97 protein-coding genes and 2 tRNA genes (2 of these 99 running past the window's edge) are annotated in these 115343 nt (G+C 40.3%); 44 read left to right on the forward strand and 55 right to left on the reverse strand.

Going from position 1 to position 115343, the window contains the following annotated elements:
- The 12 genes from lepB to EZJ28_RS07750 all read right to left on the reverse strand — a co-directional run.
- Positions 1 to 1325, reverse strand: partial view of a signal peptidase I gene (lepB, locus tag EZJ28_RS07695; RefSeq protein WP_131396526.1) — the 5' portion only. Its footprint begins 241 nt before the window's first position; only the first 1325 of its 1566 coding nucleotides appear in the window; its start codon is at positions 1323 to 1325; its stop codon lies off the left edge, out of view.
- A 49-nt stretch (positions 1326 to 1374) separates the two neighbouring features.
- Positions 1375 to 2094: a 4-hydroxy-tetrahydrodipicolinate reductase gene (gene dapB, locus EZJ28_RS07700; RefSeq protein ID WP_131396528.1), complete on the reverse strand. Its 720-nt coding sequence runs from the start codon at positions 2092 to 2094 to the stop codon at positions 1375 to 1377.
- Position 2095: 1 nt separating this feature from the next.
- Complete coding sequence (locus tag EZJ28_RS07705) at positions 2096 to 2668, reverse strand: DUF5683 domain-containing protein (RefSeq protein WP_131396530.1); 573 nt, start codon at positions 2666 to 2668, stop codon at positions 2096 to 2098.
- The gene (locus EZJ28_RS07710) at positions 2658 to 3560 is read right to left on the reverse strand and encodes a ParB/RepB/Spo0J family partition protein (RefSeq protein WP_131396532.1); all 903 of its coding nucleotides are present in this window, start codon (positions 3558 to 3560) and stop codon (positions 2658 to 2660) included. The genes EZJ28_RS07705 and EZJ28_RS07710 overlap by 11 nt, the downstream gene beginning before the upstream one ends.
- A gap of 5 nt (positions 3561 to 3565) precedes the next feature.
- On the reverse strand, positions 3566 to 4327 hold the full coding sequence (locus EZJ28_RS07715; RefSeq protein ID WP_131396534.1) for a ParA family protein: 762 nt from the start codon (positions 4325 to 4327) through the stop codon (positions 3566 to 3568).
- A gap of 174 nt (positions 4328 to 4501) precedes the next feature.
- Complete coding sequence (locus tag EZJ28_RS07720; RefSeq protein WP_131396536.1) at positions 4502 to 5383, reverse strand: SDR family oxidoreductase; 882 nt, start codon at positions 5381 to 5383, stop codon at positions 4502 to 4504.
- Positions 5384 to 5592: 209 nt separating this feature from the next.
- Positions 5593 to 7725 carry a methylmalonyl-CoA mutase gene (scpA, locus tag EZJ28_RS07725; protein WP_131396538.1) on the reverse strand — a complete coding sequence of 711 codons (2133 nt, stop codon included), beginning with the start codon at positions 7723 to 7725 and terminating at the stop codon, positions 5593 to 5595.
- Positions 7726 to 7736: 11 nt separating this feature from the next.
- The gene (locus EZJ28_RS07730; protein ID WP_131396540.1) at positions 7737 to 9134 is read right to left on the reverse strand and encodes a methylmalonyl-CoA mutase subunit beta; all 1398 of its coding nucleotides are present in this window, start codon (positions 9132 to 9134) and stop codon (positions 7737 to 7739) included.
- Between the two features lie 38 nt (positions 9135 to 9172).
- Positions 9173 to 9487 carry a septum formation initiator family protein gene (locus EZJ28_RS07735; RefSeq protein ID WP_131396541.1) on the reverse strand — a complete coding sequence of 105 codons (315 nt, stop codon included), beginning with the start codon at positions 9485 to 9487 and terminating at the stop codon, positions 9173 to 9175.
- Positions 9488 to 9506: 19 nt separating this feature from the next.
- On the reverse strand, positions 9507 to 10115 hold the full coding sequence (udk, locus tag EZJ28_RS07740) for a uridine kinase (RefSeq protein ID WP_131396543.1): 609 nt from the start codon (positions 10113 to 10115) through the stop codon (positions 9507 to 9509).
- Between the two features lie 134 nt (positions 10116 to 10249).
- A complete protein-coding gene (locus EZJ28_RS07745; protein WP_131396544.1) occupies positions 10250 to 10717 on the reverse strand; it encodes a cytochrome c in 468 nt (155 codons plus the stop codon).
- Between the two features lie 6 nt (positions 10718 to 10723).
- Entirely contained in the window at positions 10724 to 11914 is a 1191-nt protein-coding gene (locus EZJ28_RS07750; RefSeq protein ID WP_131396546.1) for a PQQ-dependent sugar dehydrogenase, read from the reverse strand.
- A 122-nt stretch (positions 11915 to 12036) separates the two neighbouring features.
- Here EZJ28_RS07750 and EZJ28_RS07755 point away from each other — a divergent pair.
- The 4 genes from EZJ28_RS07755 to EZJ28_RS07770 all read left to right on the forward strand — a co-directional run bounded on the left by EZJ28_RS07755 (position 12037) and on the right by EZJ28_RS07770 (position 14520).
- Positions 12037 to 12111, forward strand: a tRNA-Pro gene (locus EZJ28_RS07755).
- 351 nt (positions 12112 to 12462) lie between these two features.
- The gene (locus EZJ28_RS07760; RefSeq protein WP_131396548.1) at positions 12463 to 13692 is read left to right on the forward strand and encodes an NAD(P)/FAD-dependent oxidoreductase; all 1230 of its coding nucleotides are present in this window, start codon (positions 12463 to 12465) and stop codon (positions 13690 to 13692) included.
- A gap of 27 nt (positions 13693 to 13719) precedes the next feature.
- Complete coding sequence (locus EZJ28_RS07765; protein ID WP_131396550.1) at positions 13720 to 14028, forward strand: TusE/DsrC/DsvC family sulfur relay protein; 309 nt, start codon at positions 13720 to 13722, stop codon at positions 14026 to 14028.
- Between the two features lie 15 nt (positions 14029 to 14043).
- Positions 14044 to 14520, forward strand: a complete 477-nt coding sequence (locus EZJ28_RS07770) for a DsrE/DsrF/DrsH-like family protein (RefSeq protein WP_131396551.1) — start codon at positions 14044 to 14046, stop codon at positions 14518 to 14520.
- A 308-nt stretch (positions 14521 to 14828) separates the two neighbouring features.
- On the opposite strand, the gene EZJ28_RS07775 is transcribed toward EZJ28_RS07770, so the two are convergent.
- Positions 14829 to 15854 carry a LacI family DNA-binding transcriptional regulator gene (locus tag EZJ28_RS07775; RefSeq protein ID WP_131396553.1) on the reverse strand — a complete coding sequence of 342 codons (1026 nt, stop codon included), beginning with the start codon at positions 15852 to 15854 and terminating at the stop codon, positions 14829 to 14831.
- Between the two features lie 230 nt (positions 15855 to 16084).
- Here EZJ28_RS07775 and EZJ28_RS07780 point away from each other — a divergent pair, with 230 nt between their 5' ends.
- From EZJ28_RS07780 to EZJ28_RS07855, 16 genes are all read left to right on the forward strand, one after another.
- On the forward strand, positions 16085 to 19183 hold the full coding sequence (locus tag EZJ28_RS07780; RefSeq protein WP_207388438.1) for a TonB-dependent receptor: 3099 nt from the start codon (positions 16085 to 16087) through the stop codon (positions 19181 to 19183).
- A gap of 20 nt (positions 19184 to 19203) precedes the next feature.
- The gene (locus EZJ28_RS07785; RefSeq protein ID WP_207388439.1) at positions 19204 to 20556 is read left to right on the forward strand and encodes a RagB/SusD family nutrient uptake outer membrane protein; all 1353 of its coding nucleotides are present in this window, start codon (positions 19204 to 19206) and stop codon (positions 20554 to 20556) included.
- Positions 20557 to 20605: 49 nt separating this feature from the next.
- Positions 20606 to 22045, forward strand: a complete 1440-nt coding sequence (locus EZJ28_RS07790; protein WP_131396556.1) for a DNRLRE domain-containing protein — start codon at positions 20606 to 20608, stop codon at positions 22043 to 22045.
- 32 nt (positions 22046 to 22077) lie between these two features.
- The gene (locus tag EZJ28_RS07795) at positions 22078 to 22824 is read left to right on the forward strand and encodes a glycoside hydrolase family 16 protein (RefSeq protein ID WP_131396558.1); all 747 of its coding nucleotides are present in this window, start codon (positions 22078 to 22080) and stop codon (positions 22822 to 22824) included.
- A 127-nt stretch (positions 22825 to 22951) separates the two neighbouring features.
- Positions 22952 to 23737 carry a glucosamine-6-phosphate deaminase gene (locus EZJ28_RS07800; protein ID WP_131396560.1) on the forward strand — a complete coding sequence of 262 codons (786 nt, stop codon included), beginning with the start codon at positions 22952 to 22954 and terminating at the stop codon, positions 23735 to 23737.
- Between the two features lie 2 nt (positions 23738 to 23739).
- On the forward strand, positions 23740 to 25296 hold the full coding sequence (locus tag EZJ28_RS07805) for a family 20 glycosylhydrolase (RefSeq protein ID WP_207388440.1): 1557 nt from the start codon (positions 23740 to 23742) through the stop codon (positions 25294 to 25296).
- A 65-nt stretch (positions 25297 to 25361) separates the two neighbouring features.
- Positions 25362 to 26834, forward strand: a complete 1473-nt coding sequence (locus EZJ28_RS07810) for a sodium:solute symporter family protein (protein WP_131396562.1) — start codon at positions 25362 to 25364, stop codon at positions 26832 to 26834.
- Between the two features lie 20 nt (positions 26835 to 26854).
- A complete protein-coding gene (locus tag EZJ28_RS07815) occupies positions 26855 to 27994 on the forward strand; it encodes an N-acetylglucosamine-6-phosphate deacetylase (RefSeq protein WP_131396563.1) in 1140 nt (379 codons plus the stop codon).
- A gap of 52 nt (positions 27995 to 28046) precedes the next feature.
- Positions 28047 to 29663 carry a beta-N-acetylhexosaminidase gene (locus tag EZJ28_RS07820; RefSeq protein ID WP_131396565.1) on the forward strand — a complete coding sequence of 539 codons (1617 nt, stop codon included), beginning with the start codon at positions 28047 to 28049 and terminating at the stop codon, positions 29661 to 29663.
- A gap of 75 nt (positions 29664 to 29738) precedes the next feature.
- A complete protein-coding gene (locus EZJ28_RS07825) occupies positions 29739 to 30368 on the forward strand; it encodes a copper homeostasis protein CutC (RefSeq protein WP_131396567.1) in 630 nt (209 codons plus the stop codon).
- Positions 30369 to 30802: 434 nt separating this feature from the next.
- Positions 30803 to 31843 (forward strand): sugar kinase, encoded by a 1041-nt coding sequence (locus tag EZJ28_RS07830; protein WP_131396569.1) that lies wholly within the window; start codon positions 30803 to 30805, stop codon positions 31841 to 31843.
- 17 nt (positions 31844 to 31860) lie between these two features.
- Positions 31861 to 32529 carry a bifunctional 4-hydroxy-2-oxoglutarate aldolase/2-dehydro-3-deoxy-phosphogluconate aldolase gene (locus tag EZJ28_RS07835; protein ID WP_131396571.1) on the forward strand — a complete coding sequence of 223 codons (669 nt, stop codon included), beginning with the start codon at positions 31861 to 31863 and terminating at the stop codon, positions 32527 to 32529.
- Between the two features lie 18 nt (positions 32530 to 32547).
- Complete coding sequence (locus tag EZJ28_RS07840) at positions 32548 to 33396, forward strand: SDR family oxidoreductase (protein WP_131396573.1); 849 nt, start codon at positions 32548 to 32550, stop codon at positions 33394 to 33396.
- Between the two features lie 23 nt (positions 33397 to 33419).
- Positions 33420 to 34601, forward strand: a complete 1182-nt coding sequence (uxuA, locus tag EZJ28_RS07845) for a mannonate dehydratase (RefSeq protein ID WP_131396575.1) — start codon at positions 33420 to 33422, stop codon at positions 34599 to 34601.
- 41 nt (positions 34602 to 34642) lie between these two features.
- On the forward strand, positions 34643 to 35617 hold the full coding sequence (locus tag EZJ28_RS07850) for a Gfo/Idh/MocA family protein (RefSeq protein ID WP_131396577.1): 975 nt from the start codon (positions 34643 to 34645) through the stop codon (positions 35615 to 35617).
- A 351-nt stretch (positions 35618 to 35968) separates the two neighbouring features.
- Complete coding sequence (locus EZJ28_RS07855; RefSeq protein WP_131396579.1) at positions 35969 to 37996, forward strand: LTA synthase family protein; 2028 nt, start codon at positions 35969 to 35971, stop codon at positions 37994 to 37996.
- Between the two features lie 12 nt (positions 37997 to 38008).
- Here the strand turns inward: EZJ28_RS07855 and EZJ28_RS07860 are convergent, their stop codons facing one another.
- Together EZJ28_RS07860 and EZJ28_RS07865 are read right to left on the reverse strand one after the other, a co-directional pair.
- Positions 38009 to 39166, reverse strand: a complete 1158-nt coding sequence (locus tag EZJ28_RS07860; protein WP_131396581.1) for a hypothetical protein — start codon at positions 39164 to 39166, stop codon at positions 38009 to 38011.
- Between the two features lies 1 nt (position 39167).
- Positions 39168 to 40424, reverse strand: a complete 1257-nt coding sequence (locus EZJ28_RS07865; protein ID WP_131396583.1) for a YaiO family outer membrane beta-barrel protein — start codon at positions 40422 to 40424, stop codon at positions 39168 to 39170.
- A 329-nt stretch (positions 40425 to 40753) separates the two neighbouring features.
- Here EZJ28_RS07865 and EZJ28_RS07870 point away from each other — a divergent pair, with 329 nt between their 5' ends.
- The 3 genes from EZJ28_RS07870 to EZJ28_RS07880 are packed head-to-tail and all read left to right on the forward strand — an operon-like array spanning position 40754 to position 43597.
- Positions 40754 to 41107: a response regulator gene (locus EZJ28_RS07870; protein ID WP_131396585.1), complete on the forward strand. Its 354-nt coding sequence runs from the start codon at positions 40754 to 40756 to the stop codon at positions 41105 to 41107.
- Positions 41107 to 42156 carry a hypothetical protein gene (locus tag EZJ28_RS07875; RefSeq protein WP_131396587.1) on the forward strand — a complete coding sequence of 350 codons (1050 nt, stop codon included), beginning with the start codon at positions 41107 to 41109 and terminating at the stop codon, positions 42154 to 42156. The genes EZJ28_RS07870 and EZJ28_RS07875 overlap by 1 nt, the downstream gene beginning before the upstream one ends.
- Positions 42146 to 43597: a glycosyltransferase gene (locus EZJ28_RS07880; RefSeq protein ID WP_131396589.1), complete on the forward strand. Its 1452-nt coding sequence runs from the start codon at positions 42146 to 42148 to the stop codon at positions 43595 to 43597. Before EZJ28_RS07875 ends, EZJ28_RS07880 begins: the two co-directional genes overlap by 11 nt.
- A gap of 108 nt (positions 43598 to 43705) precedes the next feature.
- Here the strand turns inward: EZJ28_RS07880 and EZJ28_RS07885 are convergent, their stop codons facing one another.
- The 14 genes from EZJ28_RS07885 to EZJ28_RS07945 form a co-directional block, all read right to left on the reverse strand.
- Positions 43706 to 44029 carry a hypothetical protein gene (locus tag EZJ28_RS07885; protein ID WP_131396590.1) on the reverse strand — a complete coding sequence of 108 codons (324 nt, stop codon included), beginning with the start codon at positions 44027 to 44029 and terminating at the stop codon, positions 43706 to 43708.
- Between the two features lie 5 nt (positions 44030 to 44034).
- The gene (locus EZJ28_RS07890; protein WP_131396592.1) at positions 44035 to 45462 is read right to left on the reverse strand and encodes an NADH-quinone oxidoreductase subunit N; all 1428 of its coding nucleotides are present in this window, start codon (positions 45460 to 45462) and stop codon (positions 44035 to 44037) included.
- A gap of 18 nt (positions 45463 to 45480) precedes the next feature.
- Entirely contained in the window at positions 45481 to 46968 is a 1488-nt protein-coding gene (locus tag EZJ28_RS07895) for a NuoM family protein (protein WP_131396594.1), read from the reverse strand.
- Between the two features lie 8 nt (positions 46969 to 46976).
- Complete coding sequence (gene nuoL, locus EZJ28_RS07900) at positions 46977 to 48896, reverse strand: NADH-quinone oxidoreductase subunit L (protein ID WP_131396596.1); 1920 nt, start codon at positions 48894 to 48896, stop codon at positions 46977 to 46979.
- A 15-nt stretch (positions 48897 to 48911) separates the two neighbouring features.
- Positions 48912 to 49229 carry an NADH-quinone oxidoreductase subunit NuoK gene (nuoK, locus tag EZJ28_RS07905; RefSeq protein WP_131396598.1) on the reverse strand — a complete coding sequence of 106 codons (318 nt, stop codon included), beginning with the start codon at positions 49227 to 49229 and terminating at the stop codon, positions 48912 to 48914.
- Between the two features lie 25 nt (positions 49230 to 49254).
- Positions 49255 to 49872, reverse strand: coding sequence for an NADH-quinone oxidoreductase subunit J (locus EZJ28_RS07910; protein WP_131396601.1), 618 nt, complete (start codon positions 49870 to 49872; stop codon positions 49255 to 49257).
- A gap of 4 nt (positions 49873 to 49876) precedes the next feature.
- A complete protein-coding gene (locus EZJ28_RS07915) occupies positions 49877 to 50353 on the reverse strand; it encodes a 4Fe-4S binding protein (protein ID WP_131396602.1) in 477 nt (158 codons plus the stop codon).
- Between the two features lie 4 nt (positions 50354 to 50357).
- Positions 50358 to 51410: an NADH-quinone oxidoreductase subunit NuoH gene (gene nuoH, locus EZJ28_RS07920; protein WP_131396604.1), complete on the reverse strand. Its 1053-nt coding sequence runs from the start codon at positions 51408 to 51410 to the stop codon at positions 50358 to 50360.
- Between the two features lie 10 nt (positions 51411 to 51420).
- The gene (locus tag EZJ28_RS07925; protein WP_207388441.1) at positions 51421 to 52542 is read right to left on the reverse strand and encodes an NADH-quinone oxidoreductase subunit D; all 1122 of its coding nucleotides are present in this window, start codon (positions 52540 to 52542) and stop codon (positions 51421 to 51423) included.
- 6 nt (positions 52543 to 52548) lie between these two features.
- Positions 52549 to 53025, reverse strand: a complete 477-nt coding sequence (locus tag EZJ28_RS16105) for an NADH-quinone oxidoreductase subunit C (RefSeq protein WP_207388442.1) — start codon at positions 53023 to 53025, stop codon at positions 52549 to 52551.
- 12 nt (positions 53026 to 53037) lie between these two features.
- Positions 53038 to 53601, reverse strand: a complete 564-nt coding sequence (locus EZJ28_RS07930) for an NADH-quinone oxidoreductase subunit B (protein WP_131396606.1) — start codon at positions 53599 to 53601, stop codon at positions 53038 to 53040.
- The gene (locus EZJ28_RS07935; RefSeq protein ID WP_131396608.1) at positions 53592 to 53942 is read right to left on the reverse strand and encodes an NADH-quinone oxidoreductase subunit A; all 351 of its coding nucleotides are present in this window, start codon (positions 53940 to 53942) and stop codon (positions 53592 to 53594) included. The genes EZJ28_RS07930 and EZJ28_RS07935 overlap by 10 nt, the downstream gene beginning before the upstream one ends.
- 74 nt (positions 53943 to 54016) lie before the next feature.
- The gene (locus EZJ28_RS07940) at positions 54017 to 55030 is read right to left on the reverse strand and encodes a 2-oxoacid:ferredoxin oxidoreductase subunit beta (RefSeq protein WP_131396610.1); all 1014 of its coding nucleotides are present in this window, start codon (positions 55028 to 55030) and stop codon (positions 54017 to 54019) included.
- A gap of 2 nt (positions 55031 to 55032) precedes the next feature.
- Positions 55033 to 56886 (reverse strand): 2-oxoacid:acceptor oxidoreductase subunit alpha, encoded by a 1854-nt coding sequence (locus EZJ28_RS07945; protein ID WP_131396612.1) that lies wholly within the window; start codon positions 56884 to 56886, stop codon positions 55033 to 55035.
- Positions 56887 to 57103: 217 nt separating this feature from the next.
- Between EZJ28_RS07945 and EZJ28_RS07950 the strand changes: the two genes are divergently transcribed.
- The 3 genes from EZJ28_RS07950 (at position 57104) to EZJ28_RS07960 (ending at position 61502) form a co-directional block, all read left to right on the forward strand.
- Complete coding sequence (locus EZJ28_RS07950; RefSeq protein WP_131396614.1) at positions 57104 to 57454, forward strand: 4Fe-4S dicluster domain-containing protein; 351 nt, start codon at positions 57104 to 57106, stop codon at positions 57452 to 57454.
- 28 nt (positions 57455 to 57482) lie between these two features.
- Positions 57483 to 61013, forward strand: a complete 3531-nt coding sequence (gene nifJ / locus EZJ28_RS07955; protein ID WP_131396616.1) for a pyruvate:ferredoxin (flavodoxin) oxidoreductase — start codon at positions 57483 to 57485, stop codon at positions 61011 to 61013.
- Between the two features lie 111 nt (positions 61014 to 61124).
- Entirely contained in the window at positions 61125 to 61502 is a 378-nt protein-coding gene (locus EZJ28_RS07960) for a HEPN domain-containing protein (protein WP_131396618.1), read from the forward strand.
- 108 nt (positions 61503 to 61610) lie between these two features.
- Here the strand turns inward: EZJ28_RS07960 and nadB are convergent, their stop codons facing one another.
- From nadB to EZJ28_RS08015, 11 genes are all read right to left on the reverse strand, one after another.
- Entirely contained in the window at positions 61611 to 63155 is a 1545-nt protein-coding gene (nadB, locus tag EZJ28_RS07965; RefSeq protein WP_131396619.1) for an L-aspartate oxidase, read from the reverse strand.
- A 1-nt stretch (position 63156) separates the two neighbouring features.
- A complete protein-coding gene (gene nadA, locus EZJ28_RS07970) occupies positions 63157 to 64107 on the reverse strand; it encodes a quinolinate synthase NadA (protein WP_131396621.1) in 951 nt (316 codons plus the stop codon).
- A 150-nt stretch (positions 64108 to 64257) separates the two neighbouring features.
- Positions 64258 to 64968 (reverse strand): aspartate/glutamate racemase family protein, encoded by a 711-nt coding sequence (locus EZJ28_RS07975; protein WP_131396623.1) that lies wholly within the window; start codon positions 64966 to 64968, stop codon positions 64258 to 64260.
- Between the two features lie 102 nt (positions 64969 to 65070).
- Complete coding sequence (locus EZJ28_RS07980) at positions 65071 to 65289, reverse strand: hypothetical protein (RefSeq protein WP_207388443.1); 219 nt, start codon at positions 65287 to 65289, stop codon at positions 65071 to 65073.
- Entirely contained in the window at positions 65286 to 65603 is a 318-nt protein-coding gene (locus EZJ28_RS07985; protein WP_131396625.1) for a rhodanese-like domain-containing protein, read from the reverse strand. The genes EZJ28_RS07980 and EZJ28_RS07985 overlap by 4 nt, the downstream gene beginning before the upstream one ends.
- 3 nt (positions 65604 to 65606) lie before the next feature.
- Entirely contained in the window at positions 65607 to 65885 is a 279-nt protein-coding gene (locus EZJ28_RS07990; RefSeq protein WP_131396627.1) for a rhodanese-like domain-containing protein, read from the reverse strand.
- A gap of 103 nt (positions 65886 to 65988) precedes the next feature.
- Positions 65989 to 66177 (reverse strand): DUF2892 domain-containing protein, encoded by a 189-nt coding sequence (locus EZJ28_RS07995; RefSeq protein ID WP_131396629.1) that lies wholly within the window; start codon positions 66175 to 66177, stop codon positions 65989 to 65991.
- 15 nt (positions 66178 to 66192) lie between these two features.
- Positions 66193 to 66495, reverse strand: coding sequence for a hypothetical protein (locus tag EZJ28_RS08000; protein WP_347562584.1), 303 nt, complete (start codon positions 66493 to 66495; stop codon positions 66193 to 66195).
- Between the two features lie 54 nt (positions 66496 to 66549).
- Positions 66550 to 69756 carry an efflux RND transporter permease subunit gene (locus tag EZJ28_RS08005; protein WP_131396631.1) on the reverse strand — a complete coding sequence of 1069 codons (3207 nt, stop codon included), beginning with the start codon at positions 69754 to 69756 and terminating at the stop codon, positions 66550 to 66552.
- 37 nt (positions 69757 to 69793) lie between these two features.
- Positions 69794 to 70867 (reverse strand): efflux RND transporter periplasmic adaptor subunit, encoded by a 1074-nt coding sequence (locus EZJ28_RS08010; protein ID WP_131396633.1) that lies wholly within the window; start codon positions 70865 to 70867, stop codon positions 69794 to 69796.
- A gap of 3 nt (positions 70868 to 70870) precedes the next feature.
- On the reverse strand, positions 70871 to 72184 hold the full coding sequence (locus EZJ28_RS08015; protein ID WP_131396635.1) for a TolC family protein: 1314 nt from the start codon (positions 72182 to 72184) through the stop codon (positions 70871 to 70873).
- A gap of 244 nt (positions 72185 to 72428) precedes the next feature.
- Here EZJ28_RS08015 and EZJ28_RS08020 point away from each other — a divergent pair, with 244 nt between their 5' ends.
- The 4 genes from EZJ28_RS08020 (at position 72429) to EZJ28_RS08035 (ending at position 78279) form a co-directional block, all read left to right on the forward strand.
- Positions 72429 to 73289 carry an aldo/keto reductase gene (locus EZJ28_RS08020; RefSeq protein ID WP_131396637.1) on the forward strand — a complete coding sequence of 287 codons (861 nt, stop codon included), beginning with the start codon at positions 72429 to 72431 and terminating at the stop codon, positions 73287 to 73289.
- 55 nt (positions 73290 to 73344) lie between these two features.
- A tRNA-Pro gene (locus EZJ28_RS08025) sits at positions 73345 to 73418 on the forward strand.
- Positions 73419 to 73838: 420 nt separating this feature from the next.
- Complete coding sequence (locus EZJ28_RS08030) at positions 73839 to 76415, forward strand: alpha/beta hydrolase (protein WP_131396639.1); 2577 nt, start codon at positions 73839 to 73841, stop codon at positions 76413 to 76415.
- A 106-nt stretch (positions 76416 to 76521) separates the two neighbouring features.
- The gene (locus tag EZJ28_RS08035; RefSeq protein WP_131396640.1) at positions 76522 to 78279 is read left to right on the forward strand and encodes an alpha-L-fucosidase; all 1758 of its coding nucleotides are present in this window, start codon (positions 76522 to 76524) and stop codon (positions 78277 to 78279) included.
- Between the two features lie 194 nt (positions 78280 to 78473).
- Here the strand turns inward: EZJ28_RS08035 and EZJ28_RS08040 are convergent, their stop codons facing one another.
- The gene (locus tag EZJ28_RS08040; protein WP_131396643.1) at positions 78474 to 78848 is read right to left on the reverse strand and encodes a PleD family two-component system response regulator; all 375 of its coding nucleotides are present in this window, start codon (positions 78846 to 78848) and stop codon (positions 78474 to 78476) included.
- A 330-nt stretch (positions 78849 to 79178) separates the two neighbouring features.
- Between EZJ28_RS08040 and EZJ28_RS08045 the strand changes: the two genes are divergently transcribed.
- Positions 79179 to 85118, forward strand: a complete 5940-nt coding sequence (locus EZJ28_RS08045; RefSeq protein ID WP_131396645.1) for a HAMP domain-containing protein — start codon at positions 79179 to 79181, stop codon at positions 85116 to 85118.
- Positions 85119 to 85187: 69 nt separating this feature from the next.
- On the opposite strand, the gene EZJ28_RS08050 is transcribed toward EZJ28_RS08045, so the two are convergent.
- A complete protein-coding gene (locus EZJ28_RS08050) occupies positions 85188 to 86414 on the reverse strand; it encodes a patatin-like phospholipase family protein (RefSeq protein WP_131396647.1) in 1227 nt (408 codons plus the stop codon).
- Between the two features lie 86 nt (positions 86415 to 86500).
- The gene (locus EZJ28_RS08055) at positions 86501 to 88633 is read right to left on the reverse strand and encodes a tetratricopeptide repeat protein (protein ID WP_165499047.1); all 2133 of its coding nucleotides are present in this window, start codon (positions 88631 to 88633) and stop codon (positions 86501 to 86503) included.
- A gap of 739 nt (positions 88634 to 89372) precedes the next feature.
- Between EZJ28_RS08055 and EZJ28_RS16225 the strand changes: the two genes are divergently transcribed.
- The 8 genes from EZJ28_RS16225 to EZJ28_RS08095 all read left to right on the forward strand — a co-directional run bounded on the left by EZJ28_RS16225 (position 89373) and on the right by EZJ28_RS08095 (position 99774).
- On the forward strand, positions 89373 to 90041 hold the full coding sequence (locus EZJ28_RS16225) for a TIGR02594 family protein (RefSeq protein ID WP_131396651.1): 669 nt from the start codon (positions 89373 to 89375) through the stop codon (positions 90039 to 90041).
- A gap of 21 nt (positions 90042 to 90062) precedes the next feature.
- The gene (locus EZJ28_RS08065; protein ID WP_131396653.1) at positions 90063 to 91586 is read left to right on the forward strand and encodes a hypothetical protein; all 1524 of its coding nucleotides are present in this window, start codon (positions 90063 to 90065) and stop codon (positions 91584 to 91586) included.
- Positions 91587 to 91601: 15 nt separating this feature from the next.
- On the forward strand, positions 91602 to 93353 hold the full coding sequence (locus EZJ28_RS08070; protein ID WP_131396655.1) for a hypothetical protein: 1752 nt from the start codon (positions 91602 to 91604) through the stop codon (positions 93351 to 93353).
- A gap of 15 nt (positions 93354 to 93368) precedes the next feature.
- On the forward strand, positions 93369 to 94823 hold the full coding sequence (locus EZJ28_RS08075) for a hypothetical protein (RefSeq protein ID WP_131396657.1): 1455 nt from the start codon (positions 93369 to 93371) through the stop codon (positions 94821 to 94823).
- 9 nt (positions 94824 to 94832) lie between these two features.
- The gene (locus EZJ28_RS08080; RefSeq protein WP_131396659.1) at positions 94833 to 96155 is read left to right on the forward strand and encodes a hemopexin repeat-containing protein; all 1323 of its coding nucleotides are present in this window, start codon (positions 94833 to 94835) and stop codon (positions 96153 to 96155) included.
- A gap of 53 nt (positions 96156 to 96208) precedes the next feature.
- Positions 96209 to 97438 (forward strand): hypothetical protein, encoded by a 1230-nt coding sequence (locus EZJ28_RS08085; protein ID WP_131396661.1) that lies wholly within the window; start codon positions 96209 to 96211, stop codon positions 97436 to 97438.
- A 177-nt stretch (positions 97439 to 97615) separates the two neighbouring features.
- On the forward strand, positions 97616 to 98314 hold the full coding sequence (locus EZJ28_RS08090) for an NUDIX domain-containing protein (RefSeq protein WP_131396663.1): 699 nt from the start codon (positions 97616 to 97618) through the stop codon (positions 98312 to 98314).
- 125 nt (positions 98315 to 98439) lie between these two features.
- Entirely contained in the window at positions 98440 to 99774 is a 1335-nt protein-coding gene (locus EZJ28_RS08095) for a sulfatase (RefSeq protein ID WP_131396665.1), read from the forward strand.
- A 232-nt stretch (positions 99775 to 100006) separates the two neighbouring features.
- Here EZJ28_RS08095 and EZJ28_RS08100 read toward each other — a convergent pair whose 3' ends face one another.
- Both EZJ28_RS08100 and EZJ28_RS08105 read right to left on the reverse strand, forming a co-directional pair.
- Entirely contained in the window at positions 100007 to 101146 is a 1140-nt protein-coding gene (locus EZJ28_RS08100; RefSeq protein ID WP_131396667.1) for a formylglycine-generating enzyme family protein, read from the reverse strand.
- Positions 101147 to 101340: 194 nt separating this feature from the next.
- Positions 101341 to 101784, reverse strand: a complete 444-nt coding sequence (locus EZJ28_RS08105) for an Hsp20/alpha crystallin family protein (protein ID WP_131396669.1) — start codon at positions 101782 to 101784, stop codon at positions 101341 to 101343.
- Between the two features lie 173 nt (positions 101785 to 101957).
- Here EZJ28_RS08105 and EZJ28_RS08110 point away from each other — a divergent pair, with 173 nt between their 5' ends.
- Positions 101958 to 102344 (forward strand): DUF302 domain-containing protein, encoded by a 387-nt coding sequence (locus tag EZJ28_RS08110; protein ID WP_131396671.1) that lies wholly within the window; start codon positions 101958 to 101960, stop codon positions 102342 to 102344.
- Between the two features lie 48 nt (positions 102345 to 102392).
- On the opposite strand, the gene EZJ28_RS08115 is transcribed toward EZJ28_RS08110, so the two are convergent.
- The 5 genes from EZJ28_RS08115 to EZJ28_RS08135 all read right to left on the reverse strand — a co-directional run bounded on the left by EZJ28_RS08115 (position 102393) and on the right by EZJ28_RS08135 (position 107834).
- Entirely contained in the window at positions 102393 to 102980 is a 588-nt protein-coding gene (locus EZJ28_RS08115; protein ID WP_131396672.1) for a hypothetical protein, read from the reverse strand.
- A gap of 162 nt (positions 102981 to 103142) precedes the next feature.
- Positions 103143 to 104510: an MBL fold metallo-hydrolase RNA specificity domain-containing protein gene (locus tag EZJ28_RS08120; protein ID WP_131396674.1), complete on the reverse strand. Its 1368-nt coding sequence runs from the start codon at positions 104508 to 104510 to the stop codon at positions 103143 to 103145.
- Positions 104500 to 105345, reverse strand: coding sequence for a restriction endonuclease (locus EZJ28_RS08125; protein WP_131396675.1), 846 nt, complete (start codon positions 105343 to 105345; stop codon positions 104500 to 104502). The genes EZJ28_RS08120 and EZJ28_RS08125 overlap by 11 nt, the downstream gene beginning before the upstream one ends.
- A gap of 166 nt (positions 105346 to 105511) precedes the next feature.
- On the reverse strand, positions 105512 to 105952 hold the full coding sequence (locus EZJ28_RS08130) for a hypothetical protein (protein ID WP_131396677.1): 441 nt from the start codon (positions 105950 to 105952) through the stop codon (positions 105512 to 105514).
- Between the two features lie 244 nt (positions 105953 to 106196).
- Positions 106197 to 107834 (reverse strand): type IV pilus biogenesis/stability protein PilW, encoded by a 1638-nt coding sequence (locus tag EZJ28_RS08135; RefSeq protein WP_131396679.1) that lies wholly within the window; start codon positions 107832 to 107834, stop codon positions 106197 to 106199.
- A 213-nt stretch (positions 107835 to 108047) separates the two neighbouring features.
- Here EZJ28_RS08135 and EZJ28_RS08140 point away from each other — a divergent pair, with 213 nt between their 5' ends.
- On the forward strand, positions 108048 to 108887 hold the full coding sequence (locus EZJ28_RS08140) for a PAS domain-containing protein (protein ID WP_131396681.1): 840 nt from the start codon (positions 108048 to 108050) through the stop codon (positions 108885 to 108887).
- Here EZJ28_RS08140 and EZJ28_RS08145 read toward each other — a convergent pair.
- From EZJ28_RS08145 to EZJ28_RS08155, 3 genes are all read right to left on the reverse strand, one after another.
- Positions 108884 to 109171, reverse strand: coding sequence for a hypothetical protein (locus EZJ28_RS08145; protein WP_242670090.1), 288 nt, complete (start codon positions 109169 to 109171; stop codon positions 108884 to 108886). The two genes, EZJ28_RS08140 and EZJ28_RS08145, sit on opposite strands and share 4 nt — an antisense overlap.
- A gap of 171 nt (positions 109172 to 109342) precedes the next feature.
- A complete protein-coding gene (locus tag EZJ28_RS08150; protein WP_131396684.1) occupies positions 109343 to 109921 on the reverse strand; it encodes a PepSY domain-containing protein in 579 nt (192 codons plus the stop codon).
- A gap of 89 nt (positions 109922 to 110010) precedes the next feature.
- Positions 110011 to 110550, reverse strand: a complete 540-nt coding sequence (locus EZJ28_RS08155; protein WP_131396685.1) for a DUF1697 domain-containing protein — start codon at positions 110548 to 110550, stop codon at positions 110011 to 110013.
- Between the two features lie 209 nt (positions 110551 to 110759).
- Here EZJ28_RS08155 and EZJ28_RS08160 point away from each other — a divergent pair, with 209 nt between their 5' ends.
- Positions 110760 to 111308 carry an OsmC family protein gene (locus EZJ28_RS08160; RefSeq protein WP_242670091.1) on the forward strand — a complete coding sequence of 183 codons (549 nt, stop codon included), beginning with the start codon at positions 110760 to 110762 and terminating at the stop codon, positions 111306 to 111308.
- 144 nt (positions 111309 to 111452) lie between these two features.
- The gene (locus EZJ28_RS08165; protein ID WP_131396689.1) at positions 111453 to 112781 is read left to right on the forward strand and encodes an adenylate/guanylate cyclase domain-containing protein; all 1329 of its coding nucleotides are present in this window, start codon (positions 111453 to 111455) and stop codon (positions 112779 to 112781) included.
- 36 nt (positions 112782 to 112817) lie between these two features.
- Here EZJ28_RS08165 and EZJ28_RS08170 read toward each other — a convergent pair whose 3' ends face one another.
- Entirely contained in the window at positions 112818 to 113168 is a 351-nt protein-coding gene (locus EZJ28_RS08170; protein ID WP_131396744.1) for a DUF2200 domain-containing protein, read from the reverse strand.
- A 261-nt stretch (positions 113169 to 113429) separates the two neighbouring features.
- Positions 113430 to 114224 carry a cation transporter gene (locus tag EZJ28_RS08175; RefSeq protein ID WP_131396691.1) on the reverse strand — a complete coding sequence of 265 codons (795 nt, stop codon included), beginning with the start codon at positions 114222 to 114224 and terminating at the stop codon, positions 113430 to 113432.
- Between the two features lie 235 nt (positions 114225 to 114459).
- Here EZJ28_RS08175 and EZJ28_RS08180 point away from each other — a divergent pair, with 235 nt between their 5' ends.
- Positions 114460 to 115343, forward strand: partial view of an AAA family ATPase gene (locus EZJ28_RS08180; protein ID WP_131396692.1) — the beginning only. It continues 3607 nt past the right edge of the window; only the first 884 of its 4491 coding nucleotides appear in the window; the start codon lies at positions 114460 to 114462; its stop codon lies off the right edge, out of view.

The raw sequence follows: 115343 nt of genomic DNA on the forward strand, positions 1-115343 counted from the left end.
CTGTTATCACCCATCATCCAGTAGTAATTCTGTTTGAACGTGTAGGAATCTATCGGCTGCCCGTTGAGAAGTACCTGAGTACCATTTACGCTAAGCTTATTGCTAATTCCCATTTCCTCGCCTTCGTAGGTCTCGATGATCTCTCTGTAGAAAGGCATGCTTTCAGGGGTGAGCTTAACCGTTTTGCCGGCTTCTGGGATATATATTGGTCCAAAGTTATCATTGTTCCAGTTTCGTTTTCCGTCATTAGGGAAAAGCGATGGGTTTTTAACTCCGGCCGAATCTACATATCGTCTTATAGAGGCTACGTTAGGATGGTTCTTGAAACGTTCAAAATTCTCTTCAGACAGTGCCCGGATAACAAAGAAATTGTTATTTGGATTATATGAATAGCCATCGGTTATATCATATAATTTATAAAGGCTTTGCGGATTAAATGGCTGGCCCTTGGTTTGCCCAACATAGGAGAACTGAGGCTTGGCTCTATCAGGTAATTCAAGCTGCTCTCCATTAATGTGAACATAGCCGTCTACCACCGATAATGAATCGCCGGGAACTCCCACAGCTCGCTTTACGTAATTCGACTTTTTATCTACTGGTTTCTTATAGTGTTTGCCGGACCGGTCAAAGAACTTTCTAACCGTATCTACCGGCCAGTTAAAGACCACAATATCATTTCGTTCAACATTTTCAAAACCGGGGAACCTGAAATATGGAATTTGTGGTTTGTTCAAATAAGACTTGATCCCAAGAACCGGAATAGTATCATGTACCATAGGGAAAGCCACAGCTGTTTGTGGTACTCTCGCACCATAATGGAACTTGCTTACGAAAAGGAAATCACCAACCAGCAGGGTCTTTTCCAAAGAAGAAGTGGGAATGGTAAAAGGCTGCATGATATAAGTATGCACTATAGTGGCAGCGATCACTGCAAAGAGTATGGAACTTATCCATTCTCCTGCTTCGGTTCTGGGTTTCAGGTCACGATCTTCTATATACACATCATTCGTGGCATAGTTCACATAATAGATATAAAATCCAAGCGTTAGAATCACCAGAAATGTCTCCGTTGTAGAATTCCTTCCGAAGCTTCTAATGGTTTCTACCCAGACAACAGGGAATATGATAAGGTTTACAATAGGAATGAACATGAGGACAACCCACCACCAGGGCCGATTGATGATCTTCATTAAAATTATTGCATTATAAACAGGTACAGCTGCTTCCCAGGCTTTTCTGCCTGCTCTCTGATAAAGTTTCCAGGTTCCAAGAAAATGAACTACCTGCACAAACAGGAAGAATAGAAACCACTCGGTAAATGTCATATTTTAAATCTTTACAGTATAAGGCCGGTTTAGCCTTTAAATGTTACAATTAATTTCGAAAAAGATCGGCGAGCACATCTTTCATGGTAAAGATGCCCGACTTATCCTTTAAAAATTCGGCTGCCACAACTGCTCCCAGAGCGAAGCCCTGTCTTGATTTGGCTGTGTGGACTATTTCTATTTTATCTATTGAAGTGTCATAAGTAACCGTATGGGTTCCCGGAACATCTTCAACTCTTTTTGCGTAGATAGGGATCTCATCCTTTTCGGCATCGTCCAGTTGCCAGCCATCCACTCTCGGATTTTTTTCGATGATCTGCTCTGCCAGTGTAATTGCAGTTCCGCTTGGAGCATCTAATTTCTGAACGTGGTGTATCTCTTCGATCTCTACCGAGTAGTCCTCAAGATTTTTCATCATATCTGCCAGTTTCTGGTTGAGTTCAAAGAATACATTTACGCCCAGGCTAAAGTTGGAAGCATAAATGAATGCTGATTTATTTTCCTCACAGATCTTCTTGGCTTTTTCATAATCTTCCAGCCATCCTGTGGTTCCGCTTACAACAGGTATTCCATGTTTAAAACATGTAGTGATGTTCTTAAAAGCTGCCTTAGGCACACTAAAGTCTATCGCTACATCAATTTTAGAACTGTCAAGATCATAATTCTCAATATCTTCATCAACCTTTAGAACAATCTTATGCCCTCTTTTTTCGGCAATTTCTTCGATGGTCTTTCCCATCTTTCCGTAACCTAATAGTGCGATTTTCATCTTAAAAATTGAAATTTAGTGTAAGTCCGTAATTGGTCTTTCCAGATAAGGCGTCAAAATCAAGATTTGGCCTTAGGCTTAGGTCTTCGTCTACGTTGAATTGTCTTAAATGTGCTTCAACATTGGCGTCTACTATATTCAGAATGTAAACTCCAACCGTTACCAGGATGGAGATTTCTTTATTTTTTTGATAGAATTCCTGTGCACGCCTTAATCCGTCGTCAGAGATACGTCCCTGGAACTCATCAGTTCTACCGGCCAGACGGTCTTTATAGGCATCACGGTACCTGTCATACTGTTTGTCATTTTCAAGGTAAAAATAGATCCCCGTGGCCAGACCACCGTATGCAATAGGAATTTTCCAGTAACTGCCATTATATGCCTGGCCAAGGCCAGGAAGAATAGCTGAATAAAATGCTGCTTTAGAAGGAGCGAGGGCGTTGTAGGGTTCATAATCCTTTTCCTGTTCTTCAGTTATCTTTTCGGTCTGGACCGAAAGCGTATCCTGCTGTGCATTACTTACCGAAACCGCAAGCAGAAAAAAAAACAGGCAAAAGAGCTGATTATTCTTCACCCCGGATTAATTTTTTGATTCTTTCGAAATCTTCTTCTGAAGAGAACGGAATAGTTAGTTTTCCACTACCTTTTTTGGTGACTTTCACATCCACTTTTGTGCCCAGATATTCTGAAAACTCCTTGATACCTTTTTTATAGGTCTTTGGAACTGAAACTTTTTTCTTTGCCGGAGCCGCTTTACCTTCATTGTTCAGGTCACGTACCAGTTGCTCTGTCTCCCTTACCGAAAGTGACTTCTGAAGGATCTTTTCGTAGATCTCCAGCTGCTTCTGAGTGTCATCAATATTGATCAAAGCTCTGCCGTGACCCATGCTCAAAAATCCGTCACGCATTCCGGTCTGGATGATAGGATCCAGTTTTAAAAGCCTCAGGTAATTGGCAATCGTAGACCGGTTCTTACCAATTCTTTCACTCAGTTGTTCCTGGGTAAGATTGATCTCGTCTATCAAACGCTGATAGGAAAGTGCGATCTCGATAGGATCCAGATCCTGGCGCTGGATATTTTCCACCAGGGCCATTTCCAGGGATTCCTGGTCGTTAGCGATCCTGATGTATGCCGGAATGGTTTCAAGACCCACCAGTTTGGATGCTCTGAAACGTCTTTCTCCCGAAACAAGCTGATACTTATTAAAATCAAGCTTTCGTACTGTGATAGGCTGAATAACGCCCAGCTCGCGAATGGATGAAGCAAGTTCCTTTAATGATTCTTCATTAAAGCTTGTTCTCGGCTGAAACGGATTGACTTCAATGGAAGACATTTCCAGTTCCACAATATGGCCAACCAGTTTGTCGGCATTCTTATCTTCTGCAGATTTTATATCATTATCCGGATCTTTCAGCAATGCTGAAAGCCCTCTCCCCAATGCTTGTTTTCTGGTAGCCTTCGCCATTTCTACTAATTTTTCTTAATAATTTCATTCGCCAGACTTAAATAATTGCTGGCTCCTTTACTTGAAGCATCATAATTGATAATGCTCTCCCCGTAACTTGGTGCTTCACTTAAACGTACATTTCGCTGAATGATTGTCTCAAAGACCATCTCATCAAAATGTTTCTTAACCTCTTCAACCACCTGGTTTGAAAGCCTTAACCTGGAATCGTACATAGTCAATAAAAGGCCTTCTATATCCAGTTTATTGTTGTGGATCTTCTGAACACTTTTAATAGTGTTCAATAGTTTTCCAAGACCTTCAAGCGCGAAATATTCACACTGAATCGGGATGATAACAGAATCTGAAGCCGTTAAAGCGTTCAGGGTTAAAAGTCCCAGGGAAGGAGCACAATCTATCAGGATGAAATCATATTTGTCGCGTAAGGGCTCAATAGCCACCTTAAGCATCGATTCTCTTTTTTCCTGATCTACCAGTTCTATTTCTATAGCTACAAGATCTATATGTGCAGGAATGATATCCAGATTAGGTGAGCTGGTTTTCTGAATAGCGTCCTCAGCCTTTATGGAATGTTCCAGAAGCTGGTAGGTTCCATTTTCGACTTCCTCAACATCTATTCCCAGACCCGAGGTTGCATTGGCCTGAGGATCGGCGTCAATCAATAATATCTTTTTTTCCAGAACCCCTAACGAAGCTGCAAGGTTCACAGATGTGGTTGTTTTTCCCACGCCTCCCTTCTGGTTGGCAATAGCAATGATTTTACCCATTAAATGTTTACGATTTTTGAAAGGTAAAAATACAATTTATTATAGGTTTAGAAAATGAAATTGTTAACAGCTTCTAAAGAAAAAACCCGGTCTAAACCTAATAAAACCGGGCTTTTCTCTGATTTTTGAATTTTATTTAGGATTTTTTGTTGAAAACTGGGGTGTAGGGAAAGCCTATTTATTCTTATTTGCTTTGATCATTTGTTCCAGCATATCCCACATCTCTTCCGGCACGGCTTCAAGTAAATTGAACTGTCCGGCACCTTTTAGCCATTCTCCTCCATCAATTGTAATTACCTCACCATTTACATAGGCTGAAAAATCTGAAACCAGATAAGCGGCCAAATTTGCCAGTTCCTGGTGGTCTCCTACACGTTTAAGAGGAACCTTTTTAGCAAGGTCAAATTTCTCTTTCAGGTCTCCTGGTAAAAGCCGGTCCCATGCTCCTTTGGTGGGGAAGGGGCCCGGAGCGATCGCATTCGATCTTATTCCATATTTAGCCCATTCTACAGCAAGGGATCTTGTCATAGCCAATACCCCTGCTTTTGCCGTGGCACTAGGAACCACATATGCCGAACCTGTCCATGCATATGTGGTCACGATATTAAGTATCGTCTTATTTTCTTCTTTTTTGTCTATCCAGTGCTTGCCAAGGGCCAGCGTACAGTTCTTACTTCCTTTGAGTACAATATCGATAATGGTGTCAAAAGCGTTGGCGCTAAGTCTCTCGGTGGGAGAGATAAAGTTTCCGGCAGCGTTGTTTAGCAGGATATCTACAGACCCGAATTCACTCACAACAGCATCACGCATTGCTTCCACCTGGTCATAATGCCGTACGTCGCACTGAACGGCAAAACATTTTCCTCCGGTCTCTTTTTCCAGTTCTTTAGCGGTATTCTCAAGTTTTTCCAGATTTCTGGAAGTGATTGCTACATTAGCGCCCAATTCCAAAAAATATCGGGTCATTGATTTTCCAAGTCCGCTACCTCCTCCGGTAACTATAATATTCTTTCCTTCAAGAGCATCGTCCCGAAGCATTTTTTTCTTTAAGTCCATATTTTTAGTATTGAGTATTGAATATTCAGTGTTTAGTCATTCCAAGCTAAAAGCTCTATGCGGTAGGCTTTAAGCTGTTTGGTTTTCGTTTTTAATCTTCCGTTTCTAATCTATTATCTCTTTTCTCTTCTCTATCTTCTAAAGAGTTCAACATTTAAAATAAACCATTTAGATCCACTGTCTATTGGGACTACCCACTGCTAAATTCTTTATTCGTCAATTAATATTTCAAGCAATTGTATCGCGGCATCACTGATCTTGGTCCCCGGACCGAAGACAGCCACAGCCCCTGCGTCAAAAAGGAATTGATAATCCTGTGAAGGGATCACCCCTCCCACGATCACCATGATATCCTCTCGTCCCAGTTTTTTCAGTTCCTCGATAACCTGAGGAACAAGGGTTTTATGTCCTGCTGCCAGTGAAGAAACTCCCAGAATGTGTACATCATTTTCAACCGCCTGTTGGGCAGCTTCTGCCGGAGTTTGGAAAAGAGGGCCTATATCCACATCAAAACCAAGATCGGCATACCCGGTTGCGACCACTTTAGCGCCACGGTCGTGACCATCCTGCCCCATTTTGGCGACCATGATCCTTGGCCTACGACCTTCCATTTCCGCGAACTTATCAGCCAGTTCCCTGGCCTTAGTAAATGAGCTGTTATCTTTCATTTCTTTTGAATATACCCCGCTAAAGGATTGAATTTTGGCCTTATACCTCCCGTAAATGTCTTCCAAAGCATTGCTTATCTCGCCAAGGCTTGCCCTTTCTCTGGCAGCCTCCACAGCTAGTGCCAGTAAATTAGCATTTTCTTCTTTAGCTGCTTTTCTTAAGTTTTCGAGTGTCTGCTGAACCTTTTCTTCGTTCCTTTCAGCTCTGATCTTTTCGAGTCTCGCAATCTGTTGTTTTCTTACCGTCTGGTTGTCCACCTCCAGGGTAACCAGTTCATCCTCTTTTTCAAGCCTGTATTTATTCACTCCAACGATCACATCAGTCTCACTATCTATTCTTGCCTGTTTCCTGGCGGCGGCCTCTTCAATCCTCAGCTTCGGGATGCCTGCCTCGATGGCTTTCGTCATTCCGCCAAGTTCTTCAACTTCTTCTATGAGTTTCCATGCCTTTTGGGCGATCTGTTCCGTTAATTTTTCCACATAGAAACTTCCTGCCCAGGGATCCACAGTTTTTGTGATATTGGTTTCCTGCTGAAGGTATAATTGTGTATTCCTGGCTATCCTTGCTGAAAAGTCGGTAGGTAAGGCAATAGCCTCATCCAGGGCATTGGTGTGCAGGCTCTGGGTTCCTCCAAAAGCAGCCGCAGCAGCTTCTATACAGGTTCTCGCAACATTATTGAAAGGATCCTGCTCGGTTAAACTCCAGCCGCTGGTTTGCGAATGCGTTCTTAAGGACAGGGATTTTGGATTCTTTGGATTGAACTGTTTTACCAGTTTGGCCCAAAGCATCCTTCCTGCTCGCATTTTCGCGATCTCCATAAAATGGTTCATCCCGATCGCCCAGAAAAATGAAAGCCTGGGAGCAAAACTGTCAATATCCATCCCAGCGTCCAGGCCTTTCCTGATATATTCAAGGCCATCTGCCAGGGTATAGGCCAGTTCAATGTCACAGGTAGCCCCGGCTTCCTGCATATGATAACCAGAGATACTAATACTATTGAACTTCGGCATATTTTGAGAGGTATACTCAAAGATGTCTGAAATGATCTTCATCGATGGAGTGGGAGGGTAGATGTAGGTATTTCTCACCATGAATTCCTTAAGAATATCATTCTGTATGGTTCCCGAAAGCTGTTCGGGTTTTACACCCTGTTCTTCAGCAGCAACTATGTAAAATGCCATGATCGGAAGTACGGCCCCGTTCATGGTCATGGATACCGACATTTTATCCAGCGGGATCTGATCAAAAAGGATCTTCATATCTTCCACCGAATCTATCGCAACTCCGGCTTTTCCCACGTCTCCAACCACGCGCTCATGATCACTATCATAGCCTCTATGGGTTGGCAGATCAAAAGCAACCGAAAGTCCTTTCTGCCCGGCGGCGAGGTTTCTTCTGTAAAAAGCGTTGCTTTCTTCGGCGGTTGAAAATCCTGCATACTGCCTGATGGTCCAGGGCCTGCTAACATACATTGTACTGTAGGGGCCACGAAGATATGGCGGAATTCCGGCAGCGAAATTCAAATGTTCTGTTTCCGAAATATCTTCTTTGGAATAAGAGTTTTTGATCTCTATTTCTTCAGGTGTGGTAAAAGTCTCCTTTTTCGATTCCGGTTCCCTGGTTGCGAGATCCTTATCGTCAAGGCTAATATTTTGAAGATCTTTGCGTTGCATAAATCTTTATTTTATTGGGTTGGCTGACTTTCTTTTTCGGCTTCAAGTCGTTCTTTTTCAAGTTCTTCACTCAGCCTTCTTTCAAGTATAGGTTCAATTAAAGTTTTTCTCGGGTTCCTTTTCAGAAATGGGAAAAGCTCAATCTCATTCTGCATTCTGTCTTGCGGATTCTCATATTTATTAGTTCCTATAAGCACAAGTTTTCCATTATCGAATCTTTCCTGTTCTGCAGCAGCACTTTCTTTTATTTTCCTCTGAATGACTCCTGCTTTAAGCTCCTTCAGGAATCCACCGCCTTTTTCAATTTCCTTAAATATATCAAGGGCCTGTTCAGCCAGCTGTCTGGTAATGGATTCTATATAATATGTTCCTTCAGCCACATTGCCCACTTTATCAAGGTAACTCTCATTTCTCATGATGAGCAACTGGTTCCTGGCGATCCTGTCTCCAAACTCATTATCCTTATGGTAGATCGCATCATATGGCATGTTGCAAATAGCATCGGCACCTCCAAGGATTGCACTCATGCTTTCGGTAGTGGTGCGTAACATATTAACATTGAAGTCATACAATGTCTTGGTTCTTTTAGTTGGCTGAGCCATTACCTTGCATTCTGCGGTGAGGCCAAACTCTTTCGAAATGGTATTATATAACCAGCGAAGAGCTCTTATCTTGGAGATTTCAAAGAAATAATCCGAGCCAACCGAAACCTGAAACTGAAATTTTAAATTTTCCTTTTTTTCTTCAGGTAGTTCAGAAAAATGATTCAGGTATTCCGTGAGATGAGCCATTGAATAAGCGAGTTGCTGCGGGATATTCGCCCCAGCATTCTGGTATAGCGACAGATTGATACTGATCACCGATTCAAAATTCATGGAATCCTGAACGATCTTTTCCAGATGTGAATGATCGGATTTCAGGTTATCGAACCAGTTTCCAGTTCTTGCCAGTTTTCCGATAATATCTGTCTGTAAATATACTTTATAGCTTTTGCCGGAAAGGAAATCGTCAATCTTTTTCGCATATTCGGCATCCAGGAAGTGTAGTTCCAGATAGATATCCAGATTATCCTGCAGATCATTCAAAAGTTCTTCGAAAACGATTTCTTTATAAGGTAAAATAAACCATATCGCTTCGGTGCCTCGCTGAAGTTTTTCCTGAGCTTTCTTATTGGCTTCTTTTGCTGAAGTCACATAAACTTTTTCACAGATATGCCAGTGAGCGGGATTGGAGACTTTAAGAGTCTCTTGCGCATCTTCGGCGGAATAAAATGGTTTGATATCAATGCCGTGAAGACTTTTGGTGACCAGCTTTTCATTATAGTCGGCACCCTTGAGATCGGCCTGGATCTTTTGTTTCCATTGTTTTGCAGAAACTTCCTGAAATTCCTGAAATAACAATTGTTTCATTATCTGGTTGATTTTGATTGGAAGTTATTGCGAAAAGATCAATCTACAGTGTCGTATTCTATGATGTAAATATCTTCATTAGGCCGCTTCATATAATATTTCTGTCTCGCGAACTTCTCAAGTTCTACAGAGTCCTGAAGCTTTTCTATGATAGCTTTGTCTTTCGCAATTTCTGTTTGATAATATTTTTTGTTGTCCTGCAATTCATTTATTTCCTGATCCAGTTCATGATGAATGAACCATGAATTGGTGTCAAGAAAGATCATCCATCCGGCGAACACCAGACTTATCAGCACATATTTGTTGCTGATGAATCTGAACCATGGCTTTTTACGCAGGTCTTTAAATTTCATAGGCTTTAAAGATACAAAATTAGGTTAAGCGATCTTTGATTATGGTCTGAACGATATCAACAGCTACGGTATTGATACGGTTGGTAGGGATAATAATATCGGCAAACTCTTTGGTAGGTTCAATAAACTGCTGATGCATGGGTTTGAGAGTAGTTTGATACCTCCAGAGCACTTCTTCCAGATCACGACCTCTTTCAGCGATATCCCTTTTCAGTCTTCTTATCAGCCTTTCGTCACTATCTGCATGAACATATATCTTGATATCAAAAAGCTCCCGTATCTCGGGATGTGTAAGAATAAGGATACCTTCAACAATGATCACCTTGCGAGGTTGGATCTCTATGGTTTCTCCGGTGCGGTTGTGTTCTTTAAAGGAGTAAATAGGCTGCCGAATATTTTCACCATTCTTAAGTTGCTTCAGGTGCTTGGCCATAAGCTCAAAATCTATGGATTTTGGATGATCAAAGTTGATCTTTATTCGCTCTTCAAAGGAAAGATGGGAAGTATCCTGGTAATAGGAATCCTGTGAAATCACATCAACCTCTTCATGTTTTAATTCTTCAATGATCTGATTTACTACCGTGGTCTTTCCACTTCCCGTCCCACCGGCGATACCGATAATTAGCATAAAACTGAAATTTGGGCAAAGGTAATTATTAGTTTTTTAAAATCGGTTTTCTATCAAACCGGATAGGGGGATTAGCATTAAAAAAACCGGTCTGAAATTCAGCCGGCTTTTTTAAATATTATAGACAAAAAATGTTACTCTTCTTTCTGAACTTTTGCAACTTCTTCTGCAGTTACCATATCGTCTATATTGTTAGACCAGGAATTCATAACATAATTCAGTGCATCGGCCACTTCCTGATCACTAAGTCCCATGGGTGCCATTATATTATCATATGTTTCTCCATTAACCTCTATTGGGCCCTGCATTCCATATTTCACTCCTCTGATACTTTCTTCTCTTTTCTCTGTAAGCCAGTTAGAGCCATCCAAAGGAGGGTAGGTGCCAGGAATTCCTTTTCCTGTAGGTAAATGACAGGTTACGCACAGGTCATCATAAACTTCTTTTCCTCGTTTAATGCTTGCTGTAAGGGGTGATGACTGGCTGGATTTTTTAGAGGATGGGATTACATAGGATTCCTCTTCCTTATCTTTTTCCTTTTTGTCTGATTTACATGCTACAATCGTGGCAGCCACACCAAGCGCAATAAGTAGTTTCTTCATAATTGATTAGTTGTTATTTGTAAGTTTAGCAATTCCTTTTCCTTCCACTGCCACATAGATATTTCCATCGGGACCCTGGATTACATCTCTAAGTCGGCCTATATCTTCAATAAGTTTAGTTCGTTTACTAATCTTTTTACCATCAAGCTCCAGGTGTTCCAGATATTTGAACTTTAAAGAACCAACCAGAAGATCCCCTTTCAACTCCGGATACTTATCGGAAGTCACGTAAGCAAATCCGCTTGGAGCGATAGAAGGCAACCAGTAAAAAATAGGGTCTTCCATTCCCGGCCTGGTTCTTTCATCTGTTATGGGAGTTCCGCTGTAATTCTCACCATAAGTGAGTACGGGCCAGCCATAATTGGCGCCTTTTTTTATCACATTTATTTCGTCTCCGCCTTTTGGACCGTGTTCGTGTACCCATATCTCTCCTGTGTCAGGATTCAGGATCATTCCCTGCGGATTGCGATGACCGTAAGAGTAAATGGCTTCCACAGCGTTCTCTTCTCCCACAAAGGGATTATCAGAAGGGATGCTTCCATCGTCATTCAGCCGGTAAATTTTTCCATTATCACGAGTGATGTCCTGTGGATTCTCATCCCTTGCGCCACGGTCCCCTGAACTGAAATAAAGATAACCTTCTTTATCAAATGAGATGCGCGATCCAAAGTGCTGACCCTTTGTGGTGTTAGGGGATGCTTTGTAAAGTACTTCCTTACTGATAAGCTTATTACCCTCAAGTTTAGCACGCATTAAAGCAGTATTTCCGCCTTCTCCCTCACCGTCTTTAGAGGAATAAGTAAAATACAGCCAGCCATTACTTTCGTAATTCGGGTGCAGGGCAACATCTAATAAGCCTCCCTGGCCACGGTTATAAACATCCGGACCTCCCTGTATCTGTATCTTTTGTCCATCTTTAAAATGAATGATCTCCCCGCTTTTTTCGGTAATTATGATGCTTCCATCAGGCAGGAACTCAAATCCCCATGGAATGTCAAGGTCTTCCACCACCATTTCATAGGAATAAGCCTCAGAACTTTCTGCCGGGATAGGGTCTGGTACTTCTATTTGTTCAGACTGTTCTTCTGAGTTCTGTTCGGTATTTTCTTCAGCCCGGGCAGTATCGGAAGTTTTTCCGTTCTCACCGCAGGAATAGAAGCTAAAAGCGAGTGTGAGCAGGAATAATATTTTTTTCATAGCATTATAATTTTGACTTGAATAAATTATAAGAAAACTAAGATATAAAAAATTAGATCTTTTCATTGTGGGAGGTGAATAATTATTATATTTGCCGCCCAATTGTGGTTGAAAGACCATTTCGGGGTGTAGCGTAGCCCGGTTATCGCGCCTGCTTTGGGAGCAGGAGGCCGCAGGTTCGAATCCTGCCACCCCGACGAAAATATCTTCGAAAGCCCTGTTAAAACAGGGCTTTTTTTATTTGCTGCATCTTGTTTGTTACAACAGGATTTTTTACCTCTTTTCAAAAAGTACCTTCAGTACAGAAAAAACTTTTCCCATTCACCAAATCTTCTGAATTATTTCGCCTAAAGCTGACCTAAATCATTTTTTTATTCAAAATTATTCATTATAAAAAATTCATCAAAATGCAGGTGAAAATAACAATATCTTAATTTAAGGCTTGATAATGTAAATTTAATTGAGTAAAACTCACTTTAGTGTAACAATTGTTACGTTTTCCTAAATCGATCGATCTTACCTTTATACCAGATTTAAAAATGACTATCATGAAAAATTTAGTAATCCTAGGAGCAGGTACGGCAGGTACAATGATGGCGAATCACCTTCGGCCAAAGTTAAATAAGGCCGACTGGAACATTACGATTGTCGATCAATTCAAAACCCATTACTATCAACCGGGATTCTTGTTTCTTCCTTTTGATATGTACACCGAAGATCAGGTTAAGAAAGTCGGAAAGAAATTCATTCCGAAAGGAGTTGAATATGTTCAGCAAAGAATAGAGCAGATCTTTCCCGAAGAGAAACAGGTAAAACTGGAAAATGAAACCCTGGCTTATGATTTACTCATCATTGCAACAGGTTCAAAGATAGCGCCCGATGAAGTGGAAGGGATGAAAGGGGACGGCTGGCATAAAAATGTCTTTGATTTCTATACTTATGAAGGTGCACTCGCACTTAGAAACAAACTAAGAGAGTGGAAAGGAGGTCATATGGTAGTGCATTTGACAGAAATGCCTATTAAATGCCCTGTGGCGCCTCTGGAGTTCGCTTTTCTTGCCGATTCTTACTTCATCAAAAAAGGAATGCGGGACAAGGTGAAGTTGACCTATGTAACGCCTCTTTCAGGAGCATTTACAAAGGAGAAAAGTTCTGCTGCCTTAGGTTACCTAATGAAAGAAAAGAATATCAATCTTGAAATAGATTTTGCCATAGAGCAGGTTGATAATGAGAATAAAAAGATCATCGATTACGGTGGAAGGGAAGTCCCCTATGACCTGTTGGTCACTATTCCTACCAATATGGGAGATGAGGTGATAGAAAGATCTGGACTGGGAGACGATCTGAATTTTGTTCCAACAGACCCTAATACATTACAATCAAAGGAATATGAAGATATTTTCGTGATAGGAGATGCAACCAATGTGCCTGCCTCCAAGGCCGGATCGGTGGCGCATTTTGAAGCGGAAACCCTTACAGATAACATTTTACTCTATATAGAAGGCAAACCGCTTAAACCGGAATTTGACGGTCATGCAAATTGCTTTATCGAGACAGGGAAGAACAAAGCCTTGCTGATCGATTTTAACTATAATCAGGAACCGGTAGAAGGAACATTTCCGATCCCTGGTCTGGGACCTTTAAAGTTATTGAAGGAAAGTGTCTTTAACCACTGGGGAAAACTGGCTTTCAGATGGATCTACTGGAATATGTTATTAAAAGGAATTCCTATTCCTCTTGTAAGCCGAAATATGAGTACAAAAGGCAAAAAACTTTAAACCTATAATATTTAAAATCATAATACCATGGAAACTTTAATTGCAGGAGAAAACGTAAAAGTAAACGAAGAAGGCTACTTACTTGATTTTTCTGAATGGAACCGTGAGGTTGGAGAAGAGATCGCCAGCGCCGAAGGAATAAATATGACTCCTCGTCACTGGGAGGTTATTGAATGGCTTCAGGAACAGGTGAAGGCAGATAAGGCCCTTTCCATAAGAGGGATCAAAAAGAGTGGAGTTCTTGATATTAAGGAATTTTACGCTCTTTTTCCCGGTGGACCTTTGAAGATATCTACAAAGATAGCCGGAGTACCTAAACCAAAAAGTTGTATTTAATTAAAACCTATTAAAATGAGCAAGTCAAAAGTTAAAAAGATGCTCTTCATCCTATCCAAAGCTACCATCGAAAATGTATATGCAGGTTTTGTAATGGCCAATGGAGCCAGGATGGAAGGTATCGAAGCAGAAATATTCTTTACATTCTTTGGCCTTGAAGCCATCCAGAAGAAAAAACTGAACGGTTTACATGTGGCCACCGTAGGAAACCCAGCAATGCATATTCCTACGATGGTAGGTGGTTTACCTGGAATGGAAGCTTTGGCCACCAAGATGATGAAGAAGGAAATGGAAAAACTGGATATGCCACCGGTAGATGAATTTCTAGAAATTCTTTCGGCCTCCGGAGTAAAACTCTGGGCCTGTAAGCTAGCGGTAGATATGTTCCACCTTAAAGAAGAGGATTTTATCGAGGATCTTGACGGGATCCTTACTATCGGAGATTTTTACAACCAGGCCGATATGGAGGGAACCCAGATAATTTTTATTTAGATTTTGATGTTGGTTACTTGGTAAATGCGAGTCAGAGGGTTATGCCCTCTGGCTTTTTTGTTGGAAAAATTGAAAATAAATCGGTGACCTGTAACTCATGTTACAAAACTACCCGCGGAAAGAACTTATCTTTACTAAGATGAATAATTGATGTGATTTCTGTTTTCATGATAGAGGTTAATAGCCGGTTAGGACCAGATTCTAACCGGCTATTTTTTGTTAAAAATGTGGAAGTAGGAATATTATCCTGCATGAAGCAAAAAGAGTATAAGGTAATATGGATTCCTAATCCTTTTTAAAGACTTACATTAATCTTTCATTGAAGATTCACGAACTATCAATTCTGTTTCAAGAGAAATGGTTTCAGATTTTAGGGTCCTTTTCTCATCTTCTATCAGTCGAATTAGTAATTTGGAGGCTTCAACCCCCATTTGAAAGGCTCTGTCATTTATAGTAGTTAGATGGGGTTCTATAACTCTTGATATGGGATAGTTACTGAATCCTACAACGGCCGTATCTTCGGGGATTCTCATACCTGCTTTGCGAAATACCTGAATTACACTTACCGCAGTATAATCATTAGCACAGAAGATTCCGTCTGGGATGGAAGAGAATTTTAAAAAACTTTCTGCGCATTGTACTCCTTCCTCATAACTTAAACTTTTACAAGGGATAATTAATTTTTCATCAAAAGAAAGGTTGTGTTTTCTAATGGCACTTTTATAGCCTTCAAGTCGCTCTTTGAATATAGGAGTGGACTGGTTACCTGCGATATGAGCGATTCGTTTGCAACCTCTTTTTATTAAATGTTCAGTCGCTTTAAAGGCCGATTCAAAATCATTGATAACTATTTTATTGGTGTCATAATTAGAAGGAACTCTATCGTAGAACACTAACGGGACTCCTAATTTCTTGAACTTTTTAAAATGGTCATAATCGTATGTTTCAATTGCCAGGCAGATGATCACCCCTTCTACCATTTTATTTTGTAATAACTTGACTATTTCTTTTTCACGTGTAGTTGAGTCTTTAGATTGAAATATGGTTACATTATATCCTGTTTTATAGGCAAATTCCTCTATGCCGCTTATTACGAGGGAGTGAAAATGTATATCGATTCTCGGAACTATTACTCCGATGGACTGACTTTTTTTCTTTCTAAAGCTTGAGGCTATGGAATTAGGTATAAAACCCAGTTCTTCCGCTTTTTTCTGTACTTTTTTCTTCGTTGCGTCACTTATTGCGGGATGATTGGCAAGGGCTCGCGAAATGGTGGAGGGGGATAAATTAAGATCTTCAGCTAAATCTTTAAGAGTAGTTCTTGATTGTTTCATGACCATCAAACGTTTGCATTATATTTCTGCATATCTCCAGATTTAGTCTATTATCCTGATAATATAGGTATATTTTGTAACAAATTTAAAATTTAGCAAATGAATACATTAAAAAAATTAAAAAAAAGTTAATTATTTTTACGCAAACGTTTGCATTAGATTAAATGGAATTCTATATTTGGATCCAATTGTTGCGTTGAACATTATTATAAATTAACGAATTTTTAACTATGAACCAGAAGTCTAATAAATACCCGAAACGGTTTGAAAGAAGTTTTAGGTGGGTGCCTAAGGTAGTTTTGCCTGTTTTATTAATGTGTTTCATTTCTGCTACGGCATTTGCTCAGGAAGCAACAATATCGGGAAAGATCACAAGTGCCGATACAGGAGAGCCTCTTTTGGGTGTGAATGTAATACTTAAAGGAACTTCATATGGGGTTTCTTCTGATATTGACGGAAATTATACAATTAACAGAGTTACTCCAGGGGATGTTTTAACCTTTTCTTTTCTGGGATTTGAAACCAGAGAGGTCATCGTAGGGAACGAAACTGAAATTAATGTTTCTTTGAATCCTGCTGCCAATGAGCTTGATGAATTAGTCATTGTTGGTTACGGTAGGAAAAAGAAACGAAATTTAACAGGTTCTATTGCTTCGGTTGGAAGTGAAGAGATTGCAGAGAGTAATCAGCAGGATCCGGTCTCCATATTGCAGGGGAGGGCAGCAGGAGTGCAGGTGACCTCTAACTCTGGAGCTCCGGGTGGGGCTATAACTATTAGAGTACGAGGGAATTCTTCTTTGAACTCTGGTAATGATCCATTATATGTTGTGGATGGAGTGCCAATTGAATCCAATAGTTTGTCTTCTTTAAACGGAACCGAAAATTTTGGCTTGAATCCTTTATCAGATATCAATCCGGGAGATATAGAATCTATCGAGGTTTTAAAAGATGCAGCCTCAACTGCAATCTATGGTTCCCGGGCAGCGAATGGAGTTGTAATGATAACTACAAAACGCGGTAAGGAAGGCGCAGCCAGAATCGATGTGAATGCTTTTACCGGAGTTAGTGAAATTAGCAGGAAATTAAGTGTGTTGAATGCGAGTCAATATAGAGAGGTTATCATAGATTCTTATAAGAATATGGATAACCCGGTTGAGCCAACATATGCTGTCTTAGATTCATTAAGTCCCAGGAATAATGGAGATGTTGACTGGCAGGATGAGGTGCTGCGTGTAGCTCCGCAATATAAGGTTGATTTCTCTGTGCGAGGTGGCTCTGATAAGGTGAAGTATGCATGGAGTTCCTCTTTTCTTAATCAGGATGGAATTATTTTAAATTCCAATTATAAGCGGGTTACGTCGCGATTGAACGTTGATTTCAATGCTACCGATAAGCTTAAATTTGGACAAAGCCTGTCCTATACAAATGGGGTTAACAATCGTATTAATGCCGGAGGATCTGGAAACTTAAGTGTGGTGAGGGAATTGTTAATCCGTCCGCCGTCTTATTCTATGTATCTTCCTGATGGGTCTTTGAATGGATATCAATGGGGAAAAAGAAATCCTGTAGGTTTAGCTGAACTGGCTACACATCTCAATAAAACTAACCGAATAATCGGTAATGAATATGTTGAGTATCAATTTACAGAAGGCCTTAAGCTTAGAAGTAATCTTAACCTGGATTATATTTCCATGAAAGAAGATGAGTTTCTTCCTTCTACACTGGATTATCGTCCGGGATATAATAGCGGTGCAGTACGTGCTATTAATAATTTAACATGGGGTAATGAGACTTATTTTACCTATGATAATCAATTTAATGAAATCCATAATTTATCTGCGCTTGCCGGACTAAGTTTTCAGAAATGGAACTATGAACGAACAGGTTTGGATGGAATGTTCTTTTCCAGTGATAATATAAGAACCTTAAATGGAGCAGGAACTATTTCCAACCAGGAGGTTAATATAATTACTGAACATTCCATGCTCTCTTATTTCGGAAGGGTGTCTTATGATTATAAAGGTAAGTACCTGGCCGAAGTTAACCTAAGAGCTGATGGTTCATCACGATTTGGAAAGGATAATAGATTTGGTTATTTTCCTTCTGCTTCTGTGGGCTGGAGATTCTCAGAAGACTTTCTACAGGATAGCAGGTTGGTCAATGATGCGAAATTACGTTTTAGTGTAGGGCAAACAGGTAACGAATCTATAGGAAATTATACTTCGCAAGGTGAATTTGCAGTGGGTGCTAATTATTTAGACAATTCGGGGGCTATTCCAAGTGTAATGCCTAATTCCGGATTAACCTGGGAGACAACCACACAGTATGATGCCGGATTGGATGTAGCCTTATGGAGAAACCGGGTGACTTTTAGTGCTGATGTCTATCTAAAGCAAACAGATGATTTGCTTTATAATGTTCCTATTCCAAGAACTACCGGTTTTTCATATATAACTCAGAACATTGGTAGTATAGAAAACAAGGGTGTGGAATTCACTCTAAACACCCGTAATCTTGTGGGGGAATTTCAATGGGATACTAACTTTAATATTAGCTCCAACCGTAATGTTGTAACAGATCTACCGGACGATCTTCTTACGAATGGGTATATACAGAATGGTAAATACCATATATTAAAAGAAGGCTTGCCAATAGGGACCTTTTATGGCTGGAAATTTAATGGGGTATATGCCCGGGATGAGGATAATGTAAATGGAGTTACTTATGGAGCTTTAGGTAAACAATTTAAAGGAGGAGATCCTATATGGGATGATGTTAATGGTGATAATATCATTAATGGTGATGACAGGCAGATTATAGGGGATGCCACTCCTGATTTCTATGGGGGAATTACAAACAATTTCTCTTATAAAAATTTCAGTCTGGGCGTATTTTTCCAGTTTTCATATGGTAACGATATTTATAGTGAAATCAACCATCAGAGAAACTCTGTGGTTAGATACAACAACCTGTCTACAGATGCTTTGAATAGATGGAGGGAACAGGGAGATGTGACCAATTTCCCAAAACCAGTTCGCGATGATCCTTTAGAAAGCGATAGCAGGGTTCAGAGTCGATGGGTAGAAGACGGGTCTTATATAAAGTTGAAAAATTTGAATCTTAGATACCAATTCCCAAGTGAACTTATAGGTCATTTAGGCCTGGCGAGACTTGATGCTTATGTTACCGGATCAAATTTAATAACCTGGACGAAATATACCGGTTTTGATCCTGATGTAAACTCTTACAGCGGGTTGCGTGCCGGGGTGGATGAAGGTTCTTACCCTCAAAGCAGGACCTTTATTTTTGGGTTAAATTTTGGATTTTAATGTTGAAAAAAATGAAAGTAATGAAAAAAATATTATTTACAATTGTCCTATTCAGTGTGCTTTCCTGTTCAGAGGATATCCTGGATAAAGAACCCGTAAGTAGTTTTTCTGCTCAGGGATTTTATAAGACAACCAGTGATGCGCAGGCAGGCGTATATGGCATATATGATGCGGTTCAATCTACCTTTCGTGTGAATTTCGCATATTGGGGGGAAGGACGCGCCGATGCTGTTAATACAAATCACTCGGGAGATCCTCTGGTGCTACAGCAAAATACACTAAGTAGAACCATTAACTCGGCAAGATGGAATTCCATTTATGAAACCATTAGTCGGGCAAATTATGCTATTAAATATATACCCCAGGTAACCGATGGTGATTTTGGTTTGCAGCTAGTAGGGCAGGCCAGAGCACTTCGCGCCCTTTCTTATTTCTATGCTGTGCGTATATGGGGTGATGTGCCATTGATTACTGAGCCTTATGAGAGTGGTGAACAGGATCTGTTCATAAAACGAACTGATAAAGAAGCAGTGCTGGACCAGATAGTGGCAGACCTTCAGTTCGCAGTAGAGAATTGCCGTGAAAGCTATGGTGGAGCGAAAGATAGGATTTTGATAACCCAGGGAGGTGCAAATGCCCTCTTAACTAAGGTTTATATGTGGAGAAAAGATTACCAGAATGCTAATGAAACGGCAGACAAGGTTCTTAATAACAGTCTTTATTCTTTGATGTCTATAAACGACTGGTCCAGGATATTCACTACAGGTTATACCAACGAAAGTATTTTTGAAATAGGTTATGATGAAACTCAAACCAATGCATTACGTGTCTTGTATGCGCTGGGTTCAGATAGTGATTACTTTCCAAGTGATAAATTCCGGAATTCATTTGAAGATGATGACCTTAGGAAAAATCTTATCTATGATATTTCAGCAGAGCAGCCTCGTAAAATCTGGAAGTTTTTCGGAGAAGGGTTTGACGATGAGAGTCCTGAACCTTCCTCCAATAATATCGTTTTAATACGCTTGGCAGATATAATGCTACTTAAAGCAGAAGCTCTAAATAAATTAGGAGAAACTCAAAAGGCACTTGAGTTACTAAATGTTATCCGGAAAAGAGCTGGTTTGTCTGAATTGGATGAGGCGGAAGCAATCGCCATGTATGGAGATGTTGAATCTGCTATTTTACATGAAAGGTTGATTGAACTTTCTTTTGAAGGACATCGATGGTTTGATCTTGTAAGAACAGGAAGGGCTATAGATGTTATGCAACCTATAAACGGTTTGAGTGATGAGGGTAATTTGGTATGGCCTATTCATGAAGACGCATTAAACAGAAACCCAAACCTTGAACAAAATTCTTTTTATCAATAATTATCCCTTAAGAGGTTTTAGAGATAGTTCAAATTAAAAACTACAGAGGATGAAAAATAGTAACATCATAAAATTTTCATTAATAGGAATCTGCCTGGGTATATTCTTTAGTTGTGAAATACAGGAAAATTTTGAATATCAAAAATCCGGTATCACCGGGGAACTGGGTGTAACGGCCTGGGATTATATTCAGTCGCACGACTCATTAGTGATGCTGGAACAAGCAGTAAGAATTGCTGATCTTGAGGATATCTATGCAGGAACTTCAGCAAAGACATTTATTGCTCCCACAAACACTGCATTTAAGGAGTATCTCAACTCTAACTCCTATACTAGTTTAGAGGAAGTGCCGGTTCCAATCTTGCGTAATGCTCTTAAGTACCATATCGTAAAGGACGTAGTGTTATTTACAGATCCGGATCTTATGGAAAGTAATAACCCCATTCCTTATGTTACTGAGAATGGACAAACTATGTTCTTATCCCATAATAGTAATTTTCAGGGGGTTGTTAACGAAGGAACTAGTAAACAATGGACAATTGTAACCTCCAACCTGCAACCTACAAATGGTGCAATGCATGTGGTTTCATCTATCGTTTATTTTTCTGCACCCATGGGAGATTTATCCCCGCCGGACCCCTCTGTTAAAACAGATACTATTTTCCCTATTCATGATACTTATATAAATGGAGGTAGCAAATCGGGAGATAACTTTGGAGGGGATGCCCTTTTAAAAGTTAAAAACGTTACTGGAGATGGCGATTATGACAGGAAATCCTTCCTCATGTTCGATCTAAAAGACTTTGATGAAGAAGGGGTGATAACAGATTTGAAACTGGAGCTCGCCGTAAAATATACCCGAGCTAAAGGCGTAAGTCTGGACCTTTATTCAGTAAATGACACCTTGTGGGAAGAATCAAGTTTAACTTTTGATAATGCCACTTTACCCGGGGATACTGAAGATCCGATTGCTAGTCTAACTACTTCTAAGATCAATACATTTGAGTTTAACATTACCGATTATTTCAATGATCTTGAATCAAAACAACGTATTAGCTTAATGCTGGATGGAGAAGCTGGAACTGACGAGACTGATGAATTTGCCTCAAAAGAGAATACCGACTTTAATATGCCTATGCTTATTGCTACGATTGCTTCAGGAGATAATTTACTGGAGATTGAAACCAATACCGGATTTACTGTTGGAAAAGGAGAAGCTTATGCCTTCAGCAATGCTATCCTTGAAATTTCTGGAGCTGCACCTGAAGATATAATATTTGAAGTGGAAGAAACACCTCAACATGGGTGGCTTATAAGAGGAGCTGATATCTTGCAAGTGGGTGATAGGTTTACGCAAAAAGATATTGAAGTAATGAATCTATTGTACATAAACGATAATTCGGGCTCTGAAGATAAGCTTGTTCTATCAGCGAGAGATCGTGCAGGCTCAAGATTAGACCCTTTTGAGATGGTAATTACCATTGAATAAAATAGAGCTTGGAAATGTATTGCAGGATAATAATGAAAAAACGAGTAATACTTGGACTTTTAACTGGTGTCTTGATCATGATGGTTTCATGCAGTCAATCCCAGGAAGTTGAAGAGATAACTGTAAAACCGACTACTCGAATAATTAATTTTTCGGGTTACGAATGGGTAGTTAGAACCTCAGGAAATGGTAAGCAGGGCCCCGGACCTAATTATTTCTCAGATTCTGAAGAAAACGTGTGGGTTGATGACGATGGGCGATTACATCTAAAGATTGTTCAAAAAGGTGGTGTGTGGTATTGCTCGGGTGTGACCTTAAGACGCTCTTACGGCTATAATAAGTATGTCTTTTATGTAGCCAACAGAGTGGATCAACTTGATCCAAATGTGGTAGGAGGTCTGTTCACCTACAAGAATGATGAAGAAGAAATTGACATAGAATTTTCCAGATGGTCAGATCCTGAAAAACTTGATTCGCAATTTGCAGTGCAACCATCGCATATTTCTGGAAATAAAGTAAGATATGACCTTGGTTTGGACGGTAATTTATCAACCCATTTCTTTAACTGGCAACCCGATAAAATCGAATTTGCCAGTTACCAGGGTTTTACTTTAGAACCGGAACCGAAAGACGTCATCAATACCTGGACCTACACTGGAAATGATATTCCTCCAGATAGTGATGAGAGGCTAAAAATAAACTTATGGCTGTTCAGGGGTGAAAAACCCACAAATAATCAGGAAGCCGAAATGATTATAGATCATATCGAAATTTATTAGGTATCCTGATTTTTGTAAAAGTTATTCATAGTAATTAATAAAGAGATTCTTTGGAGAAGGGCTGTTGGTGGGGAAAAAGAAGTCCGACACCAACACCCTTAACTCCGTGATTTAATTTAAGAGCCACATGTTAGATTTTAATAAGGACGTAAATGTCTTTCCTACATATAAGTTAACAGGTATAGCTGCGGGTAAGGCGATAGAAAAATGTATTTTAAAATTACAGAAAGATAAGGACACCATTAGAATAATCTTTGCGGCGGCTCCTTCTCAGGATGGAATGTTGGAATATTTATCCAGTTCATCAGAGATTACCTGGAAGAAGATTGTCGCTTTTAATATGGATGAGTATCTGGGTCTACCGGATGACGCTCCGCAATTATTTTCAAAATATCTGGAAAAACATCTTTTTTCTAAAGTAGAATTAAAAAAGATTCATACTATTGATCCAAATAATCCGGTCCAGGAAGAAGTGGAAAGGTTTTCCAGATTAATTAAAGAGGCACCCATTGATATTGTTTGTCTTGGAATAGGAGAGAATGGTCATATTGCATTTAATGATCCACCAGTCGCGGACTTTAAGGATCCTGAAATTTTAAAAGTTGTGGAACTGGATCAGGAATGTCGTATGCAACAAGTAAACGATGGATGCTTCAGATCTTTGGATGAGGTTCCCAAACGTGCTCTAACCCTTACTATCCCAGCGCTTATGAATGGTAATAATCTGTTTTGTGTAGTTCCTGGTATAAATAAAAGCAGGGCGGTTTACAAGACTTTCAATGAGCCGGTTTCAACAGCATGTCCTGCCTCCATATTAACTACACATAGCAATTGTTCATATTATTTTGATACAGATTCCTATAAAGAAATAGAAGATGCACAGATTGATATTGAAAATAAAACATTTAAATGATTATGAGATTTAAGTCTATTGTTTACGTTCTCCTGCTTAACTGTTTAATGGTTTTATGTTCCAGCAATTCATGGGCGCAAAACTCTGACAATCCTGATGATTTTGATGTAAAAGGTTTTCATCTGGACCTGCGTATTCAGGTAATGACTCCTACGGCACTGAATGATTTTGCCGAAGAGCTTTCCCAATTAGGCATGAATACTATTATTATGGAATATGAGGCGACCTATCCTTTTAAGAACCACGCCACTATTGCTAATGAGCTGTCATATACCCGGGAAGAAATAAAAAACTTTGTTGAGCATTGTGAATCTCTGGGAATTCAGGTCATACCCCTTCAACAAAGTTTAGGTCATGTGGAATATATTCTAAGAAATCCAAGATACAGTCATCTTAAAGAAGATCGTAAGGATATTTCTCAATTATGTCCTTTGGAAATAACTGAAGCTAAGGGGTTGTTTTTGGAAATGTTTTCAGATATGGCTCAGATGCATAACTCTGATTATATTCATATAGGAGGGGATGAAACTCGTCTATTGGGAGTATGTGAAGAATGCAGTAAAAAAGTAGCTGAAGTTGGCACCTCTAAGTTATTTGTTGACTATATGAAAACAATTGCTCAACTCGTGATCGATTTGGGTAAAAAACCGGTGATGTGGGCAGATATGATACTGAAGCATCCGGAAGCAGCTGAAGAAATGCCAAAAGAAACAATTTTTGTTGATTGGAACTATGGATGGAAAATAAATCATTTTGGAGATATACCTGCGTTGCAAAATCTGGGTTTTTCTTTTTGGGGATCCCCGGCATTACGTAGCCATCCTGACAATTGGTATCTTACAGACTGGCCAATTCATTTTAAAAATCAAAAGGAGTTCATTCCTTATGCCCGTAAATCTGATTATGAAGGAATGGTTATGACTTCATGGTCTACCAGTGGAGTTTATGGATTTACCTGGGATGTGGGATACGATGTAATAGATATGGTTCAACTTCGTAATACTTATCCTCTCTCCGGATTTAGGATTCTACTGGCTAGCTATGCTCACTCCTTAAAGACAAAAGAGCCTTTAGAGCCCAAAACATTTGTTACTGAATATGCAAAAAGTCGCTTTGGCCTTACCTCAGCAGAAATCGAAAAATTATTGAATTTTCTATTTTATAAACCGGAACAAATTGTGAATGGAAAACCGGTATGGAGTTCAAGTATTTCTGAAATGAAAGAGGAATATGGTAAAATAAGGGATGAGTTAAAAGAAGTTGATCCTGAGAAGCATAATGAGGAATTTGAACATTTTAAATTAATGGCAGACCTAAGAATGCACTATTTGGATTTTAAGGAGGTGGAAGCCAGGTATAATTCAAAAGAATTTTCGGTCGATCAGTCTTCAGAACTTTTGAAAGATCTAGACCATATTTTGGCAGATGCAGAAAAGTTAAATGACAGGTTCTGTAAGCTTAATAAGGGTTTCTTATATGATGCAGAGATTGAAGAGCAAAATGAATTGAGAATTCAACCTGTTAAGGTACTTTATAACAGGCTTGCAAAAGTGAGATAGTTCTATTTTTGATAAGCCGTAACCACCTCAACTCCCATACGAATAAATAAACCCCCACTAGATTTATGGAATTACTGGACTGGATAGTTTTATCAATATATTTTTTAATGCTGTTGGGCATTGGAGGTTGGGCTTATTTTCGAGTAAAAAATTCTGCCGATTTTTACACTGCAGGAGGTAAATTGCCCTGGTGGTTATCAGGAATATCTCATCATGTTTCAGGCTATAGCGGAGCCGTCTTCGTAGCGTATGCAGGTATTGCTTATACTCATGGATTTACACTTTACGTTTGGTGGGCTTTTACCGTAGGTATTGCTACCATGATCGCGGCTTTTTATATAGCTCCAAGATGGTCTCGTCTTAGAGTATATGCAGGTATCCAATCGCCCACAGAATATTTATTGGTGAGGTATAATTTAACTACTCAGCAACTTATTGCCTGGTCAGGAGCAATTATAAAAGTTTTTGATACGGGAGGTAAGTTAGCGGCTATTGCAGTTCTATTGAATGTTTTTAGCGGTGTATCAATTACTTTCGGGATATTACTGGTTGGTACAGTCTCACTAATTTATATTACTATTGGTGGTCTCTGGGCAGATGTATGGAATGATTTTGGGCAGTTTTTGGTGCAATTACTTGCGGGTCTTACCATGTTTGTAATGATCATCTTAAAGCTAGGAGATGGGGTGGAAGGGATTTTTAGTATGTGGGATAGATTACCCCCGGAACATTCTAATTTTTTCAATGAGCCATATACTGTGCTTTTTGCATTAGTCCTCCTTATTATTAATTTCTTTAGTTATAGTGGTGGTACATGGAATCTTGCAACCCGGTTTATTTCGTCCTCATCAGGAAAGACTGCAAGAAAAGCGGCCATTTTATCTTCCATGCTTTATTTTATCTGGCCATTACTCTTATTATACCCTATGTTCGCAGCTCCTATATTTTTTGAGAAGCTTTCCGATCCCACTCTATCGTATGGTGTTATGGTAAAAGAGTTTTTACCTAGTGGTCTTGTTGGCCTGGTCCTGGCTTCATTATTCGCAAATACACTTTCTATGACTGCTTCAGATTCCAATACGGTTTCTGCAGTGATAAGCCGTGACATTTTACCAGTGATATTTCCGGGGATAAGGAAGTTTTCCTATAAGAAAAGTCTACGCCTGGCACGAATAACCACACTATGTTTTACTATTTTAACCATTATAACCGCTATAAACTCAAGTCAGTTTGGAGGAGTTTTCGGTCTTATTATTTCCTGGTTTGCAGCTCTGTTAGGACCAATTGCCATACCTATGATTTTAGGTTTGCTTCCCAGCTTCGCCAAAAGTGATGGTACAGCTGCTATAGCCTCCATATTGGGTGGATTAATTACCTTCATTTTGCTCAAGTTATTTCCGGTCAATACTCTTGCCCTGGAAATTGGTGGTCCTACATTGGTTTCGTTGACATTGTTTATCGTTTTCGGTCTGTTCAATAAGAAGAAGGTTCCTTCGGAAATTAAAAAATTACATCTGAATTTAGACAGGAATCATTAAAATTTAAATGAATAGGAGATATGCTAAATGGAGTTCACTATAAAACTAATAATCCTGTCAAAATTACTTTTGAAAAGGACCTGATAGCTTCAATTAAGTTGGATAAGACACTGCAAACGGATAATATGATATGTCCCGGACTTGTAGATCTCCAAATTAATGGTTTCAAGGGTGTTGATTTCAATGAAGAAGGATTAAGTGTTGATAGCGTGGTTTTGGTTACCAGAGAATTATGGAAAGCTGGGGTCACGAGTTACTTTCCTACTTTAATCACAAATAGTGATGAAAATATTTGTGCTACTCTGGAAACAATAGAACAGGCATGTGAAAAACATTCTTTGATAGATAAGACGATCAGCGGTATCCATTTGGAAGGTCCGTTTCTTTCGTCGGAAGATGGTCCCAGAGGGGCTCATCCTTTAAAACATATAAAAGCTCCAGATTGGGATCTTCTTAATAAATGGCAAACTATAGCCAGGGGACGAATTAAAATGATAACGATATCTCCGGAGTGGCCAGAATCAGTGAACTTTATAAAGTGCTGCCGGTCTTCCGGGATCCTGGTTGCTATAGGTCATACCAATGCTAATGAAGAGCAAATTAGAAATGCAGTACAGGCCGGAGCCAGATTATCTACTCATTTAGGGAATGCTACCCACCTGATGCTTCCCCGGCATTCTAATTATATTTGGGAGCAATTGGCTTCAGAGCAATTATGGTCCAGTATTATCGCTGATGGATTTCATCTGCCCCCGGCTCTTTTAAAAGTATTTCTTAAAATTAAAGAAGGCCAAAGCATTCTGGTAAGTGATTCCACAAAATTTGCGGGATTACCACCAGGATCATATTCCAGTCATATTGGGGGAGCAATAGAGTTGAATTCAGAAGGTAGACTTTTTATGAAAGATAAGCCTAAGATGCTGGCAGGTTCAGCTCGATCCCTTCTTAACTGTATTGATCATTTAGTAAACTCAGAAATTACTTCCTTAGAAACAGCCTTGGATATGGCCTCTTTTAAACCTCTGGAATTACTCGGGAAGCATTACTTATACGGAATGGAAGAAGGCAAGAAAGCTGATCTGATTATATTTAAACGAGTTTCAGGGAAAATCAGGCTTCTAAAAACCATTAAAGCCGGTGAAGTGGTATATAAGGCTTAATATATACTGCGTCAAATTTGAATATCGTAAAAGAAATAAAACAATTTAGCTTATGAAATTCTCACATTTTATAATCCTCATTATTGCCGTAAATTTCAATTCGGCATTTGCGCAGGAAAATGTTCAAATCATTCCCCAACCATCTCAAATTGAATATGGCCAAGGTTCATTTTCCTTGGAAAAGGGAGTAAATATTATTGCTCCTCAGGCTCTTGAGAATGAAGCAGAATTTCTTGCTGATATTCTTGGTAAAGGTTTAGGGATCAAACCGGAAATCTTGCCTGAGGGAAAGGGTATTGAAATGGAAATTGAACCTGATCTTCATAAACATTTAGGTAAGGAAGGTTATGTACTTGAAGTCGGTCTATCAGGAATTTCAATAAATGCAGCTACATCTTCAGGGGTTTTCTACGGGATTCAATCTTTACGTCAACTTTTACCTTCAGCTTTTGAGTTTACTCAACAAAAAGAAAAAATTGAGATTCCCATTCTCACAGTCACAGATGTTCCCAGGTTTCCCTGGAGAGCTTTTATGCTGGATGAATCCCGACATTTTAAAGGATCCCGGGAAGTAAAAAAACTTCTGGATCAAATGGCTCTCTTAAAGATGAATACCTTTCATTGGCATTTAACAGATGATCAGGGCTGGCGAATAGAAATTAAAAAATATCCCCGGTTAACTGAAATTGGATCTAAACGAAAAGATACTCAGGCATCAAGAAAAAGTGAGAAGAGAACTGGGGAACCGCATGAAGGTTTTTATACTCAGGAACAGATAAAGGAAATTATAGATTATGCAAAACTGAGGCACATCACGATAGTTCCCGAAATTGAAATGCCTGGACATGCTATGGCTGCAGTGGCAGCGTATCCGTGGTTAGGTTCTTTAGGAACCACCACAGAGGTACCCGTGGTTTTTGGAAAAATGGACGACTCCTTTAATATTGCCGATCCGAATGTGGTACAATTCCTTAAAGATGTCTTGGATGAAGTATTTGCTCTGTTTCCCGGTAACGTGGTACATATAGGAGGTGATGAGGTTAATTTTAAAGCCTGGGAAGAATCCGAATCTGCACAAAGATTTATGAAGCAGAATGACCTGGAGTCTGAGGTGGATTTACAAATCTTTTTTACGAATCAGATGTCTAACTATATTGATAAGGCAGGAAAACGTATGATGGGATGGAATGAGATTTTAGGAGATGACATTCATGAAGAAAGGCAACAGGATCCAGAACTTATAAAACAGAAATTAGCCAAATCTGCAATTGTTCACTTCTGGAAAGGAGATTTAAATCTTATCAATAGAGCGGTACAGGAAGGTTATGATGTTGTGAATTCCAACCATTGGGATACTTATCTTGACTATACTTACGAAAGGACGCCTCTTTCAAAATCATATGCATTTGACCCTGTGCCAGATGGGCTTGAAAGTAAATATCATTCACGAATTCTTGGAACAGGCACCCAGATGTGGAGTGAATGGATACCTTCTGTTGCCGAGATGGAAAGACAGATATTTCCAAGGCTGGCAGCATATGCCGAAGTTGGTTGGACGCCGGTAAAAAAGAAAAACTTTGAAAGGTTTCAGGCTTCTCTTGAGAAACTTCAGCAAAGGTGGACTTTACAGGGGATAAATTTCTATAAAGAGACTGATGATACTAAGTAATCCGTAAAGGCTTATATAGCTTAGTTAAATGGAACCTTTTAGATAATTAAAGACGCTGAACTAATAAAATAGAAAATGGAAGGAATTGTTATAGAAGCTTGCGTTGAAAACTTGGAACATGCACTAAATTCCGAGGCAAAGGGAGCTAATAGAATAGAGCTTTGCTCTAATTTGGCAGTAGAAGGGCTTACCCCTTCAGAAAATTTAATACGAGCCGCTAAGGAAGCTCTGGATATCCCTATCAGAGTAATGATTAGGCCGAGGGCAGGAGATTTTTGTTATAGTCAGGATGAATTAGCGCAAATGAGGGAGAGTATAAGATTATGTAAAAAGATTGGAGTAGAAGGGGTGGTTTTCGGCATTCTTAATATGGACAACACATTGAATGTTGAAGTAATAAAATCATTGGCGAAAGAGTCCTATCCTTTAAAGGTTGTTATACATAAAGCGATTGATAGTACGCCAGATCCTGTAGCATCCCTTAAGCAATTATTGGAAATTGAAGAGATCACTACCGTACTTACTTCTGGAGGAAAGGATGATGCTTTTGAAGGAGCAGATATATTGAAGGAAATGATACAGTTGGCAGGAGATGAAATTGAAATTTTGGCTCAGGGACATATTACGAGAAATAATTTTGATGAATTACATGAACTTATTGGAGCACAAGCTTATCACGGAAAATATATTGTAACGGAGATATAAGTATAGAGGTTTGAGTTTAATGTTATTAAGCAGGAATGTTTAGTATAAGAGTCGGCAGATGGGCTTGAAAGTAAATACCATTCTTTAATTCTAGGAACAGGCAGCCAGATGTGGAGTGAATGGATCCCATTTGTAGCCGAGATGGAAAGATAGATATTTCCAAGGCTGGCAGCATATGCTGAAGTGGGCTATACCCCTGTAAAAAATAAGAACTTTGAAAGGTTTCAAACTTCTCTTGAGAAATTTCAGGAAAGTTGGGCTTTGCAGGGAATTAACTTTTATGAGTCAAAAGCTTAATGTTTTTAAACACTCGAGAATTATACAGGCTTGCCCATATTCTAAATTGAAGGTTGTTATCGTAATAAACAAGAAAGAGGAATATCTTTTTAAAAAAACTTGGATCAATTTTTAATTCTTACTAAAAACATAAATAAATGAAGAAAGTAGTGACATTTGGAGAGATCATGATGCGTCTTGCTCCAGCAGAACATCTCAGGTTTTCTCAGGCCAGTAATTTTGATGTGGTATATGGTGGAGGTGAGTCAAATGTAGCTGTGTCCCTTGCAAATTATGGAGTATCTATAGATTTTGTAACCCGTCTTCCAAAAAATGACATTGGAGAATGTGCATTGATGGAGTTACGAAAAAGAAATGTGGGCGTTGATAATATCATCTACGGTGGAGACCGCCTGGGGATTTATTTTCTAGAAACGGGTGCTGTTAGCCGAGGAAGTAAAGTAGTTTATGACCGGGCACATTCTGCTATGGCTCAGATTGAAAAGGGAATGGTAGATTGGAAAAAGGTATTTGAAGATGCCGATTGGTTTCACTGGACAGGAATCACTCCTGCTATTTCACAAGGAGCAGCAGATGCATGTCTGGAAGCTGTCAAGGTAGCCCGTGAAATGGGGGTAACCATTTCTACAGATCTTAATTACAGAGCAAAATTGTGGAAATATGGAGTAGAACCTGAGACTATCATGACCGAACTAACTTCTTATTGTGATATTATTTTGGGCAATGAAGAAGATGCAGAGAAACACTTTGGGATCAAACCAGAGGGACTGGACATAACTACTCAGGGTAAGCATGTCAAAGCGGAAGCCTTTTTATCTGTATGTGAGCAAATGATGAAGAAATTTCCAAATGCCAAAAAAGTGATTACCACATTGAGGGGCTCTATTTCAGCATCTCATAATACCTGGGCGGGAGTTCTTTACGACGGTGAAACAATGTTCAAGTCTCCTGTATATGACATCACCCATATAGTTGATAGAGTTGGAGGAGGAGATTCTTTTATGGCAGGTTTAATTTATGGACTGTTAAACTTTTCTGGTGATGACCAGGCTGCCTTGAATTTTGCAGTTGCTGCGTCAGCCTTAAAGCATACAATTAAGGGAGATGCGAACTTGGTAAGTGTGGATGAAGTGAAAAAACTAATGAGTGGAGATGCCTCTGGCCGTGTTGTACGATAATTATTAAATTAAAAAAAATGGCTCGATATTCAAGATTAGAAGTTGCTTCAGTGATGGAAAAGGATGGGCTTGTCCCTTTATTCTTTCATCCTGATTTAGCATTGGGAAAGAAGATTTTAAAAGCCTGTTATGACGGTGGTGGCCGTATACTGGAATTTACAAGTAGGGGAGATTTTGCTTTCGAAATCTTTCGGGAATTAAATAAATATGCTCTTGAGGAATTGCCGGGAATGATATTAGGGGTGGGATCTGTAACCGATGCGGCAGCAGCCTCATTATATATGCAAATGGGGGCAAATTTTATTGTGACCCCTGTTTTTCGGGAAGATATAGCAATTGTCTGTAACAGAAGAAAGGTGCTCTGGTCTCCCGGGTGTGGATCTCTTACTGAAATCTCACGTGCTGAGGAATTGGGCTGCGAAATAGTGAAGTTATTCCCAGGTGGTACCTATGGCGCTCAGTTCGTAAAAGCTATTAAAGGTCCTTGCCCATGGACCAAGATTATGCCTACTGGCGGAGTTTCGCCTAGTGAAGCAAATTTAAGAGAATGGTTCGAGGCGGGAGTGACCTGTGTAGGAATGGGGTCAAAGTTAATTTCCAAAGATATACTAGAGAATGAAGATTTTGGCCGCTTAGAAACAACAGTGAGAAAAACTTTGACTTTGATCAAAAGTTTGAAACAATAAGTATTTAAAAAAACATATATGGGACCAAAGTATACAGAATTAAAGGATAAAGTCGTTGTGATAACCGGGGGCGGAGGAGTATTAGGCCGTACTTTTGCCGAAGCTTTGGCAGAACAGGGAGCAAAATTGGCTATTCTGGATATTAATCTTGATGCTGCCATGGCTGTGGCTTCCAAAATTGAAGAAAGTGGAGGAGAAGCAAGAGGTTTTGAGGTAAATGTACTCGACAAAAAAAGTTTACAACAGGCACATCTTAAAATAAAGAAACAACTGGGACCCTGCGATATTCTTCTCAATGGTGCAGGAGGAAACCATCCTAAAGGAACGACTTCCAAAACTCACCTTTTTGAGGAGGATATTAGGGATGATGAAGAACTAAAGACTTTTTTTGATTTGGATTACGATAGTGTTCAATTCGTTTTCAACTTAAATTTTCTCGGCACTTTACTTCCTACTCAAATTTTCGCCAAAGATATGATTGGAAGAAAAGGATGTTCGGTGATCAATATTTCTTCAATGAATGCTTATACGCCTCTTACCAAAATTCCTGCCTACAGTGGTGCAAAAGCGGCTGTAAGTAACTTCACTCAGTGGCTGGCTGTTCATTTTTCTAAGGTAAACATTCGGGTAAACGCACTGGCACCTGGCTTTTTTCTTACAGAACAAAACCGCAGTTTGCTCACCGATGAAAACGGCGAACTTACAGAGAGAGGAAGTACTATTATTGAGCATACACCGATGGGTAGATTTGGAGAACCCGAAGATCTTCAGGGGACTTTACTATGGCTTTGCAGTAACGGATCTAAATTCGTTACAGGAATTATTGTTCCTGTAGATGGCGGTTTCAGCAGCTTTAGCGGAGTATAACACAACGATTTAAAACGATATTTATGGCATTAGAACAAACCTGGAGATGGTATGGACCCAAAGACACGGTTAGTCTTCAGGATATAAAACAAGCGGGTGCTACAGGGGTTGTTACCGCCTTACATCATATTCCCAATGGTGAAGTTTGGACTATCGAAGAAATTGATAAGCGAAAACAGGAGATAGAAGCTTCCGGTTTAACCTGGTCAGTTGTTGAAAGTATTCCTGTGCATGAAGATATTAAAAAGAGAACGGGTGAATTTCAGAACTATATAAATAATTATAAACAAAGTATCAAAAATTTGGGCAGCTGCGGAATTGATACTGTGTGTTATAATTTTATGCCGGTGCTTGACTGGACCCGTACAGATCTTGCCTATGAGATGCCTGATGGCTCCCGGGCATTGCGATTTGATGCCGCCCAGTTTGCCGCCTTCGAATTATTTCTTTTGAAAAGGCCCGGCGCCGAAGAAATATATTCTGAGAAACAAAAACAAGCAGCGATAGCAGCCTTGGATAAATTATCTCAACAGGAAAAAGATCTGTTGGTGAATAATATTATTGCGGGTTTACCGGGAGCTGAAGAAGGATATACTCTGGATCGGTTCCAGGTTGTTCTTGATGAATATAGGAATATAGGTGAGCAAGAGCTTAGAGAAAATCTTTATGCATTTCTAAGGGAAATAATTCCAACAGCTGAAGAATCAGGAGTGCTTATGGCCATCCACCCAGATGATCCTCCATTCCCTATATTAGGTCTCCCCAGGGTTGTAAGTACAGAAAATGATGCAAAACAGTTATTAGAAGCTGTAAATAGCCCGAACAACGGTCTTTGTTTTTGTACTGGTTCCTTTGGAGTATTAGAAGAGAATGATTTACCAGGAATGATCGAAAGACTCGGTAGTCGTATCAATTTTATTCATCTTAGGAGTACACGTAGGGATGCTGAAGGCAATTTTTATGAAGCAGATCATTTAGATGGTGATGTAGATATGTATGCCGTAATAAAGGGGCTAATCAATGAACAACAAAATAGGATTTCCACCGGAAGAAAAGATCATAGGCTGCCTATGCGACCTGATCATGGGCATCAGATGCTGGATGACCTTAAAAAATATACCAACCCGGGCTACTCAGCCATTGGAAGGTTACGAGGTCTCGCCGAGTTGCGAGGGCTGCAATTAGGAATTGAACGGAGTATATAGATAACTTATATATACATAAACCATTTCAGAATGGAGTAGCTATGGAAAAAGTAAGCTGGGGTATCATAGGGTGTGGTGCTGTCGCCGAACAGAAAAGCGGTCCCGCATTTCAGAAATCTGTCAATTCAAGCTTGCTGGCGGTCATGCGTAGGAATTCAGACAAAGCAAAAGACTTTGCCCGAAGACATGGGGTAGCCTTGTGGTATGATAATGCGGATGATTTATTAAATAATTCTGAGATTAGTGCAGTATATATAGCAACACCTCCGGTTAGCCATCTTGAGTTAACCTTGAAAGCCATAAAAGCCGGTAAGAATATTTATCTTGAAAAACCCATGGCCCTTAATAAGGAGGAAGCGAATATTATCTTGGAGGCATTAAAAAATAGTCCTGTGAAGCTCACTCTAGCCCATTACAGGCGAAAACTACCTGTTTTTAGAAAGGTATTTGAACTTCTGAATAAGCAAGTTATTGGAGATGTTAGGTTTGTTGATATTCGGATTTTACAATCCCAAAAATCTCAAAATGGTAATAGTTTGGAGGAAAACTGGAGGGTGAATCCTAAAGTGTCAGGAGGAGGCTACTTCCACGATTTAGCACCCCATCACCTGGATTTAATGCTTCATTTTTTTGGTGATTTTGATCAAGCTCAGGGATTTTCGGACAATCAGTCACACAATTACAAGGCAAAGGATATTGTTAATGGAATAGCTACTTTCACAAACGGGGTTCATTTAAGAGGAATTTGGAATTTTAATGTTTCAGAAATGCATGAAAAGGATCAATGCATCATATATGGCAGTAAAGGTTCCATAGAATTTTCATTTTTTGGTAACAAGGTTATTGTTAAAGGGGTAAATTCTAATGCAACTTTTTCTTTTGAACAAATTCCCCATGTTCAGCAACCTATGGTAGAAGCAACGGTTAAGTATTTTTTAGGAGAGGAAAGAATCAATCCTTGTTCTGCGGAAGAGGGATTAAAAACCTTAGAAATCGTAGATATTTTTAGTCGTTAAAGGGTACGAACCCATGAAATTTTTCACTTGCAACGGTTCAATTTCTTTCCGGAAGGGTTTACTCCAGTCACTATTAATTTTGACATACCTTGTGAATTTCTGTAAGGTATAGCTATAGATATCCTTATTTTTTAGAGCAGCTGTTCATTAGGATAAATATTTTCGAGAATGTTTTATTTAAAGGTTTAATAAGAGGAAAATTATAATTGATTCGCATAAGTGGCTTTTCGAAAAAGATTTTAATATCCTGGCAAGAAAAGGGTCTGTATTTATTTTTTTGTTGGCTTTTGTGATTTAATTTTTAGAGAATTACCCGATCAGTTTTATATTTGCTGCCCCATCTCCCTAAGTATGAGATTCAAAAAATCACAATTGCTAAAGAAGCTCGAAAAGTCCAGTATTACTTTTGCTCTTCTATCTATTATATTTCTTGTTTTTCTTCTACTTACCAGTCTGATAGAAGTATCACTGGCCGAGCTAAATCATAATTTAAACAGTAGTTTCATCAGTTTGCTTGGATGGAGTATTCTTGAGGATATAAGATTCTTCCTTACCTGGATGCTGCCGGCTTATCTTATATATCTTCTATTGTCACTTCTGTCTCCTAAATTTGCCAGAGGCCTTTATATAGTTGTTTTTATATTATTCTATCTCATTCAGTTTTCGCTTCTTTTTTATTTCAATACGACCCTGGTAATGCTTGGGAGTGATCTTTTTGGCTATTCCATTCAGGAAATTACACAAACACTTGGAGCTTCAGATAGCTTGGGCTGGGAGAAGATACTTATATTTTCTATTGTCCTTGTGTTTCTGAGCTTTTTATTAGTGAGATTTTCCCCGAAGCCGAAGATGAAATGGCAGCTGTCTGTTTTACTGCCGGTTTTATCCCTTTTATTTCTGCTTTTTGGATCCAGTGAAAGCCTGAATGCTTCAGAACTGTCATCAGATTTTGAAAGGAATCTGGTAAAGAATAAATCTGAGCATTTCTATAATTCGGCATATTCCTACTTTAATCCTGATATTTATGAGGTTGATATTTATGCCGAAAGCTACCTGGGAGACCTCTCGGCCGAATATGCTAGTATAGAGTCTTTTGAGTATGTTGATGAAGGGAGCTATCCTTTTCTTCGTAAGGAACTTAACCGAGATGTTCTTTCTCCATTTTTGGAGACAAAAGATGAAGCTCCGAATATTGTGATAATTGTGGTTGAAGGTCTGGGAAGAGCTTTTACCAATGAGGGAGCATATTTGGGTAATTTTACGCCTTTTCTCGACTCTCTCTCCACTAAGAGTTTGTACTGGCCTAATTTTCTAAGCAACGGCGGTCGTACATTTGCCGTATTGCCCTCATTATTAGGTTCGCTCCCATTTGCAAAAAATGGGTTTATGGAAATGGGAGATAATATGCCAGATCAGTTATCGCTGCTTAATCTTCTTGGGCAGAATGGATATGAAACCTCCTTTTATCATGGCGGTAAATCCGGGTTTGATAATATGGGGGTATATCTAAAAAAGAACAATGCAGATCGTATAATTGATGAGGATGACTTTCCGAAAGCCTATAAAAAGATCCCCTCTAAGCTAAATGGCTTTAGTTGGGGGTATGGGGACAAGGAACTTTACAGGAACTATCTTGAAAAAAAGCAGTCGGCGTCCGGAAATTCTCCACAACTGGACGTTTTACTAACTATTAGTACCCATGATCCTTTTTTTACCGATGACCCTGAAAGATATGACCGACTTTTCGAAGAAAGGTTGACTAAACTTGGATTCGATGAAGCAAAAAAGCAGGAGTACAGAAACTATAAAAAACAATATGCTACCATCCTTTACGCCGATGAGGCCCTTAAGAATTTTATGAATTCCTGGAAGGAACTGGATGATTATGATAATACCATTTTTCTGATCACCGGGGATCACCGGATTCCTGAGATTCCCATGGCATCCAAGATCGACAGGTATCATGTTCCGCTCATACTTTACTCGCCGCTGTTAAAACGCACGGCAGAATTCAGGTCCGTTTCTTCTCATTTTGATGTAGCTCCCAGTCTGATTTCATTTCTGAAGACGAATTATAATTTACAAATCCCGACGGTAAATTCCTTCTTAGGTCAAGGACTTGATACCACAAGGAGCTTTCATAATTTCCATAAGATTCCTTTGATGCAGACAAAGACCGACTTAAGAGATTTCGTGATGGGTGAATACCATCTTAATGGCGAGGACCTCTACCGCCTCACACCAGACATGGCTGAAGAATCTGTTACAGATGAAGCAAAGAAAGAAGAACTGCTATATGCTTTTGATCAGTTCAAAAGAAAGAATGCCGAAATAATCAATGGTAAAAGAATGATCCCGGATTCCATTACCCAGAAGTAACTGTGTAAGTAATTACATCTTTTCATTATAATATTCATCAAGAATAGTGGTAAGCAGCGGTCTGTAGTAGTTCCAGAAAAAACTGCGCCGCTCTATTACACTGCGCTTATCATAAAAAAAGCCTTTAAAGAAGCCTATCCCTTTAAAATACGAACTGTTGAAGCTAACAGGGTTATCGGCAAAATCTCCCGAAAAATAGAAAAAATCATAATCGGGTCCAGAATGATTCAGAACCGCGGGAAAACTCGAAGGTATACCAAATTCCTTTAATTGAGCCAGTCCCTTATCATTGGCGCTGATCTGAAATCTTGAAACAGCTCTATTGATATTTTCATCCGGGACTATCACATCAAACCAGAAAGGATATTTAATTCTTTCAGGTAAAGAGAATTCATCCTGAAATTCTTCTGAAGTGATAATATAAGGCATAGAAATGTTTAAGTGCGTATCCTGTTCCAGTATCACTACCTGGTCATTATCGTTCACAAAGGCAATTCCCGATTTTTTAAAAGGCCAGGAACCGCCATGTGCGTTCTTGTAATTCCTGATAAGCCAGGCAGGAATTTCCTTATTCTCCCTGATATTAAGATTATCAAAATAACGTGCGGTCCAGCCCGTCCATTTCATTTTGAACATTTCCTCGAATTCCTTCCTGTTCCGGTATGCGGTAGGGGAGCCTATGGTATTGAATTCGGCTATTATTAGCTTATTCTTTTCCTTCATCTTTTGAAGAAGGTAGATGTCTTTATCACCAAGCCCGCCATATAAAATTCCCGAGCGCTCGTTCACGTCCCCTTTTTTAAACCATTCATTATTGTAAATTCCGTAGGTATCTGTAAAGTATACCAGGTCTGCATCCTCACTCAACTGGTCAAGTTTAGGATAAGGAAATCGTTCCAGCCCTTTTAACTGGAAGTTTTCATTGTCTTCCGGAAAAAAACCAAAGTAATCCCGGCTTACTTCATAGGCTTTATCTGAAGTCTTCGTATACTTTTCATTATTTAGCACCCAGTTAAGGGAAATATGCTCCTGACCATTTTTTGTGAGTACGGTCTTGTCTATTATAGCTATTACCAGCCGGGTATTTGGCGTTATCATCCACGCCAGCCACATTAAAAGCGGAATGCTTATAACAATGATTATGAACCCCCAAAAGAGCTTCTTTCTCATCCTAGAACTTTTTGAAATATCCGACGTTTACAGAGAACTGGTTGCCTCGGGTTTCCCGTGCATATTCCTGATCTTCGAGACCGGCATTGATAAAGAAGACATTGGTACTTTTAATAGATACCCGGTATCCAAGTGTAAGATTCTTAGATTTCAGTCTGTAATTATCACTATTATTATAAAGGATATTGTTGGCATCGTTATCTGGAGAAATACCGGTGCCAATTCCAAGACTTAAATAATCATCCTCACCGGCGATATAATATCTCAGGTTCAGGGCATAGGATTGGGATATGCTTTCATTATCGGGAGTAAGATAGGTTCGGGCATTTATCCAGAAATTACTGATGTATTTCCCCACTGAAGCCGTATAGATCCATGTTTCTTCATCAAAACTCAGCATCCTGAAGCCCAGTTCCCCTTCAAAGGCGGCTGGCAAATTCGCGAAGAGGGAGGCTCCCGCGCGATATTCGGGGAAAATGCTTCCACTGCTGGCAATTCCACCGCTTAGGTAGGCATAAAAAGTATCTGAAATGCTTGGGTAAGCATCTATTACAAACTGGGTTCCATTCGAATTGAAACGGTTCGCATAATTGAACCGCCCTATAATGGAACCTATTTTGGTTCTTCTGGTATAATCAACACTGGCCAGGTGCCAGGGATCATCAAAGCGCTCGTCAAAATAAACATATTGATAATCGGCACCGATCTCATTTTTTGAAGAAACATTTTTAATGGATTCACCCAAGGAACGGGCTTCGGTTAATTTTGGATTTACTTTAAGCAGCCGATTCAGCGTAGTACTGGCCTCAGAATATCTTTCCAGATCTTTCAGAACTTTCGCTCTGAGCAGCAAAAGGTCTTCCGAATCTGGATGCTTTTCCAGACCCTTATCTACTATACCCAGGGCTTTTTCAGAATTATCGTTCCAGTATTCCAGACTTCCATAGGCAAAAGAGCCATCTTCATGACCGGGATTTTGTGTCAGAACCCTTTCAAATTCCACTCTGGCGCTATCAGCTTTATCGGTCCAGGTGTAAAGTCTTCCAAGGAAGATCCTGACATCGGCATAATCCGGGCTTTTTTCCAATGCTTTCTTTGTGAGCCTAAAAGCCTTGGGATAATTATCTTCCTCAAAAGCTGCATTCCTGGCCTCAAGGAATAATTCGTCAGTAGTTAATTCTTCCTGTGCCTGTAGCTGATTTAATGAAAGAACGAGAATGAGAAAAAAAGATAAGGGGCTGCTAATTTTAAGTCTCATGTTTAGGGCTTGTTACATTTCGATCCTGTAAAATTGTTTATTTTCAATCGATCTGAAAGTGTTTGCAATATAATAGCTTTAAAGAAATTAGGTATTAAAATGAAATAAATTTTACCTGCTTGAAAAATTATAATATATCTACCCTGAACTGTATTCTTAGGTACATATTAGATTGCACCGTTATGTTGGAAATGTAAAAACCTCTGCATGTATTCAGAAAGATTTTTCCTACTGAAAATTATAAAAATAGGAGATAAATTACTCTGGAGGTCGTTAAACGGGTTGGTTCTCAGGTATATTTATTATATTTCAGCCGTAAATTTTTTTGGATGAGGAAGGTCTTGGTGATCCAGGAGGATATCATAATACTGAAGATTCTGGAAAGACTTGTACGTCTGAACAATTTTGAATGTAAAGCGATAAGGTCGCTCGAAGATCTTAGTATAGAGGATCAGCAGACCAACTTCGACTTTATTATTACAGATATTTTATTTGAAGGGATCGCACCCCTGGAATTCGTTGCCCAGGTTCAGGAGGTGTTATTGCATAAAAACCTGCTTATTGTAACAAATATGGGACAGGACAAGGTGAAAAAAGAAATTTTTGCCCTTAGAGGTATTACAGGATTTTATGCTGCTCCCATAGATCTGGATGAAATAGAAGCTATAATACAGGCCTACTAATGAATGAAAAATCCCTACTTTTATTCATAAGCATCGTTTTTGCCGTTCTGGTAATATACTGGATATCCATAGCAGTTAGCCTTATCTATCGCAGGAGGCGAAAGGCCAGGTTAATGAAGATCGAAATTATTTTTGCCGATATCGTAAGCCGTTATCTTTATAACGATCCTGTTAATCCATTAACTTTAGAGGAAATTAAGACCACCTTGCGAAATGTAGGCATCAGGCCCCGTAACAAAAATAATATACAGTTTGTTATTAGACTTATGATACGTACCCAACGTACCATCCTGGGGAGCAATTTTAGCAAACTTCAGAAGCTTTACGCCGAAATTCCACCCTACGGCGTTTCAATTAAAAAGATCTCAAGCTGGAGCTGGTATAAAAAAGCCAGGGGGATAAGAGAGATCTACGAGATGAACCAATCTCAGTATTTCGATGAGATCTTTAAATATCGAGATGATAAGAATATTTATGTTAGAAGGGAAGCACAGATCGCGCTTGTAGTTTTTCTTGGCTGGGAAAGTTTGAGATTCCTGCCCTATCTTAAAAGGAATATTACGCTTTGGCAACAGATAAAGATCGTGGAGAAACTGTATGATCTTTATCCTAAACCGGAATTGAAATGGCTTCATAGGGCATACGAAACGGAAAAGCTTTTTGGTAAAAAGCTACTCATGCGTATTATCCGGAAATATGAACTGCATGAGGAAATTGGTTTTATAATAGATCATTTGAACCATGAGGATTATGAGGTAAGGGAAACGGCTATCTATTGTCTGCAAACCTTTGCAGTGTCTTCTTCTACCATGGCTTATATCAAGGAGCTTTATAATGATATTCCCAATGCGACCCAACAGGGGCAGCTTTTAAACTACATTTATGAAAATTCAGATATCGATCTGGAATTTTACTTAAAACAGCTCTATAGCAATAATGAAGACCTTAAACTTAGTATAGCTGAGATACTTTGGAATAATGGATACAAAGAGAAGGTACAGGAATTCTATTATCAGCAATACCCAAAAGCTTCCTTAAATGTGGGATAGTGCAGAAGGTTTCTTTGGCAGCTACTATATCTACTGGATTAGCGTATTTCTATTCTTAGGTTATGGCGCGAGCCTTGTACTTCTTTATCTCACCGGGATTCTTCTTGCCAGAAGATCCATTAAACGAACCAAGCAGAGATCTGTTTTTTTGAGGGCTGAAGATATTGTAAGCGCGACCGATATTCCTTCGGTAACCATTATTGCTCCGGCATATAATGAAGGACTTACCATTATTGAAAATGTAAAATCCCTGCTTTCTATTCAGTATCCATATTATGAGCTTATCCTTGTTAATGATGGAAGCAATGATGACTCCCTGAAAAAACTTATCAATGAATTCAATCTTGAGCGACAGGATGCTACTTTCATTACCCAGCCCATACCAACGGCTTCGGTAAAATATATTTATCGAAGTCGGGAAACCAAATACACGCATCTTACAGTCATCGATAAAAATAATGGAGGTAAGGCCGATGCGATTAATGCCGGGGTGAACTTCTCGAATACCGAACTGGTGATCTTTACCGATGTTGATTGTATCATTGAACAGGATGCAATTCTTAAAATGGTAAGGCCTTATCTTGAAGAGGACGATAAGGAGATCATTGGTTGTGGTGGTGGTATCGGGATCGCTAATGACTCTATAATCAAGAATGGTATCTTAAGTGAGTTACGCTTACCCTCCCGTCTTATACCCATGAATCAGGTTGTGGAATATATCAGGACTTTCCTGCTGGGAAGGATGGCATGGAGTGAAATAAATGGCCTTATGCTTATTTCAGGTGCTTTCGGGATGTATCCCAGAAAAAGGGTCATAGAGGTTGGAGGATTTAATCCGAAGACGGTAGGGGAAGACCTGGAATTATGTGTGCGAATGAGGATGTATATGGAAGAGAAGAAAATACCATATAAAGTGGTTTATCTTCCCGAGACTTTGTGCTGGACCGAAGCTCCTTCAGATTATAACATCCTTATCAGGCAAAGAGATCGTTGGGCCCGGGGATTATGGGAGACCATGAGCCTGCATAGAAAGCTTTTCCTAAACAGGAAATACCGTAAGATGGGATTGCTTTTTTATCCCTACTGGTTGTTTTTTGAATTTTCTGCGCCTGTTGTGGAATTCTTAGGGATCATCTGTATGATCGCTTTCGGGATTTTCGGCTGGATAAACTGGCCGTTCGCCATTATGTTATTTTTTGCCGCTTATTTAGTAGGCTGTGTATTCTCTACCATTGCCATCTTTATGTACATAAAAAATTTCGATCATTATACAAAACCTAAACAGGTAGTAGAGCTCTTACTGGCGGCCTACCTTGAACCTTTTCTATATCACCCCGTCCTGTTATTTGGTCAGATGAAAGGTTATTATAAAAAGCTTTTTGATATTACATCCGGTTGGGGAAATATGACCAGAAAGGGCTTTAAGGTCTTAAAGAAATAATACCTCTACCTGTACATTCACCGCATTAAGCTTTCAAAAAAAAGCCCTGTCACGCTAGCCTGACAGGGCTTGAACACTTCAAAATATAATTGGGGCTAAGAGAAATAATTATTTTTTTTGCCAGTACTGCGGAGCGGTTTTTTCGCTTTCCTGGTTCCAGAATTCAGGGGTGACCTTATGCCCGTCAAAAGTTCTTAACTTTCGTTCATAGACCGCTATCACGGGGTTGAAGGTTATATCGGTGACTCCAACTGTATAAAGCTGAGGTTCGTCCTCATTTTTTCTTTTTTCTTCCTGAACTATCACTTCAAAACTGTTATGCTCCAGCAGTTTCTTTAGGAACTCTTTTCTGTCTTCGTCAATTTTCTTTTCAATAAAACTCACACGAATATCATCAATGCTACCAAAGCTATGTTTGCCTTCCAGTGCCATAATTTTTATTTTAAGATCCCACTTAATTCATAAATATAGTCGTACAGAGGACTGTATAATCCCAAAACCAGGATCCCGATCACAGTTAATACGATACCTATTCTCATATATACTTTGTTTTTAAAGAAAGGAATGGGATCATCTCCTCTCCTTAAGAACATTGCTCTTATTACTAGTAGATAGTAGTACAGGGAAATAGTTACGTTCACCACCGCCAGGAAGACCAATAGGTAGTAACCCTGACTTGCGGCAGCGGTAAAAAGGAAGAACTTCCCAAAAAAACCGGCCACTGGAGGAATTCCCGCCAGGGAGAACAATGCCAGCATCATTACAAGGCTTAGTTTCGGGTTTGTTCTGTAAAGACCTTCGTAATCTTTCATATTTTCTCTTCCGGTTTGTGAAGAGATAGCCTGAACCACTCCAAAAGCAGCAAGATTGGAGGATATGTAGATAGTTACAAAATAAACTACGGTTGCGGTACCCAGTTGAGTTCCGGTAATAAGTCCTAGCAGGATGAACCCGGCCTGCGCGATTGAAGAGAAGGCTAGAAATCGTTTCATATTCTCCTGTCTCAACGCGAAGAGGTTACCAGTGAACATGGTAGCCAGGGCCAGAACATAGATCAGGTTTTCCCAGATATGCATCAGAGGTTTCAATACTGTAAACAGTAAGATCATCAAAATGAAAACAGCCGCTCCTTTAGATATCACCGATAGATAGGATGCAATACTAATGGGAGCACCTTCATATACATCTGCCGTCCAGAAATGGAAGGGAACAAGGGAGATCTTAAAGGCCAGTCCGGCAAAGAACAATAAAAATCCAAGTAAGGTTAAATGGCTGGCGCTTATGTTCAGCAGGATCTCGTCAAAATAAATAGAACCGGCAGTAGCGTACAACATCGAGATTCCGAATAAGGAAACTCCCGATGCCATCGCGGCCGAAAGTATCAGTTTAATACCGGCCTCGCTTGATTTCCTTTTCATGACTTCAAATGCTGCGAGCGCGGCTATTGGAAGCGTAGATAGTTCCAGGCCGATGTAGAACATAAGAAAATCCCCTGCCGAGATCATAAAATACATTCCGAATAGCGAAGCAAAAAGCAGGATAAAGAATTCTGTTCCGCGCTCTTTGTCGGTCATTTTTTCCTTAATCCAGTCTGCCGACTGAAGCAATAGTATGAGTACTCCAAGGTTAAGCACATTCTTGAAGAAATGGATGAGTTCATTGCTTCTGAACATTCCTCCAAAAAGTTCGCTGTCTGCCAGCGGAAAGAAACCGGAGATACTATGTAATCCAAACAGCACGATGGCAATTGAAACAATATGCTTTTTCCTGCCGGGAGAAATGAAAATCTCGGCTATCAAAAGAATGAGTATTACGGCTAGCAGACTTAGCTCGTGACGCATCAGTAAAAAACTATTAAGTTCCATTTCAATTCTTTTTAAAGATTATAATACACCCCGAATAAATGGTTCAAGGCTCTCCAGGATCATATTGCTTAGCCATAATGGCGCAACCCCAATTCCTACAATAGGGATAAGGAGCAATAGCACTCCCGTTTTTTCGTACCAGGTGGCTTTGGCTAATTTCAGGTATTCTGGATTCTTCACCGGCCCCATTAGCATAATTCCTACCACTCGTAGTACATAAACTGCTGTGACCACGATTGCCGAAACAGATACAATGGTCACTATACGATGGAACATATCATCATGAAGAAAAGCTCCCATGAAAATGTTCATTTCAGCCACAAATCCGCTAAAGCCTGGCAGACCCAGCAGGGCAAGTCCGGCTATCACATAAATGGCAGAGATAAAAGGAATCACCTTCAGGAGGCCTCCCAGTTTTGTAATATCACGTGTGTGTGTTCGGCCATAGATCATCCCGATAAGAGCAAAGAACAGGGCTGTCATAAAACCATGAGAAAGGGACTGTAAAATAGCGCCATTCCAGGCAGTCTTATTCAGCATCAATAGAGCAAAACTTACCATTCCAAGGTGACTCACCGAGGCGTAGGCATTGATATATTTCAGGTCTGTTTGGCGTAATGCAGCGAAAGCTCCGTAAACAACACCTATGGCAGAAAGAATGATAAAGAACCAGGACCATTCCAATGCTCCTTCGGGAAGCAGATACATAGCCACTCTGAAAATTCCGTATCCACCTAACTTCATCAAAACTCCGGCGTGCAGCATGGATACCGCTGTTGGTGCCGACGCATGCCCGTCTGGAGACCAGGTATGAAAGGGGAAAAGAGCTCCTAATACCGCAAAGCCTATAAATGTCATAGGGAAGAACAGTTTCTGTGCTTCATAAGGAATATTCACCTGCGCGATCTCGAGGATATTGAAAGTAAGAGCACCGCCTTCAGCTCCGGAATTGAAATAAATCCCCAGAATTCCTACCAGTAATACGGCCGAAGCTCCCATAAGCATCAAGGTTAGTTTCATGGCAGAATATTCCTTGGGACCTGAACCCCAAATGCCTATTAAAAGATACATTGGTATCACTGCGATCTCGTAAAAGACGAACATCGTGAACAGGTCTATGGAAATAAAGAATCCATACACCCCTGTTGAAAGTATGATGAGGGATACAAAGAATTCCTTTGGAAGATCATCTATCTTCCAGGAAATGAAAACTCCTGCCAGAACTACTATGGCAGTAAGGGTGATCAGGGCTACCGAAATTCCATCAACTCCAACACTGTAGTGAATATTCAGTTGTTCAAACCATGTAAGGTCTCTTGTAAAAAGCATGATCGAATCGTCTATGGCCCTTTCTCTCAGATAGGAAAATATAAGATTTATTGCCATGCCCAGCTGGATGATTCCACCGGTCATTGCGATGAGTCTGGCCTGTTTTAGACCTTTGGAGAATACCAGAGCCAGGACGACCAGGATGGGAACTATTACGAAAAGTGATAAAATGTCCATAATAAGAATTAGTTAGTCCATATATAAATGAATACAAAGGCTATGATCACCACACCGGCTATAAAGCCGAAAGCATAATCCTGTACCTTTCCAGACTGCATCCCTTTGATCTTTTGGGAGATCAGTACCGTTTTATTTCCAATACCCTCCATGGTACCATCCACGAATTTCTTATCGAAGAAGGCAATGGGAGCCGCTACATTTTTGTAGAAGACCTTACGGGCCATAAAAAGATAGATCTCATCAAAATAGAACTTCTGGCTGGTCCATTTATAGAAAACACCAAAGGCATGGGCGAACCTGTCTGAGAGATCATTTTCTTTTTTATAGAATAACCAGGCAAGGCAGATTCCCACAAGACCTACACTTACCGCAATGACAGCAAGTGGAATGTTTAAATGCGCTTCGAATGCCATTTTATCGGCTGTTACCAGTTCACTAAATGGTATAAAGCCTACAACGATGGTTAGGAGTGCCAGTATTATTAAAGGAATGCTCATGGATTTTGGCGACTCATGCGGAGTATGCTCATATTTGGTTTCCTTACCCCAGAATATTCCAAAATAGATCCTGAACATATAGAAAGCAGTAAGACCTGCTACCAGTACTCCAATAAGATATAGGAATTGGTTATGTTCGTAAACAGCTACAAGTATCTCATCTTTACTCCAGAACCCTGCTAGTGGAGGAACTCCTGCTATCGCGAGGGCGGCAATCAGGAATGTAATATTGGTCACCGGCATATATTTTCTAAGTGCCCCCATATCCTTTAGGTAGTTGCTATGAACTGCATGGATCACTGAGCCCGCTCCAAGGAATAACAAGGCCTTGAACATGGCATGAGTGAAGAGATGGAACATTGAGGCCATAAAACCAAGTCCTTCATGACCATCAAATCCCGACACACCAAGTGCCATCATCATATATCCCAACTGAGACATGGTAGAGAATGCAAGTACCCGTTTAATATCGGTCTGGGTAATGGCGATTATCGCAGCAAAAAGGGAAGAAAAGGCACCTACATATGCAACTATTTCCAGGGCGAAACCTTCCTCAACCAGGTAATACATTGGGAAGAGCCTTGCAACCAGATAAACACCGGCCACCACCATTGTGGCAGCGTGAATGAGTGCCGAGACCGGGGTAGGACCCTCCATAGCATCGGGCAGCCAGATATGCAATGGGAACATAGCCGATTTTCCAGCTCCCCCCATAAAGATCAGAAGCAGTGCCCATGTAATTACCGAGAGGCCCATAAAAGATGTGGAAGCCCAGTTAAGGATCACAGCTCCTTCAGGATCGGTAAGTTCCTGAAAATCGAAGGTTCCGGTATAATAGCCCATTACAAAGATCCCGATAAGAAAACCGAAATCTGCAAAACGGGTAACAATAAAGGCCTTTTTTGCAGCTGCAATGGCAGATGATTTGGTATAGTAATAACCTATGAGTAAAAAGGAGGATACACCAACCAGTTCCCAGAAAATATAGATCTGGAAGAGATTGGTAGAAAGCACCAGTCCGAACATTGAAAAACTGAAGAGAGACAGATAAGCGAAGAAACGGGTGTATCCGTCATCTCCTTTCATATATCCACGGCTGTAAAGATTTACCATTAAGGAAACCGTGGAAACCACTACCAGCATCATTACCGAGATGGGGTCTATAAGGTATCCCATATCTATTTGAAGACTATCGGTAAGGTGAAGCCAAACGATCTTATCAACAAATGTCTGGTAAATACCGTCAGCTTTTCCGCTAACGAAAAAATATTGAAAGGCGGTGTAATAGGATAGCAGGGTAGAAATGCCAAGGCCGGCAACCCCTATTACTCCCGATACGGCAGGTTTTATCTTTTGATTGAAGATCCCCAGGACCAGAAATACTGCCAGGGGAACAAAAGGAATTAAAAGTATATAGCTCAGGTTCATAGTTTCCACTTTTTTTTAGTACTTCATTACTTGGGTATCTTTTACTTCCACAGAGCCTGTCTGCCTGTATAGGTTAATGATGATGGCAACGGCCAGTGCTGTTTCAGCTGCTGCTACCGCAATGATAAAAATCGAGTATATCACGCCCTCAAGAACATCGGGAAACAGGTACTTATTGATGATCACAAAATTCACCACAGATGCGTTCAGGATCAGTTCTACTGAGATAAGGATAGAGATAAGGTTCTTTCTTGTAATAAAACCATACACCCCTATAAAGAACAGGATCGAGGTCAGGGTGAGAATTTCGGTTATGCTTACTCCGGGGATCATATCTTCTTGATTTGACAGTTAGTAATTATTCGGTTTCTACCGGGGTCTTTTCATTCAGGATTGGGTTAATCTGTAACTCCTGTTCCTGTTCGACTTTCATCATTTTGACATTGTGAGACACACCGGGTGTAGGATGTTTTTTGGTTGTTTTTTCTCCCTTAGCTATGATAATGGCTCCAATCATGGAAGCCAGAAGAAGAACACTTATCACTTCAAATGGCAGGATGAAACCACCGGGACCATAATCCAGTAGTTTTTCCCCGATCTGGGCAGTGGTAGTAGTTACACTTGTTCCGGTAACTTCAAAGGAATAGGAATAGATCACACTAAGAAAGACAGCCAGCCCAGACATACAGAGTAAACCGGTAATAAGCTGCTTCTTGCGGCTTGCAACTTCCAGGCGCATTTCTATATGATGCACAAGTAGCACTGAAAAAATGATCAGTACAATCACACCGCCGGCATAGACCGTGAGCTGAACGGCAGCAAGAAAATTGTAATCTGCCAGAAAATAGATCCCTGCTATGCCTATGAGGACAAAGAGCAGATAGACTACAGACCTCAGCATTTTACGGCTGCTTACCGATGCGATGGCGAAAATGACCATAATGGCTGCAAGGAGATAAAAAATGATACTTTCCATAATCCTATTCTTCTACACCGGCTCTTACTTTTGAGCCGGGTTTATTTAACACTCTTGTTAGTTGGGTTCTGTCATATACCGAACTTTCGAAATTCTGCGCCCATTTTATGGCATCACTGGGGCAGGCATCTACACACAGTCCGCACTGAGTACACATTCCAAAATGATAGATATGTTTGTCTATGATCTTTTTCTTTTTTCCCGTTTCCTCGTCGACCACCCTGTCCCAGATAATCTCGATGCTTCCGTTAGGACAGGCGATCTCACACTTCTGGCAGCCGGTACAGCTATGTTCATTATTCTCGTCGTGAGGCATCACCACTTCACCTCGAAAGCGCTCAAACATTTGAAGACTTTCGCGATTATCGGGATATTGCTGAGTAATGGCACCTTTACGGGAATTGAGAAAATATTTCCCGGTGACCTTCATTCCGGTGAGGAGCGTCTTTATGCCTTTATATATATCTGAAAAGTAACTCATAATCCTAAAATTGAAGTGTTAGGCCCAGCCAAACGATCAGGGCCATGATCACAAGATTTCCGAGGTTAATAGGTAACAGGTATTTCCATTCCAGGGTTAACAACTGATCTACCCTAAGTCGTGGGAAGGTCCAGCGGAACCACATCATGAGAAATACCAGGATAAATGTTTTTAACAGGAACCAGAATACACCCAGCCACGGTAAGGATTCAGTGATCCCGAAGGGCGATAACCAGCCGCCAAAGAAAACCGTTGTCGCGATGGCCGCGATGATGAACATATTGATGAATTCTGCCAGAAAGAAGTATGCGAACTTCATTCCTGAGTATTCTGTGTGAAAGCCGGCACCGAGTTCAGACTCTGCTTCAACCATATCAAAGGGAGCACGGTTTGTTTCTGCGGTACCGGCTATCATATAAATCATAAAGGCGATCACAGCAGGAATATGCCCCTGTATGATCAGCCATCCGTTTTTCTGTACTTCGATTATCTCCGAAAGCTGAAGGCTGCCGGTGATAAGTACCATGGTAAGTAGTGAGAGGCCTATTGAAAGCTCATAGCTAATAGTCTGCACACCGCTACGCATGGCCCCGATAAGGGAATACTTATTATTGCTGCTCCATCCCCCAAGGAGGATCCCTATAACACCTATCGATGAGATCCCTATTAGAAAGAATAAACCAATATTGATATCATAGGCCTGCAGGTTTTGTGTAAAGGGAAAAATGCCCAGCGCCATCAGGGAGGTAATGATTACAAAATAGGGTGCGAGGTTATACAGGAATTTATCGGCTTTTACAGTTCCGGTAAGTTCTTTGGACAGCAATTTCAGAGCATCAGCCATCGTTTGTAAAAGACCTTTGAATCCTACCCGGTTGGGCCCAATCCTTAACTGGAACCAGGCGGCAACCTTTCTTTCAAGTAAAACGAGATATAGGCCCAGCACAGCAAAGAGGGTTAGGTAAGCCAGCGCGATCAAAACCATTTTAGTAAGCCCGGTGATCTGTGCAGGGATAAGGCCTACAAACCAGTCGTTAATGCTTAAGAATATTTCCATTGGTCAATTTTTATCGGTCAATATCCGGTACAACAATATCTATAGTGGCCATAGTGGCTACCAGGTCGCCTATCTTTCCGCCTACGGTAATATGATTAAGCAGGGAAAGATTGGAGAGTCCCGGTGAGCGGAACTTCACCCGGTAGGGATTCTTAGTTCCTGTGCTTACAATGTAAACACCAAGTTCACCTCTGGCGGTTTCCACCTTTTGATAGTATTCCCCTTTGGGAAGTTTTATCACCGCATTGGTAGCTACCTGGTGATCACCTTCGGGAATATTATCTATAAGTTGTTCTATAATGGAGATAGACTCCCACATTTCCTGAATTCTAACCAGGTAGCGGGCATAAGAATCTCCATCGGTGTGCAGAGCTTCCTCAAACTCCACCCTGTCCAGGGCACTGTAAGGATGATGTTTTCTTACGTCGCACGAATAACCCGAAGCCCGCCCCACAGGACCGGATGCACCAAAAGATATGGCATCTTCTTTTGATAAAACACCAACACCTTTGGTACGTTTTTGGAAGATTACATTGCCTGTAAGGAGGCGGTCATATTCGGGCAATTTTGTTTTAAAGTGTGCGAGGAATTCCTTCACCCTTTTTACGAAATTAGGATGAATGTCCTGTCTGAGACCTCCCGGAATATTATAATTCATGGTAAGTCTGGCTCCACAGGTTTCCTCGAAGATATCATTGATCATCTCACGGTCCCTGAATCCGTAGAAATAAGAAGAAAGCGCACCAACGTCCATACCCATAACTCCCCACCAAAGACAGTGAGAAGAAAGCCTGGTAAGCTCGTCCATAATGGTCCTGATTACTTTTACCCTTTCAGGAACTTCAAGCTCAAGAGCGTTTTCTACGGTTAGACAAACAGCTTCATTATTGATATGCGCTGAGAGATAATCCATACGGTCTGTGAGATGAACGATCTGCTGATAGCTGTCGCTTTCGCACATTTTTTCGATAGACCGGTGTATATAACCAAGATCGGGATCTACTTTTTTGATGACCTCGCCGTCTATAGTGAGAAGAAGCCTTAACACTCCATGGGTGGCAGGGTGCTGCGGACCCATGTTGATGAAGTATTCTTCAGATTTAAAATTGTTATTTATCGTAGCGGTTCTCATAATTTCCTATTTAACTACCATGAGTTTTTCGTCCACGTAATCTTTCCGAAGGGGATATCCCTCAAAATCTTCAGAAAGAAAGAGCCTTTTAAGGTTAGGATGATTCCTGAAACGGATTCCGTAGAAATCGAAAGCTTCTCTTTCATGAAAATTGGCGGTCTCCCAGATATCATGTACCGAATCGATCTCGGGATTATCACGGTCTTCGATTTTCGACCTCACCACGATTATATGACGATGGTCTGTAGATTCCAGATGATAGACCACTTCCAGTTCCTTTCCCCAGTCTATTCCGGTAAGGCAGAACAGGTAATCAAAATTGGTATTGCGGTTTATCTTTAGATAATACATCATCTCATGCAAATAGTCGGGATGTATGCTGATGTTTAGAAACTGGGAACCTTCCTCTGTAAATTCCAGCTTTACTGCTGAAGGATCGGTGAACCAGCCGGCAATAAGCTCCTGAAGTTCTTGATTAGTCATGCCTTTCATTTTTTAAATTCCGTTATCAAAACCGTCTACAGGATTTTTCTTTTCCAGCCTGCGCTCGGTCTTTATCTTTTCCTGAAGTCTCAGCATTCCTTCCAGTAAAGCTTCGGGCCTTGGAGGGCATCCTGGGACGTACACATCTACGGGTATTACATGATCGGCGCCTTTTACTACCGAATAGGAATTATAGAAGAAAGGGCCACCGGAGATAGCGCATGCTCCCATTGCGATCACATATTTAGGTTCTGCCATCTGGTCATACAGTCGGCGTAATACCGGAGCCATCTTTGTGGTGATGGTTCCTGCTATAATGATAAGGTCGGCCTGTCTTGGGGAAGGTCTGGCCACCTCAAATCCGAAACGTGAATAATCATGGCGTGCAGCCCCGGTTTGCATCATTTCTATGGCGCAGCAACTGGTTCCAAAATATAGGGACCAGAGTGAATTGGCACGGCCCCAGTTAATCACCTTGTCCAGAGAAGTTACAAGGATATTCGCTCCGTTTCCAGCCGGGATCACTTCCCCGGGAAAATCGTCCGGGATCTTATTTGCGTTATTTTCTATTCCCATTTTAAAGCACCTTTTTTCCACGCATAAGCCAGACCCAGTCCCAGTATAAGAAGGAAGATGAGTATCTCAACAAAGGCGACGCCTCCAAAGTCCTGGAAGACGACTGCCCATGGAACGAGAAATGCCACTTCCACATCAAAGATTAGAAAGAGGATCGCGAAAAGGTAATAGCCTACTTTGAATTGAACCCATGTAGGTCCTATAGTGGTCATACCACTTTCATAAGGCTCCCTTTTCTGCGAATTGTCTGATTTAGGGGAGATTAATTTTGAGATGAAGTTCGCACCGGCAACCAAAATTACGCCGGCAAGAAAGAATACAATGATAGCTTCTAAACCCATTTCTTAATGGTTTAATTCTTAATAAAATTAACAGTATTCAGGCAGGTGGAAACTGATAAAAATCAGTTAACCGGCTATTTTACTTCATAAGTTTCACCTGAAAAGAAAAGGTCGTCTGTAGATCTGAAAGAAGAATTGGATTTGATCTCTCTGGTGAGTTCATCTTCCCTTTCCTCCAGGGTTATATCATTATAACTTCTTATGATTCCCGTTACTATTGGATATTCCAGTCGCACAAGCATCTGGTGAAGTGTTGGATCTTTTTCCAGTGCGTCGTGTACCAGGATATCATCTTCGGTAATACCGTTTTCTCCAAGGCTTACAACTTCAAGTTTCAGCCCATTTGGCACAAGCCCTTTATTACGGTCTTTTCCAAAGATCATTGGCTTGCCATGTTCCACATACAATTGCTTGTCTTCGCGAACATTTTTATCGGTATATTTCAGATAACATCCATCATTAAAGATCACACAGTTCTGCATTACCTCTACCAGGGAAGTACCTTTAAATTTCTGGGCTTTCACGAAAATGTCGGTCATTTCCTTTGGTGAATTCCCTGAGATCCTCGCAAAGAACCTTGCCTGCGATCCCAAAGCCAGTTCACCTGGAGAGAAGGGAGGCTGTGTGTTCCCGTAAGGAGAAGATTTTGTTTTTTGCCCTACAAGGGAGGTAGGAGAGAACTGCCCTTTGGTAAGGCCATAGATCTCGTTATTGAACAGAATGATATTAAGGTCTATATTCCGTCTAAGCACATGAATAAAATGATTACCTCCAATCGCCATACTGTCACCATCTCCTGTGATCACCCAGACACTAAGATCTGGATTTGCCAGTTTTACTCCCGATGCGATAGCGGGAGCACGGCCGTGGATCCCATGCATTCCATAGGTTCCCATGTAGTATGGGAAGCGGGAAGAACAGCCTATTCCGGATATGAAGACCACGTCTTCCTTTTTTACGCCCATCTCTGGCAATGCTTTCTGCACCGACCTGAGGATCACATAATCATCACAGCCGGGACACCAACGCACCTCCTGGTCATTAGCGAAGTCTTTATAGGTGTAGTTATTGAGAGTTGCAGTTTCCATAATTAGATAAGGCTTTTAAATTGTTCTTTAAGCTCGGAATTGGCAAAAGGCAATCCCTGTATTTTGTTAAACTGTAAGAAGTTGGTTTCGCTAAAATGCATTCGGAGTACATTTACAAACTGACCGTTATTTAGCTCACAAACCACTATTTTTTTGAACTTCTTCAGCATATCACCGGTATTCTTTGGCAGCGGGTTTATATAATTGAAGTTGGCGAAACCTATGTTTTTATGCCCTTCTTCGTATAATTCCTTGACTGCTGTATGCAGAGCACCGTAGGTGCCACCCCAGCCAATAACGAGCAGGTCTCCCTCCTCAGTAAACTCAGGTATTATTTGTGGGATATTATTCTGTACCCTTTTAACTTTTTCGGCACGGGTGTGTACCATTTCTTCATGGTTTTCAGGGACATAAGACACATTACCTGTTAGCTTGTCCTTCTCAAGTCCGCCAACCCGATGTTCAAATCCCGCAGTCCCCGGTATGGCCCAGGTACGGGCAAGGGTTTCAGGATCTCTCTCATATGGCTGCCAGTTTTCTTTTGGTTCTTTGATCTGATGGTTTTTGATCTCCGGCATATCCTTTACGCTTCTGATCTTCCATGGAGCTGAGCCATTGGCGATATAACCATCTGTTAACAGAATGACGGGAGTCATATGCTCCAGGGCTAATCTGGAAGCTTCATAGGCATAGTTAAAACAGTTAGCAGGAGTGCTGGCGGCAATTACTATTACCGGGCTTTCTCCGTTACGGCCATATAATGCCTGTAAAAGGTCAGACTGTTCCGTTTTTGTAGGTAGTCCGGTAGAAGGCCCTCCCCGTTGTACATTAACTACTACTAAAGGTAATTCAACCATCATTGCCAGCCCTAAGGCCTCTCCTTTTAGGGCCAGTCCGGGACCGGAAGTTGTGGTAATGGCAAGGTCTCCAGCGAATGAAGCGCCGATCGCAGAGGTGATCCCTGCTATCTCATCTTCAGCCTGGAAAGCCTTTACTCCAAAGTGTTTGTGTTTAACAAGTTCATGGAGAATATCGGTTGCCGGTGTAATGGGATAGGAACCAAGAAATAATTCAAGTCCCGATTTCTCAGCCGCTGCCAGGAAGCCCCAGGCGGTGGCGGTATTTCCCATAATGATCCTGTAGGTTCCCTTAGCCATTCTCGCCGGAGATATACTATAGGAGTTAGGGATAAGTTCTATGGTCTCCGCATAAAAATAACCAGCATTAAGTACCTTGGTATTGGCCTCGATCAGATGTGGTTTAGTTTTGAACTTTTTATTAAAGAAATCTATAGTGTGTTCTGGAGAACGGTTGTAAAGCCAGTATACCATTCCCAGCGCAAACATGTTCTTACTACGGGTGATGCTTTTATTGTCAAGTCCTTCAACATCCTTTAAAGCCTCTTTGGTAAGAGAGGTCATGCTAACTTCTATAACCCTGTAATTCTCCAGGCTTTCATCCTCGAGAGGGTTGGTATCGTATTGAGCTTTTTCCAGGTTCTTCTTGGTGAAGGAGTCGGTATCTACTATTAGGGTATGTCCGGGTTTAACCGCATGCAGGTTGGTTTTTAATCCGGCAGGGTTCATGGCAACCAGCAGGTCTACATTATCTCCCGGGGTGCTTACTTCCACACTACCAATATGTACCTGGAATCCTGAAACCCCGTAAAGGCTTCCTTGTGGGGCACGTATTTCTGAAGGATAGTTGGGAAAGGTGGCGACATCGTTTCCAAACATGGCCGAGGTGCCTGAGAATTGGGTGCCGGTAAGTTGCATTCCGTCTCCTGAATCTCCTACAAATCGAATTACGACCGCATCCAGGGCTTCTGCATTTGATTTCTTGTCTAGTGTAATCATATTTGGCTTATTTGAAAGGATTGGTTAGCTACCAACGCTTTAGATTGAACCAAATTTAGAATCACTATTTCCCATTAAATATGATACTCGTCATGATTGAAGGATATTTAAAAATTAAAAAAATGCCTGTTGATCATTCAAAATATGATAAACGTCATTTTAAGACACGAGAGAGCTGGGTAATTTTATGCGACTGTTTAAATTAAAAAAATAGATTATGGCACTAACTATAACCGATGAATGTATCAATTGCGATGCCTGCATTTCCGAATGTCCCAATAACGCAATTTATGAACCCGACCAGGAATGGTCGTATTCCGATGAAACAAGTCTTAGCGGAACGGTTACCACTCCTAAAGGAAAGGAAATCGACGCTGATGCTGAGAATGAACCTCTTTCTGATGAGTTCTACTTCATAATACCTGAAAAATGTACCGAGTGTAAAGGTTTCCATGATGAGCCTCAATGTGCTTCGGTATGTCCGGTGGATTGTTGTGTTCCTGATGAGGATCATCCTGAAACTGAAGAGGAGCTTCTTGAAAAGAAAGCCTGGCTTCACGATGAATAACTGAATACAATAATTTAAAAATGGAGTGATGACTAAGGAATCCCCTAAGCTCATTTGTGACGCTAACGAGGCGGTGGCACGAGTGGCTCACAAAACCAATGAAGTCTGTGCGATTTATCCCATAACGCCCGCCTCTCCTATGGGAGAGCATGTGGATATTTTCAGTTCAAAAGGAAAGAAGAACATCTGGAACAATGTTCCGCGAATAGTTGAAATGCAAAGTGAGGGCGGTGCCGCCGGTGCCGTTCACGGCTCCCTGCAGGCAGGTGCTTTAACAACCACGTTCACGGCTTCGCAGGGTCTCTTACTTATGATACCTAATATGTATAAGATAGCGGGGGAGCTTTTGCCTACTGTTATCCATGTGGCAGCTCGAACTGTGGCGACACATGCACTATCCATATTTGGAGATCATTCAGATGTAATGGCCGCAAGGCAGACCGGATTTTCCATGCTATTTGGAGGATCGGTACAGGAAGCAATGGATTTTGCACTAATTTCACAGGTAGCCACCCTTAAAACCAGGGTGCCATTTCTGAACATTTTCGATGGTTTCAGGACTTCTCATGAAATTTCAAAGATCAATGCTATTCCCGATGAGGTGATAAGCTCAATGATGCCAGAAGAGAAGATCATGGCTCATAAGAAACGAAGCCTCGATCCCGATAATCCGGTAATTAGAGGTACTTCACAGAACCCGGATGTTTTCTTCCAGGCACGTGAAGCGGCTAATCTTTACTATGATAAGGTGCCGGCTACCGTTCAGGAGGTAATGGACGAGTTTTATACCCATACCGGCCGTAAGTATAAGCTGTTCGATTATATTGGACATCCGGAAGCGGAAAGACTCATTATCATTATGGGATCCGGGGAAGGAGCAGTAAGGGAAACCGTTGATACCCTTTTAAACCAGGATGAAAAGGTTGGGGTGCTGTTAGTTCGTCTTTTCAGACCATTCTCCATTAAGCATTTTATTGATGAGATCCCCGAAACTGTGAAAAGGATCGCGGTAATGGATCGTACCAAAGAACCCGGAAGCACCGGAGAGCCTCTTTACCAGGATGTGATCACTGCTTTTAGTGAAAGCGGCAGACCAATGCCACAAATTTTTGGCGGTAGATATGGGCTTTCCTCGAAGGAGTTTAATCCGGCCATGGTGAAAGGCATCTATGATGAACTTTTAAAACCATCGCCCAAGAACCACTTTACCATTGGTATTAATGATGATGTAAGCTTTACCAGCCTGCTATACAATCCGGTGTTCAAGACCAAAAAAGCTACCTTTAACTGTATGTTCTATGGTCTTGGTTCTGACGGGACCGTGGGTGCTAACAAGAATTCAATCAAGATAATAGGGGAGACCACAGATAATTATGTACAGGGTTACTTTGTTTACGATTCCAAGAAGGCGGGAGCCCAAACAGTTTCCCACTTGCGTTTTGGCCCTGAACCGATCTATTCGAGTTACCTCATAAATACAGCCGATTTTATCGCCTGTCATCAGTTTAATTTTATTGAGAAATACGATATTCTCAAAAAGATCAAAAAAGGAGGAACCTTCCTTCTCAATGCGCCTTTCTCCAATGAGGAGATCTGGGAAAATCTTCCTAAGAAAATGCAGGAGGAGATCGTTGAGAATGAGCTTGAATTCTATGTTGTAGACGCTACCAAAGTGGCCCATGAGGCGAACCTTGGTAAACGTACCAATACTGTGTTACAAACCTGTTTCTTCGCTATTTCGGGAGTGCTTCCAAAAGATGAGGCTATCCAGAAGATCAAGGATGCTATCGTGAAATCTTACTCGCATAAGGGTGAGAAGATAGTTAAGATGAACTTTAACGCGGTAGACAAATCACTGGAGTATCTTCAGAAAGTTGATTATCCTAAATTGATTACAAGCGAAATAGGGTTAAAACCTATGATGAGTGGTGATACTGATCCATTTGTGAAAGAAGTACTAGGTAAGATCCTTGCCGGAGACGGTGATGAGCTTCCTGTAAGTGCCTTCCCTGTAGACGGTACGTTCCCAACTGGTACTACACAGTTTGAAAAACGGGGTATCGCCGATTTTATTCCTGTATGGGAAGGCGAAGACCTGTGTACTCAATGTAATAAATGTGTGGCCATTTGTCCCCATGCAGCGATCAGAGCCAAGGTAGTTCCCAATGAAGAACTTGCAGACGCTCCTGGTTCGCTTAAAGCGGTTCCTGCGAAAGGAAGGCCTTTTACCAGTACTACCGAATCTTATGTCTTACAGGTTTCTCCTGAAGACTGTACCGGATGTGACCTTTGTGTAGCCGTTTGTCCTGCCGAAAGCAAGGAAATAGAGAACTTCAAGGCCATAAATATGAGAAATAAGCTCGATGTGGCCGTGGAAGAAAACCAGAACTGGGACTATTTCACGAAACTGCCATATTATGAGCGTACAGAGCTTCAGATAACCAATGTAAAAGGTTCTCAGTTCCTCGAGCCGTTATTTGAGTTTTCAGGAGCCTGTTCAGGTTGTGGGGAAACTCCTTATATCAAATTACTTACCCAGCTTTATGGTGATAGTATCCTTATAGCCAATGCAACGGGTTGTTCTTCGATCTATGGAGGTAACCTTCCTACCACTCCTTATAAGAAAAATGACAGGGGACATGGTCCTGCCTGGGCAAATTCGCTCTTCGAGGACAATGCTGAATTTGGTTTGGGAATGCGACTCGCTCTTTCCAAAAAGCAGGAGATCGCTGTAGATCTTTTAAAATCTCTGGAAGATAAGGTAGGCAAGGAACTGGTTGATGCAATTCTGAATAATCCTGAAGAGAACGAAGTTCAGAAGAAGGAGAAGCATGCAAACATAGCAGAGCTTAAGCAGATACTTGCTGAAATCGATGATGAGAAAGCCGTAAAACTGAATGAGTTATCTGAATATCTTCGTAAGAAGGCTGTATGGATACTCGGAGGCGACGGCTGGGCTTATGATATCGGTTACGGAGGAGTAGACCATGTTCTGGCATCTGGTGAGGATATCAATATCCTGGTAATGGATACAGAAGTGTATTCTAATACCGGAGGACAGATGTCTAAAGCCACCCCTCTGGGGGCAAGTGCTAAATTTGCTGTGTCAGGTAAACGAACTTCCAAGAAAAGTCTGGCCCTGCAGGCAGTTTCATACCAGAATGTGTATGTGGCCCAGGTAGCTATTGGAGCTAAAGATCTGCAAACCCTTAAGGCAATTGAGGAAGCCGCGGCTTATCCCGGACCATCGATCATTATCGCTTATTCTCATTGTGGTGAACATGGTTACGATCTTAAGCATGGAGCTACTCAGCAGGAGAAGGCAGTTGAATCTGGATACTGGCCTCTGTTTAGGTTTGACCCTTTAAAACCAAAAGGCAAGAAGTTTAAACTTGATTCCAAACCTCCACAGATCCCTGTTGAAGAATTCATGTACAATGAGACGCGCTTTACAAGGGTTGCCAAGGAAAATGCCGAAACCGGAGCAAAGTTGCTGAAACAGGCTCAGGAAGAGATAGAAACCAAATGGGAAAGACTGGAACTGTTCAGGGATATGTAAATATCTAATTTATAAATAGTCAAATAATAATACGTTTTTAGTTATGCCAAAACTTTTACCGGGTTAACATAGCTAAAAACGTATTTTTTTTAACCTTCTAATTTGAGAATCATGGAAAACAATGTGATCAGGACCCTGGACCAGGCCATTAAAAGGCTGGACGAGGCAAAAGAAGAGCTGCAAAGACCAGAAGAGGACGTTGTGTCAGTCCTGGTATGCAAAAATGCCCAGTACGCTATAGAGAACTTCCTGAAGGCTTATTTGTTAAAGAATGAAATTGATCCTACAGAATTTAAAACGGTGGAGGAGCTATATAAGAAATGTGTTTCTATTAACAAAAACTTCGATGCCGTGGATCTTACCGGTTTTAACTGCAAGGCCAGAGATATGGATAAAAGCCTTTGTACTGATATTCCAAAAGTTAGTAAATGCTATAAAATGGCAAACGAGCTTAATTCTTTTCTTCGCCGGGAGCAGCTATTCAGTTAAACCTTTAGTGTATTTCCAGTATTATTTCCCCTGCAAACCTGTTTAGTGATTAAGCAGGTTTTAGGGTTTTTAACCTTTCCCTCATTTAATAGCTCAAACATTTACTGCTTAAACCAGTACTTTTAGTTTGGAACCAGTCTTTTTCTCGAATTTCACCGCATGTTCAATAACCAGTGAAGCTGTGACCAAAAGATTACGCAGCTCATAGTACTTGGGGTTAAAACGATTTTTATCGAAGACAGAGCTAAGTGTAGCCTGGATGATTTCCAGTTCTTTAAGTGCGCTCTCTTTTTCTGATACGGGTGAAAGATATACCAGCTGATAGGTCATAAGATCTTTTAGGCGGTTTTTAACCCGTTCAAAGATCAACTTCTGATCATCGCCCAGTTTTTTAGGACTGCTTTCTATGGAGATTGCTACAGGTGGCGCCTGGATGCTGTCTATCTGGTCTACAAGAAAATTAGCCGCCTGGTGAGAATAAACCAGTGCTTCTAAAAGGGAATTAGAGGCTAGCCGGTTAGAACCATGAAGACCTGTGCAACTGCATTCTCCGGAAGCAAACAGATTCTTTACTGATGTCTGGCCGTGCCTGTCTACCTTTATGCCTCCACACTGGTAATGGGCTGCAGGGATTACTGGGATAAGGTCTGTCTTTACACATATTCCTTTTTTTCTGCAATACCCCACAATAGTAGGAAAATGCGCGGAGAACTTCTCCTGATCCAAATGACGGCAATCCAGAAATACACATTCGTCTCCGGAGGCTGATAATTCCTTGAGGATAGCTGCCGAGATTATATCCCGGGTAGCAAGTTCTCCCCGCTGATCGTGGTCTAATAAGAATCTCTTTCCCTTCTTATTCACCACATACGCACCATAACCTCTTACAGCCTCTGAAATTAGAAAAAGTGCTTCAGGATTCTTTTCGTAAAGGGCCGTGGGGTGAAACTGAATAAAGTTCATATCGGCGATCTCAGCTCCGGCATTAAATGCCATAGCAATTCCATCAGCTGTTGCTACAGGAGGATTGGTAGTGTTACCAAACAGCATTCCGCTGCCTCCGGTGGCCAGAAGGGTGGCCTTGCTCCTTATCTCACTAAGCGCATTCTTTTTTAGATCCAGTGCTCTTATTCCCATACAAGTGGGGGTAGATTTACGGGGCTTCCTGAGCAGATCGGTCACAAAATAATGCGAAAAAAGACGGATGTTGGGGTAGGAGGCAATTTTTGCCAGTAGTTTTGTCTGGATTTCCCGTCCGGTGAAATCCTGTTTATGCAATATGCGGTTAAAAGAGTGGCCACCTTCCAGTACCAGATCAAATTCACCATTAGCTGCCTGGTCAAAGTCGCTTCCCCACTGAAGGAGTTCCGCAAGACGATCTGGCGCCTGTTCCACGACCATTTTTACTGTATCCGGATCATTATAACCTTTCCCGGCTCTTATAGTATCCTCAAAATGGGAACTGAAACTATCCTGTTTCTTGTCAAGAACTACCGCGATGCCTCCCTGTGCTTTCTGTGTGTTGCCAGAATCTGATCTTTCTTTGGAAAAAACCGAAATCTCAAGATCTGGTCTTAATTCTGCCATTTTTATGGCAAATGAAAGGCCTGCTATACCAGAGCCTACAATGGCTATATCAGTTTGAAATAACATATCACTTAGATAATTCAAGCATTCGTTTAATTGGAAGGGCTGCTTTTTCTATGATTTCCATTTCCAATTCAACCTCCGGGGTTTCGTTTTTAAGGCAATTATAAAGTTTCTCCAGGGTGTTCATCTTCATATAAGCGCACTCACTGCAGGCACAGCTGTTATTTTCCTTTGCCGGAGCGGGAATTATTGTTTTATCAGGGAAATGTTTTTGCATATCGTAGAGTATCCCGGCTTCGGTTGCCACTATAAAGGTGTTCCAGTCAGTTTCGGCAATATGATTTATCAAACCCGATGTGGAACCCACATAAGAAGCGGCTCTAAGAATGTGACTTTCAGACTCGGGGTGTGCGATGATCCTTGCAGATGGATACTCTTTATGAAGATTTAATAACTTGTCTATGGAAAAAGCTTCATGAACCATACAGGAACCATCCCACAGTAACATTTCCCTGCCGGTTTTTTTTATGAGATAATCTCCAAGGTTCTTGTCTGGGGCAAAAATTATTTTCTTATCCCTTGGAATGGAATGAATGATTCTTTCAGCATTTGAGGAAGTACAAACAAGATCACTCATGGTCTTGATCTCTGCCGAACAATTGATATATGTAACAACTACATGATCCGGGTGCTGATCAATGAATCTTTTAAATCTCTTTGGTTCGCAACCGTCTGCCAGAGAACAACCGGCCTGGGGATCGGGAAGCAGTACTTTCTTTTTAGGATTTATGATCTTGGCCGTTTCAGCCATAAAATGAACTCCTGCGAATACGATCATTCCGGCATCGGTTCCAGCGGCTTTTTTTGCCAGTTCCAGACTGTCTCCAATAAAATCGGCTACCTGTTTAATCGCGGGTTCCTGGTAATAATGGGCCAGGATAACCGCATTCTTTTCTTTTTTCAGCAAACTTACCTCTTCCTGTAATTCACGAACTTCGGACGGGAATACTTTCATTTATGGCAATTCTTTATCGGAGGCTCTTTTTTAAGCCTTTCCATTCGTCGGGCTACAAAATTACAGGCTGGTCTTTGCTTATTTTATGACGAATGTCATTTTTTGAAGAGAAACGTAGTCTTAATGGTTCACTAAAATTAACAAAGAAAGCTATTGCCTTTTGGATTCAAATATGCCTTCCTTTTCAAGTATGAAATCTGCCGCCAGCCGCGCATGCAGCTGAGTAGTGGCTATAAGGGGAAGTTTGGTCTCTTCCTTATCCAGTAGCATAGGAAGCTCTGTACAGCCCAGGACAACCCCCTGGGCTCCTTTTTGGTGGAAAAGGTCTGTCTGTTCCAAATAGAATTTCCGGGCCTCTTCAGTGAACTTACCCTGAGTGAGTTCCTTGGAAACAAAATGGTGTGATCTTAGGATATCATTTGCCGAGGGCAGCATCGTTTCAATTCCGAAGTTGTCCTGGAGATAATCGGGGATGAACTTTCCGGTTACAGTGGGTTTATTACCAAGTAAACCTAACCTGGTAATTCCAAGTCTTTTGGCTTCTCTTCCTATGGCTTCACCTATATGGAGAACCGGAATTTTCAGTCTGGGCTGGATATACTTGTAGGTCATGTGGGGAGTGTTAGCGCAAATCAGGATAGCATCGGCCCCCGCCTGCTGAAGCTTTTCAGATACTTCCAGATATTTAGAGTTGATCTTTTCATGATCCTGTTCCCGCATCAGTTCAATGTTAAGGCTATACAGAATTAGTTCAGGATTGGCCTGGGAGCCTATTTTTTCAGTTACTAATTCATTGATCAATCGGTAATATACGATAGTGGAATGCCAGGAAGTACCACCTATAAGACCCAGGGTTTTCATGAGAATAAGATTTAAGTTTTACCTAATTAAATTTAATTCTTAAATCACGATCTGGCTGTAACAAATGTTACCTCTAATAATCCTGGTTTACAAAGATTTCTTTTATTCTTCTTTTTCCTTTACCGGAAGCTCACAACTACCATTATAACAGGTTCCTCCGGCGCATCCAAAACCAAAAAGTCCCATAGAAGAGAGGTATATCCCCAGTAATATTCCTATCCACTGGCCATAACTGGCTGCCTGAATGATCATCAGGATTCCGATCAGCATATAAAATACCCGCCAGAAGTTCCAGCCTTTAAGTATTCTTTCTTTGATCATGATATCTTTTTATACAGACCTCTCCAGGATCCTCCATTATGAACATTAGTATACCCCTGGTCCTTAAAGATCCTTCTAGCAGTGCCACTTCTCATACCAGACGCACAGCAGGTAATAATAGGCTGGTCCTTTTTTTTGAATTTACCCAAGTTATTGGGCAGGCTGTTTAAGGGGATATTTCTGGAACCCTTAATATGGCCCATAGCATATTCATTTTTGGTGCGTACATCCACAATTATTCCATTGTTTTCAAGTAATTCTCTATAATTTACTCTAGGTGCGGTACCAAAGAGCTTTTTTAGCATATCTAGCATTTTCTAATTAAATTTTATGTAATTAATTTCCAGCCATGAGCCGGCATTCACACAGTCAATTTTTTGGGATTTAAGAAAGCCTTCTACCTGCTTACTTCTCATACCAGATGCACAGCATAGTATTAGAGGAGAGGGTAATTGTTTGAGTTCGTCCATGCGGCTAGTGATCTCGGTGAGCGGAATATTCTTTGAGCCTTCCACATGACCAGCACTAAACTCCATAGGTGTCCTCACATCTATGATGCTTCCTTTGTTTTCTTTTATCAGTTTCTCAATCTTCATATTCTTTAATTTCCTAAAGTCATAGCAAAAATATTCTCCTAAAATATCATGTACAGTTACTTCTGTTACATAGCCTCTTTCCAGTTAGGGAAAAGCCATCATTTTATTCATTTTTTATTCCGAATTTTTTCAGGATATCTTCCATTAGACACCATTTTGTTAGGGAAGACTGTAGCAAGTTGGCCCCCACAAAGGCTGTGAACCAAAGCCAATTAATATTCACATAAATTGCAAGGATGAGACTTATTAAAATAAAGGTCCCTGCTACTCCGCGTACTATTCTATTTCTCATTTTTTTATTTTTTAATTAAATATGTTTTTCAATGGGTAAGACCACGGCTCTCACCGGGTTATTGGTGTCGAGCTGCTGGTTATATTCTTTTACAAGCTTAAAGAAGCTCTCTATTTTCTCATCCTCGGTAAAGCTGAAAAGCATTATCGATTCGTTGCCGGACTTTTCACCCGGAAACCAGCTTTGAGTGGCGACAAGAGAATTCTTATACCCGTCTATTTCCGAAGTGCTGAAGGCCTCTATATGTGATTCCCTGAACAACTTCAGAATATCCTTCTGAAATTCGGAAAGCGAGGTTACAATTAATAATTTCATCATTTGATTGATTTTTAGCTGCCGGCTCCCGAAAACAGAGATCCGGCAGATTTGGTTTTACTTATGGTTTTTCTTTTCGATCATATAGTACACTAATGGTACTACCAGTAGTGTAAGCACTGTTGAAGCTATGGTTCCTCCCATAAGCGAGATCGCCAGTCCCTGGAATATAGGGTCAAAGAGGATCACAAAAGCTCCGATCACCACCGTACCTGCGGTTAGCAGGATTGGTGTGGTCCTTACAGCTCCGGCCTCGATCACGGCCTGTTTCAACGGAATTCCTTCTTCCAGCCTCAGGTTCACGAAATCGATGAGCAGCACCGAGTTCCGGACCATGATACCCGCGAGGGCAATCATCCCGATAAAAGAAGTGGCCGTAAAGAAAGCTCCCAGTAACCAGTGACCCAGTACGATTCCCACAAGTGAAAGCGGGATGGCAACCATCATCACTATTGGTGCTTTAAAGTTCTGGAACCAGCCAACGATCAGGATATAAATGATGATGATCACACCAAGGAAAGCGATCCCAAGATCCCTGAAGACTTCCAGGGTGATCTGCCATTCTCCATCCCATTTTACAGTATAATCGTCTTCGTACTGAGGTTGTTCCATGTACAGCTCATTCATCGTATATCCTTTAGGAAGTTCAATATCCTTGAGTTTTTCTTCCATTCCCAGAATAGCATAAACGGGACTTTCAAGTTCCCCTGCCATATCGGCCAGTACATATACCACTCGCTTCTGATTCTTGCGGTATATATTTTTTTCCCGAACATCTTCTTTCACCTCTACTAAGTCACCTACAGAAACCATCTGGCCGTTTTGTGACTGGATCTGAATCTGGGAAATATCATTGACTGAAGATTTTTCATTTTCCTCCAGGGCCAGTACGATTCCCACAGGTTTTGCAGCGTTCTCATCATAAAGCTGGGTTACGGCATTCTCGCCCAAGGCTGTATTAAGTGTGTAGACGATCTGTTGAGGGGCGATCCCGTAAAGCATCGCCTTCTCCTTATCGATCTCGAACTTGTATTCAGGCTGATCGGCTTCTACCATCCAGTCCACATCTACTACATCTTCAGTATTATTAAGGATATTCTGAACTTTATCAGCTACCTCGATCTGTTTGTCATAATCCGGGCCGTATACTTCAGCAACAATGGTCGAAAGTACGGGAGGTCCAGGTGGAACTTCCACCAGCTTCACATTTGCGTCGTATTTAGACGCGATCTTCTGAACATCCGGACGCAGTAGTTTTACTATATCATGACTCTGCGCGCTTCGGTCTCCTTTATCTGTTAGGTTCACCTGAATATCGGCCGTGTTACTGGAGCCTCGCAGGTCATAATGCCTTACCAGTCCGTTAAAGGTAATAGGTGCCGAAGCTCCAACATAGCTCTGGTAATTCACTACTTCAGGTCTTTGAGAAAGGTACTGCCCGATCTCCCTGGTGACCACAGCAGTTCTTTCCAGTGTAGTGCCTTCTGGCATATCTATAATTACCTGGAATTCGTTCTTGTTATCGAAAGGCAGCATTTTCACTGCTACTGTCTCGGTAAAGAACATTGCCACCGAAGCCAGGAGCAAAGCTATTGTTACCCCCAGGAATATCCATCGTTTCCTGGGATTCTCTATCAGAGGCTTTTCAAACTTTGAATACATCCTGTAAATAAAGGTGTTATCGATGCTGTTGTCACCTTCGTTTACTTCAGGTTCTTTTTCTCCTTTTTTAGCCTTTTCTCTAAGGAAAATATATCCGAGGTAAGGTGTAATGGTCAATGCCACGAATAAGGATAATATCATCGCAATGGATGCTCCAATCGGCATGGGACTCATATATGGTCCCATGAGTCCGCTAACAAATGCCATTGGCAGTACCGAAGCGATCACCGTAAAAGTTGCCAGGATGGTAGGGTTTCCAACTTCATTAATGGCATAAAGAGCAGCCTGTTTAAACGGTAAACGCCGCAATTTGAAATGCCTGTGCATATTTTCGGCAATAATAATGGAGTCGTCCACCACAATACCGGTTACGAATACCAGTGCAAAAAGCGTAATACGGTTAAGCGTATAATCAAGCATATAGTAGCTAAGGAGGGTAAGTGCGAACGTGATGGGTACAGAAAGGAATACCACGAGTCCGCCACGCCAGCCCATAGCCAGCATAACCACGATGGTTACCGCGATGATCGCTCCAATAAGGTGCATCAGTAATTCAGAAACCTTATGGGAAGCAGTTTCCCCATAGTTTCTGGTCACTTCTACATTAACATCATCGGGAATAAGGTTTTTCTTAAGGTGATCTACCTTCTCGATGATCACATCGGCGATCTTCATCGCATCGGCACCTTTTCGTTTGGCTACGTATAGTGTAACTGCAGGATATTCCGAATTATATTCCCCGGCTTTTTCATCAGCCTGGCCGTATCCGAAACTTACATATTCATTTGGCAATTCGGGTCCGTCCAGAACCGTGGCTACCTGTTTCAGGTAAACCGGCTGATTGTCCTGAACCCCTACGATGAGGTTCTTTACATCTTCTTTTGACTCCAGGAAGCTTCCGGTGGTCACCAGGAACTCGGTGTCCTGATCATCAAATGTTCCCGAAGACATCTGCTGATTATTCGCTTTGATCTTTTCGGCTATGCCAAGGAAGTCAACACCACTGGAAGCCATTTTGGCCTTATCCAACACTACACGTAACTCACGACTTCTTCCGCCTTTGAGCTTTGTAATTGAAACATCTTCCACTTTTTCTATCTCGTGGTTAAGCTCTTCTGCTATCTGCTTCAATTCATAATCGTTATACCGTTCACTCCATAGCGTAAGTCCCAGAACAGGAACATCGTCAATGGCACGGGTCTTTACCATGGGCTGCGTTACATTTCGTGGCAGTTTATCCATACTCTTCAGCAGTTCGTTGTAGAGTTTCACGTAGGAGCGCTCAATGTCTTCCCCCACATAGAACTGAACGATGAGCATTCCCTGTTCTTTCATTGAAGTGGAATACACATATTCCACTCCTTTTACGTTAGATATTATCTTTTCCAGTGGCTTGATCACTCTCGACTCGACCTCTGTTGGCGAAGCACCAGGATAACCGACAAAGATATCGGCCATAGGTACGTCTATTTGAGGCTCTTCTTCCCGTGGTATAAGGAACGAACTGTAAACCCCGACCACCATAAAGACGATCATAAGCAGTACCGTAAGTTTCGAGTTAATAAAGCCCCTGGCTATTTTACCTGCTAACCCTTCTTTCATTGTATAGCTTTTAAATTCCTGTATTTTTTAATTAGGCTTATTGTTTACTTACTGGTGCACCGTTGTAGAGCTTCCCTTGAGCGTCTGCAATGTATTCTTCTTCTGCATTAAGCCCTGAAAGCACTTCTACCTGGTCGCCATAGTTTTTGCCTAATCTAATCCATCGTAGGAGAGCTGTTTTCTGCGAGCTTATTGTGTAAATCCCGGTGAGATCTCCGCGATGTACAACAGCTGCTGAAGGAATAAGAACTCGTTCACTGGCAGTTTTTCGTTCTACCGGGATATCTATACTTACATACATTCCAGATCTTATCTCATCGCCGGTCTCTTCCAGGCTAACCTTTACAGGATACTGACTTCCGGTATTCTTAGCTGAAGAACTGATTTCCGAAATTGTCCCTTTCAGGGTCTTGTCCAGTGTCTTTATTTTCACATCTACCTGTGTTCCTTCTTTAATCGAAGAAACCTCAGATTCCGGAACGGTGGCTCTCACTTCGAAAACACCGGGGGCTTCCATTGCCACCAATGGCATTCCCGGATTGGCCATATCACCTTCTTCCACAAATTTATTGGTGATCACTCCGCTAAAAGGAGCCCTGATGTTTACATAGGCGAACTGTGCCTGGATCTCATTCTTCATCTGTTTTGCAGCTTCGAGTCTGGCTTTTGCCATCTCATAATTCGCGGTCATATCGTCCAGTTCCTTTTGGGAAGCACTGTTATCTTCAAAAAGGTTCCTAAATCGGTTATAATCCTTTTCCGCATTATTATAAGCTGCCTGGGCTTCGGTGATCTTTGCATTCACCTGTGCCAGTTTTGCCTGCAGATCAGAATTATTGATGGATACCAGCAACTGGCCTTTCCTTACTTTATCACCAATTTCAACATTGATATTATCCACATAACCCATCATCCGGGTGCTGAGTTTTGCATTATTTACGGCCTCTATCTTACCACTAAGGCTTAGAGTAGATCCTTTTTCTGAAGCTGGGGAATTCACGCTTACGGCAATTGCAGGCCGCTGTTCTTTTGTGGGTTTCTTATCGTCTCCACAGCTAATAAATAGACTTGCAGCTCCGGCAATTAAAAGAGTATATAATTTCAGTTTCATCGCTTATTTTTTGGTTAAAAATTCTAAATATGCCTTGGCATAGTTGTATTCGTAAATCGTTTGATAATATTCGAGTTCTTTTTCAAGGTATTTTGCTTCTGCTGAGAGAAGGTCTGAAGTTTTTTCCAGTCCTTCCTCAAAACGGTTGGTCCTGATCCTTAGAGATTCTTCAGACTGTTGCATTGCAAGTTCGCTGAGGGTCAGCTTGTTTTCTGCATCCTTAAGAGCTCTTCTGGCTTTATTAAGTTCCATAGTACTCTTTGATACATATTGCTCATATTCGAGCTTTGCCTGTTCGTATTCAGCCCTGCTTTTCTGCGTTTTCCCAATGCGCTTTGAACCTTGGAAAAGATCCCAGCTTAATGAAACACCTGCGATATAACCACTGGCATCCCCCTGGAAAATATCTTCATCATAAAGCTCGTAGCTGCCAAAGGCATTTAATCTTGGTAAAAAGCTCATCTTATCGGCTTTATACATATCCTTTCTTGCTTCCGTAGCCAGCTCCATAGCCTTGATATCTGAACGCTCTTCGGAAATACCGGCATTTTCAGTCTCTACTAGAGAGTTTATCTGCAGGGAATCTGTAGGCTTCAGGATTCCTTCCTGTGACTGTCCCATTAAGAACTCCAGATAGTCTGAAGCATTTTCAAGGTTACTTTTTGCATAATGCAAACGGTTATTGATCTCAGACACCCTAACTTCCACAGAGAGGATATCGGCTTTTTGAAGATAGCCCTGCTTATATCTGTCACTGGCCATTTTCTGATTGGATAGAGCGGCTTCACGGGCCTTCTCCAAAACATTCACGGCTTTATAGGCCAGCTGAAGCTCCATATAGGCTTTTTCCACCTCCAGCTTCATATAATCCCCTGTACGTTCTCCATTCAGGCGGGTAGCCTCCATTTTAGAATCGGCTGCCTTGCGTTGAAAGATCCCGTCAAGATTAACAATTGGCTGTTCCACTTCAATTTTCGTAGCGAAATTGTTTATACGATCCGGATCATTAAGTAGGGCAGGATTAAAATCACTTTGACTGATCCTTTCCTGGTTCAGTTTTGAACCGAAGGCCATAAGGGGATTATTAGTGGTCATCGCCGTGTGGGAAACACTTATGTTTGGCAGGAATACCGCATTGGTTTGCCGGTAATCGGCCTGTGCCTGCAGGAATTCCTGTTCGGATATTTTTAATTTTCTGTTATTTTCCTCAACCTTTTGCACCACCGAGTCCTTACTAATAGGCGTTACCTGTTGTGACGAGGCAGATAGGCTCGTGAAAAACGTCAACAGAATTACAGAGAGTTTTATTCTATTCATAGTTTTTAATTTTCAGGTACAAAAATAGCGGTGGGAACAGGGGCCGGTCAGTAACTTTTGTTACAGCTGGGAAGCAGGGGATTAGAGAGGAGGGGCTTTTATACTTTTTATAACTTGTTAAGTTTGGAGTATACCTGTCTAATCCTTGAATTTGTAGTTCTTTTGCATGAAAGGATAAATATGTAGGCCTTACCGAGCGTGGGAAAGGAGATTGGTGTTTTTATGATTCAAATAGAAAATCAACATGAAATTAAGTGATATAGAAGGAAGACTTAAACTTAACAATGGAGTTGAAATGCCCTATCTGGGTCTTGGGGTATATAAGGCAAAGGATGGGGCAGAAGTAATCAATTCGATCACCCATGCTTTAAGGAATGGATACCGATTGATAGATACGGCAAGTTTCTATGAGAATGAAGAGGGAGTGGGAGAGGCGATAAAAAGTTCCGGAATTCCAAGAGAAGAAATATTCGTTACCACAAAGATATGGATCAGTGATCAGGGAGCCGGGTCGGTAAGAAAAGCTTTTGAAGTCTCTTTGAAAAAACTCGGCCTGGATTATATAGATCTTTACCTGATTCATTGGCCTGTCCCGGGGAAATATCTTGAAACCTGGAAAATATTACAGGAACTATATACCGACGGGAAAGTGAGGGCCATTGGATTGAGCAATTGTCTTATACATCACCTGGAAAATGTAAAGAAACTTGGAGGAGTTCAACCTGCGCTTCTTCAAAATGAATTTCATCCGAGACTGTTACAGGAGGATATCCTGGATTACTGTAAAAATAATAATATTCAGTATCAGGCCTGGGCTCCTTTAATGAGAGGCGAAATTCTCAATAACGGAGTGATCAAAGATCTGGCTGATAAATATGGAAAAAGTCCTGCTCAGATCGTTATTCGATGGGACCTGCAGAAGGGAGTGGCGACTATCCCTAAAAGCGTTCATGCCGACAGAATTATTGAAAATTCCAGGGTTTTTGATTTTGAACTGACCGCTTCCGAAATGGGTATGATAGATGGCCTAGAGAATAAAACTCGTACTGGAGCCCACCCTGATGAGTTTATGGAATATTTCAGAAAAAAAGGTCTGAAACTTTAAATTCAGATTTCCTTTTGAAATTTAAAATAAAGCTGTTTAATTTGCAGTCCTGAATCGGGATGTGGCGCAGTCTGGTAGCGTATACGCATGGGGTGCGTGGGGTCGCTGGTTCGAATCCAGTCATCCCGACTTTTCAAAACGCAACTGACGTTTATTTAGTTAGTTGCGTTTTTTTATTGTGCAAGACATTTGTATAATACCTTACCTTTTATTTTATAATATCCCCTTTCCACTTCCGGATAAATCTAATCCATAGAATGGAACAGTTACTGCGTTAAATCACCCGGTTTTTTCAAATTATATTAGAAAAGGATTTATCGGGTAATTTTATCAGGAATTTTAAAGTAATAAGGATTCCCCATTCTCATTTGCACAATTAGGTGGATTAATTCTATGGCTAATATCAAAGTTATATTTCAGCTCTGAAGGTTAGTATGTGCATATTGTTTTAAAATGTTTTCTTTTTAATCTTAAAATGCTGATTTTAGAGACTTATCTAATTACGTCCGGTAGTATAGTTTTATATCGGGAATGTTTAAAAATTAAATTATGCGAATATTTTTTCTGTGTGTATTTCTATGCAATGTCTTAACAGTTTGGGCTCAGAAACCTAAAGGAAATATTGTTGAATATTTTGGTAAAGAGAAGGTTGAAGATATTCACGAAGGCGAATTATATCATGTATTTAAAAAAGCCTTAATTTTTAAAAAAGAAAACTTTCCTGAAGTAGCAGAAGCTGTAGTATATGACCCACTTTTATTTGAATATATAGGTGAAAGCAATAGTAATATTCAAGCAGGGAAAATTGCCGGCGAAAATTATAAGGATGAACCTGTGAAATGGGACCCAACTTCAGTAAATGATAAAAATGAATTTGAAGATTTGGGTTCTGGTTACCTTTACCTGGAATTCAATTCGGATACAGATTCAATAGTATTATTTGAAGCTTCAGGACATACGAATGTTTTAATAAATGGTTACCCGCATGAAGGCGATCATTATGACTTTGGTTGGAGTTTAGTGCCGGTTAAACTTAAAAAAGGTAAAAATGAATTCCTTCTTTCTGCAGGTCGCTTCCCTCGTATGCGAGCTCGTCTTATTAAACCTGCAAAGAAGCTCCAAATTACTCCGCGCGATATGACGTTGCCAGATATTTTGAAAGGAGAAGAAGAGAATTTTCCTGCAGCAGTCAGAATTGTGAACTCTGATAATAGAAGTATTAAGGATTTCAAAATTATCGCGCGAATAGATGGGGAAATGGTAGAAACTAAGATTGATGAAATTCCGTCTTTATATGTACGTAAAATCCCTTTTGAAATACCAGCACCAAAAAATATAGGGAAAAAAGAGAAGGTTAATTTGAATCTCGAGCTTCATAATTCTGAAGGAAAAATTATAGATACATATACTACAATACTTCCGGTTAAGTCTAAGTATCAGCATCATAAAAGAACCTTTTTTAGTGATATAGATGGGAGCGTTCAGTATTATAGTGTAGCACCATCTTTAGATACGATTAATCCAAATCAGGCCTTGTTTTTGTCCTTGCATGGAGCCTCGGTTGAGGCAGTTAATCAGGCAAATGCATACAAACAGAAAGACTGGGGACATATAGTTGCACCTACCAATCGGCGGCCTTTTGGTTTTGCCTGGGAAGATTGGGGACGTTTAGATGCTCTGGAAGTTCTTTCTCACGCCGAAAAGATGTGGAATACGAATCCTTCTACAACCTACTTAACCGGGCACTCAATGGGTGGCCATGGAACATGGTATCTTGGAGTTACATATCCTGATAAATTCGCAGCAATCGCTCCAGCCGCCGGATATCCAGATTTATTGGGGTATCGTGAAAGTTTTTTAAAAAGGATTTCTAAAAACCATGTAATGCTGGAAGAACGATTTAATATGAATGAAGAAGAATTCTTAGAAAAGACTAATCTTAAATTCAAATCTGAAAAAGAAGAGCGGATGAACGCCTTGATAAGGAGTGCTGGAAATACGAGCCGAACTCTAGAGTTAATAGAGAATTACTTGCATTTTGGTATATATGTTTTACATGGAGAAGATGATACAGTTGTGCCTACTTTTATAGCGCGAGAAATGAGAGAACGGTTGGGAGAATTCCATAATGATTTTGCATATTATGAATATCCAGAAGGCACCCATTGGTATGGCGATCATAGCATGGATTGGCCCTTAATTTTTGATTATTTCAAAGTTCATTCGCAAAAACCTCAGGAGGATCTGAAAAAATTTAAGTTTAAAACTGCTTCTCCTGGAGTTTCTGAGAAAGCATATTTTATAAAAATACTTCAACAGAAAGAACCATTCGAAATAAGTGCTTTTTCTTTTGAGAAAGACAGCACCATTTGGAATTTGACCACTAAGAATATTCACACATTAGAGCTGGATTTAAGAAAAATTCAAAATCGACCTACCTCTATTTTAATTGATGGTAATAAATTAGTTGTTCCCGATACAGGGCTGAGTCTAATTTTATCTGAAGATCAAAATTCATGGCAATTTACAAAGCGACCTGAAAAGAAGGAAAAAGGTCCCCACAGGGCTGGTGGGTTTAAAAATGTCTTTAGACATAATCCAGTTTTGGTTTATGCAACGCATGGAACAGAGAAGGAGAATGATTGGTACTATAATCGCGCAAAATATGATGCTGAGAAGTTTTATTATCGCGCCAATGGTGATTTAACATTAATTGCTGATTCTGAATTCATTCTTTCACAATATCCCGATAGAAACATAATTTTATATGGAAATAGCGACAACAATTCAGCATGGGATAAGCTTTTAAAAAAATCGCCAATCCAGGTTTCGAAAGGCAAAATGCAGTTTGATGAAGAGATAATAGAGGGAAGGAATTGGGGGAGTTATTTCATTTATCCAAGAATGGATAGCGAGATTGCCAGTATAGGAGTAATAAGCGCCACAGGTGAAGAAGGAATGAAAGCTGCCTGGGCCAATGATTATCTTTTAAATGGTACATTTTATCCTGATTTTATGATTTTTAATGGGAAATTGGGTCAGGAAGGATTAACCGGAGTAAAGGCTGCCGGGTTTTTTGACAATAACTGGAGTTTGGACAATGCTAAAATGGAATGGAATAAATAATAGCATTAGATTAATAGTGGATTTATAAAACTACCGGAATAAAATAATTAAATCAGTTTTGAAGAAGCCTAAATTAATTTTAAGTATCGCTATTGTAATAGCCCTTATGTTAGATTCTGTTGCTGCACAAACTAATGATGAGAATCTTATAAAGAAGCTGGAGAACCGGGAAAACCCTCAATGGTTTAAAGATGCAAAATTAGGTATCTTCATTCACTGGGGACTTTATTCTGTCCCGGCTTATGGAGGGAAAGAGTCTTATGGAGAATGGTTTTTAAGGGGAATTCAAACTAAGGATTCATTACGAACAAGTTTTCTGGAAAACACTTATGGAGAAGATTTTACCTATAATGATTTTACTAAATTATTCCGGGCAGAACTTTTTAATCCGGAAGATTGGGCGAAGCTTTTTAAAAAGGCAGGTGCAAAATATGTAGTTCTGGTGTCTAAACATCATGATGGTTATACTTTATGGCCAAGTAAATATAACCGGAACTGGAATAGTGTGGATACAGGCCCCCATCGAGATATTGTTAAGGAGCTTACCGATGCCGTTAGAGAGGAAGGGTTAAAAATGGGACTTTACTATTCCCTGGCAGAATGGAACCATCCTCTTCATCGATGGTATACAGATCCTCATGATAGCATACACGATTATGTTGATCACTACATGATTCCTCAGTTTAAAGAATTGGTAAGTACCTATAAACCAAAGCTTGTTTTCAGTGATGGCGAATGGTTTAATACAGCAAAGCAATGGCATTCTGCGGAATTAATCAATTGGTATTATGATCTAATTGGAGATGAAGCCATAGTAAATAATCGTTGGGGACGCGGAATTGACATTGGTTTCCTTACCCCGGAATATAGTTCTGGAATTATAGAAGTTAATCGGCCCTGGGTTGAAGTGCGGGGAATAGGACGCTCGTTTGGATTGAACCGGAATGAAGACCTCGAAGCATATGGAACACCAGCTGAACTTATAAAACGTTTTGTCGAAACTGTAGCAAATGGAGGTGGAATGATTTTGAATGTTGGTCCAAAGGCCGATGGTCAAATTCCTATGATTCAGCAGGAAAGATTGGTTCAACTGGGGAATTGGCTAAGCATCAATGGGGAAGCTATTTATGGTTCAAAACCGTACCAGATTCGAACAGTGGAAAAAGATATTAAAGTCTTGCACATTGATAAGGAAATAGATTTTAACTGGGTTCGTAATTCACCATTACCAAAAATTCGTGAAGATGATTTCTCTGCTCAGTGGGAAACCTATATGAAAGTTCCAAAAACGGGTAATTATACTTTTAAATTAAATGCTGATGATGAAGCTAGGTTAATTTTAAACGGGGATGTATTAATCAATCAAAATTTTTCTGGTAATGAAAATCAGGCTGAAGTTATGCGTGATGCTAGCTATAATGGGGGCGAAGCTTCTGTTTACCTGAATGAAAAAGAGGTTTATAGGCTAAAGATCGATTTTAAGGAGCATAAACAAAATGCACATATTCAGCTATTATGGAAACAACAAAAAACTGATTCATTTTCGGTAGTGCCATCCTCCGTGTTTTATCTGGATAAAGATCTTTCTGAATATGGTTTGAGTGCCTTATATCAATCTAAAAATACAAGTTTGGCGTATACACAAAATGAAGGGAATATTTATGCTATCAGTTTTTATTGGCCGGAAGATGAATTAATCCTGGATATTCCAAACCCGGGAGCTGGAACCAGATTAAAACTATTAGGTTTAGACCGGGAATTGGATTGGCGATATGAAAATGGAAAGTTGATAATCGATACTTCATCGATTCAATTTGATGAAATGCCAAGTTACCATGCCTGGACTTTTAAAATTCAAAAATGAGACATTTACTAATGATTTATAGCAATTTCAAAAGAAAGATTAAGGTGGGCTTGCTAGGAAGTGTTAGCTGCAGTTTTCTCAAATAAAAGTCAGAAACAAATGCGTGGCCTGGAGCCATAGAGAAAGCTACCAGCCCCTTATCTCATCGGAAATTTGTCTTCTGAAGTTAAGTAGTTTCCAGAAATCCAGTCCTTTTACTGCCCAACCTTTGCCATCTCCATAGTTGAGTGAATACTATTAAGAAAAGTATCTACTTCAAAAGGCTTTGGAATAAAATTATTTGCTCCGGCAGCAATGCAGATTTCTTCAGAGCCATCAAGCCCAGACATCATTAGTATGGGAATATTTGAGATACCATCGGTATTTCGTATGTCTGCACAGATTTCGGTTCCATCAATTCCTTTTAATAATTTGTCTAATATCACCAGATCAAATTTATCTTCAAGAAGATTTTCAATTGTTGTTCTTGGAAGTCTAACCAGACTTACCTCGTGCCCATGCATTTCCAGTTGGTCCTTAAGTATTAGTCCCAGATGGTAATCGTCCTCAACCAGTAAAATTTTGCTCATGTGTATTGTTTTGGTGAATTGGTGATTTTTGACAGATCTGTATTAAATAAGGAGGTTTTTATTAATATTACCTATCTATTTACAAAAGGTGTCTTTCCTTATTTGATAAAACTATCGCAAATATTTACCTATTTACAATTGTCTAACACTATTTCGGAATTCTAATCTGCGGCAAAAATAGGTTTAGTAAAGATTTTTCCTCAACTTTTCACATAAATTTCACACAACTTTTAGATATAAAAGGCTTTTTTTACATCCTGTTAAGATCAGACACCTACTGCATCTTTTCCCAGCTTACTTTATTTAGTTAATTAAAATTTTCTAATTAAAATGTCAAAAAAGACCACGTCCCCGAAAACAAAAAGTAAAACCACTACGAAAAAATCTACGTCTACAAAGCGAACAATTGTTAAAAAATCACGGAGAGTTCCTCATGATGAGATGTTCAAGGATAACGATTATGTCCATGAACAGTTAGATCGTCTGATCTTCGCCCTGGAAGCATTTAGGGAAGGTGATATTTCCGTCCGACTCTCAAAGGAACGCAACGACAAATTCGCTGATCTTGCAGAGGCCTACAATACGATGGTTGAAATGATTGGGGGTGTGAGTACCGAGGTATCACGTATCTCCCGTGTGGGTGGTATTGAAGGTAACCTTGACGCCCGTGCTGAATTTAAAGCTTCTAGTGGGGTGTGGAAGGACATGATCGACAACATTAACATCCTTATTGAAGCGATCGCGAAACCGGTACTTGAGGTAAGCAGGATCCTTAACAGTATTGCTGCAGGAAAACTGGAAGATAAATTCAGCCTTACCGTAACGGGTGACTTTAGAGCCATGGCCGATGTAATTAACCGAACCCTTGGCAGTTTGAACATTTTTGCCGAACAGGTAACCCAGGTGGCACGTGAGGTGGGTGTGGAAGGAAAACTTGGAGGACAGGCGAACGTTCCTAACGTATCAGGGACCTGGAAAGATCTTACCGATAATGTAAACCAGATGGCAAGTAACCTGACGGAGCAGGTAAGGGAAATTGCCGGGGTAACCACGGCGGTGGCCGATGGGGATCTCTCCAGAAAAATTACCGAAGAAGGAAAAGGAGGGGAAGTACTGGGCTTATCTACTACCATTAACAGGATGGTGGACTCCCTGAACATTTTTGCTGCTGAGGTTACCAATGTGGCCCGTGAGGTGGGTGTGGAAGGAAAACTGGGAGGACAGGCCGATGTACCTGATGTGGCCGGTACCTGGAAAGATCTTACGGTGAACGTAAACACGATGGCCTCGAACCTAACAGCTCAGGTGCGGGAGATCGCTGAAGTAGCGACTTCCGTTGCGAATGGTGACCTTTCCAAGAAAATTTCGATCAACGTAAAAGGGGAGATCGCGGAATTAAAGGATACGATCAACCAGATGGTGGACTCTCTGAATATCTTCTCAGACGAGGTAACCCGTGTGGCCCGTGAGGTGGGAACTGAAGGTAAACTGGGAGGTCAGGCCGAAGTGCCCGATGTGGCAGGTACCTGGAAAGACCTTACCGATAATGTAAATACCATGGCGAGTAACCTTACCAACCAGGTACGGGAAATTGCCTCGGTAACCACAGCGGTGGCACAGGGGGATCTTTCACAAAAAATTACCGAAGAAGGAAAAGGGGGTGAGGTATTGATCCTTTCCAATACCATCAACAGCATGGTTGACTCGTTAACCTTATTCGCGGCCGAGGTAACCCGTGTGGCCCGTGAGGTGGGAACTGAAGGTAAACTGGGAGGTCAGGCAACCGTACCTAGTGCCGCCGGTACCTGGAAAGATCTTACTGATAATGTAAATATAATGGCGAGTAACCTTACCACCCAGGTAAGGGAGATCGCGAATGTAGCGACTGCGGTAGCGAATGGTGACCTTTCTCAAAAGATCACCATTGATGTAAAAGGGGAGATCGCTGAACTTAAGGATACGATCAACCAGATGGTGGACTCGCTGAACATCTTCTCTGACGAGGTAACACGTGTGGCACGTGAGGTGGGAACCGAAGGGATTCTGGGAGGTCAGGCGAAGGTGCCTGATGTAGCGGGAACCTGGAAAGACCTTACCGATAATGTGAATTACATGGCATCGAATCTTACCACTCAGGTGCGGGAGATCGCGAATGTGGCTACCGCGGTGGCAAAAGGGGATCTTGCCCAGAAAATTGCCATTGAAGCCAAAGGGGAGATCGCGGAGCTTAAAGAGACCATCAACACGATGGTGGACTCGCTGAACATCTTCTCTGATGAGGTAACGCGGGTGGCACGTGAGGTAGGTACCGAAGGTATTCTGGGAGGTCAGGCAGAAGTTCCAAACGTTGGTGGTGCCTGGCTGGAATTGACAGAGAACGTAAATACGATGGCCTCGAACCTTACTACTCAGGTACGGGAAATCGCATCGGTGACCAAAGCGGTTGCGAATGGGGATTTATCTAAAAAGATTTCCGAAGAAGAAAAAGGGGGAGAGGTACTGGAACTCTCTACTATCATCAATACGATGGTGGACTCCCTGAATATTCTTTCTAACGAGGTAACTCGTGTGGCACGTGAGGTGGGTACCGAAGGAATGCTGGGTGGTCAGGCCGAAGTGCCAAACGTTGGTGGTGCCTGGCTGGATCTTACCGATAACGTGAATACCATGGCAAGTAACCTTACAAGCCAGGTGAGGGAGATTGCCAACGTAGCGACAGCCGTAGCGAACGGTGACCTTTCAAGAAAGATATCCATTGATGTAAAAGGGGAGATCGCAGAACTTAAGGAAACCATTAACCAGATGGTGGACTCGCTGAACATTTTCGCCGCGGAGGTAACGCGTGTGGCACGTGAAGTGGGTACCGAAGGTAAACTGGGTGGACAGGCCAAAGTACCGAATGTCGCAGGTACCTGGAAGGGATTGACCGATAATGTGAACACGATGGCTTCCAACCTTACCACTCAGGTACGGGAGATCGCCTCGGTAACCACAGCGGTTGCGAATGGTGACCTTTCACAAAAGATTTCCGAACAGGGGAAAGGTGGAGAAGTACTGGAGCTTTCTACTACCATTAACATCATGGTGGACGCCCTTAACATATTTGCAGATGAGGTAACCAACGTGGCCCGTGAAGTGGGTACGGAAGGTATTCTTGGAGGCCAGGCTGAAGTGCCTAACGTAGCCGGTTCCTGGAAAGATCTTACAGACAATGTGAACCAGATGGCAAGTAACCTTACTTCCCAGGTACGTGATATTGCGGGAGTATCTACGGCACTTGCACGAGGTGATTTCTCCAGAAAGATTGATGTAGAAGTAAAAGGGGAAGTTCAGGAGCTTAAAAATAACATTAACGCGATGGTTGACTCCTTCACCACGATTGTAAAAGCAGCAAATACCATTGCTGAAGGGAATTTCTCTATAGAGATGCCACTGCGTAGTGAGGCCGACCAACTAGGGATCGCCCTGAACTCGATGACCGAGAACCTGAAACGTATTTCGGAAGAGAATGAGAACGAAGCATGGATTAAAACCGGGCAGGCCGGACTTAACGACAGGATGCGTGGAGAGCAGGATATTCTTACTCTTTCCAAAAATATTATTTCTTATCTCACCAAATATCTGGATGGGCAGGTTGGTGTGATTTATCTGGCTGAAAAGCATAAAGATAAAAAGCAATTAAGAATGACCGGTTCTTATGCTTTCACACATAGAAAATCACTGAAAACCACATTTGATTTTGGAGAAGGACTTGTAGGGCAGGCTGCTTTAGAGAAAGAAGCTATTGTACTTTCAGGCCTACCCGAAGATTATATAAGTGTTTCCTCGGGTCTTGGGAAAAGAGAACCCAGGCATATTCTGGTCCAGCCTTTCATTATTGATGGCGAGGTTAAGGGAGTGATAGAAATTGGTTCATTCAAGTCTTTTAACGATAACCAGCTGGAACTGGTACGTTCAGTAGGAGAAAACATAGCAATTACTACCAACTCTGCTCTGGATAGGGAAAAAATGAAAGATCTCCTGGAAGAATCACAGCGACAGTCTGAAGAACTGTTGAAACAACAGGAGAAATTAAAGATACAGAGTAAGGAACTGCAGATGGCCAATGACGATCTTGAATCGAAAACGAAAGATCTCGAGATGCAGAAAGAAGATCTGCAATCCAGCAGGGTAGAAGTGGAACGCAAAGCGAAGGAACTGGAACTTGCCAGTAAATATAAATCAGAATTCCTGGCAAATATGTCCCATGAATTGAGGACACCGCTAAACAGCCTTCTGATTCTTTCTAAGGATCTTAGCGATAACAGGAAAGGTAACTTGTTCAAAGATCAGCAAAAATCTGCGAGCATCATTTATGAAGGTGGTTTGAGCCTGCTGAACCTTATTAATGATATTCTCGATCTTTCAAAAGTGGAAGCAGGGAAACTGCAGATTCATCCCGAAGAAGTGCCAATCGAGAGCATTATAAATAACCTTCAGAATCAGTTCGAGCCATTGGCAAAATCCAAAAAACTGAAATTTGCCATAAGAACGAAGTCTAATGCACCGGAAAACATTATCACAGATGGGCAACGACTGGAACAGATCGTCAAAAATCTGATTTCAAACGCTATCAAATTCACGGAAAAAGGATCGGTCAACGTTTCGATAGGTAAACCTGATGAAAGTGTAAGTTTTAGGGAAATCACTCTTTCAAGATCAGAGGTTCTGGAAATTTCGGTCCAGGATACCGGTATAGGTATTCCCGAAGCGAAAAGGATGATGATTTTTGAGGCCTTCCAACAGGCCGAAGGAGGAATTAGCCGCCAGTATGGAGGTACGGGCCTGGGCTTGACAATTTCAAGAGAGCTATCAAGATTATTGGGCGGGGAGATACATATTGAGAGCGCTGAAGGAGAAGGTAGTGTGTTTAAAGTTTATATTCCCACAGATCTTACCAGTGCTCCCATAACAGAAAAAGACGACGCTATTTCCTCATACCAGCGAGCGAAATATGAGAAGTCCCAACATAATGGAAACCGGGAGTTGCCTGAACCTAAATCGGCCGATATTCCTGAGTCCTATATCCCTGACGATAGGGAAAATATGAAGATTTCAGATTATTCTTTACTGGTTATTGATGAAGACAAATTTCTTGCACAAACTGTCAGGAAATTAGCTAAGGATTATGGCTTTAAACTGCTTTTTGCAAGGGATGGAAAAGAAGGAATGAAACTGGCAGCCCAGTTTCAGCCAAATGGTATCCTGATGAACGATCAGTTATCAGACATGAAAGGGAGCATCGTACTGGATCATCTGAAATTCAATTTGCAAACCAGGCATATTCCAGTTTATCTAATGGCAGCGGAAGATCTAAGTCGCGAAGCCCTTGGTAAAGGTGCGATAGGTTTTGGTTCAAAACCTGTCTCCTCTAAAAAAGTGGAAGCCGTTATACAAAAGATGCAGGATTTATACGATTCTGAGGTGAGAGAGGTATTGGTTATTGAGGATGATAAGGCCACCTTAAAAGCAATTAAAAGCATTCTTGAAAATAAAGAAATAAAGATATCTACGGCAACCACAGGGAAGGATGCCTTAAGAAAACTCAGATCCAAGCGCTTTGATTGTATGATTCTCGATCTTAAATTACCTGATATTAGCGGCATTGAGGTGCTGAAGAGACTAAAGGCCGGTGAAAAAGCAAATGATGTTCCTGTCGTGGTTTATACCGGTAAGGAACTTACAAAAAAGGAAGTAAAGGAACTGTATCAGTTTACAGACAGCATCCTTGTGAAGGGGGCTTCTTCACCAGAATTTCTATTAGAAGAGGTTTCATTATTTATACATTTTGAGGAGAGCAAGTTCTCACCCGGACAAAAAAAGATAATGGCCGATCTTCATGACCCAAAGCATGTATTAAAGGGTAAAAAAGTTCTTCTTGTAGATGATGATAAACGCAATTCCTATGCGCTATCCAAAACTTTGAAAGATTCAGGGATGAAGGTGGTGATAGCTGATAACGGAAAAATAGCGATAGATAAACTTGAAGAAGAAAAGGATATTGATATCGTATTAATGGATGTGATGATGCCGGTTATGAATGGTTATGAAGCAACCACAACGATAAGGGAAAACCCAGCGTACCGGGATCTGCCTATTATTTCCCTTACAGCGAAGGCAATGCCTGAAGATAAGGCCAAAAGCCTGGAGGCCGGGGCAAATGATTATCTCACCAAACCGGTGAATATCGATAAGTTGCTAAGTATGATGAGATTGTGGTTATACAAATAATTTAAAACAATACCACATCCAAATAAGAACCTGGGAATAAAAGGATCGTGCGATAAGGAGGAAACTGATTTATACAACTAGTTTCCTTCTTATCTCCTTATATTCTTCCCAATTGAAATCATAGAGGAACCTTATTGCCTTTTGGGCTCCCAGAAGGAATAGTTGCTGTTGTTTCTCGGGTGACATTCCAAAATTAAGCCAGTTGAATTTTTCATCGGCATCGATTTTACAGATCAGCCTTTTGTAATCAGGATTTTGTAGGATGAAATCATAATCGTGAATTTGTCGCATGGTGCTGATCATAGACCCACAGAAATCGAAGAACCTGTCATTATTGGAATATCTTTCGCGATAAGTACTTAATCGCACGCCAAAAGTAGGGCGGGAGGGTACTCCTTTAATATGAAAAGTATTAATTGGAAAATTAGATAACATTCCGCCATCCACAAATTTGACCCTTTCAGGAACTTTACCATTATAGCTAACATATTCATCCCATTTAATATCCCCAATATTACTCGCATTTGGCAGGTCATCAACTTCATAAGGATAGAATAAAAACGGAATGGACATAGATGTTCTCACGAATTTAACCGGATCTATAGCTTCCGGATTTTTCCAGTAGAGATCGGCCATTTTGGGAAATTCAACTTTTGATCGGGTGGTGATCTCAGAGGTTATGATTGAAAGTCTGGGAGGTTTAGCCCTGTACTCGGGATCGTTGCGATGTTTTATATTAGGAATTTGTTCCCTTTTTTGCTTCAGGGTTTTAAGATTACTTACTCCATGAGAATGAAGAATCTCGCTCAGCCAGGCTTCAAAATCTTTTCCTGGATTTAATCCCAGTTTATATTTTAATTTAAGAAAAATAGTGTAAGCATTGAAAATCACATTCCATAGTATCCCTTTTTCTCTCGTAACAAGTTTGTGAATGAGTTTCTTAACACCTTGCGGGCCATCCAGAAAATCAAAGAAGTTCTTTTCTCCAAGAATGTTTATAATCTTTTCTGATGTAGGTTTCCCCGGTTTGGCCAGAGAAGCCATTAGAAGGCTGTTGATAGACCCGGCAGAGGTCCCGGCAAGGCTGTAAAACCGTATTCCGGCCTTTTCCAGAATATAAGTATAGCCCAAGAGGGCGATACCAAGTACGCCACCTCCTTCCTGTACCAGATCAACATATTGATAACCATTTTCATCTGTAATATCAGAAAATATGGTTCCTTTTGTCTTTATGGAAACAGCCTCCTCAACAAGTTTTTTAATGTCAGGATCGTTTAAAAATCTATTAGAGATCATCAGGGGGTTTTGCAGGTCAAGTTATGTTTAATCCCATTTATGCCCTAGGGGGATTTTCCCCTTTTTGCCTGAACTGTTTCCTGAATTTAATTTCGAACAGGACTTATGTTTCCCTGTTTAAGTTGCCTTGAAATATCCTGATACCTACTATTTTGAGGTGCTATTTGTAAAAGTTTCTCGATGGTATTGACGGCAGCATTATTATGACCGGATTTTATTTCACCAAGCAGTTTCACATACAACAGATTTTCATCCATGGGAAAGGACTTTAAAGCCTTTTCCAGAACCGAAACCGATTCCAGGTGCTGACCATTTTGCTGCAATATGAGAGCATAGTTATAGCAGGCTCTCATTAGAGGAGTTTCCAGCCCACAGGCTTTGGAAAGGTACTCCATAGCTTTTTCGGTATTGTTCGTTTCATTATACAGGAGTCCCAGCATATAGTAACTTTCAGCAAACTGTGGTTCCTGTTCTATAACCTTTAGGTATAATTTTTCTGCCTCTGCTACCTTTCCCTGTTTATAGAACAGGAGGGCGAGGTTCATTCTGGAAAAATTATAATGGTCATCAATTTCAATAGCTTTCTTATATGCGTTCAGCGCTTTTTGTATTTCTCCTGTAGCTTCATAATAGGTACCCAGTTGATGTTGTCCTGAGGGAAAATCTGAATTCATATTCAAATAGTCCAGGTATTCATTTTTAGCTTTCTGAAAAGCTTCTTCATTCTGGGCAGTTTTGTTCTGTAAGGTAAAATACCTGGCTGCATTCATTCGTACCAGCCTTACCGTATCATTAAGCAGGTTATTAATATAAGTCCCAAGCTCGGGATTTGAAAAATTAGTTAAGGCTCTTACCACTTCATTTCTTACAAGGGCAGAAGAGTCTTTTCGCTGGCTCTGTAAAAGTTCCAGGTCCTGTGGAGAAAGAGGAGTGTTTACGAACTGTCTGATGGCTGTGGCTCGTACAATAGCCGGAAAATCCGGATCGCTTATAAGTTTTTTTAAAGCACTGTGGTCACCTAATTGGCCCGGGATGAGATAATCTGAAAAATGCTCAGCTCTTTCTTCTCCGTACTGATCTACAATAACCTGACTTGCCCATTCGGCTGATTTATCTTCGTGACAGGAGTTACAGGCATTGGGTGTTCCATATTTTACCGTTTGATCCGGCCTTGGGATCCTAAAGCTATGGTCCCTTCTGAAATCGTTCCCCATATAGATCTTTCCGGTCATATGGCAGTTGACACAAAGTGAGGCATCAGTACCTTCTTCATGAAAATGATGTGAAGGTTCATCATAACTTTTTTCATGACAACTCAAACAGAGATCATTCCCGGTTTTTCTTGTTTTAGTGGTATGAGGGTCGTGGCAATCTGTACAGGACACCCCCGAATGATACATTTTACTTTGAACAAATGACCCATATACGTAATCTTCATCTTTTATCTGTCCATCCCTTTCATAGGTAGGGTATACAAGCAATTCAGGATCATAATGATCAACAAAATGACCCTGATAATCAAAGTAATCAGTAAGCTGAGATCTTCGTGAATGGCAGCGTGCACACTTATCTACCACTTCTTTTGAGGACATATCAGTTTCCATATAAAGAGAAGGAGGATCTGAGCTTTGTTCTCCATTTTTATAATAGTTCACATGTTCACTGGCGGGGCCATGACAGGCTTCACAACTCACATTAATCTCACTGTATTTTGTGTTGTAGATTTCGGTTTCAGGATCAAAGTTCTTTTGAAGGTTGGTAGAGTGGCAGTCTGCACACATGTTATTCCATCTCATGGCACCTCTGCTCCAGTGCATCCATTCGTTATGCCTTATATCCAGTTCTTCCTGAAGGGCAAACCATTTATCCTTATTTGAGTCCCACGCTGTAAGCAAAACCTGATACTGACCTTTAGGAAATTTCACGAGGTATTGCTGAAGAGGTTCCACACCAAAGGTATAATCAACTTTATAATCATGATATTCACCATCAGGACCTTCAGTATTAACCATATAATCCTTTCCTTTTTTAAAAAAACGGGTGGTAATTCCTTTATGGATAAATTCAGCATCATTAAAGTCTCCAAGCACAGTGCTGCTATCTGCAATTTTCATGGCAAGATCATGATGAGAACCTTCCCAGTTATCATATTCTTTCTGATGACAATCAATACAAGATGAAGACCCTATGAAATTACCGTAATGGGTTTCAGTTTTCACAGGGTTGGTATAAACATCTTTTTTGTCGTTTTTACAGGCCGGTAAAAAAAATAATATCAGGCAAAAGAAAGGTAAAATTGATGTAAAGCGAGATTTTAAAAAATGGGGCAGGTTGGAAAAAAAATTCATAAGGCTACTATACATTTATCATGCAGACAGGTTAAGCTTCAAAGTATATAGCCAGGGTTTTTAGCTAATGTTTTGAAAATAATAATTTTAATAAGATGTTTAGTTGCCGTGAGAATATAAATCTTTTTATAGCTTGTTAAAATATCAGGCAATAAATAAGAGAAATAAATTCCCTCAATTTATATCTGCTTTACTCGGTTAAGCAAATATAATAAACGTTCTTCATACGCTTGTGAAAAATATCCTGTAGCTTGAATTATTTTTTCAATGTTTAGAGTAATTGATTACTCAGTCAATATTCAGAATATATCACTGGAATCATAATTCTTTATTCCTCTCGGTCTGCAGGATATTCGCAGGAATCATTGAGATTTCAGATGATTCCCATTCGTTTTATTTTCAAATGTAATTTATTGTGTATCAGGTAATTGTGATTTGTAAGCAAAAATATTATTGTGCGTATTATCTTACAATTGAATTTGAATTTTCTTGTGTTTTTAATTAGTAAAACACAGTAAATCAGGAACTTAAGTTCTATAATTGTAAATTAATCCCTAACTTTAAGTCCCTACTCGCCCCACTTTTAGTCGATTAATTTAAACCACTCACCATGAAAAATCTACTAAACATTGCAACGGCGGAGATCGGGGTCAAAGAAATCCCGGGTAAAAAATCAAATCCTAAAATTCTCCAGTACGCCAAAGATTGTGGCTTCAGTAATTATACTAACGACGATGCGGCCTGGTGCAGCCTTTTTATGAATTGGGTAGCTTATAAAGCGGGACTGGAACGCACCAACAAATTATCAGCCAGGTCCTGGTTGAATGTAGGGATTCCAGTAGAGAATCCGGAACCAGGAGATGTAGTTATTTTCTGGCGTGAGAGCAGAGATTCATGGAAAGGCCATGTAGGTATCTTCACAGGTATTTCTCAAAATTCTTCCAGAATTTATTGTCTTGGCGGTAATCAGGGAAACCAGGTATCAATAACCGCTAAATCCACAGATCGTATTCTTGGTTATCGTCGTCTGCGACCGGTTGGTCGCCTCAACTTCACAACCAAGATCTTAAAGAAAGGAGATACCGGTATAGAGGTAGTTCAATTGCAGGATGCTCTAAAACAGTTAGGTTTCAATTGTGGAACCTCAGATGGGATTTTCGGTCCCAAAACCGAACAGGCCCTGAAAGATTTTCAGGCTACAGATCGCTCTTTAACTATCAGTGGAGTACTGGATCAACCAACCCGGGAATTTCTGGTAGAGATCCTCAAATCTAAGTAACAAACCAAAAAACTTAATATTATGGCAAAAGATGTATTGCCCGATCAACTGATGAACTCAGTGCTCGGAAAACTCTATGATGTATTGACCAACGGGGACGATGTTGCCCCAAAATCAGAGGATAATTATCTCGCCTGGCTTTCAGTGGGGATGCCGTATCCTCCTGAAGAACTTGATTTTCTTTCTACAGGCCTTACAGGAATTGTACGTGAACCTGAACGCCCGGAAGGCGAGGAGGGTGAGCCTCCTGCAAAAAAGACACCCGAGGAAATTAACCAGTTACTGGCCCAGGATGTTAACAGGAAATATATGCAGGCTGAAAATCTTTCACGACTATGTGATATGGTTCCAGATACCAGTGGTGTAACCGGTGATGTTACCATGAATGTTTGGCATCAGGAGAATACATTATCTCAGGCCTACAATCATATTTTGAAGTTTAGCCAGGTTGCCAATTTTGAGCCTGATGAAAAGACCAAAGATAAGATCAAACGGCTTAGGGGCTTATTACAAGAAAAGAAGATCAAAAAGAATATCGTTACCGAAGAGGAGGAAGAAGTGCTGGAAGAAACTCCCCTGGTAAAGATGTACAATGAAAAGATGCAGAAATGGATGAATGAAGCCCTGGAGTATAATACTCACCGCGTGAATGCTCTGGCCGGAAAGGACCCTGCAGCCGTCCATTTCTGGAGTCTTAATGCTTCCATTCTTCGCAGTAAAGTACAGGCAGCAAAGGCTGACTGGGTGACGAATGGCTTTAAGGAAGAGTACGACCAGATTGCAGCATTTATTTCACAGGTGGAAGGCCGAAGCATGTTAACACTAAAACAACAATATATAGATGATGTTGAAAAAGCCAGGTTAACCGGGCTTGCTTCCGGATCGGATTTCTATTATACAAGTCTCTTGCCTGGAGGATTCGCAAAAACGGATAATGGCTGGACTGAATTTTCATTTAGCAGCAGTGATTTTAAATCTAACTATAAATTCGACTCGAAGAAAGGCGGCGGAGGAGGCGGACTAAGCCTTGGGTTTTTTACTGTAGGAGGAAGTGGTAGTTATGAAAAGCAGAAATCCAACCGTAAAATTGATACATCCAGTTTTAAATTGAATTTTAAGATTTGTCAGGTACCAATTGTTCGTCCATGGTTCAACGTAAATTACCTCACCAGTAAATACTGGCGGTTTGATGAGAATAACCCTGAATTCAAAGATAATATGGTTTCTGATGGCGGTTCTCCTCCAGATGGAATGATTCCAGCATATACCACCACGGCCTTATTTGTGAAAGATCTTTTTCTTCATTTCGGTGAAAGTAACAGCGAGTTTACTTCTGAAATCGAAAAAGCCAGTGGGGGAGGCTTCGTTTCCTGGGGGCCTTTTCATGCAGGGGGAAGATATGAATCTTCAAGTCAGGAACGTAATGCGGATGTACATAGAGAGTCTCAGGGTATCCGGATCAAGGGAATGCAACTAATTGGTTTTAAATGTCATATTCTTCCAAAGTCTCCAGATCCTAAACCTGATGTAAAGGAGTGGGTATAATTTTAAGCTTAACCGATGTCTGAACTATTGACCATATTTAAACAAATCGAAGAGAATTTTTACAGGCAGTTTCCGGAGCAAGGGGAAAATAAAGAATATGAACTGATATTTTCCCCCTTTTCTACCGGTTTTGATTATGATGATTTCTTATTCCTGGATGCTACATCTTCCCATGAGCAGGCTGAAAAATATGTAGATGAACTTCTTGAATTCTCTGAGATTGCCAATACTATCCCAAGGCAGGATAATTTCTGGACGATCTCAGGAGATCAGCGGGATTACTTATTTAATCCATATAAGAACATTCTTAGGAGTTTAAGATTGCTGGATACCGATACATTGAAGCCGGAAATGTTATATAAACATCCTCTTTTTAAAAAGGCACTCAAAGTAATAAGAGAACCTGAACAAGGAAAATATAAAGCATTTTTTGAGCTTAATGAAAGATTAACCAGTGAGATTGAAGAACTGAAAAAATCTTTGAATGACGAGAATCGTACCACGGTTGATCTGGAAATTAAATTGAAAGAGGATAACTTAAAAGCTATTAGTTCAAAATGGGAAACAGAGGGAGCTAAAGATAAGGTGGAATCCAAGATCCTTGAGATTATAAAAGATGAATTCAAAAGGTTCATTTTGGACCTTGATGAAGTAAAGGCACAACTTGACTCGTCTAAAAGGAGCAGTGCTAATATGAATAGGGAATTCTACCTTACCAGTTGTTCTCCTAACAATCTTTATAAAGGGGAGGAGCTGGAATGGACCAAGGTGAGTCTTAAGAAGTCAGAAATTCAAAGACTTTTAAAGAATGTGAAGACCGAAGAATATCAGGAGGTTTTTGGAGATTCAAATTTGAACGGTTTGGAAATCGATAGAATTGAGTATGAATTGTTATTTGTAAATGTCACACGGGCCTGGTTTGATCCAAATTTGTTGCATAAGCCTTACTGGGATATTAATATTCTAAACAGGGAAGAGATCGACATACCTCGGTATACTCAAAAACTCATCTTTATTCGGAATGTTGATATTCAATTGCCCCGGGAATCTCAGAAGAACCGGCAAATTCTGCAAAAGGCCAATTTTGAACATCTGGGACCTTTTATGATTAATGCAGGACAGCTTAAACAGGGGAAAAATATTCGATTGAACTCTGTTAATAAAGCTTTGAAGATAGAACGGAAAATGGTTTTCAATGTCTCCTCTAAAATCCATGAGCAGAAAAAAGATAATCACCTGAAGACTGGTGTCCTGATAAATAAAAAACAACAACAGTTTGCTCATTTAGCTCCCCAACTAAGAGATAGAGGAAAAAAGAATCCTGCAGCACAGCATACCAAACCTAAGCTTCATACCATTAAGCCAATGATGCTCAAGGCTAATTTTATATTCTTTAAGCCAATTAAAGTTCGTTTACAGTTTAAAGATACTGAGAAGCATACTGCAGTGATTCCCGATCTTTCTTCAGTAAATGTTTTACTTAAAGAAAAACCTGTAAAAGCAACTTTTATACAGGAGGGTAGCGAGTTGGTTACCAATTTGAACAAGGGTCAAACATATACTTTGGAGATCAATGTTGAAGGTTATGAGCCGGTGAGGACGCAACTGGCAGTGACACCCCCCGAAAATGTAAAGGAAGTCTCAAAGACAATATCTCTTCAGGCTAAAGTGGAAGAAGAGCTCCCAGAATCCTTTCAGTTGATCGGTGTGGTGACAAGGCAATTGGGGCCTTATCCCAATCCTATAGAACAGGCAGATTACCTGTAATTTAAAATAAATATCATGGCAGCAAAAAAGACAGGTAGTTCTTATTCAGATAAGAACTATCCTAAGAAGAGTCCTTCCTCAAAAGGGAATGATTCTAATAAAAGAGATTATACGGAAGAGGGAGCTGGAAAGGATACTCAGTCGCAGAAAAACTCCGTTTATAACAAATCTTCGGAAAAGGATTTTTATGAGCCTTATGATTATGATCATCAAAAAAATCGAGATAAAGGATATTATGAAAAAGAAGAAGCATATAGTAGGGAGAAGGATGCAACGGAGGATTTTGAGGATAGCAAGGAAAAATCCTCCGGAACATCCTACCAGTCTTCTAAATATCGAAATCAGAAATATCCGTATTCCGATAATTGGGAAAAAGACACTCCCTTTGATGGAAATCAGAAAGTGGATCCGCAGATTGAGGGAAATGAAACTCGAATGGATGGATCAAAGCAGCCAGACGGACAGGATAATACTAAATTCGATATGGTTTTCACCGAAGAGGAAGTTTATGGAAATGTCTTTGACCCGCCGGCACGTGATGAAATTTATGAAAAGGATGAGCCGGATACTGACCGATCAAACGATGAGCCCATTGTATTCGGATCCCTTTCAGAAACCCAGATTAACAGGGTTAAAGCACGATTTAGAATTCCTGAGAATGGATTCCTGGTGGAGACAAGACGTGGATCTGTTCGCAAGAATTTAGAAGTGGAACGAATTCGTCAATTAAGCGAGCTCTTTCAGGATGAAGAGGTCCGAAATCATATTCGTGATACCCTGATCTTATTTACAAATGATACCGATGAAAGGTCACGGCAGGATCGTTCGCAAATAGACCTTGCCTTGGTACTGGCAGTTGCTATAAGGGAATCCGGGGTGCGCACAAGCCTAAGCCGGTCTAATCGGAGGATTGTGAGTGCGGGTAGAGATGCGCATACAGAAGGGAGGTCGGGTCTGGATTGGCTTTACGATTACAAAAGGTTTTTTCCTGTAAGCATTCGTAGTGAAATACATCCTGTGGTTGGTAATGATCAGGCTCCCGGATCTTTTCGAAGGGAGGTACATCCGGCCTATATAAGGGAACGTGACCTGCTGGCTGCTTTTATTGTAGAGATCCGGCAGCGATACCGGAGGTTCCTGCGGCGTTTTCAACATCATGAATTCAGAGATTTTTCTGAGGCCCAGCAGCAGTCTTTGCTTAACCAAATGAGTAATGACTCCAGAAGAGCCTGGACCCAGGCTGCTTTTGGAAGCAAGCTTACTCATCTTTTAATAGAGGTAAGAGATGGGCTACTTCGTCCAATGCTTTCGGGAACACCCTGGGAGGACCTATTGAACGATGACCAATTAAATCTCAATGCTATCATTACGAATGATGACCTAATGCCAGATAATTTAAGCAGGCAGCGATGCCGTATTTCGGCTGCAGAAGCAATGCTGGTGGAGGAATTGATAAATCAACAATTTTAATAAAGTATTATGAGAGCCTTAATTCAATCGGCTATTAATGGACAGGAGAAATTTAAAGGTTTTGCTTATTTGTTCCATAATAGTCAGTACATAAAATACGACTGGAATAAAGATCAGGTAGTTCCGGGATATCCTAAGAATTTATCACTTTGGAAATTGCCGGGAAATTTTAAAAAGGGTATACAGGCAGGGATCAATGGAGAAAAAGGGTTTAGCGGTTTTGCTTATCTGTTTCGAAATTCAGAATATGTAAAATATGACTGGAAGAAAGATGCCCCAGTGCCTGGATACCCAAAGGATCTGACCCTTTGGAAAATGCCGGGGAAATTCAGTCGACAAATTGATGCCGCTTTAAATGGGCGTGGGAAGTATGCAGGATTTGGATATTTGTTTTCTGGGGGTGAATACATGAAATATGACTGGACTAATGATCGGCCCGTGCCGGGATACCCAAAACCTATAAGCTTATGGAATTTTCCTGATTCTTATAATAATGGTATAGATGCGGCCTTAAATGGAGATGGGCGTTTCAGCAGATTTGCATATTTCTTTAAGGGAGATTCTTATGTTAATTATGATTGGCAAACAGGAAAGACTTCCGGGAAAAAGTCTATCAGGAAATTATGGGGACTGGGTTCTATTTGGCAAGGGACCGATGGGGAACCTGTTAATAAGAAGGCCTTGATTGTATTCATTGAAAACACCGGCCAGCTTCCGCTTCCTTCCGGAACTCCAAAATGGATTGAAGAGAATTTGGAAAAGGTTGCAGATACTTTGCTGGAAGGAGCTGAAAAAGCCATTAATGATTTTGAAGATTCAAAAGGCTCTCATTATGATGAGGTAATTATGCTGGAAGATGAAACAGCAACTTTTAAAGAGCTAAGCCATCAACTTAGACATTTGGCAAGAAAAGGCTATGAAATAGATATTATCATACAGGCCCATGGAAATGCCAGTTCATTTTCAGGATTTGAGCATGAGAGGATTACCAATAAAAATTTACTGTCCATTTCTAAAGATTATGGTAGTCAATTGCCTATTCGTGTAGTATACCAGATGAATTGTAATGGTTCAGGATTAAATGATGAGTGGCGCAAAATAGGTGCTGAGGCAGTTTCTGGAAGCGATAGGATGAACTACTTTCCAGAGCCTTTAATGACACTTTTTTGGAGAAAGTGGAAAACCGGAAAGAGTTTCGGTGATTCCGTGAAGGGAGCTTATGATGATTTAGGCAGATATCTGGGACCTATAAAAAGTTTTATTGATGCCGTTGAAGATGCATATAATGAGAGTAAACCAATTATTGACGGCAAATCAAATGTCCATATTTAAAATAATATTAACCTCCTGGCGGCATAAAGCTTAAAGAATAAAATTATCAACCTATGAAAAATATAATTTTATTATTGTTTTGGCTGTCATTCTTTGTGGCTTCAGGTCAGGAAACAAGAAGGCAACTCAACCAAAAGATCAATAGTTTACCTGCAACTCAAAAGGTGAAAGTTCAGGAATATGATAACACTGAAAAAAAAGCAGAGGAGGTTGTAAATGCTGGGTCATTTTCTCTGCCTGAAAATTTTACCAAGTTACTTATAGCTAAGTATGATGATCAAATTAAAAAAGTCACTGAGCCTGAAAAAGAGAAAATGGAGCGCAAGTTCAATCTGAATATTGCGAAGAACCATTTGAAAATTATTCCGGAGTATTATGTTTTCTCTCCAAATGGGGCGAATGAAGAATTAATTGTGACCCCTGTAATTATTAATTCCAGGCCCTTAACTTATTACAAGGATAAAGGTTACGAAGCTGAATTAAATTTTATAATGTACTCTGAAAGTGGGGCTGAAAATGGACAGAAAATTAAGAATCCTATTCATCTTGAGATAAAATCCCCAATTCTTCAACCCGATCCGGAGCAATTATCTATTGAACATGTTAATCTTCCTTCAACCAGGGTAAAAGTATTTGCGAAATCGGCTAATGATTCTGTAGAACTTCGTATAATCACAAATAGTAATATCCCTGATGGCTACCCTTATTTTTTGAAAGTTACACCAGTACTCCAAATAAGTGCGAACAGAAGTAGCATGCAAGGTTTGGGTATACAGGAAATTCCTGTTTCGGTTCAGTTTAAAGGCTCAGGTAATTCCAAGAAAGAAGATGTAATAGTAAAGAGTAGTAGTGGAATTATAGAACCTAGCTCCTTTAAATTGGCTTATAATGAAATAAAAACGGTTAAGTTGAGGTCTGAAGGTTTGGATAGTATAAATATCCAGGCCTCCACCTCTTCTTCAGAGGTTGCAATACAAGACTCAAATGTTATAGTTATCCAACAAAAATTTCCATTTACCTTCCTTATTTTTTCGCTGATAGGTGGTTTGATAGGAGCACTAATTCGTTTCGGTTTTCAAAGAAGTAAGGAATATCCATGGAAGTTATTTATGGCGGGAATATTAATGGGTTTTTTGGGAGCTGTTCTTTATTATGTTCTGGGAATTAATTTTTTTAAAATGGAAATGAGTAATGTCTTCAATGAATTTGCCGTTTTAGGTTTTAGTGCACTTTGCAGTTTGCTTTTAAAGCCTTCACTTATTGGAGCGAGAGTAATAAATTAAAATAAAAGTTTCGTTTTCGTTTCTGAAAAAACTATTACCTCTTATGTAAGGTAAAAAATACTGACTTCACAATTCATATTTCGCTGCGAAGAACTGTTGTTTTCTAACTGTATTTTCAGATTTCCATATTTTTGTTAAAATAATTATATATTTAGTTTCGAAATTACCTACCCTTTCATGAGTAAAGAAAAAGACTTTTACACACAGGAGGACAAGATGTATGTTGCTACCGATTGTGTGATTTTTGGATTCGACGAAGGAAATTTAAAACTACTTATTTTTAAAAGAAGAGTGAAACCCTTAATGGGAACCTGGTCTTTGATTGGAAGTTTTGTTAGAATCGATGAAGATGTACAGGATGCGGCCAAAAGGGTTTTAAAAGAAATCACCGGCCTGGAGGGTGTGTTTATGGAAGAACTAAAATCCTATGGAGATGTAGGTAGGGATCCAGGATATAGATGTATTTCAATTGCTCAGTATGCCCTTATCCGGATTGGAGAGTATGATAAGGAACTGGTGAAAAGGCATGGTGCCGACTGGTATGATATTGACGAAGTTCCCGAACTTGTTCTGGATCATAATCAGATGGTGAAGGATGCCCTTGATAGAATTAAAAGAAAGGCCAGGTATAAACCAATAGGATTTGAACTTTTACCTGAAAAATTCACTATTCCCCAACTTCAAAGACTTTATGAAGCCGTATATAGGAAAGAACTGGATTCGAGAAACTTTCGGAAAAAAGTTTTATCCTTAAACGTTTTAATTAAACTTAATGAAAAGGATAAGTCAACTTCCAGAAGAGGAGCTTTCCTGTATAAATTTGATTATAAGAACTATCATAAGCTTCTGAAAGAAGGTTTTAATTTCGAAATTTGATAGTCATTTATAGTTTTTATCCTGGTAATTCCAGGTTTAATAAATAAAGTAAATGATTTTCTCTGTCGGAACAATTTTTTTGTAATTTTAAATGTAAATATTACGTTTAAAATTAAACTTTAAAAATGAAAGATATAAGGTCGTTTTCTTTTTTAATTCTCTTGCTAATACTGTTTACGCCTGTGATCGGACAAAATGATTCCAATGTCGATCTACCCAATATTATCTTTATAATGGCCGATGACCTAGGATGGGGAGAATTGAATAGCTACGGAAATAATTTTAATGAAACCCCTAATCTTAATAAACTAGCTTCCCAGGGAATGAGATTTACTCATGCTTATGCGGCTGCACCGGTATGTTCTCCAACAAGGGCCAGCATCGTTACCGGTCAGTATCCTGCAAGAGTCGGAATAACCGACTTTCTGGCTCCAAGATCTGAAGTATATCTGAAACCTGAAGAGCATGTAACAATCAATGAAGCGCTTTCCCAGGCAGGTTATCATACCGGAATTATCGGGAAATGGCATCTTGATACTCATTTCGGGAATATTCAGGGAGGTCCTCGAGATCATCATTTTGATGAAGTAATAGGAAGTGAGACCAAATATATTGCAGGCGGGGATTATTTCTTTCCTTACGATAAAGCAGCTACTCTAAATGAGAAGGGGGAAGAAGGAGAATTTCTTACAGATAGGCTGGTGGATGAGGCAATAGATTTTATTGAAAGGAATAAGGAGCAGCCCTTCTTTTTATATCTTTCTCATTATAGTGTTCATACTATTCTGGATGCACCTGAAAATCTGGTTATTAAATACAAGAAAAAATTTAATGATAAGTACGGAGACGGAATGGCTGAAAAGCTATATGATGGGCAGAAACGAGGGAGACACCTGGCGAATCATATAGATAATCCATATTTAGCTGCAATGCTAGAAAGAATAGACGCTGGTGTAGGTGAGATTATGGAAAAACTTGAAAGTACTGGATTGACCGAAAATACTGTTTTGATTTTTTTCTCTGATAACGGTGGTGCTCCCAACTCTGGAAATAACTCTTATTTACGAGGTTTCAAAACCTTGCTATATGAAGGAGGTATCAGGGAACCTTTGATAATTAGGTGGCCAGGTAAGGTTAAACCTGGTTTGGTCACTCATGAGCCTGTTTCCAGTATTGATTTCTATCCTACATTTTTACAGTTAGCGCAGGTGAGCCATGGGGAACAGAAACTGGATGGTATAAGTCTTCTCCCATTGTTAACAGAGCAAAAGTCCCCGGAAACGAGACCTCTATACTGGCATTACCCTTCTGAGACTGCAAATGCTAAAAATAAAATGAGCAGTGCTATCAAGGAAGGCAGTTATAAGCTTATTGAGTTCTATATAGATGGCCGGAAAGAACTTTACAACCTTGAAGCCGATCCTGGTGAAACCAATAATTTAATTGAGCAAATGCCTTAGAAAACAGACTATTTGTACCAAAAACTACTTGATTGGAAAAAAGATGTAAATGCTCAATCTCCTAATCTTGATTGAAATGTCTGGAATGAATTTAAGTTTCTCCTTTTGATAAGGAAAGAAAATTCTTCAAAGCTCCTCATGAATGGAACATTGAAGAATACTTTTTTCGTAAGAACTACCCCCTAATGTTATATAAAAAAACCGGGAGTATTTCTCCCGGTTTTTAATTCGATTATTTTTTCATTTGCTGCTCTTTTAGCATTTCTTCAGTTACCACCGTTCTAAAACCCAGATGTTCCTGAGACGAGTCCATGGCGTTTGCCATTCTCGCAGAAGGCCTGTAACTCGCACAATAGGAGGCTGCACATAAAAAAGAGCCCCCTTTAATTACCTTCTCTGGGATTTGAGGATTATTAGGATTATATGGTTTGTCAGGACCCTGGGGGTTAATGGCAAGTCCTTCATCCTTTAATTTACTGTAATATCCGGTATTATACCAGTCCTGGGTATATTCCCAAACATTTCCTGTGGTGTCATACAACCCAAATTCATTAGGTGGATATGATTTTACTGGAGCCTTATTTTCATAGCCATCAGTTTTGGTATTTTCGGTAGGAAATTCACCTTCCCAGGTATTTGCATGTTCCGAAAGTTTTGAAGCATCATCACCCCATGCGAATTTCGTGTCCATTCCGCCTCTTGCGGCATATTCCCATTCAGCTTCTGTAGGGAGTCTTCTTCCTGCCCATTCGCAGTAAGCTACAGCATCTTCATACGCAATATGAACAACAGGGTAATCTTCTTTTCCTTCAATACTGCTATCGGGTCCCTGAGGATGTTTCCAGTTGGCACCGACTTTCCATTCCCACCATTGGGTATAGTCATATAAATTAGGAACACTGTTTTTGGTCTTTTTAAAAATCAGTGAACCAGGTTGAAGTACAGAATCGGCCGGTTTTGGTGTTCCCGGTGGAAGCTGTTTCTTTATATCTTCCCAGATGATATCTCTTTCTGCCACTGTTTTATAACCTGTAGCCTCCACAAATTCTTTAAATTCGGCATTTGTAACTTCAGTTTCATCCATAAAGAAGCCATCAACAGCTACCTTATGGGCAGGCTTTTCATGACTTACAGCCATCTCATCTCCTTCCACAGCTCCCTGAATAAATTTACCTCCAGGAATCCATACCATACCCTCGGGTACATTTATATTGTCGGAGTATGTAGTCTTAAGTTCCAGATTTTCACTTACATTTTCTTTTTTCGTTTCTTCTGCATTCTTCTCATTCTCTTTACATTGGATAAATATGAAGCTTAGAGCGAATACTAGGAGTTTAAATGTTTGAAAATTGTCCTTTTGAGAAAAAATCATATTGCTTTCTTAATTTAATCCTGGTTATTCTAACAGGTGCTTGCAAATATAACAGGCTACTTATTAACTTGAATTACTTTTGATATACTTTTCATTTTTTAAAAAAGGGATGCATTTGCATCCCTTTTTTATTCCGGTCCTGTTCTTTAAGTTTTATGGTATCTCCGGAACTTCCACCATCTCAAATTAAGTCGTTAAGAAATGTCTATACGCTTACGTGTTGTTTTGGCTGCTTCCTTGCTTTTTAATAACTGAAGTTTTAAAATGCCGTCTTTGTAGCCGGCCTTTACATCTTTAGAAACGTCAACACTTTGTGGTAATTGAAGTGTTCTGTAAAAACTGGAATAACTAAACTCCTTACGAGTGTAATCGTCATCATCTTCTATATCTTCCTTGCTTTTTTCGGCAGAAACGAAGAGAAGATCGTTCTCCATGCTTACTTCAAAATCTTCTTTTGAAAATCCGGGAACGGCAAATTCAATTTCGAAGTCATCTTCATGTTCCTTTACATTCATGGCAGGAAGTCTCCTTTCTGCGGTAAAGAAATCATCATCAAAAAGATCATCCAATCCGAATGATTTGGCTATGCTTCCATTCATCCAGGGAAATCTTTGTTTTTTGGACTTAACTAAGGACATGACAAGATTATTTAAATTAATAAATCGTTTAACCTCTTAATTTAGTTTAAGTTACTGACAAACAATATGATATATATCATTTTTTTCAATATTTACGGAGCTTTTCAGTAACTCTTGTTACCGCATTTTTTAACTTAATGACTTAAATTTAAGTTTAATAAAAACAACACATTATGAACTATTATTTCCATAAAACCGTAGAGGGTGATTTTGATACTATCATGGACAAAGTTACCGCCGAACTGCAAACCGAAGGTTTTGGCGTCTTAACTCAGATAAACGTGAACGAAACTTTTAAAAAGAAACTGGATGTGGATTTTAGAAGATATCAAATCCTGGGTGCCTGTAATCCCAATTATGCCCACAAGGCCCTTGAAGCAGAAGATAAGATAGGGACCATGCTCCCCTGTAATGTGATTCTCCAGCAACTTGATAACGGTATTGTTGAAATCGCTGCAGTGAATCCCGTAGCTTCCATGCAGGCGGTGGAAAATCCTGAGCTTGTAGGGATCGCCAAAGAAATAGCCAAAAGACTATTGAGGGTAATAGAAAATGTATAATGAGTTTGGAAATCACCAAACTCATTATACAAAATCCTGAACTTAAAATTAGTGGGTTGGAGTGCTTATCATAATATGGGCCCTGTGTGTACCTGGATCCATTAACCAGGGCATTCCGGGAGCTTCGGGTTTTGTAGGCAGACCGGTGGATTCGGGAGTGGCGTATGGGATATAGATCACATACCTGAATTTCCCATCCTTAAGCTCTCCGGTCTCTTTATCGTAGTGCTCTTCAGATCCTGAAAATACATACAAGGTACTTGGAGAATCGGGCATTTTCAGTTTACCACTTTCCACTTCTTCTTTACGGATCTTTCTTTTTTCAATTTCAGATTTGCCTTCAGCGGAAAGTTCTCTACCTCTGGCCATGAAAGGCTCGAGCTTCCTTGAATAACAGGCTACCTGTATGCCATCAAAATCAGGATTATCTGCAATACATATCATATTGTTGCTACCTTCTCTAAGAACCATCATTTTTCCGTTTTCATCATATCCGTACACAGTGGCGTCACTTCGACTTTCCTCAGGTGCAGCGAGCACTGCCGTTTTTATCTGAATTTCCGGAGGAAGGATATCAGACTGTGAAAAGGCTGTGATGCTCAAGAAAAGAAAACCTGCAAGAATTATTTGTTTCATATGTTACTTATTTGAATTATTGCGCTTTTATTTAATTTTAACCGAAGCCAGCTCAAAAAAACTAAGACCGCAGTTTATACCGAATTTATCGTTGAACGATTAGATTTGACTTTTAAAGATAGTAATTACCTGGGGAATTCGATTTTAAAGATTGTCAAATCCTCAGAGTTCAAAAGAATCATTTAATGAGGGCACCTTAATATTCCAGGTAAACTCAGATTCAAGTTTCACCCTAAAGGCATCTGCCACCTGTCTTTCACCGTGTATGAGAAAAACCTGTTCCGGAACATTTTTGATATTGTGGCACCAGTCTATAAGTTCGGCCTGGTCAGCATGAGCCGAAAGACTTTCAATTTTTTCAATATGGGCATTTACAGGATAATATTTACCCCGGATCCTGATTTCATGTACACCTTCTTCCAGTTGCCTTCCCCGGGTCCCTTCTGCCTGGTAGCCCGATAAGACAAGTCGGGTTGTAGGAATATCTATAAATTGTTTCAAATAGGTAAGTATCCTGCCCCCGGTAAGCATTCCGCTTCCGGCGATCACTATTCTCGGTCTTTGTTCATCAATGATCTCCCAGGTTCTTTTATACGAGGAGACCAGCTCAAAATGTGTTTTCATGGCCTTAAATTCCTCCGGAGCCACAGCATGTGATTTTGGATATCTGCCAAAAAGTTCTGTTACATCTATGCCCATTGGGCTGTCAATATAGACAGGCACATGGGGTATCTTATTCTTTTTGAATAATTTCCACAGGATATAACTAAGCAACTGCAGTCTTTCCACCGCGAAAGAAGCGATGAGCAATATGCTGTTGTCATCTATGATTGCCCTGATATTACGCACCAGTATTTCTTCCACATCTTCTGCTGGATGGAGCTTGTTTCCATAGGTGCTCTCTAGGAACAGGTAATCGGCCCACTGGGGCTTTTGGGGTGGCGGTAGCAGAAGGTCGTCATTCCTTCCCAGATCTCCTGAAAACAAAAGGATCTTGTCATCGACATCCAGTTCCAGGAAACATGCTCCCAGGATATGACCGGCCGGTCTTAACCTGAATTTTACTTTTTCGGATATTTCGATCCATTCCTCGATATTTACACTTTTGAATAGTTCAATAGCCTTTTCCGCATCCATTTCGGTATAGAGAGGGAGGGCAGGATCGTGTTTCGAGTAATGCTCCCGGTTTGCTTCCTCTGCTTCCTCTTCCTGTATCTTGGCAGTGTCCATGAGAATGATCTTTGCAATGGACAGAGTTGGGGCAGTACCCAGGATACCACCTTTAAATCCCTGCTGGATAAGTCTTGGAAGATAACCTGTATGGTCAAGATGACCGTGAGTGAGCAAAACGTAATCCAGCTGGTTAACAGGGATCGGGAGATCTTCCCAGTTGGTTTGTCTAAGTTCTTTAAGTCCCTGGAAAAGTCCACAATCTACTAAAAGTCTCATATCGTGAGCCTCTATATAGAATTTAGAGCCGGTCACCGTGCCCGCTGCTCCCAGGAACTGAACCTTTATTTTAGCTGCCATCCGGATCGTTTTTTGTGCATAATATTTTGAATTCAGACAGTATCCTGGATTTTCTGGATTTTGATATTCCCAGGTGATCCAGAAGAAATTTATTTCGGATTAATTCGCTGCCCAGGACAATTTCTCTTTTCAGGAGAAATGCCTTTTCTTCTTCAGATAAAAGGGTGGAAACGGTTACAGGATATAGTCCGGAGCGGTCAATTAGGTGCTTGAGGCTTTCTTTTTCGGGATAATCCCAGCTAAGGAGTTTTATACCCACACAGCTCCCGTAATCAACGGCATCCTTACTAAAGCGGGTATTGGTGACCACCCAGCCCTTACTGGATTCAGGTGTATTGTCCTTATTCCTAATATCTTTGAACCTGGCATGGATATATAATGGCACCTTTACATCGCAATTGCGACCTTCTTCACTGTGAAACTTACATTCTATCAGATTAATGACCGAATCTTTTACAGCGACAACATCAATCTCATGTTTTACACATTTTCCTTTAAGGGTTTGGTTTATTGATACCTGATATCCCTCTCCGGCCAGGATCTTGCCAATAAATTTTTCAAAGGGAAAACCAGTTGGTCCCAGCTCGTAAATAGCATTCTTTAATTTATATTTTGAAGCATATACAGATTTGATCTCCTTAAGGAGCGCAAATGCCCGGTTATAGATCTCCCGGGTAGAAATTCCCTGATATAGCTCATCTCTGATTTCATTCAGCACATATTTTACAGTTTCTTTATCGGCACCACTTTTTAAAAGAGACTTCCTGAGTTTTGTAAGGGAAAACTTAACCTTTTCTCCCGAAGATTTAATGATATCCAGATCTGAGCTCTGCATGAATGAAAAATAAGTCTGATTGAGTTACAAAAGAGAGTTGATATAGGATATGATAAGGATCAGATTAATTTACACATTTTCTTTTTGAGAATTAGGCAAATAGACAGGATAAATTCGGGGGGAGCCAGTAGCGGAAGGGCTTTAATATATCCTGCTTTATAAGGCATTATTCTGAAGAAATTCGCTTTTGCTTTTTATGCCTTATGGCCTGGGTGATCGTTCTGAAAATCTGTTTTTTCATATTCTGATATTTACTATCAAATTCATGCACTTTAATCATGATCTTCCTGTGCTGATGTTTATAGTCCCATTCCTTTTCATTTTTGTTTGGTTTGTCAAAAAGGATCTTTACTCCATTCTTGTGTATCCTTACCTTATTTAACAGATCGGAAACCTCAATTTTAAGGTCCACTATTTTTTCCTTTAAGCTTTCAGCTTCTGGCACCATATGGGATTCTACTATAGGAAATACATTTTCATTCAGCAGACTATTGAGAAAGTCAAGCTCTTTTAAGATAAAGTTCAATCTGGAATACCACATTACAGAGTTCTTATGGATAAGATCAGGCCTTTCCCATCCATAATTATTGGAAATTTTAGTTTTCACGGCACATGATTTATTGTATTGAAAAATAACTACAGCGGAAATGCCCGGAAGGCGGCATATTTTGTAATCCGGTAACAGAAAAATCTAAAAATTCTGAACCAGCAGGGTCTTATTTAACCAGTGTCAAGCGTCTGGATTAGAGCTTTTTAATTTAAGGAATTAGCGTGAGAAAATGAATGATTTTACTCAAATAAAATTGAGAATTTAACGGGTTTGGTTTTTATAATACCGGATGTAGATTTTTCTATTTTGAAGTGGTTTTGTTTTGCTCTACATAGTTTTTAGCTTCTTTATATATCGGAATGCCCTCGTCTGCAGTATTCCATATTTCTAAAAAATCCTGATAATATCTTACAGCTTCATCTTTTCTTCCTAAGGCATCAGAGCTTCGTGCGAGGCCTATAAGAAAATTCACTCGTTTCGGAAAAAAATCGTTTAGCTCAGCATAGATATCATAAGCCTCTTTTATTTTACCCCCTTCATAAAGAAACCTCGCATACTCCGTAAACTTGGAGTTTTTTTGAGGATCAGATTTATCTTTTTCATCCGCATATTCCATTGCTTTTTCTGCCATTTCCAAAGCTTTCTCACTTTCTCCTATTGTAAGGTAATATTCCGCTTTTATATTACTAAGTGCATTATCGAAAGAAGCCCGGTATTGCTGCATATTTGGTGGCAACTCAAACTTATTCAATCTAGCAATAATAGTATCCATAATTTCCTTCTGGCCATGTCTTGCGGCTCTATATGCCGGATTAAAAAGTTCTGGAGAAGTAGGCATTTCATCGATCTCTTTCATGGTTACAGGCTCTGTTTTTACTTCCATACCGGCCCATTCCATTGCACCTAATTCGGCATTCTCATAACTTTTAAGCATCATTGGTAACATTCCCAGATTCAGGTTTTCCTGCTTGGCTTCAGCGATAACATTTTTTAAACTATCCTTATATTTTGCGGCGTGTTTAAAATGTCCAATCTCAAGTTCCGTTTCATGAAGCCAGTCAAGAGCATGGAAATCCCTTGAGGTAACAGGCCTCTTCGTCCGTTTTTGCCATTTTACCGACGCATTATAGGAATCGATATTGGAGGCTATTACTTTATCCCATTGCCCCATATGCTTGAATATATGGCTCGGCATATGCAGGGCATGTGATGCTGAAGGAGCTAGGTCGGCATAGATCCTGGCCTGGCGTAAACCCATTTCACCAAACATGGGAGTATCATATACATGGATCAGATAATGCAAAACGCCGGGGTGATCCTTTTTTCGTTCATAGATATTTTCAAGAGGAGCTGCAATCTCGACTACATGGAAGGGGTTTTGATCGTCAAAATCCGGTAAACACATTCTGGCCAGAGCTGTAAATATAACAGCTTCGTCATCTTCCGGATATTTCTCAACCAGTAGATTCATGGCTTCGAGGTAAGGCTCCCGATGAGCTTCTAAATTATCGCCGCCTCTAAAAAGTAACCTAACAGCATCTACGTACATTTTTTCCCGGTCTGTCCATTTTAATCCCGTATTAGACCTGATACTATCCACTTTTTTCAGAACCTTTTTTCCTGCCAGGGAATCAATGGTTTCCCCGGGCCCCCAGAAGGGGCCTGCGTATGTCATCGCCTCACCCCAATAGGCCATCGCAAACTGGGGATCAATTCTTTGAGCCTTATTAAAATGATCCCTTGCTTCTTCATACCAGAAACTATGAAGTGCGAGGACTCCTGTTTCAAATGATTTTTGAGCTTCCCCGTTTCCTGAAGTAGGGAAATCAATTTTACCTAAAATCGTATTAGTGCTTTGAGCACTAAGCTGAAATGAGGAAATAGAAATTAAAAAGAGAATGGAATAGAGTAGAGCGTTAATGGAATAATAAGTTTTCATAATTCAGTTTTTAGATATATGGCATAGAAAAAACACTTGTAAGTCATAAAAACCTGTAGTACAGGTATTTAAATATAGTAATATAAAGGCTTTATTAATTGTTCAAATCTTAAAAAGGGGAAAAATCCCTTATTACCCGGGTTTCCATGGCATCAGGGTTTTTTCGTATTTTTATTCAAATACCCTGGACATCCTACTCTAAAATTTAAGCTCATGATAGATTCTCCATGGTTAGTAAATATCCTGTCCGGATTGATAGTTTCAGTAATTCTGTTTGCATTTGGTTTCTTACTTGGAAAGAAAAGGGAAAAAGACAGGTTGAAAGGGAGGAACATTGAGGAGTATGATTTTTATCCCTTTGAACTGGATGAAGAGAAAAGACTGTATTTTGATTTAAAGGATTTCAGGCTTGGGATCTATTACTTTCTTAAGAACAGGGATTATATTGCAGCCAGGCAGCTCATCCTTCTGGGAGAACAGAATGAAGCAAGACATAAGCTAGAACATGATGATCTCAGGCAATACTTAAAACTATACAAAAAGTATGACGGTGATTCCATCTTTAATAACAACATGGAGTTCCTTGAAAATTATAAAAGGATCGTTCGGTTAATTGGGGACTCTTTTCCCGATATTGGAATCGAGATCCTGTTGCATGACCTTTCCAATCCTGCTAAATCCCTTTGTATTATTGAGAATAATATTACAGGAAGAAGATTAGAATCGGGAGCTACCAATCTTGTAATTGATCTAAAGACCAGAAAACTGCAGGATACCGATAAGCTTAATTATGAACTTAATATAGGAGCCAGAAAATTTAAGTGTACTACTATTCCTATTTTCAGAAAGGAATATGGTCTGGTTGGAGCTATCTGTATTAATATAGATGTTAATTATTTGAAAGAAAAAGTGCTTTCAGATATTAAGTATGTTGAGGAATTCTTTAATTCCTTCTGTAAAACAGATATGGTTTTAAATGAGAATATCCTTAGCCGGGAGGAATATAAACTAGCTTTGAATGGCAAGAGACACTGGCAGGATAGAAACTATTAGGCAGGTTTTCCAAACAGTCGCTTAACATTAGGTTTATTTAGTTCTATAATAGTGAAAATACCCAGTAAAATCCCCAGGATTCCGGTAAGGCAATTAAGAATGGCAATTACAAAGATAAAATCGTACTTACGCCTTTCACCCAGATATTTCCCGGCCAGGATGGTAAGTATACCCAGGCCTATAAGAAACAGAAAGATCACACTTCCTATTGTGACAAATATAAGTCCGGTTAAACCAAAATTATCGAAATCTTCAAATTCATTATTAAAGATGAATAATCCCATGAAGACATAGAGCAGAGGAAATAAAGAAATGAGTAGAGTAAAAATTCCTTTTATAAGAAATAAAACCCGAAAAACGTTTAGGTTGTGATTCTCGCCAGTCATCCTGTATGATTATAATATGTTAGTGAACAATGATCTTAGGATTACTGAAGATAGTTAATTTTACCCAATCTATATAGACTGGTTCTGTTTAGCCTTTCGCATTCGTTTTGGACCATACCACAGCCAGAAGCCGGTTGTTGTAAATATTAGCAGTGCAATTCCCATGATACTGGTGTATACAAGCTTTAGAATACCAGAGGTGCCCAGATAGGTGTCCAGTATTGAGCCATCGTGAATGTTCTCAATTAGATCTGAATGTCTTTTTCCAATGTTAAGAACTTCACCAGTAGCACCATCTAATTGAATCCCGTAATAATGATCTTCAAAAATAAACTTCACCATGCCTTTCTCTTTTCGCACATCTATCCGGTCAATTTTTGTTGAAAGGGCAGGAGAAATAGAATCATGCAGAATAAAAACAGCCTTACGATGAAGACTATCAAGAGGCAGCCATTCTCTCAATTGGGTTGAGGTGCCTTCATAGGAGGGTGGCAGGATCACACCTTTGCTATCTTTCTTCCAGCCTAAAAGAAGCCCGGAAACAGATATGAAAAAGAAAAAAATAAAGAGTAGGGCACCTGTATACCGGTGCACTTTTCTAAAGATTCGCAGGATCCTGGCCTGCTGTTTACGTTTCTTATGATCCATTTAGATGTAAACCTGATTTTGGCGCGGCAAAATACTAAATTTCCATCAGGCTTTTGCTGACTTTGGTAGTGAAATTCTGGAAAAGCATACTATTTCGAGTTTGATATTTCAAGAAGTTTGTGGAGGGTTTTCCAGTTACGGGTAGAAGCTGGAACCTTTAGTTTATTTTCAAAAAAATTATTGGATAACTTCGAATCGCTGTAACGTGAAGCATATCTTACATAAATATGATCGTCCACTATCCTGAAGCTATCATCCGAATCTGTTTTTTCAATTAAAGAAACATGCTCAGCTGCCGGCTTATCTTTTAGAAATACAAGATAATGTTTCTTAATATTCTCAATTGGCTGAAATGGATTTTCTGTGATGATCTTCTTTAATTGATCTGATGTTCTTACTATCACACTTACCTGGAAGTCATATTTGGATGCCATAGCATCTTCAATCTGCCTCTCAATGCTGGAATTAGACAGTTTCTTTTCCGCATCAAATATGATATTTCCGCTTTGAATATATGTCTGTACATTCTTAAACTCCAGTTTTTCAAAAACTTCTTTTAGATCCTTCATAAGGACCTTTCTTTTCCCGCCAACATTTATTCCTCTAAGGATGGCTATATGGGTTCGCATGCTTCTTTTATTTATAATTAACTTATGGCTGGAGAGCCACAATTAGATGTTGATACATGGAATAAAAGTAAGTAAATATCCTTGAAAGTACTTCTGGTTTATAAAAATATAGTTTAAATTAGAATACTGGTTATCAATGTGTTAAACCGGGATGTAAGGATGTTGATCATCAGCTAACTATAATATAACTTTTAGGGATGCAAAATGTAATGAATGAAAGAAACGGCATTAATGTGGAACAGTTGATGGGAACGATTGATGCGGTTAAAAAGGAACCTGAAATTGCCAATTTTGAGTTTAGAGCAACAACCGACTGGTTAGGAGGGGGACATGTGCGTACCAGTATTCAGAACTTTTATGGTGCGAAACAGGAAGATACTTCAAGAGCTACTCCAATTATAATGGAGGGAGACGAGCCCCCGGTATTGCTTGGTGAAAACCACGGGGCCAATGCGGTGGAAGCAATTCTGCATGCCCTGGCGTCCTGTCTTACGGTCGGTTTTATATATAATGCCGCCGCCAGAGAGATCAATGTGGAATCTCTTTCATTTGATATGAAGGGGAATATTGATCTGCATGCTTTCCTGGGTCTATCAGATAAAAAAAGGCCAGGCTATGAAAATATCAATGTGAAATATAAAGTTAAGGCTGATGCCCCACGCGAAAAACTTGTTGAACTCTGTGATTATGTGCAGAAGACTTCGCCAGTACTGGATATGTTAAGAAATCCGGTGAAAGTGAATATCCAAATGGCATAATTACAACACATCCCGGTAATTTAAGAATCCCGCGGTTTTAAACTAACAGGAATTCCTCCCCATCATCTTTCAAACCTTCCTGGCACAGGCTATGTCAGTGAGTCGCAAGGCTCATAACTGTAGACTTTTTTAAAAGAAAATGATATGGCAGAAGAAAATTACCCTGTAATACATTATATGGGGATCAATCAAAAGATAACTTATGATGATCCCGATTCAACAATTCTTGAATGTTCCATAAGTCATCAAATCCCTCATTTGCATGAATGTGGTGGAAATGGCCGTTGTTCTACCTGTAGGATCAGGGTTTTGGAAGGCAGTAAGAATATTTCACCTCCTACCATGAGGGAAAGGGAACTGGCACAGGTGAGAAGATGGGATCCTTCTGTTAGACTGGCGTGCCAGTGTTACGTAAAAGGGGATATTGCCATTCAACGACTGGTGTGGACCAGTGCAGAGATCAATAAGCTACAGCTCGAGACGGTTCCCGAAGGTGTGGCTGAAGAACGAGCCATAGCGATACTTTTCTGTGATATCCGCAATTTTACCAAAATGGCCTTTGAGAATACCACCTTTGATATGGCTCATATTCTCAATAGGTTTTATACCACCATTGGAGATCCTATCCTTTTCAACAATGGGGTCATATATCAGTATATAGGTGATGAGATTATTGGGTTATTTGGCGTCGCCGGAGGTACACGTGAGAAGAATTGCAGGGATGCGGCCCGAGCTGCCCTGGGTATGAATTACGCTATTGAGCACCTGAACCAGATGGAGCTGGTGGATTTTGATCTGAATATAAGAACAGGGATAGGGATCAATTTCGGAAAAGCTTTTATCGGTCATTTGGGCCATCCCAAGCATAAACAGTTAGCAGTGGTGGGAGATCCTATTAATACGGCAAGTCGTATACAATCCTTTAACAAAGATGTAAACACTAGGATACTGATCTCACAATCGGTTTTAAAAAGTGTTCCCGAAGGTACTTTTGAACTGGGGAAAGAGTTCAGTACCAAATTCGCCGGGCATGAACATGACAGTATGTTATATGAGCTGAAAGGTTTTAAAGAACTTGACATCCAGTTAGAGTTGCAGAGTTCTATGGATTTTCTTTTCACCAATAAGGATGAATTTGCCAGGAGGTTCTATGAGCGGGTTTTTGAAAAGGCTCCCCAGACAAGAGAACTGTTCAAAAAGAATATGAGAGAGCAGGGACGGTTGCTTACCCATATGTTGGGCAGTATTGTGTATTCTTTAAGCAGACCGGAAAATCTAAAGACCGGCCTCCAGTTTCTTGGACGCAGCCATTACAGATATGGAGTAAAAAAAGAACATTATCCTGTGGTCCTAAGTTCTATGATGGAAACCATTGAAGAGCAGCTGGGCGAACATTCTACTCCCAAGCTTCTAATGGCCTGGGAACAGGCATTAAATTATGTGACAGGAGAAATGATGAAGTTTGCGGAATGACTCCTGGTAATTTACCTGGTAAAAGCAGTGAGATGCTTATTTCCTTAAGATAGACTCCATTTTCTTACCTCTTGCCAGTTCATCGATAAGTTTATCTAAATAGCGAATTTTCTGCATGAGCTCATCTTCGATATCCTCTACCCGGTAGCCACATATTACTCCTGTTATTTTGGAAACATTTGGATTGAGTTGCGGGGCCTGGTCAAAAAAGGTCTCAAAATCGCTTCTTTTATTGAGGTGTTCTTCCAGAGAATTTTGTGAATAGCCTGTTAGCCATCTAATTATCAGATCCACTTCTTCTTTGGTCTTACCTTTCTTTTCCGCTTTATTGATATAGTGAGGATAGACACTTGCAAATGAAGTAGTAAAAATCCTATGCTTTGTCATCATGCTGAAATTTGAGGATTACAATTTAGCTATTTTTTCAGAAATGATACTGAAATGCAGGAAGAGAGAAATTATCCACATAAAACTATTCTATTCGAGTAAAATATACAGCATTTCCCGGATCGATTTTTTAGATTGTACTACATTTTCACATACAGGAACTGATTGTGTTGGTGATTTTTTCTGCCCGAATAAAATATTATTTAGATCTTTTAAGGGATTTCCTGTGTTATATTATATACCATAATTTGGTCGGCGTGGCTATTTTCCTAATTTTAATATTCTAACTGCTCCCTGGACCACGAGAATAAAGACTATCGTCCCGATAATTAGATCCGGTTTGCCAGAGTTTAACCAGTTCACAAGCAGTCCTGCAATTATTACCCCCAGATTTATAATAACGTCATTAGAAGTGAAGATCATACTCGCCTTCATATGAGCTTCCTTTTTACTTTTGGATTTCTGAAGCAGGTATAAGCAAATCCCATTGGCTATCAAAGCCAGTATGGAAACAATGATCATTGTAGAAAAATCGGGAAGCTTCTCATTGCCAAAGAACCTTCTCAACACTTCAGTAAATCCTATAACGGCAAGTAGTATTTGAAAATATCCGGCTAACCTTGCGATCTTCTTTTTCCTAACGATAGATCCTCCTACGGCAAAAAGGCTAATTCCATACACAAACGAGTCGGCCAGCATATCCAAACTATCAGCCACCAACCCCATGGATCGCGAGATTATTCCTGTTGTCATTTCAATTATGAAAAATGCAAAATTTATGGCTAATACCGACCATAGGATCTTTTTCTGACTGTTGTATTCTTCAAACTCCGTTTGGCTGGTTTGCTTGGTGCCTATTTTTCTGGTTCCCAGATTCAGTGCGACCAGGGACTCTTCTATTTTATCGATTTCTCCGGTATGAAATATGGTAAGTTTCCTGTTAGGGATATCAAAATCAAGATTTTTTATAGCGGAGATCCCATCTAATTTCATCCTGATGAGATTTTCTTCGGAAGGGCAATCCATCTTCGAAATTTCAAATACCGACTTTTCCATTCATCAATTTTTTAAGCATGGTGTTGCATGGGGTCTGGTCATTTTAACAACAGTACAGAAATACAGAATTCGCCCGCTTAATTTTAGTTGTTGTGAAGTTAATTATTTTATTTGAAAGACCCAGCCGGCCTGATTTCCTTTACAATCTTATCTTTCGCTTTATTATAAAATCTGTTACAAGCCATAATAATCTTTCTATATTTATTTTTTCAATAAAGAGAATCTACCCGATTGTATGCGCATCATTAATGCCCACCAGAATAATCTTAAAAACATTGATCTAAGCATTCCTGAAAATCAACTGATCGTTGTGACCGGTTTATCAGGTTCAGGAAAATCCTCGTTGGCTATGGATGTGATTGCCAATGAGGGCTATCGTTATTTCCTGGAGAGCCTTCCCGCCTATAATCAGCAAAATGCTCAATCCATCCCAACTGCTGAAGTAGATGATATTGAAGCACTGCCACCAGTGATCAGGGTGGGGCAGTCTAAACGCTTTCAGTCAGTTAATACCACTTTCGGGACACTGTCTGAGCTTGCGGCTGTCTTCAGGATCTTATTTGCGCGCTATTCCGGCAAGGAAAACATGAGTAAGTCAATGTTTTCTTTCAATCATCCAAAAGGCGCCTGTGAACGTTGCCACGGAATTGGATATGCCGAATACATAGATATCGATAAGCTGGTGGGAGACGAAAACAAAACCCTGAGAGAAGGGGCTATCACCACTACTTTACCCAACGGATATATAACCTATTCTCAGGTGACTGTTGATGAGTTGAATAAGGTTTGTAAAGCACATGGCTTTAGCGTAGACATTCCCTGGAAGGAACTCTCAGATGCTCAAAAAGGTGTGATATTAAACGGAAGTGACCGCATCAGGGTTTTTTACGGGAAACATAGTTTGGAGTCGCGGCTAAGATGGGAAGGCCTTAAGGCAAAGCCTCGTGAAGAAGGTTTTTATAAAGGGATGCTTCCAATTATGAACGACATTCTAAAGCGTGACCGAAATAAGAACATTCTGAAATTTGTTAGTTCCAGCATCTGCCCTGACTGTAAAGGAGCTCGGATCAAAGCAGAACATCTTAAATATAAATGGAAAGGCCTGAACTTTCAGTACTG

Origin of the sequence: Gramella sp. KN1008 (assembly GCF_004332155.1) — a bacterium.
Taxonomy (GTDB): domain Bacteria; phylum Bacteroidota; class Bacteroidia; order Flavobacteriales; family Flavobacteriaceae; genus Christiangramia.

Coding starts and splice junctions, on each gene's coding strand:
- dapB (WP_131396528.1), bottom strand. CDS start 2,094: ATGAAAATCGCACTATTAGGTTACGGAAAGATGGGAAAGACCATCGAA.
- EZJ28_RS07710 (WP_131396532.1), bottom strand. CDS start 3,560: ATGGCGAAGGCTACCAGAAAACAAGCATTGGGGAGAGGGCTTTCAGCA.
- EZJ28_RS07715 (WP_131396534.1), bottom strand. CDS start 4,327: ATGGGTAAAATCATTGCTATTGCCAACCAGAAGGGAGGCGTGGGAAAA.
- EZJ28_RS07720 (WP_131396536.1), bottom strand. CDS start 5,383: ATGGACTTAAAGAAAAAAATGCTTCGGGACGATGCTCTTGAAGGAAAG.
- scpA (WP_131396538.1), bottom strand. CDS start 7,725: ATGCAACGCAAAGATCTTCAAAATATTAGCCTTGACGATAAGGATCTC.
- EZJ28_RS07730 (WP_131396540.1), bottom strand. CDS start 9,134: ATGAAACAATTGTTATTTCAGGAATTTCAGGAAGTTTCTGCAAAACAA.
- EZJ28_RS07735 (WP_131396541.1), bottom strand. CDS start 9,487: ATGAAATTTAAAGACCTGCGTAAAAAGCCATGGTTCAGATTCATCAGC.
- udk (WP_131396543.1), bottom strand. CDS start 10,115: ATGCTAATTATCGGTATCGCCGGTGGGACGGGAAGTGGAAAGACCACG.
- EZJ28_RS07745 (WP_131396544.1), bottom strand. CDS start 10,717: ATGAAGAAACTACTTATTGCGCTTGGTGTGGCTGCCACGATTGTAGCA.
- EZJ28_RS07750 (WP_131396546.1), bottom strand. CDS start 11,914: ATGAAAAAAATATTATTCCTGCTCACACTCGCTTTTAGCTTCTATTCC.
- EZJ28_RS07760 (WP_131396548.1), top strand. CDS start 12,463: ATGAAAAATTTAGTAATCCTAGGAGCAGGTACGGCAGGTACAATGATG.
- EZJ28_RS07765 (WP_131396550.1), top strand. CDS start 13,720: ATGGAAACTTTAATTGCAGGAGAAAACGTAAAAGTAAACGAAGAAGGC.
- EZJ28_RS07770 (WP_131396551.1), top strand. CDS start 14,044: ATGAGCAAGTCAAAAGTTAAAAAGATGCTCTTCATCCTATCCAAAGCT.
- EZJ28_RS07775 (WP_131396553.1), bottom strand. CDS start 15,854: ATGAAACAATCAAGAACTACTCTTAAAGATTTAGCTGAAGATCTTAAT.
- EZJ28_RS07780 (WP_207388438.1), top strand. CDS start 16,085: ATGAACCAGAAGTCTAATAAATACCCGAAACGGTTTGAAAGAAGTTTT.
- EZJ28_RS07785 (WP_207388439.1), top strand. CDS start 19,204: ATGAAAAAAATATTATTTACAATTGTCCTATTCAGTGTGCTTTCCTGT.
- EZJ28_RS07790 (WP_131396556.1), top strand. CDS start 20,606: ATGAAAAATAGTAACATCATAAAATTTTCATTAATAGGAATCTGCCTG.
- EZJ28_RS07795 (WP_131396558.1), top strand. CDS start 22,078: ATGAAAAAACGAGTAATACTTGGACTTTTAACTGGTGTCTTGATCATG.
- EZJ28_RS07800 (WP_131396560.1), top strand. CDS start 22,952: ATGTTAGATTTTAATAAGGACGTAAATGTCTTTCCTACATATAAGTTA.
- EZJ28_RS07805 (WP_207388440.1), top strand. CDS start 23,740: ATGAGATTTAAGTCTATTGTTTACGTTCTCCTGCTTAACTGTTTAATG.
- EZJ28_RS07810 (WP_131396562.1), top strand. CDS start 25,362: ATGGAATTACTGGACTGGATAGTTTTATCAATATATTTTTTAATGCTG.
- EZJ28_RS07815 (WP_131396563.1), top strand. CDS start 26,855: ATGCTAAATGGAGTTCACTATAAAACTAATAATCCTGTCAAAATTACT.
- EZJ28_RS07820 (WP_131396565.1), top strand. CDS start 28,047: ATGAAATTCTCACATTTTATAATCCTCATTATTGCCGTAAATTTCAAT.
- EZJ28_RS07825 (WP_131396567.1), top strand. CDS start 29,739: ATGGAAGGAATTGTTATAGAAGCTTGCGTTGAAAACTTGGAACATGCA.
- EZJ28_RS07830 (WP_131396569.1), top strand. CDS start 30,803: ATGAAGAAAGTAGTGACATTTGGAGAGATCATGATGCGTCTTGCTCCA.
- EZJ28_RS07835 (WP_131396571.1), top strand. CDS start 31,861: ATGGCTCGATATTCAAGATTAGAAGTTGCTTCAGTGATGGAAAAGGAT.
- EZJ28_RS07840 (WP_131396573.1), top strand. CDS start 32,548: ATGGGACCAAAGTATACAGAATTAAAGGATAAAGTCGTTGTGATAACC.
- uxuA (WP_131396575.1), top strand. CDS start 33,420: ATGGCATTAGAACAAACCTGGAGATGGTATGGACCCAAAGACACGGTT.
- EZJ28_RS07850 (WP_131396577.1), top strand. CDS start 34,643: ATGGAAAAAGTAAGCTGGGGTATCATAGGGTGTGGTGCTGTCGCCGAA.
- EZJ28_RS07855 (WP_131396579.1), top strand. CDS start 35,969: ATGAGATTCAAAAAATCACAATTGCTAAAGAAGCTCGAAAAGTCCAGT.
- EZJ28_RS07860 (WP_131396581.1), bottom strand. CDS start 39,166: ATGAGAAAGAAGCTCTTTTGGGGGTTCATAATCATTGTTATAAGCATT.
- EZJ28_RS07865 (WP_131396583.1), bottom strand. CDS start 40,424: ATGAGACTTAAAATTAGCAGCCCCTTATCTTTTTTTCTCATTCTCGTT.
- EZJ28_RS07870 (WP_131396585.1), top strand. CDS start 40,754: ATGAGGAAGGTCTTGGTGATCCAGGAGGATATCATAATACTGAAGATT.
- EZJ28_RS07875 (WP_131396587.1), top strand. CDS start 41,107: ATGAATGAAAAATCCCTACTTTTATTCATAAGCATCGTTTTTGCCGTT.
- EZJ28_RS07880 (WP_131396589.1), top strand. CDS start 42,146: ATGTGGGATAGTGCAGAAGGTTTCTTTGGCAGCTACTATATCTACTGG.
- EZJ28_RS07885 (WP_131396590.1), bottom strand. CDS start 44,029: ATGGCACTGGAAGGCAAACATAGCTTTGGTAGCATTGATGATATTCGT.
- EZJ28_RS07890 (WP_131396592.1), bottom strand. CDS start 45,462: ATGGAACTTAATAGTTTTTTACTGATGCGTCACGAGCTAAGTCTGCTA.
- EZJ28_RS07895 (WP_131396594.1), bottom strand. CDS start 46,968: ATGGACATTTTATCACTTTTCGTAATAGTTCCCATCCTGGTCGTCCTG.
- nuoL (WP_131396596.1), bottom strand. CDS start 48,896: ATGAACCTGAGCTATATACTTTTAATTCCTTTTGTTCCCCTGGCAGTA.
- nuoK (WP_131396598.1), bottom strand. CDS start 49,229: ATGATCCCCGGAGTAAGCATAACCGAAATTCTCACCCTGACCTCGATC.
- EZJ28_RS07910 (WP_131396601.1), bottom strand. CDS start 49,872: ATGGAAAGTATCATTTTTTATCTCCTTGCAGCCATTATGGTCATTTTC.
- EZJ28_RS07915 (WP_131396602.1), bottom strand. CDS start 50,353: ATGAGTTACTTTTCAGATATATATAAAGGCATAAAGACGCTCCTCACC.
- nuoH (WP_131396604.1), bottom strand. CDS start 51,410: ATGGAAATATTCTTAAGCATTAACGACTGGTTTGTAGGCCTTATCCCT.
- EZJ28_RS07925 (WP_207388441.1), bottom strand. CDS start 52,542: ATGAGAACCGCTACGATAAATAACAATTTTAAATCTGAAGAATACTTC.
- EZJ28_RS16105 (WP_207388442.1), bottom strand. CDS start 53,025: ATGACTAATCAAGAACTTCAGGAGCTTATTGCCGGCTGGTTCACCGAT.
- EZJ28_RS07930 (WP_131396606.1), bottom strand. CDS start 53,601: ATGGGAATAGAAAATAACGCAAATAAGATCCCGGACGATTTTCCCGGG.
- EZJ28_RS07935 (WP_131396608.1), bottom strand. CDS start 53,942: ATGGGTTTAGAAGCTATCATTGTATTCTTTCTTGCCGGCGTAATTTTG.
- EZJ28_RS07940 (WP_131396610.1), bottom strand. CDS start 55,030: ATGGAAACTGCAACTCTCAATAACTACACCTATAAAGACTTCGCTAAT.
- EZJ28_RS07945 (WP_131396612.1), bottom strand. CDS start 56,886: ATGATTACACTAGACAAGAAATCAAATGCAGAAGCCCTGGATGCGGTC.
- EZJ28_RS07950 (WP_131396614.1), top strand. CDS start 57,104: ATGGCACTAACTATAACCGATGAATGTATCAATTGCGATGCCTGCATT.
- nifJ (WP_131396616.1), top strand. CDS start 57,483: ATGACTAAGGAATCCCCTAAGCTCATTTGTGACGCTAACGAGGCGGTG.
- EZJ28_RS07960 (WP_131396618.1), top strand. CDS start 61,125: ATGGAAAACAATGTGATCAGGACCCTGGACCAGGCCATTAAAAGGCTG.
- nadB (WP_131396619.1), bottom strand. CDS start 63,155: ATGTTATTTCAAACTGATATAGCCATTGTAGGCTCTGGTATAGCAGGC.
- nadA (WP_131396621.1), bottom strand. CDS start 64,107: ATGAAAGTATTCCCGTCCGAAGTTCGTGAATTACAGGAAGAGGTAAGT.
- EZJ28_RS07975 (WP_131396623.1), bottom strand. CDS start 64,968: ATGAAAACCCTGGGTCTTATAGGTGGTACTTCCTGGCATTCCACTATC.
- EZJ28_RS07980 (WP_207388443.1), bottom strand. CDS start 65,289: ATGATCAAAGAAAGAATACTTAAAGGCTGGAACTTCTGGCGGGTATTT.
- EZJ28_RS07985 (WP_131396625.1), bottom strand. CDS start 65,603: ATGCTAGATATGCTAAAAAAGCTCTTTGGTACCGCACCTAGAGTAAAT.
- EZJ28_RS07990 (WP_131396627.1), bottom strand. CDS start 65,885: ATGAAGATTGAGAAACTGATAAAAGAAAACAAAGGAAGCATCATAGAT.
- EZJ28_RS07995 (WP_131396629.1), bottom strand. CDS start 66,177: ATGAGAAATAGAATAGTACGCGGAGTAGCAGGGACCTTTATTTTAATA.
- EZJ28_RS08000 (WP_347562584.1), bottom strand. CDS start 66,495: ATGATGAAATTATTAATTGTAACCTCGCTTTCCGAATTTCAGAAGGAT.
- EZJ28_RS08005 (WP_131396631.1), bottom strand. CDS start 69,756: ATGAAAGAAGGGTTAGCAGGTAAAATAGCCAGGGGCTTTATTAACTCG.
- EZJ28_RS08010 (WP_131396633.1), bottom strand. CDS start 70,867: ATGAAACTGAAATTATATACTCTTTTAATTGCCGGAGCTGCAAGTCTA.
- EZJ28_RS08015 (WP_131396635.1), bottom strand. CDS start 72,184: ATGAATAGAATAAAACTCTCTGTAATTCTGTTGACGTTTTTCACGAGC.
- EZJ28_RS08020 (WP_131396637.1), top strand. CDS start 72,429: ATGAAATTAAGTGATATAGAAGGAAGACTTAAACTTAACAATGGAGTT.
- EZJ28_RS08030 (WP_131396639.1), top strand. CDS start 73,839: ATGCGAATATTTTTTCTGTGTGTATTTCTATGCAATGTCTTAACAGTT.
- EZJ28_RS08035 (WP_131396640.1), top strand. CDS start 76,522: ATGTTAGATTCTGTTGCTGCACAAACTAATGATGAGAATCTTATAAAG.
- EZJ28_RS08040 (WP_131396643.1), bottom strand. CDS start 78,848: ATGAGCAAAATTTTACTGGTTGAGGACGATTACCATCTGGGACTAATA.
- EZJ28_RS08045 (WP_131396645.1), top strand. CDS start 79,179: ATGTCAAAAAAGACCACGTCCCCGAAAACAAAAAGTAAAACCACTACG.
- EZJ28_RS08050 (WP_131396647.1), bottom strand. CDS start 86,414: ATGATCTCTAATAGATTTTTAAACGATCCTGACATTAAAAAACTTGTT.
- EZJ28_RS16225 (WP_131396651.1), top strand. CDS start 89,373: ATGAAAAATCTACTAAACATTGCAACGGCGGAGATCGGGGTCAAAGAA.
- EZJ28_RS08065 (WP_131396653.1), top strand. CDS start 90,063: ATGGCAAAAGATGTATTGCCCGATCAACTGATGAACTCAGTGCTCGGA.
- EZJ28_RS08070 (WP_131396655.1), top strand. CDS start 91,602: ATGTCTGAACTATTGACCATATTTAAACAAATCGAAGAGAATTTTTAC.
- EZJ28_RS08075 (WP_131396657.1), top strand. CDS start 93,369: ATGGCAGCAAAAAAGACAGGTAGTTCTTATTCAGATAAGAACTATCCT.
- EZJ28_RS08080 (WP_131396659.1), top strand. CDS start 94,833: ATGAGAGCCTTAATTCAATCGGCTATTAATGGACAGGAGAAATTTAAA.
- EZJ28_RS08085 (WP_131396661.1), top strand. CDS start 96,209: ATGAAAAATATAATTTTATTATTGTTTTGGCTGTCATTCTTTGTGGCT.
- EZJ28_RS08090 (WP_131396663.1), top strand. CDS start 97,616: ATGAGTAAAGAAAAAGACTTTTACACACAGGAGGACAAGATGTATGTT.
- EZJ28_RS08095 (WP_131396665.1), top strand. CDS start 98,440: ATGAAAGATATAAGGTCGTTTTCTTTTTTAATTCTCTTGCTAATACTG.
- EZJ28_RS08100 (WP_131396667.1), bottom strand. CDS start 101,146: ATGATTTTTTCTCAAAAGGACAATTTTCAAACATTTAAACTCCTAGTA.
- EZJ28_RS08105 (WP_131396669.1), bottom strand. CDS start 101,784: ATGTCCTTAGTTAAGTCCAAAAAACAAAGATTTCCCTGGATGAATGGA.
- EZJ28_RS08110 (WP_131396671.1), top strand. CDS start 101,958: ATGAACTATTATTTCCATAAAACCGTAGAGGGTGATTTTGATACTATC.
- EZJ28_RS08115 (WP_131396672.1), bottom strand. CDS start 102,980: ATGAAACAAATAATTCTTGCAGGTTTTCTTTTCTTGAGCATCACAGCC.
- EZJ28_RS08120 (WP_131396674.1), bottom strand. CDS start 104,510: ATGGCAGCTAAAATAAAGGTTCAGTTCCTGGGAGCAGCGGGCACGGTG.
- EZJ28_RS08125 (WP_131396675.1), bottom strand. CDS start 105,345: ATGCAGAGCTCAGATCTGGATATCATTAAATCTTCGGGAGAAAAGGTT.
- EZJ28_RS08135 (WP_131396679.1), bottom strand. CDS start 107,834: ATGAAAACTTATTATTCCATTAACGCTCTACTCTATTCCATTCTCTTT.
- EZJ28_RS08140 (WP_131396681.1), top strand. CDS start 108,048: ATGATAGATTCTCCATGGTTAGTAAATATCCTGTCCGGATTGATAGTT.
- EZJ28_RS08145 (WP_242670090.1), bottom strand. CDS start 109,171: ATGGGATTATTCATCTTTAATAATGAATTTGAAGATTTCGATAATTTT.
- EZJ28_RS08150 (WP_131396684.1), bottom strand. CDS start 109,921: ATGGATCATAAGAAACGTAAACAGCAGGCCAGGATCCTGCGAATCTTT.
- EZJ28_RS08155 (WP_131396685.1), bottom strand. CDS start 110,550: ATGCGAACCCATATAGCCATCCTTAGAGGAATAAATGTTGGCGGGAAA.
- EZJ28_RS08160 (WP_242670091.1), top strand. CDS start 110,760: ATGAATGAAAGAAACGGCATTAATGTGGAACAGTTGATGGGAACGATT.
- EZJ28_RS08165 (WP_131396689.1), top strand. CDS start 111,453: ATGGCAGAAGAAAATTACCCTGTAATACATTATATGGGGATCAATCAA.
- EZJ28_RS08170 (WP_131396744.1), bottom strand. CDS start 113,168: ATGACAAAGCATAGGATTTTTACTACTTCATTTGCAAGTGTCTATCCT.
- EZJ28_RS08175 (WP_131396691.1), bottom strand. CDS start 114,224: ATGGAAAAGTCGGTATTTGAAATTTCGAAGATGGATTGCCCTTCCGAA.